Here is an 87,455-nt window from a genome sequence, read left to right on the forward strand (position 1 = left end):
GCTAATCAAAAACAACAAAAACTTATATTTAGGGCTTGCTTGAATAACTAACCAATCCTGATCTTGCTTTTTTATTACTTTTTCAGCAACCCCTAAGTATGTTTAGAATTTAACTTTGCTAATCAATACACATCCGCATCTGCCAACTATATGGATCTGAGTAATATACCGAAACCTATTTGGTACGCCCTGACTGGATTTCTCTTGTTGACTATAGGCTATGGGGCTGCAACTCACGTTCCGGGGCTAAATGTCTCAGATAAAGAAAGCGCTGAGAATAAAGCTTCTACAGTACCAAACTCAAGTAGTGTAAAAGTTAGCGTTTTTGATGAAGCGACTCAATCTCCTGTAGTTGGAGCAAAAGTAATAGTGGAATCTGAAAGTGGATCTGATACAGATACAACTGATAATTTAGGTGCTTTCCGAGTTCAAATACCAACTACAGACTACGTTAAAGTTCGCATATCCAAAAATTATTGTGAGCCTTATAACCAGGACTTAAATTTGAAAAGTAACCCTGATAGACCTAAACCTATTTTCTTGAAATGCACAGTACCTCAAAAGAAATCTACGTCTCAGAGTTAACTTTTTCAGTATCCTTAAATGTTATCATTGCGCCAGCATTTTCAGCGGATTAAAGAAATAGTTGACTGGAGTTGGACACTAGCCATATTGTGTATGGTCGGTTATATAACTCTGGGACAACTCGCTCAATTATACTGGGCTATGGTGGTGTTTGGAGGATTAGCCAGTAGCTTCGGTCTATTTTATGAATTCTCTTGTGAAAAACTAGCAGATTTAAATGCTATTGAGGATACATACAAACTTCAAAACGTAATTGCGACCTCAGCTTTGGCTCAAGATTTACTTGGGAAATTCGCTCACAGAAACCCTGAGATTACAAATCAGTTTCCTGCTTTTGATCAACTAAGATATCAAGTCAGCAACATCAGAGCTACTTCTGCCGCTAAATTCAAACAACGGGTTAATCAACGAACAAAGACACCATCTCAAAGCTCATCTCAACCGCCATATCAAAAACCAGCACAACCAACTCCCCCATACGCGCCACCAAAAAGGGAAGCACAACCTCCTCTGAGAAACTTATCTCAACCGCCATCTCAAAAATCGGTACAACGAATTCCACTATACCCACCTCTGCAAAAAAAACCACCAAAGCCTCTAAGAAGGTCAACAAAGCAAAGAATTACGCCAAAAGAGTATAAGACAATTTCTAATACAAGTGATTATGTATATATCGGGCCTTATGAGAGAAATGGTAAGCTGGTGAATTTAAATGGGCATTACAGGCGAAAACCGAGAAGGTAATTTGCTACTTTTTATTGCTTGCTATATATGTTACTGCTAACTGGTTTGCCTGATTTGTTTAGGTTAAATAATGCAATCGTCCACATAAAATCTCTACAGAAAAGCGATCGCCTTTTTACCTTTCAAGCCATCCCCATTTCTGCTAAAGCCACCGCCCCCCACAATGGCGCATCATCACCTAGTAACGCCGGCACAATTTCAAAATCAACTTCTGGCAAAGCCGTCTCCCGCGCTACCTGACGCACCACCTGCCAAAAATCCTCACCTGCCTTCGTCACACCGCCTCCCAACACAAAGCGCTGTGGATTCATCAAATTCGCCACATTGCCAATACCCACACCCATTGCCCAAGCAGCTTTGTGCAAAACTTCCTTAGCTAAATCATCCCCAGCCGCCGCCGCTTCAGCTACCAACTGCCCTGTCAGCAACGTTAAATCATCCCCAACTAAACCCCTCAAAACTTCTCCTCCTTGGCGACTTGGCGGTTTGTTTTCCAAAATTTCCCTAACATTTTGCGCCATATAAGGCCCCGATGCCAAACGTTCCACACATCCCCGCTTACCACACAAACATACTGGCCCAGCAGGATCTACAACGATATGTCCAATTTCGCCAGCCATCCCACCCGCACCCCGCCAAGGCAGGCCGTTGAGTATCCAACCACCACCTACGCCAGTGCTAACAGTTATGTAAAACAGGCTATCGTATCCCTGACCGGCACCAAAACGATGTTCTCCCAAAGCAGCAACGTTAGCATCATTATCTACACCAACAGGAACACCAAACTCCTTCTCCAACAACCCTTTGAGGGGAATATTTTCCCATCCAGTGACATGATGAGATAATCGCACCGTCCCCGTGGAAGCCTCCACTGGTCCCCCAAAGCTGACACCGATCGCAGCAGGTTTTGCGTCTTGCAGCAGCGAGTAAATGAGCGATCGCATAATTTCCAAGTCAGTGCTAGCATCTGCATTCGCTGGCGAGAGACGACGTTCATAACGCAACCACTTTCTAGAACCAATATTTCCCAATGCAGCCGCCAGCTTAGTTCCGCCAAAATCGAGAGCTAAAATTAATCTCATTTACTCACCTTTTCTTACACCATCACACAACGTAGTTTCTTTCTTCAGAAAGATGTTTACGCTCAAGATACATTGAACACTAGAAAAAACTACACTATTATTTAGCAACTCATGACTACTCAGCAACCCGATCCACTCATCGATTTATCTCACGCCAAAGAACCTCCTCGCTCTCTTGATATCGATAAAGCTCAAGAGGCAGATGCTATTGAACCAGAAGAAGTTAGTGGACAGAGTAAGCAAAACCCCACTCCTGATGATTTGAATCACGAAGATGAAGATCCCAGAATCGGCGGTAGTCAAATAATTAGTGGGAATATTTCAGCTGGGTAAATAGTTACTCACCTTTTTGTGAGTTGAGTATTCCATCAATAAACTGTTGTAATCGTTCATAATGCGACCCTTTCCAATAAATGCGATCGCAGTCTTGGCAACGCTGGAATTGATCAATCTGCGTAGCTTGCCGCCGTAGGCATCGCACATTTTCTGGTACTTGGTCAATAATGGATTGCTTATCTACAGGTTCTAATAATCCATTACAGCGCAAACACCGTTTAAATGGTGCAATTAATTCAAATAAATCGAAGCGTTGCAGTACTTCTATGATTTGTTGTTGAGGGTTAGTGTTTCTAACATAATACCCGTGCTTTACCAAACTACGCATCAATAGACCTTTATCACGCGTCAAGAGAATCCGCGCTTGGCCGGAGGATATTTGGGCTAATTTCTCATCCTCGTAGTCATTGCGGTATAAAGTATCAAAACCTAAAAGTCGTAGAGATGTCGCAAGCTTCCCCAAATGAATATCTAAAACAAAGCGGATAATATTGAGCGGTTTTGGCAGAACAAAAACGCTTGGTATAATAACACTCCTAGCTGAAATGGGATAAACATTGATAGTATCTCCATCCGCAACTATGTAAGAAAAATTTACATATTCACCATTAACATTTATAAAATCAACTTCTGGATGAGGGACACCCAACGACTCAATCATGTCCTTTATTGAGGCTTTCTCCTCAAAAAAATGAGAGATTCTCACCTGTTTGTGATGCCGTGGTAAAAAATGATTCAATTCTGCATGAAAGTAGAAATATGCGATCGCCATAGCTACAGATATTTGGATTAGTAAGTGCGCCCTTACTAGCAACAATTTGTCACAATTGCAAAAGTCTATCTATTATATTGAAAGTATCAATGCTTGTTCTAGTCAGCTATCTCCATTATAAAATGTCTGTTAACCTTCATTTAACCAACCTCCTGGAGGCGATAAATTGTAAAGAAATTATAAAGATTATCAAATACTTGCATTTATTATTCACTTCAGCTACAGTCAAAGTAGATGCCTATCATCAAACCCTGACAAGAGCTTCAGGAAGTTAGATGAGATAAAGGGCTAAATACCAGGTTTGTTGATGTTAGTGACGCTATTAATAATTAGTCACTAGTTTTGCTCATTAACTTATCGCGCATGGATTAAGGGGTAGTAAAGCATTTACCCCTGATTTAATTATTTTTATTTTTCTCAGCTAATTGAGAATATTTCGCAATATGTATAAATCTACAGATACATTAAAAGCAGATACTGTGGAAAAAGTCTTAAAACAGTATTGTCTTGCTAAAGTAGCAACTGTTTATCAAGTAATATATTTGATTTTGCCAAAAAAACCAACTTCAAAAAAACCGAGTTTCCGCAAGTGAAAATTTATGAAATACCAGATAACTATAAAACTAGATACAAAATTAACGCCGCTACTACGGAAAAATATCTCTTGACACTCTTTATCTCTATTGTGGAGAATTTATTAACGGGGAAGAGGTTGATTAGAAATGATGTTATAAAATGGCTACCTAGTTTGAACTGGCAAATACATATTGTTCTTTTTTATCTCCTTAAGTTAAGGATATTGTAGCTAAGAACACAATTGTAGTTTCTAATACCTTTTGTCCAAAAAATACGCTAATGAGTATAGCTAGATGAATACTGTTTTTTGTTCTGATAATTCACGGCAAGCAGGAGAAGATATTATTGGTAATGCCACCAATTACCAAACCTATATTTTAGTTGAGTGTCCTCTACCTTGGACATCAGAAGCCTTTAATTCCAAGTGGGTGCCTCAGAATTTGAGGATTTTGGTAGAAGAAGTGAAGCGTGCTAAACTACCAATTAGATTCCTCTTAATTGCTAATGATATATCACACAAAGTAAACTACACTACACTTTTGATTTATCAAAGAAAAGAGGGGCTGAGTAATGGTTTCTGTAAGCAAGAGTTTAAGCTAGCAAATATTGAGCAAGTAGCAGCAGTTGTCCAAAAATGGTTATGGGGTATCAATTCTAATTCTGAGGTAGAAACTAGTACAACTAGAGATATTTTAGTGTGTACTCACGGTAGCCATGATAAGTGCTGTGCCAGATATGGCGCTCCCTTTTACTTCAAGTTAACAGCGACTATTGCTGATTTGTGCTTGGAGAATGTGCGAATTTGGAAATCATCGCACTTTGGTGGACATCGGTTTGCACCAACAGTTATAGACTTGCCAGAAGGAAGATATTACGGTGTTCTCGATCAAGATTCATTCAGATCGATTTTGACCCGGACTGGCGATATTCAATGCCTAAATAAAGTCTATCGAGGCTGGGGAATTCTGCCTGCTGCACTTCAGATATTGGAAAAAGAGCTAACCCTCGTTAACGGATGGGATTGGTTTAACTACAAAGTTGCAGGCAAAATTTTGGAGCAAAGTTTAGACAATAATACTATTCTCGCTGAATTAAGTTTTGAAAAGCCTTCTGGTTCTCTCTACACTTACCAGGCTAAACTTGTGAAAGATGGAACCAAGACTCAACAACTGAAGAGTTCATGCAATGCTACACAAGAGTTGGTAGTTACTAAATATGCTGTAGATAGTCTCTGGCTTACCTCTAGTAAAGTTATGAGTTATAGTACATAAAACTGTAGTGTTTTTAAATGTAAAGGGACGCAGAGTCTTGCCAAATTCAAATTTAGTTCGCTATGAATTAATCAAACGCTATATTTAGTATAACATTGCAAAAATTCGTAACAAAATCTTTGCGTTCCTCTGCGGTTCCCTTTGCGACGGCAGTCGCTCATGGGGAGCCACTGCGGTGGACGGCTTCCCCGGCATAAAGCAAGTGGCGTGGAAACCCCCATCGCTTTTAGCGTCTCCCCTTGGGAGAAGACTGCGCTGCCTTCCCTTTGCGTTTAAATTCCAAATTCAAAATCCAAAATTAAGATGAAGCCATATTTAAGACTTTCCGTAACAGTACTTGGTCTTCTAATTTGGCTTTTAAACGACCATTTTCGATATCTCGAATCCAGCTTTGACTTTTACCTGTAAGCTTTGCTAACTCCCTTTGGGAGAGATTCAAATTTTTGCGCGCCTGCAAAATCTGTTCACCCAGTAAATCATTTGTAGTTTTGGGCTTCCTTTTGGCTTTAGCAGTTCGTCGTTGCTTTTTTTCCGATTCAGAAATTTGCTGTTCCCATTCTGGTGGGAGTTCAAAAGCCAAAATTCGCGCATTCATTAGCAGATTCCATTTACCACGGGGGCCTGTGTCTGTGAGGCGAGTTTCAGCACCACCGTCATTAGTCCAAAATTCCAATGCTTCATCTGGATCTTCGGGAAGATCAACTAACTTTGCCCATAAAGGTTGAATTTCTGATGGGTAGGTAACTGGATCGAAAAGTGGTTTCATTCCATAGTGATTGAGAATTTCCAAATCGCTTTCAAAAGTTCGCAGCAGACGTTTACGTTCTTCCCGTTGTCTGGATGCAAGGGCGACTTTTTCCTCACCGTAAGCAATACGCAGCAAGGTTGGAATGGTAATGCGTTGTTCTTTGCCCATTTTGGTTTTAAAGAGCAACCACAGCATTAGTCGGACTGCGCCTTCATGTTGTTGCCAAATACTCATGACTGTGGTTAGCACTGTTTTCGGGAGACTGCCGTATTGATAGAATGCGGTTCGCTCTTTACATGCTTGTTTGTTTAAGAAATATTGTGCCCAAATGCCTGCTTTTACTTTAAAAGTTAGCCCAATAAGATATTTGCATCCGAGATTGTCTTCTTGAAAGTGGTGCTGAATATCTACTAAGTGCCACAAACGGCTACCTGTAATAGAGAATCCGTTAATTCGACCTTGTTGAGGCCAGTCAATGGAGATAATCAGGGAGCAAGCTTGCTGAACGATATTTTTCATTAAAGCTAGCTTGGCAGCTTTGCTCAAATCTTTGCGTTTCTCCATCCCCAAATATTTCTCAATTTGTCGCTCATCGATCGCAAATTCTTGCTCCCAAGGTTGATCTAAGGCTGTGGCATAAGCTGCAAAAATCAGATGTATGCAAGCGGCTCTGATATCAAGCCCCTCAATTGCTGCTAAATCTGTGGCCTTGTCGTTAACTTTGAATGGATCTTGGATGTGAAAAGCGATCGCACCTCGGCCTTGGTTGACTTGTCGGCTGTAACACAAGTAACCGTCTTCATCATTTTCCCAATGTAGAGATGTGCGTTGCGCCAGTACATTACAAGCTTCCCAAATGGCGATCGCTGAAGCAAATGGGTTATTCTTGCCGTTAGAAAACAAGTCTAAGCTGGTAGCATCTCTCGGTTCAATTTTGCATCTCCCCTTTTTCGCCTGCCAAGGAATGGGAGAATTACTTGGACAAGCTATTACACATTGCGGCTCTGGATAATAGCCCTCACAATTATTACAAAGACCAGGATCAACCCAGTATTCATTGTTCTCTATTTTGATTGCACCCGTAGGACATTGGGGGCGGCAGTTGTCACATCCAACGCAACTGTTGTTAGGAATTGTATAAGGCATTTGGCTCTTTTCCCACTCTAATCGTTGAGATGTCTGGCTCAGGTCTCCCCTGGATGAGTCCTGTTTATTCATGATTCGCTACCACATTATCTTTCTGGCGAGAATCACCTTTTCTCACCACACTCAATCCCCACATCCATATTTTTACTTCGCATCAAATTGGAGCTATTTAAGGCTTTAAAACTGAGCCTAATAAAACTTCTTATTAACTATACATTTCATGAAAAAAATGATTAATTTGTTCGTACTGAGCTTAGGAAAAAATCTTAACATTTATTTTATTAGGTACTTAATGAAGATTTTAGATTTGACTATAAAAGCTTACTCAAGGTGTTTCTCAGGAAAAATCAAACCTATTGCAATTGGAAATCATCTGATTTATTAATAATTTTAATATTTAATGTAGGGTAATATTCTGCCATCAAGTTTACAGTTTCTTCATAAATTAATTCTGTTTATTGAGGTGAAATCATAATATTCCTTTTGTCACCATTTATCTAAATAATTGAATCAAATAAATTTAAAATTGTTGCTTGATAAAATACATATTGCATATATCAAATTGTAACTAATGAACATCTAGTTTTGTATATATGTATACTTTTAGTCTATATTTATTTGCCTAAACCTAAATATATTTGAAAAAAATATCATCACTGTTATAGATATAGTTGCATTTGCTGGAAATAATAAAACTGCATCTACACGAGGCTTTACCCCAATTTTTCCTTCTCTGGTTCCTATGGAGAGCATGGGAATGCCTGATTAGGGGCTGCTGTCAGAAATTGAGTCAGAGACTCAATAGACTTCTTGCATAAATCAAAAATTAAGAATCCACCCCGCATTTGAGTAAAGCAAACGCTCCCCTCCCGAAGAGCGGGGAAGGGTTGGGGGTGGGGTGTTAGGGACTTTTGCAAGAGGTCTAATGAATGCGCTCCTATGCTCTGCATGGGAACAAGGAAAATATATTATTGGTAATAATTTTCATCTATTATTTGAAATAAAAAATAATTTAGCATTGTGTTCAAAGTCATCGAATTTTGATGAGAGAAAAGTAAGTTTTAAATACAAAAAAATAAAAGATTAGGATAATATGATGATTAATGCACAAACAGATTGACAGGCAAAATTGCCGAGGATTTATTCATGGCACAACTAACAGGTTTGACATTTGGCGGTAAGACTTGGACACCAAAATTTGCTCATGAAATTGACAAGGAAAAATGTATCGGCTGTGGCAGATGCGTTAAAGTATGCGGGTACAATGTGCTAGGTTTGAAAGCGCTGAATGAAGAAGGTGAATTTGTAGAAGATGAAGATGATGAAGAAGTTGAACGGAAAGTAATGGCAGTTACTTCTCCAGATAACTGTATTGGTTGTGAAGCGTGTTCACGGATTTGTCCCAAGAACTGCTACACCCATGTTGCATTAAACAATTAAGGTTTTTAGAGTTAGTCAAAATTGTTGTTCAATCAAGGGGGCACTGTTTGTATAAAGCGCAAATGCGCTAGGCAAGGTAACTTGAGGGGAATACTAAATATTTACCGGAACTCAGAAATAGTTTACAGTAAACAAATCCGTAAATCACAAAATGTTAGCTATTAACAAATTTAAACTTGCTGCTAATATAGCCTAATCAATATTAGAGCCAACAGTGCCCTCTTGAAACAACTAGCTTTTCTGAAAGCAGGGGGCTAACTTTGTCATAGGAGTTGAAATATAATTTGTAATTTTCTGGGGGAAAGATATGGAAAAAATCTGGAAGTTTCCCCCATTTTTTATGGCTGCACGTTAGAAAGTTAATAAGTGAAAAGGGAATGGGGAGTAGGGAATGGGGAATGGATAACAATGCCCAATCGCCAGAAAATCACACGTTTAAAGATGGTTTACAAAGCAGGTAGCATGTATGCAACAAGTTCCTGTTTCATTATGGACTCTGGTTGCTGGAATAGTAGTTACAGCAATCAGCATTTGGATTGGTCAGAATCACACTCTGATGCCGGTGCAAGCTTCGCTTCAAGCGCCTTTGGTAGATGGTTTTTTCAATGTCATGTTTACCATTGCGATCGCACTCTTCTTAGTGGTAGAAGGAACCATTGTAGTTTTTTTGATTCAGTTTCGTCGCCGTCCCGGTGATGATACCGATGGCGTGCGAGTGGAAGGCAACGTTCCCTTAGAAGTCTTTTGGACAGCAATTCCAACAGTGATTGTCCTCCTCTTGGGCATTTACAGTGTAGATGTTTTTAACCGAATGGGAGGCTTTGATCCTACGGGTCATCCTCATTCAGCAGCTCATGTTGCTCACATGCCGGGGAGTGCTCTGGCAGGCACATTAAGCGATACTTCCCAAGCAACAACTGCCCCATCAATTGCCCCAACAATTGGCATCGGTGCATCTCCTGAAACCCTAGACAAACCAGCCGATTTAATTGTTGATGTCAAAGGCATACAGTACGCCTGGATATTTAATTACCCCGATAGTGGGATTACCTCTGGGGAATTGCACATACCCGTCGGTGCTGATGTGCAACTCAACCTTTCAGCACAAGATGTAATTCACTCATTCTGGGTGCCAAACTTCCGCCTGAAACAAGATGCACTTCCCGGTATCCCTACCGAACTACGATTTGTCGCCACCAAACCAGGTACATATCCCGTAGTTTGTGCTGAGTTATGCGGTGGTTATCACGGTTCAATGCGGACACAGGTAATTGTCCACACACCAGAAGAATATAAAAGCTGGCGGACAGAAAACCAGATTGCTCAACAGCAAAATCAAAATCAAGTCGTTGCAATTAATCCAGCCGACTTATCAACATCAGAGTTTCTCGCGCCCCACACCCATGATATGGGAATTAGTGCAGCAACTCTAGAGTCATTGGTCATTGGTCAACAGTAGAGACGCGATTAATCGCGTCTGTGCAAGAGTCGCGCATAGTGGTAAAAAATATGACGCAGGTAGAATTTCCCCGGAATACTCCACCAGAAGAAAATAAACCGAAAATGGTGGCTGGCCACACCTCCCATCCGCAGGCGTGGAAATGGCAAGACTATTTTACATTTAATGTTGACCACAAGGTTATTGGTATCCAATACCTAGTGACAGCGTTTGTATTCTATCTGATCGGTGGACTGATGGCGATCGCTCTGCGGGTCGAATTAGCAACACCAGAATCAGACGTACTCGACCCCAATCTGTATAACGCTTTCATGACCAATCACGGGACGATCATGATCTTCCTGTGGATTGTCCCTAGCGCCATTGGGGGATTTGGTAACTATTTAGTCCCCTTGATGGTCGGTGCTAGGGATATGGCTTTCCCGAAGCTGAATGCAGTCGCCTTTTGGTTAAATCCACCAGCCGGTGCGCTGATATTAGGTAGTTTTATCTTTGGCGGTTCGCAATCTGGTTGGACAGCTTATCCACCTTTGAGCTTGGTGACAGCACCAATCGCCCAAACTATGTGGATACTGGCGATCGTCTTAGTGGGAACTTCTTCAATTTTGGGTTCACTGAACTTTGTGATCACCATTTTGATGATGAAGGTTCCCAGCATGAAATGGGATCAAGTACCCTTGTTTTGCTGGGCAATCTTGGCAACCTCCCTGCTGGCACTTCTCTCCACACCTGTATTAGCAGCAGGTTTAATTCTGCTGTTGTTTGACCTCAACTTTGGCACCTCCTTCTTTAAACCAGATGCAGGCGGTAACGTTGTAATTTATCAACACTTATTCTGGTTTTATTCCCACCCGGCAGTATATTTAATGATTCTGCCCATCTTCGGCATCATGTCGGAGGTAATTCCAGTTCACTCTCGCAAGCCCATCTTTGGTTATAAAGCGATCGCTTATTCTAGTGTAGCCATCTGCGTTGTGGGTTTGTTCGTCTGGGTACACCACATGTTTACCAGTGGTACACCCGGCTGGATGCGGATGTTCTTCACCATCTCCACTCTGATAGTTGCAGTTCCGACTGGCGTGAAGATTTTTGCCTGGGTTGCTACTCTTTGGGGTGGTAAAATCCGCTTCACCAGTGCGATGCTTTTCGCCATTGGCTTATTGTCCATGTTTGTCATGGGCGGCTTAAGCGGTGTGACGATGGGAACAGCCCCCTTTGATGTTCACGTCCACGACACATATTATGTAGTAGGACATTTTCACTATGTTCTGTTTGGCGGTTCCGTGTTTGGCATCTACGCCGGTATTTATCACTGGTTCCCCAAAATGACCGGACGAATGTTAAATGAAACCTGGGGACGTATTCACTTTGCCCTCACTTTCATCGGCACGAATCTGACCTTTTTACCCATGCACGAGTTGGGTTTAAAAGGAATGCCCCGACGCGTGGCAATGTATGACCCCCAATTTATCGACCTCAATCAAATTTGTACCTTTGGTTCAATTGTTTTGGGGATATCGGTAATTCCTTTCGCCATTAACATGATCTACAGTTGGCTCAAAGGACCTTTGGCAGGTGATAATCCTTGGCAAGCTTTGACCTTAGAATGGACAACTAGCTCACCACCTGCAATTGAAAACTGGGAAGTGTTGCCGGTTGTCACTCATGGGCCTTATGACTACGGTCATGATAACAGGCTTGAAATACAGCCATCTGCAACGCCGGAAGCTACTGCTTAGTACGGCTTTGCGTAAAAGCGTAGCGTTTTTAATAGACATCTCCGAAAAAGAATATAAAAGGCTTGTGCAGTCAGGGCCGATACCTCATTTCTGGAGATGTCTAATGCAAGCGGATGCATTCACAATGCAGACCGATGCATTCACAATGCAGACCGATGCATTCACAATGCAAGCCGATGCATTCACAATGCAGACCGAAGCATTAACATTGTCCGGTATTGCCAAATTTAATTCGCTACGAATTAATGAAATGCTGTACTGAGTTAAGAAATAACTCTTGTGGGGTTGGCTTAATTTAAGACAAGTGAAACACCCATCCCACAAGCAAATCAGGACTGTGAACAATTGAATTGCCCGACGCTTCACCTTTGAGGGTAAACAATATGACCATAGCTACGACAAGCGAAGATCACAGTACAGGACACGAAGAACATCCAGATTTAAGAGTTTGGGGATTGTTGACGTTTCTCGCCTCTGAATCGCTGATGTTTGGAGGATTTTTTGCCACTTATTTGTTTTTCCGAGGTACTACAGCAGTTTGGCCTCCAGAAGGGAGTGAAGTAGAACTACTTGTGCCAACAATTAACACCATTATTCTGGTGTCTAGTAGTTTCGTCATTCACTTTGGTGATACGGCGATTAAAAAGAATAACGTTAAGGGAATGCAACTGTGGTATGCAATTACTGCAATCATGGGAGCAATTTTCTTAGGTGGTCAGGTTTATGAGTACTCAACATTAGGATATGGTCTGACTACCAACGTCTTCGCCAATTGCTTTTATATCATGACAGGGTTCCACGGTTTGCACGTTTTTGTGGGACTGTTATTGATATTACGCGTATTGTGGCGATCGCGTCGTCCCGGTGAATATTCTGCAACCAATCATACTTTCATCGAAATGGCAGAAATTTACTGGCACTTCGTAGACATTATTTGGATTGTTCTCTTTACCTTGGTGTACGTTCTCACATTGTTTTAAATTGGGCATGGGGCATTGGGCATGGGGCATTGGTTATTAATTCTTCCTCCTCATCACCCCTACTCCCCATTTAGTTTTGTAGGGTGTGTTATGCCGTAGGCTAACGCACCATCCCAGATTTTCGGTGCGTTAGGACTAATGTCCATAACACACCCTACCAGATTCAAGCTACTCCCCATTCAGGAGTTAATTATGCAACTTGATGCAAACAAATTCTCATGGTTCCAGGTTCCAGAGGACATCAAAAACCTATTAATTTTAGCTGCACAAACCTGGGAAAATACATCAGAATCTGAAAAGTATATTCTACAAGCTTTAGACCGAACTTGTGAAAATACAGATGTATTAGTAGCAGCATATAGATATTTCTATTATAAAAATAATTATTCTCTTGCTTTGCAAACAACATTCAAATTATTAGATAAAATTAAAGAAATAGAAAAGTTGCCTGATGACTGGGAGCAACTTAAGCTTATATTAGTCAATCGCAAAGAAGACCCACAAATTCGATTGTACTTAAATGCTTATGCTGCTTCTGGATTAGTACTAGCAAAGTTAGGAGCGATAGAGCAAGCAAAAGAAATCAGCACCAAAGTCAAAGAGATAGACGAAAAGAATGATTTTGGTTCTGGGATTCTCCTGGATATTTTGACACGTCCAGCTGAAGATGATGATTAATCACTCAATGCGCTTCTCTACAAGAAAGAGTGAAGAGTGGGAGAGACAAGGGAGACAAGGGAGACAAGGGAGACAAGGGAGACAAGGGGACAAGCAGACAACGAGAATAACCCATGCCCCATGCCCCATGCCCAATGCCCAATGCCCAATGCCCTTTTAGTCAATAATCAAGGTGAACAATCATGAACAATTGGTTTTCTACTACGTCATATTCCTCTTACTCTCTGTTGGGAGCTGCCACTAATAGTAACTCTATCTTTCCTGCTGTCACCATACCTACTAAAGTTGATCTGGGCAGTATTCCTAATGTCTCTCCGATCCTTGTCATCCAATCTTATCACCTATCAATTTAAAAGTTATGAAAGATAGGGATTGGCTGCTAACAGGGGATGGTCAGTATCAAGCCTGTAAATCTGTAAGAGCATGGGATTTATTGAGAGAGAATTACCGCTTTTATCGGTTTTTAACAGAGGTGGAAGATGTTCTCAATAGCGTTGACGATGAAGCCAGTCGTCTACCAGAACTTCGGATGCTCGTAAAGCGCTTGATTGTAAATTCCTACTGGGTGCGAAGTCAACATTTAGAGGCTTCGCCCACAACGGGAACCTCTGTTTTACTCCTATATGACGAATTGGGTTTTCCGTTGACAGTGCAAACAGTAACATTTGCACCGGGAACCCGATCAAACATTCATAATCATGGGACATGGGGAATAGTGGCGGTGTTAAAAGGTCAGGAAAAAAATACTTTTTGGCGACGCACCCATAGCCCAGATTTTCAGGACAAAATTGAAGCGACGGGAGAAATAACTCTATTTCCAGGAGACATTATTAGCTTTACTCCCGATGCAATTCACAGTGTAGAAGCTGTGGGTGATGAACCAACTGTGACTTTTAACATTTACGGCGAAACTGATCCAAAAGAGAGATTTGAATTCGACTCAGTTACCCATCAGGCTAGGAATTTTTGATTAGGAATCGTCAGGATTAATTTCATCGGTTCATAGTTGGCGCTTTCGCGCTAAAGCGCCAATTACAAACAATTGAGTAATTAGGAGATAGTTAAATGGCAAGAGTAATTTTCTATAGCAAACCAGGCTGTCAAGGTGGTACTAAGCAAAAAGTTTTGCTAACAGCTGCTGGTCATGAGGTGATAGCATACAACCTGCTAACAGAACCTTGGACAGTTGAGCGGTTGCGTTCATTTTTTGGCGATCGCCCCGTAGCCGAATGGTTTAATCCTTCCTCCCCAAAGGTAAAATCTGGTGAGGTGGTTCCTGAAAAAATTGATGCAGAAACCGCTTTGCAGTTGATGTTGAGAGAGCCACTGTTAATTCGCCGTCCTTTGTTAGAAATAGGCAATCGTCGCGAGGTAGGATTCGATGTACAAAAGATTGATGCTTGGATTGGCTTAAAGCCAGTGGACGAATCCTTGCAGGAAATGAGCGAAAACCTGATGAAGCAAGATTTGCAAAACTGCTCCCACGGTCAAGATCGTAGTTATAATCAGCCTAATCAGCAAGGTGACTGTAATCACGGTCACGGTTCTCAACAACACCAAAAGCAAGGCAAGTGTAACCATTAGTACACGACTTTGGGACTTGCAAATAAAAAAATACTCAACTACTTCTTGTGGGGTGGGCATCTTGCCCGCCCCACAAGATTGGATAATTTATGTATTAAAATACAACCTCATATCTCGTTCAATTATATATAGTTTTGTGTCATATATTACAAAGCTAAACTTGCATGGGCATATTAAGGGAAACGTTAATTGGCGATACGTTGAATCACATAGAACAAAGTCAGCCACTAGCAGAATTACTATTACACAAAACCGGCGGCAATCCCTTCTTCTTAACGCAACTGCTGAAAACCCTGTATCAAGAAGACTTGTTAACATATAACTTCGAGTCTGGGGTGTGGCAATGGAATATCCAACATATTCAAGCGATCGGGATTAGCGACCTGAATGTTGTTGAACTGACAGCGAGAAATATTCGCAAACTCTCATTAGAAACGCAAAAAGTCCTGAAACTGGCTGCTTGTATTGGTAATACTTTTAATTTAGATGTATTGGCGATCGTTAATGAAGCATCTTCTCTCACGACTGCGGCGCAATTGTGGTCAGCGCTGCAAGCTGGGTTGATTTTGCCGTTAAATCAGGATTACAAGATTCCTTTAGTGTTTAATCAGGAGGAATCTGGCGGAATTGCCTTAACTGATATTAAGGTTGATTACAAGTTTTTACATGACCGAGTACAGCAAGCGGCTTATTCTCTGATTCCCGATGACCAGAAGAAAGCAACGCATCTGAAAATTGGTCAATTACTACTGCAAAATACTACATCAGAAGAACGCAAAGAGAATGTATTTGCTTTAGTTAATCAACTCAATTACGGGACTGATTTACTAATATCTGAAACAGAAAAATATCAACTTGCAGAACTCAATCTCATGGCCGGTCAGAGAGCTAAAGCAGCCACAGCGCACGATTCCGCTATCAAATATTTGCAAGTTGGTTTAGGACTGTTAGCATCTGATAGTTGGGACAATCAATATGAACTGACATTAGTACTGCACTCAGAAGCAGCAGAGGCAGCTTTTTTGAGCGGTGATTTTGAAGAAATGCAGAGATTCGTTGAGATAGTCCAAAACTGCGCTAAAACGCTGCTGGGCAAAATTAAAGTGTATGAAGTCCAGATGCAAGCTTACATCGGGCAGAACAGGCTCCTGGAAGCGGTTAATATGGTGCTACAAGCTTTAAAGCTATTGGGAGTTGAGTTTCCCCAAAAGCCGAACCCGTCAGATATTGGGCAAGCACTAGAGGAAACGGCATCAATTTTGAGTGGAAAGGAACCCTCGGACTTACTCAACTTACCTCCAATGACCGATCCGGATAAACTAGTAGCTTTGAGGCTGCTGTCAAGCCTATTTGCTGTTACCTACTTTGTGGCTCCAGAAATGGTTCCCTTAGTTGTGTGTGAACAGGTCAATTTATCCGTCCAATATGGCAATGCTTCTGGATCTCCCTTGGCTTATAACCTTTATGGTTTTCTTCTATGTGGGGTTATGGGAGATATCGAGCGGGGCTATCAATTTAGTCAATTAGCTTTAAGTCTTGTATCAAAATTGAATGTCAAAGAAATCAAGACCCGATTCCTAGCAAATATTCTAGTTCTACATTGGAAAGAACACCTCAGCAATCTCTTAGAATCCTATCGTTGGGTTTACTTGAGCGGACTAGAAATTGGAGATTTAGAATATGCTGCCTACGGTGCATTTCATTACTCTTATCAGTCCTATATGGCTAGCAAGCAACTAACCCATCTTGAAAGAGAAATAGCAACCTATTGGGATGCCATTAATAAAATCAAGCAAGAAACAGCACTACATTATCAAGAAATGGTTTGGCAAGCCGTCTTAAACTTGATGGGCAAGGCTGAAAATCCTTGTGTGCTGAAGGGTGAAGCCTATGACGAACAAAAAATGCTGCCGCTTCACCACTCAAGCAACAACGTATTGGCACTTCAATTCTTATACTTGCACAAACTTCAGCTTTGTTATCGGTTTGATGATTACTCTCAAGCGCTGGAAAATATCACTCAGATAGAAAATTATCTGGCCCCAACCACAGGAAATGTAGATTCTGTACTCTTCCATTTCTACGATTCTCTAGTCCGGTTGGCGGTGTATACCGATACTACACAATCAGAGCAACAGGAAATTCGCGATCGCGTCCAAGCTAATCAAGAAAAAATGCAAAAATGGGCGCATCATGCCCCAATGAATTATTTACACAAATTCTATCTAGTAGAGGCAGAACGACATCGAGTTTTAGGCGAAAAAGCCGATGCAATCGAGATGTATGAGCAGGCGATCGCTCTTGCTCAAGAAAACGAATACATCAACGAAGAAGCACTCGCTCATGAACTCGCTGCTAAATTCTATTTGTCATGGGGTAAAGAAACGATTGCTAAAACCTACATGACAAATGCCTACTACGCCTATAGTCGTTGGGGGGCTGTTGCTAAAGTCAAGCATTTAGAAGCACGCTATCCGCAATTGATTGTGCAATCAAACACAGAAAAACTAGAAACGAATTACCTGCCAACTATTCAAACACAGTCCACAACTACTGGAGACGCTCACATTCTCGACTTCATGACAGTGATGAAAGCTTCACAAGTACTGTCAGAAGAAATGGTGCTAACTCACCTGCTCCAAAAAATGATGAAGATTGTCATCGAAAATGCTGGCGCTCAACAAGGTTACTTTATTGTCAAACACGATAATCAGTGGGTGCTAGAAGCAGCAGGAATTGTTGAAGGTCAGGGCGTTACTGTATCTACTGCTATTGTTAACTCGAAAGATAAAATTGATTCAGCTTTGCTTCCAGTTGCTCTACTCAACTATGTCGAAAGAACCAGAAAAAACCTGGTTTTAGACAATGGTGTTAAAGACTCCCGCTTTGCGGCTGATGCTTATATCACCACTTACCAATCTAAATCGATTTTGTGTCTACCTTTGATTCACTCTGGCAAGTTTACTGGTATTATTTACCTGGAAAATAATCTTATTTCTGGTGCTTTTACTCCAGAACGGGTGAAGGTGCTGAGTCTGTTGATAGCACAAATTTCGATTGCGATCGACAACGCCCGTCTCTACAGCAATCTGCAAACCTACTCGCAACAACTGGAAGCGAAATCACAACAACTCGAAGCTAAAAACGAAGCTTTCCAAGCATCCGAAACGCGAGAGCGCCAAAAAGCTGAACAACTTGCACAATCGTTGCACACACTACAACAAACCCAGGCTCAACTTGTGCAGACCGAGAAAATGTCCAGCTTAGGGCAATTGGTAGCAGGTGTTGCCCACGAAATCAACAATCCGGTCAATTTTATCTTTGGCAACCTGATCCATGCCAACAACTACACTCAAAATGTGTTGGGACTGCTGGGACTTTACCAGAAACATTACCCATCGCCCCATTCAGAGATTCAGGAAGAAGCTCTGGCAATTGATTTGGAATTCTTGCTAGAAGATTTACCCAAGCTACTTTCCTCCATGCGGGTTGGGGCAGATCGGATTCGCCAAATTGTCGCTTCCCTGCGAAACTTCTCACGTATGGACGAAGCGGAGATCAAAGCCGTTAATATTCATGACGGCATCGATAGTACCCTAATGATTCTGCAACATCGCTTCAAAGCAAAGTCAGATCGTCCCGATATTGAGCTTATTAAACACTACGGCAACTTGCCCCAAGTGGAATGCTATGCAGGGCAGCTAAATCAAGTGTTTATGAATGTGTTGAGTAATGCGATCGATGCTTTGGAGGAGTCATTGATGAAAAATCAAGGAGAAATAACAGCTCCAACTATTACTATTTACACTGAACAAATTGATGCTGATAAAATCGAAATTCGGATTGCAGACAATGGTCTAAGTATACCAAAGTCTGTTCGGCAACGCCTGTTCGATCCTTTCTTCACCACAAAACCTGTGGGCAAAGGCACAGGTATGGGCTTGTCGATTAGCTACCAAATTGTCACCGAAAAACATGGTGGTTCACTCTCTTGCACCTCAGAACCCGGCGAGGAAGTGGAGTTTCAAATCCGCATTCCAGTTCGCCAGGAAGTCAGTAATAAGGTTGCTGTTGGTGTTTAGAGGCTGAAATATGGCTGGCGATCGCTGCGACAAAAACTGGAATGCTTGGAGTATGGCTTGACCTTCGCAGATGCCTGCGCTATTAGCAAAGCTAACAAGTGCAGCCACCTGAGGAAGCATCAGCAGGAGATGAAACAGACACATGAGGATCAATTACTCTACTGTCTGGCTTATCCTCCTTGTCTGTTTATCGCACGCCAGCAGTTTCTAAGGACAAATCTTGAAACATCGGTGTGCTGAGGTAACGTTCACCAAAGGAAGGCTGAATCATCACGATTAAACGTCCGGCATTTTCTGGACGTTTACCTACTTGAATTGCGGCACACAAAGCTGCACCAGAGGATATCCCAGATAATAAGCCTTCTTCTTTTGCTAAACGGCGTCCATAGGCGATCGCTTGTTCATCGCTGACTCTAATTACTTCATCAACCAATTCCAGGCGGAGAACATCGGGGATAAATCCGGCACCAATACCTTGAATTTTATGGGGACCGGCTTCACCACCTGAGAGAACTGGGCTGTTGCTGGGTTCAACTGCGATCGCTTTAAAAGTCTTTTTGCGACCTTTGAGTACTTCTGCAATCCCAGTAATCGTCCCACCAGTACCTACCCCAGCAATAACAATATCCACTTCCCCGTCTGTATCTGCCCAAATTTCTTCGGCGGTGGTTTCCTGATGAACTTTGGGATTAGCAGGGTTGCGGAACTGTTGCAGCATAAAAGCATTGGGAGTATTAGCCACAATTTCTTCGGCTTTGCGAATTGCTCCCCGCATTCCCTCAGCACCTGGTGTCAACTCCAAAGCTGCACCATAAGCTCTGAGCATAGCCCGTCGTTCTTGGCTCATTGTCTCTGGCATTGTCAAAATCAAACGGTAGCCACGCGCTGCTGCTACCATCGCTAGAGCAATTCCTGTATTACCGGAAGTAGGCTCAACTAAAATGGTCTTTCCAGGGGAAATTGAGCCAGCTGCTTCTGCTGAGAGTACCATACTTAAGCCAATACGGTCTTTCACTGAAGCCGCCGGGTTCATGCCTTCTAATTTGACAACGATCCTTGCTACTACTCCCTCAGCTTGGGGAATCTTGTTCAGTTGAACTAAAGGAGTTCGTCCGATCAGTTCTGTTACATCTTGAGCAATCCGCATTATTTAACTCCTAAAATCCCAAATCTTAGTACAAAGTATTTACTTATAACAATAAGCTTTTATGTATTTAATTTGTAGTTTAGTCTCAATGAGTGCATATACGATGTATTCTAACTAAACCATAAAATATGAAAGTTTAGGAAGAACTTTTATCAGATGTCCCCATTGATTCTCACTTCAGCAGAGGTCTAGCTTGCCATACTTCTATTTTACCACTTGTAATTGCTAACTATTGCCTCTTGGGCTGAGATTGAATTTAGATAATTCTGTATATATGCATAATTTTTAATATTATTATCAATATCTTCTATTTGTTATGGAAATATAATTTAGTTTCAAAACATTTAATTGCTTTTCCTAATTTATTAGTCTATCTTGATCAAGAGACATTGATATTTTCTTTTGAGTGCAAGTTTTGTCTGCCCAAAATTGCATTAAAAATAGTCCTTAATCATTGCCTACATTGCTTTTAGGTTGAGTGCAGAAATACCAGAACCCCACCTCGGAAATACTAGAACCCTGTCCTAAAAACACTAGCACCCATACCCCAATGAATTTTTGTAAGACTTATCAGGTAGGAATTACAGGCTTTGAGTACTATTCTAATGAATTTAATAATCTTAACGGGGCTGGGGTAAACTGTTTTGTGGAGAGCGGCTGATATAAATCGTATAGGATTTACGCAGAGATTCCCCTCTACCCCCCAACATTCCTGAGCGAAAGCTTAGTGAACTAGGGGGGACTTCTTAATCTATCTTTTGAGAGTAGGATGAAACCAGATTTTTTGAATCTGAGTGCGTTATTTCTGACTGATTAATCCTAAATTTTGTGAAAAGTTTGGTAACTTTTAAGTCGTCAGTAATCAGTGGTAATTAGAAAAAAAACTGACAACTAATGATTGTGCAAATTACCGTTTACACATATTTTAATATCAAAACTGTTTGAGAGGTAGAAATATATAGCTACTTTAGATAAACAGCAAAAGATATTTTCTTACTGGGTGCATACTACCTAGCAAGGGAGAGCCAAGATGAAAACCAAACTTTTAAATGTTCTCACAGTTTGCGTAGTTACCTTAGTAGTGCTTTCTCCAGGACTAGTAATATTTGGCATAGTTTGGGAGCGACATCTGGAGTTAGTAAAATCCCAGAATTTAGCCTGGGAAGTCAACAAGACTACTACAAATGCTCCCGCCTTGGCTCCCCAGAAAGAGGGTACACATTCCTCTCAGACTAGCATCCAATCCTCTGACCGTAATGTGGTTCATCAAATGCTGACTGTTGCTGAACAATATAAATTTGCTACTATCTTGCAATGGTTCTTTTTGTTAACCCCTATTTGTGTTGGATTAGGGATTCTCTTTTATGACAGATATCTTGTTCATCGTGCGGCTGTTTTAAGAGAACAAGTTGAAATGTTGGAAAGACTGTGGCAGCAAAGTATCGAACAGTAATCAACTCACAATTTACTCATTCAAATCAACAAAAGTACCATGACAGAACAACGCGAACAGCTGTATTTTAATCTGATTGATGAGTTACTTAAATGCCCTAATGGTCAAGAACCAGAAATTTTGGAATCTAAGCCAGAATTGATTGATTCTGGTCTAGTACAAACAATGTTACAAGTAGCAACTATGTTTGCCCATGAAGGCAATCAAGATGGTGCTCAATTTTTATTTTTTGTGGCGCGTGAGCTAGCTAAAGAATTAGGTTTATACCCGGAAGTTCCCAATACTGAAGTTGCAAATCCTGAAGCTGCAAATAAGGAGTAAAAATGCTGTTGACTTCAACGGATGCGGGACAAATAGCTTTAGAACTGCTGATGGCAGATTGGAATATTTCAGAAGAGAACAGAGAGTGGTTTACAATTTTTAACTCTCGTCTGATTGGCGAGAGTTGGTACACTGTGGAACTAGGTGTAGATGGATTTCCAGATAGGTGGTTTATTCAAGTATATGACAATGGAGTGTGTGACCCAAATTATACATTTGTTTCACCAATCGGTGGTTATGAAGGATTTACGGACTTTATAAATGTGCCGGATATCGTAGCAGAGGTCTTAGTTTGTGAACGCAATACTCGATAATAACAATTAAAAATTAAAAAGTTAGAATTCAATGTTGAGGTGTGCTAGTTAAATGCATTGTATTTGAATTCATAATTTTCAACATCATAGTATTTGGGAGTATCTCAATGAGTGTAAATATACCTGACGATTAGAAATCACGGCTACACAAACTCTCGTCTGCCTGCGCGGACTCTAGAAATTTGAAACCCAGGTCGGTGGGTTTTGTCTGTATAGCTACGTTCGCGTCAGCGTGCCGGAGGCTCTATTCTATTCGCTAAGGCTAGGAGTATTCAAAACAATACTTTGATATTTCATTCAAAATAAAGATGCTTTAGGCAAATCTGAGGTGATACCAAATAAGGCACACCTCTTTTTTTGTGGAATATTTAATATTTTATTTAAGTCTATTAGGCTATTCTGTCATACTTAACTGACAAATTTATGTTATATTAAATAGCGTGATGGACGCTACAGAAATATCAGTTCCAATGATTGCTGAAGATATCTTAGCCAAAGAATTCACAAGAGTCGTCAACCATTACTACCCGCAAGTTGGGGAATTGCTGGATGGGTGTTATGTGAAAGTCATCACCTGTTTTTGGGGACGACCTGCCAGACGTTTGCAATATATAGGAATTTATTGCTCTGACGAAATGATTTCCTGTGTGCAAGCTCAAAAAGAAATACTCAGAGAAGTAGCAGGCAACATGGGTCTAATCCAGGTAGTCTGTATGAATGCCAAGCGATTGTTGCGCGATCCGATGTCGAAGATCAAACAGAACAACCCACACCTATGGTTGGAGTTGCAGTGGGTTGCCACTTAAAGGCAAGCAGGGAGAGAAAGAGATTTTTCTTGTTGCTATTAACGCAGTAAAATTGCCTTGGCAGACCACTAGAATAGCCAGCACCTACGGTGAGTACAAAGTATCAACGCAAGTAATGAAAACTGGAATTTTCTGCAATTACGATAATTATCACCAAGATGCTCGTCGTGCCATTTTTGAGCAAGTCGCGCTGGTAAAACAGGCGGAAAGCTTAGGTTTTGAGTCAGCCTGGGTGAGTGAGCATCATTTTAGTGAATCCAATCTCAGCCCGTCCATGTTGGTGTTAATGGCACACTTGGCAGGACTGACTTCAACTATCCAATTAGGCACTGCGGCGGTGCTACTGCCATTCCATAACCCGATTAGGGTAGCGGAAGATATTGCCACTTTGGATAACCTGTGCAATGGACGATTATTATTTGGAGTTGCCAAAGGCGGCCCCTTTCCCCAACAAAACAAGCATTTTGCGACATTACCAAGTGAATCTCGTCCCAAGATGCTAGAGGCGATCGCATTGATTCAAAAGCTTTTATATGAAACTGATGTATCATTTAATGGGCGATATTATCAATGCGATCGTCTGACAATTTATCCAAAACCATTGCAGAGTCAAATACCAGTGTATGTTGCCACTGGCGGTGATGACGGTATCGAGTTGGCTGCTAAACATTCCTTCAGTTTGATGGGTGGCCCGCCATTTTCCCTAGAGAGATTGAAGAATACTATTGCCAAATATCGAGCCTTAAATTCTAGTGGTGCGGAAAACTTCGTGCTGGCACGCTTCTTTTATGTTGGCAAAACATTTGATGAGGCAGTGAGTGAGGCATTGCCTTTCATTCGCAAATTTAGCCAGAAAATGAAAGCTAATTCGGCTCAATTATTGCAGAATAGTGCCAATCCCAACCAAAAACCATTTGACCGCACAAACATTTGTTTCGACGAAGACTATTTGATTGAGAACTCAATTATCGGTGATGTGGAAACTTGTCGAGACAAAATCAAGAAATTTCAGGACGAATTAAATTTAGGTACGTTAGCACTCAAACCCTCATCTTCGGATATGCAAAAAAACCTGGAGAGTTTGACGCGCTACAACCAAGAGGTGCGAAATTATGTCTTCTAAACTATACCTGCTTCCTCCCGATGATTTACCTCCAACTGAGGTAACGAAACAGGACGGAATGTTGCAGATGGAACTAGAACAGTCTACTGGCAGATGCTTTTATCAAGCCTGCGATCGCATTACGCGAGTCCTGTTGTCTAATTGTCAGTGGTATCTCACAACAAATGCTAGCATCCTAACATTAATTATTGACTGCCCTGACATATTATCTTACTGGCATATCGTCAGCAATATTCCCCAGTTAGGTAATAGGTTAGAGCGGTTTGCTAATAATGGCAAAATCCGCGTTTATCCGCCATTTGGCAAAGGGATGCCGTTTGAAATCAGCGTAAATGAAATATCAGCTTATCGAGATTGGCTTTGAGGTAAATAGGTACGAACTGGGAATCACACAAAATATAGCTTATTTATCCTTATTACACCCTGTGCTTCTAAAGTGCAGGGTATTGCAATTTTAGAAGAGTTACAATATTGTCTGTATTTTCTTGTTCTTTCAGATAACTCAAAGTGTATGCGCTGGCAACCTATAGATAATTTACCGCAAGATTGGCAAAAATTGTCTAGCTCTGAGCTACCACCATTAGTTACTGTCTGGCCGCAATATTAGTGATATTCAACCATTAACAGAATCACCATTCCAATTTTCTTATGCAGATGAAGAAGATAACTTGGTGAAGCGCTTCAATGAGTGGCTAGAAAAAGCTACTATTACAGGGCTTGAATACTGGAATAGTAGCCTCTAATGCAATATGGTTCAGTTAAGCATTTTTTTCTTCTCTCTGCGTCCTCTGTGCCTCTGGGGTTCGTTAAAAAAATTTAGCTATTCTTCGAGCGCTAAGGGAGTAGTCTTGACAAGCTTGTTAGCTTTGCAATTAGCCACGCATACCAACTCTCTAACCCAGTACTAGTAGTTACGGAAATCTGAAAAATCTTAATTTTAGGATTTACTTTTATAGCATAATCTATGCACTTTTGAACATCAAAATCTACATAAGGCAGCAAATCAATTTTAGTGAGAATCATGATGTCACTAGCACGGAACATATGCGGGTATTTTATCGGCTTATCTTCTCCCTCCGTGACGGAGAGAATCACAACTTTTGCCTGTTCTCCCAAATCAAATAAGGCTGGACAAACCAAATTTCCCACATTTTCAATCATCACAACTGAATTCAGAGGCGGATTGAGTTGTTGTAAACCCCTGTCTATCATTGATGCATCTAAATGACAGCCTGTTCCAGTGTTGATTTGGATGACTTTAGAGCCTGTTTCTTGAATTTTTTTGGCATCGTTAGCAGTTTCTTGGTCGCCTTCAATGACACTAATAGATAATTGATGCTTTAAATCATTGATGGTTCGTGTCAAAAGAGTTGTTTTACCTGCACCGGGAGAACTCATTAAATTTAACGCGAGAATATTTCGACCTTTAAACCATCCCCGATTTTGGGCAGCTAGCAAGTTATTCTTTGCCAAAATATCCTGTTCTAAGGATATCGTTGTGTTGTGTATTTTGGCATGAATTTGAGGTGCTTCTATATGAGTGTCATGACTGTGGGAATGAGTGATAACAGTACCATCTGCTAAAGTGTGAGTATGATTATGTTCAGCTTCATCTGTTTCCAGATTTGTAATTTTGATTTCGCCATCATCAGAACAACCGCAGGTTACACACATAATTCCTCTATTTCTATTTCTTTAATTTTCAGTTCTTCACCAGTAATTAAATCTAATTGCACGCTACCGCAGTTACAGATTCCAAATGGTTTATCTAAAGAAATTTCTGCACCGCATTGGCGACATTTTGCTAAACCTGGAATTTCTAAAATTTCTAATGTCGCTCCTTCTAAAACTGTACCTTGAGTGCAAATATCAAAACAAAATCGGATAGCGTCGGGCATAATGGCTGAAAGTTTGCCAATTTCTAATAAAACTCGCTGCACTTTTGCGCCTTTGGCGTGTTCAGCGACAATTGCCACAATATTTTGAGTAATTCCCAGTTCGTGCATACTATAAAATATATTCAAGATTAACAAATTCGCGGCAATTGGTCGCCTACCAACATATCAACAATCCTTTCAGCACCAAAAACTGTTTTTAACAATACGATACCTGGAGGTGAAGGAATAACTTCACCAATAATACAAGCATCTTTGCCTGCTGGGTGTAATTTCATAGCGGATAAAATATTGTCAGCATTCTCTTTTGGAACCACCACCACTAACTTACCTTCATTAGCTAAATACAATGGGTCTAAACCGAGAATTTCACAAACTCCGTTGACTTCTTCACGCACTGGAATAGATTCTTCATAGAGACGAATTCCCACATTGGAACTGAGAGCAAATTCATTTAATACTGTGGCTAAACCTCCGCGTGTGGCATCTCGCATAGCATGAACTTGGGGACATACATGGAGAAGAGTTTCTACTAAACTATGTAATGGTTGACAGTCGCTTTCAATATTAGTTTCTAAGGCTAATTCCCCACGAGCAATTAAAATTGCTGTCCCATGATTACCTATTTCACCATTAATTATTACTGCATCTCCAGGTTTAATATTGTGGGCGGAAATGTTAACTCCTCGCGGGATGATACCAATACCAGCAGTATTAATAAAGAGTTTATCGGCAGCACCACGATGTACAACTTTTGTGTCACCAGTGATAATTTGAACACCAGCTTTTTTGGCGGCTACTTTCATACTGGCTGCGACACGCCGTAAGGTTTCTACAGGTAATCCTTCTTCTAAAATTACGCTACAAGTCAAATATAAGGGTTTAGCACCGCTTACAGCTAAATCATTAACTGTACCGTTAACGGCTAATTCTCCTATATCACTGCCGGGAAAAAATAACGGGTCTACAACATAGGAATCTGTAGTAAATGCGAGTCTGTCTCCTTGTTGCAAGAGAGGGGCTAAGTTGAAGCTGGCTTGGTCTTCTAATTGTGAGAGAATGGGGTTATCAAAATTGCTGATAAAGATATCATCTATTAAATCACGCATGGCTTTACCACCGCTACCATGTGCGAGAGTTATATGAGTATCTCGTACTTTAGCTTGACGGATTTGTTCTATGTTTTTAAATAGGGGATTTTGTATTGAGTTTGGGGGGGGGGTATTCATATTAAATTTTTTTTAACGCAAAGGAACGCAGAGGGAAGCGCAGAGGTACGCAAGTATTTGTGAGATATATTTAGTCTGAGGAGAAGCCGCAGGAGGGGAGAGGTTCTTGAGTTATAGTTAGCTTTGTTTTTTGGGCGATTGTTCTTTTGGCAATGGTGGAGAGTCGTCCATATTTGTAATAGGCTGCACAAGCACCTTCGGAAGATACCATGCAAGTACCAATGGGTGTTTCTGGTCTGCAAGCTGTACCGAATACTTTGCACTCCCAAGGCTTTAAGACTCCTTTGAGAATTTCTCCACATTTACAAGCTTTATGGTCGGCTACTTTGAGATTAGGAATGGTAAATTTAAGTTCGGCATCGAATTGTGCATATTCATGTTTAATTTGTAATCCTGAATAGGGGATGTCACCCAAGCCGCGCCAATCAAAACTATCTCGCAGGGCGAAAACTTTATTTATAGCTTGTAGCGCTACTGTGTTCCCGCTTTTTTGGACAATTCGATTATATTGGTTTTCAACTTCACAACGATTTTCTACTAGCTGTTGTAACAGCATCCAAATTGATTGGAGAATATCTAAGGGTTCAAATCCTGAGACAACAATTGGTTTATTATATTGTTGGGAAATAAATTTATAAGGGTCAGTGCCAATTACCATGCTGACATGCCCAGGCCCAACAAATCCATCCAGTTGCAAGTCAGGATTATCTAATAATGCTTTGAGGGCGGGAATCACAAGGACGTGATTGCAAAACATACTAAAGTTAGGAATTTTTTCGGCTGCTGCTTGCAGAATGGTGAAGGCGGTGCTGGGGGCTGTGGTTTCAAAGCCCAAGGCGAAGAAGACTACTTGTTTGTGGGGGTTATCTCTGGCAATTTGCACGCTGTCTAGGGGAGAGTACACCATACGAATGTCTGCACCTTGTGCCCGGGCTTGCAGTAAAGTGGTATTGGAACCAGGAACTCGCATCGCGTCGCCAAAGGTGGCAAAAATGACGTTATGATTTTGGGAGATTGCGATCGCATCATCTAATCTCCCTTTTGGCATTACGCATACTGGACAACCAGGCCCATGAATTAGTTCAATGGCTTCGGGTAATATTTCTTCGATACCATATTTAAAAATTGAGTGGGTATGTCCGCCGCATACTTCCATGATTTTGATGGGTTTTTCTAGCTTGTGGCATAATTTGGCGATTTCGCGGCGTATGGCTTCGACTTTTTCTGGTTCGCGGAATTCGTCAACGTATTTCATAGTGAGGAGTAGTGAGTTTTATGTATCAGGTAATTTCGCTTTTGTGGTAAGGAGTTTTTTTTAACGAACCGCAAAGGACGCGTTCGCACAGCGTCTCGTTAGAGAAGAGCGCGAAGAAAGAAAGAAAGAAAGAAAGACATGAGTTTTAGACTCGTTCTCTATGCCTCTGCGTGAGATAATAAAACTCTATTATTCAAGTACTAATCCCTGTTTGTGCTGCTGCTAATTCTTGGAATAGTTGTAATGTTTCCGCCGCTTCTTCTTCATTAATTCGATTCATGGCAAAGCCAACATGCACTAGCACCCAATCCCCAATACAAGCTTCGGGGGGATGTTGTTCATCTACGATACAAGCAATATTTACTTCGCGCTTAACACCACCAATGTCAACTATGGCTAATTTATAGTTAACGTTGGTAATTTCTATAATTTGTCCGGGGATTCCTAAACACATGTTTTTTATTTTTTAAGATAACCTAACCGCAGAGGCGCGGAAAACACAGAGAGAATTATTTGTGAAAAAAAGGTTGCCAAATATCAATCATCATGTATTAATTGTGCAGCTACAATCACTGCTTGTCCTAAAGATAACCCGCCGTCATTGGCTGGAACTAAGCTGTGAATGAGTACTTTTATTCCGAATGTTTGTAATCGTTTGCTAACTTGCTCTAACAATATACAATTTTGAAATACTCCTCCTGTTAAGACAACCTGATTAATCAGATTTTCTTGACAAAGATACTTAACCATTTCTACAATCGCATTAGCTAAACCTTGGTGAAATTTGGCAGCCATAACTGATTGTGGAATCTGCTGCTGTAAGTCATTGAGCAAGGTTTGCCACATTGGACGCGGGTCTATACAATAAATACTATCTGAAAATATAAAATCAAAAGGATATATTAGCGTTTCTTTATCATTATTTAAGCTGCTAACATCTATTATAGCTTCCATTGCGATCGCAGCTTGTCCTTCATAGCTACATTCATCACGGCAAATACCGATAGCCGCCGCCACTGCATCGAACAACCGCCCCACTGAGGAAGCTGGAGGAGAGTTAATCCCTTTCTCCATAAGTTGATTGAGTAGTTTTAGTGGTTTTTTATTCAGAAATTTTACGATTTCTAAATCAGCATATTGTTGTTGGCAATTATCCCAAAGTTTAGCCGCTATTAATTGAGCATAGGTATTACGCCAAGGCTGATAAATTGCTTGTTCACCACCAATCATTGCTACTGGTTTAAATGTTGCTAGGCGCTGAAATTTACGGTAATCTGCTAGAAGGAATTCTCCCCCCCAGAGTCTACCATCATCACCGTAACCTAAACCATCTAAAGCAATGCCTAATACCGGAGGCGAATCTAGAGGAATACCATTTTCTGCCATGCAAGCGGCGATATGCGCGTGATGATGTTGGATTTGATGAATTTTGATTTTATTTGTATCTGCGAGTTCTTTACCAAGTTTGCTTGAGAGATATTCGGGGTGTTTATCAATGGCAATTACTTCTAGTTTATATTCAAATAAATTTAAGTATAAATTCAAAGTGTCTTGGTAAGCATTGAAAGCCGCAGCATTTTCTAAATCTCCCATGTGTTGAGAAAGAATTGCTTCTCCTTCACTCAACAGGCAAAAGGTATTTTTTAACTCACTGCCCATTGCTAAAATTTGCGGCAGATTGTAAAATCCTGGTGGTAAACTAATAGGTGCTGGTGCATATCCTCTGGCACGGCGAATTGTTTGGACTTTATCGCTGACAACCCGCACAACTGAGTCATCTACGCGATTAATAATCTCTCGATTGTGAAAGAGAAAATAATCAGCGATTGCCCCTAATTTTTCTCTTGCTTCGTCATTATCAATACATTGTGGTTCATTGGCAAGATTGCCACTTGTTAAAACAATTGGGCGATTCATCCGCCGCAGAATTAAATGATGTAAGGGTGTATAAGGTAGCATGAAACCGAGGGTATTTTGCCCTGGTGCAACTGACGATGCTACTACTTTTTTACCTAACGTCTGTAGTAAAACAATTGGTGCAGCAGGACTTGTCAATAATTCTTTTTCTTTAGTATTCACAGTGCAATATTGTTCAATTACTTCAATATCTCGCGCCATTAAAGCAAAGGGTTTATGATAGCGCTTTTTGCGCTGACGCAGTTTTTGGACAGCAGTTTCTTGTGTAGCATCGCAAGCTAGATAAATACCACCTAACCCCTTAATTGCCACAATCTCACCCTTTTGCAACAGGGTACAAACGGCATCAACATCATCTAGCATGGAGAACATGGAAGCAGTAACTGATTTACCATCGGCGCGTTCTAACCAAGCTGTGGGGCCGCAAACATGACAAGCTACAGGTTGGGCGTGAAAACGGCGGTTTTCGACATCGTGGTATTCTTTTGCACATTCTGAACACATGGCAAACGCAGACATACTGGTATTGCATCTGTCGTAAGGAATAGCACGAATAATACTCAAGCGGGGACCGCAATGAGTACAGTTGGTAAAGGGGTAACGAAAAAAGCGGCTAAAGGGGTCGAATATTTCTTGTTGACATTGCGGACAAGTGGCTGCATCAGGGGTAATTTCTGTTTTAATGGCATTACTCACACTAGTAGAAATCACAAAATTATTAAAGTGAAATTTACCTTTGTAAGGAGTTCTAGTTAGTTCGTGAATTTTTGCTAATGGTGGACATTCTACTTGTAATCTGGCAACAAATTGAGTTATTGCTTCCTCACTACCTGATACCCTAATTAAAACACCTTGTCCATCATTACAAACATCTCCACTCAAACCGCAGGCTTTAGCCAAACGATATACAGTAGGGCGAAATCCTACTCCTTGAACAGTACCGCGAACTCTAATTTCTTCAGTCGCCATAAAAATCTAACTTTCACAAATTACGAATTACGAATTACTAAACTGCCACAGCAATATTCGGTTATTTCCAGAATCAGCTATTACTGCTGTTTTGCCAAAAATTTTTATCCCGTAACACCAATTTAAGCTATCTCGTTTCGGTAATCCGAAATTACGATTTTCACCTTTACTTTGAAAATTTATTTGTGCTGCCAAACCATCTGCTACTACACCTTGCAGTGATAAAATTGATTCTGGCTTTCTCCATCCTAACAAACGGGAATTAGCAGTATCTGCAACTACTAACCAATCTCCAGCCACTCCCACACCATAAGGCATACTTAAACTACTAGCAGTAGGATAATAAACTCCTTGATTCATTTCCACACAATCAAAGTTTTTTTGTCCTAAAACTACTGTACAAGGGGTATTATTTTCTGTTGGTATTCCCTGCCAAATCATTACTCGGTGATTACCTGCATCACTGACAACCAAATTCTCTCCCCAAAAGGTGATATCGTGACACCAACGCATACTCGCTGCGCTGGGAGAAGCACCGCCGTTTTCATTGCGAGATATCATATCTGGTTGTCCCAACACTAAATCAGCAGGTTGACCATTTTCTGTTGGTAATTGATGCCAAATTAATACCCTTCGATTACCAGTGTCAGCAATAAATAGCCGTCCTTGATGATAGGAAATACCATAGGGCCAGTGCATTGTACTAGCAGATGCTGTTTGATTTCCTCGATTTGGTTCATTATCGATAAAATTAACTTGCCCTAATATCAAATCTGCTGGAACATTGTTATCTTCTGGTAAGTTTTTCCAAATCAAAACCCGATGATTCCAAGCATCTGCTACAGCTAACCCTTCGCCACAAGCACAAATCCCAGTTGGTACACTTAAGGTTGCCCTTCCCGGTGTACTTTTAGCATTTTGTCCCTCATGATAAAAGTCAGGTTGTCCAATTACCCAATCAGCAGGTTGACTATCTCTTGCGGGTAAATTCTGCCATCCCAATAATCGATGATGTCCTGTATCTGATACCCATAAAGGGCCTGTTTCTGATAACAAACAAGCAGCACGAGGCCCGAACATAGTTGTGGGACTGGGTGCTACAGGTATTACTAATTGTTGTGGTTCAATAATGTTACCTAAAATTACCTCTGCACCTTGAGATGATAGAGGTAAATATTGAGAAGTTTTTATTGCTTCTGGCGGTAATTGTGATATGGGATTAATTATGATTGGGATATCCATGAAGCACAGATAGACGCTGATAATTATTTAAAAACATTAATCTCTATAACCATGTAACAACAGTAACAATTTTGCATTATGTTTTTTCCAAATTCAGTTAAAATCTTTAAAAAAGTTCTGCATTCATCAATCTTAAAAAATTTCTGCAAACCTACAGTAGCTTTTGCTACACAGCGATATTTGTGATGAGTGCGCGATGTACTAAAATGAGAAAGTCAAAAGGCATTTTGAGTAAGTCAAATGCCGTTTTGCTTGCGGAAAATACTAAAATGAGTAAGTAAACTGGGGTTTGAATAAGTCAAAAAACCTTTTGCTTGCGGAAAACACCAAAATGAGTAAGTAAGCTGGGGTTTGAGTAAGTCAAAAGACCTTTTGAGAAAGCAATATGTCATTTTGCTTTCTCAAAACACTAAAATGAATAACTGAATTACACAAATGAAAAAGCATTCAGGTATTTTGCTTGTACAAAACACTAAAATGAATGCGCGAACTACTGAAATGAAAAGGCAAAGTAGTTGTAATTTACTTATTGCTAAGTATATTTGCTAAGACGTTAGCTTTGCATGATCATTTTTGCAGTTTCACAAAAACCTTCTCGTCTTTAATTTTTACTGGATACGATTGAAGCGAAACATCAGGTACAGTTAAGCATTCACCTGTCTCTAATTTGTATTCAAATCCGTGGGAAGGACAGGTAATAATACCATTTTCAACTTTACCCTGTTCTAGAGTAGATCCTAGATGAGTGCAAGCATTATGGTAACATGTTACTGTAACACCTTGACGATGTAAAATCAGGGAATTATCAGCAAGTTGTACTGCCAATACACTAAATTCAGGAACTTGATCAATAGTCGCCACTTTGATCCAAGTAGAAGTTATCTGTGAAGAAAATGGACTGATTAAACCGGAATTCGCGTTCTTAATAGTAGGGTTGTTATTGACTGCAACCACTTTGATAATTTCGGGACAATGGTTTTTGATTGCCTGTTCTACTCCCTGAGATAAAGTCAAAGTAGAAGCCGGACAACTGCTGCAAGTTCCGATTAATCTGACTTCTACTGTATCTGGTGGCTTAATTGCCACTAGTTCTACATCCCCATTATGGCTTTTTAAACCTGGGCGAACTTCTTCAAGGGCTGTCTGAATGCGTTGTGCTAATGGTGGTTTGGGTGGTTTAACTAATTCGTGGTACAGTAGCACTGCATACACTACTTCATCCGCAACTGCATGACGCAAAGCTGGCATTGATTCTTGTTTTAGGCTTTTAATCAAACTAGTCAATGCTGCTTTGTGCAAAGCTTCAATTGCTCTTTTTAAACCTACTGCTACACACCGTTGGCTTTCATCCCACTCGGATATAATTGCCTCAAAGCGGTTAATTTCCTGAACTAATTCTTCAAGGTTGGACATGAGGGAGAAGAATTTTAGATTTTAGGTTTTGGATTTTGGATTGAACAATTTAAAATCCAAAATTGAGGGATATGGGGCATTAATTATTCACAAATGACCAATGACTAATGACTAACTACTAATGACAATTCACTTCATTTTGAAATCTTTGAGGAGAAATGGCATAATCATGCCCGTCACTAAGCTAGATAATGTTATTGGTAAGTAGAAGGGAATTGGAGCTTGTGCGAGTAACACTAGCAGTAAGAAACCTACAACAATACCAATAGTAGTTTGCTTGACAAAATACATTGGGTCGCGTAGTAGCTTTCCTTTAAAAAATAACTTGACAGAAAACCACCCTATCTCTAACATTTTTTCTCCTAATAATTTGTCAAGAAATTTAAGGCAGCAAGCCCTAAGAGGATGGCGGGAATTACACCCGCAGGGGCAAATAATGCACCAAGCATTGCTGAAAAACTATAGCCTATATCTTTGCCAGCTAAAAGCATTCCACCAATTGCACCGCCGACCATAGATAAGGCTGTTGCTATGATTACCCACACGAATTCTGTTGCTAAGTTTAAGTCGCCATCTGCTAAACTTTTGAGAAAATTTATCACATTTTGGTAGCTAAAAATATCTCTCATGCTGTTTTATCCTCTTTGTGAAAGTGATAGGAATCAAATTAGATTCATAACTCTTAACCCTTCATTTCTGCTTCGACATCTTGTAGCGCTTGGACTACTACTTCTGCTTGTCCAATTTGTTGGTATTTCGTAAATATTTCTAAAGCGTCTTGATAGTAGATACGCGCTTGCAAAAGATTTTTAGGATTACCAGCTTCTGGTTTTTCCTGGTCGTCTGGTAAGTTGAATAGGGCGTTGGCTTTGTTTGAAATTGTGTTAGCGTACTCTAGAGGTGTATCTTTGACATTACGCACTTTTAGTGATTCATCGTAAGCTGCGATCGCACGCAAGTTATTCTCCACAGGATGGGAACTCACTAAATATTGCAAGGCGTTACCTAAATTGTTTTGCAACATCGCATATTCTCTGGGATGATCAATCAGATTAATATGCTTTAGTGCTACCTCAAATGATTGCACTGCTAACCCTTGACGCAAGTATTCCCGTTCCGATGCTAGAGGCATGGAAAGGTAAGCGATCGCAATATTGTTATACAAAATCGCGTATTCTTGGGGGTAATCTTCCCAAGTAAACACCCGCAATGCCTCATGATAAGCGTGGATACTGTCGGTTATTCGCGCCAAATTGAACGCTACAAGCGACTGCAACACCAGCCCAAAATTCATCTGCATCTCTGCCACTTCTTCTGGCGAAGCTAATTGTTCTAAAATCGGTAACGCCTCTTCATAACCGACTTTCGCTTGCAGCAACAGTTGGTACTCAGCATCCGGTATTGCCTGTAACGTTCCCGCCATCCCCACTTGGGCCCTGGCTTTCAGTAGGGGATACTCCTCTCCACACATCTCGTAAGCCCGGTAATATAAGCCAACTGCATTCCGCAAGTCTTGGGCAGCTTTGGGCTTTTTTTGAAAACCCTGTGCTATCTCAATCAGCATTTGGATTTTTTCTTCTGCTGAGGCTGACTCTGAAGCAACAGCTGCTAACGCAGCCTTCACCACTGAATCTGTAATGCTGGGGGTCATAACTCTGCCGTACTCTAGCCAATTGGGAATTGAGTCTGTCAACACCCATGAATGATCAAGACACGCTTTCGCATCTCATCACGGGCCATACTGATTTACGCAGGCTTCGAGTCCTTTAGGCGGAATTCCCCCTTTGTTGTCTGAGACTAGGGCTAAGGATTAGGGAAGAGTTTTCCCAGTACCCAATCCCCAGTCCCTAAAATATAAAACATCCTATTTCTCAAATTCTAGGGGGTAATTGCCAATATTAATGTCAGCTTTAAACACCTTGTGATTCGATACCAAATTTGAATGAGCGATATCTACGACGGGCTATTCGGCGTCGCAGATGAACACCGAAGTGTAAAATATGTTCATCAACTGTAGAACAAGCTCCCTTGAAAACAGACAGTATCTTTTATCGCATCTTCCAAAGTATCCCCAGCACTTTCTTTGAACTGATTAACCAACCGCCGCAACTAGCTAATGCTTATCAATTTTCTTCAGTCGAAGTCAAACAACTGGCCTTTAGAATCGATGGTGTATTCCTTCCCAATGCACCACAGTTACCCATCTATTTTGCCGAAGTCCAATTTCAACCCGACAAAAAATTTTACTCACGTTTATTCACCGAAATCTTTAACTATCTAGACAAAACCGAATTAACCAACAATTGGCGTGCTGTTGTCATCTTCCCCAACCGCAGTGTTGATACTGGAGATACCGAAAGATATACAGAATTACTCAACTCCCAACGAGTGACTCGCGTCTATCTTGACGAATTAAGCTCAATTGAAGCATCATCAATTGGCATAGAGACAGTTAAACTAATCATCGAACCCGAATCAACTGCGACAACAAGAGCTATTGAAATAGTCAACATTGCCCGACAGCAAATTCTAGATGTCGCTACTATTAAAGAAATTATACAATTGATAGAGACGATATTAATCTACAAGTTGCCGCGATTGACCCAGGAGGAGATAGGGAGAATGTTTGGATCAAATGAGTTAAAGCAAACTAGATTTTACCAAGATGTTTTTGCAGAAGGTAAACAAGAAGGTAGACAAGAAGGTAAGTTAGAAGCGATACCTCAGTTATTAGCATTGGGTTTAAGTATTGGGCAGATAGCTCAAGCGTTAGGTTTGGACGAACAAGTTGTTAGGCAAGCTGTACAACCAAAATCCTAAAACAATAGGGTGCGCCAAGGCTTAACAGTGCGTTTAATAGAGACGATATTAATCTACAACTTGCCGCGATTGAGCCAGGAGGAGATAGGAAAAATGTTTGAATTAAATGACTTGAGGTAAACTAGATTTTTCCAAGATGTTTTTGAAGAAGGTAAAAAAGAAGGTAAACAAGAGGTTTTTGAAGAAGCTAAACAAGAAGGTAAGTTAGAAGCGATACCTCAGTTATTAGCGTTTGGGTTGAGTATTGAGCAGATAGCTCAAGGCTTAGGCTTGGACGAACAAGTTGTTAGGCAAGTTGTACAACCTAAATCCTAAAACAATAGAGTGCGCCAAGGCTCAACAGTGCGCTTTATCTCAAATTTCTGAGAAATTTGGGTGGTACGGTATCACCAAATCAAAATAGAATCAAGGCATCAGTTGTCAAAGTGATTCGATGCCAAATTTGAGTGTGATGTCTACGACGGGCTATTCGGCGTCGCAGATGAACACCGAAGTGTAAAATATATTCATCAACTGTAAAACAAGCTCCCTTGAAAACAGACAGTATCTTTTATCGCATCTTCCAAAGTATCCCCAGCACTTTTTTTGAACTGATTCACCAACTGCCGCAACTAGCTAGCGCTTATCAATTTTCTTCAGTCGAAGTCAAGAGACGATATTAATCTAGAAGTTACCGCGATTGACCCAGGAGGGGATAGGGAGAATGTTTCGATCAAATGAGTTAAAGCTAACTAGATTTTACCAAGATGTTTTTGCAGAAGGCAGACAAGAAGGTAAGTTAGAAACGATACCCCAGTTATTAGCATTGGGTTTAAGTATTGAGCAGATAGCTCAAGCGTTAGGTTTGGACGAACAAGTTGTTAGGCGAGCTGCACAACCTAAATCCTAAAACAATAGAGTCCGTTTTAGCTGTTGCGGCTGGAGTGAGTGTTGGCGAATCAATTAGGAACTCAAGTAGGATCACAAGCTATTCAAAAAACTTTGATGTCCATCCCTGCTAAAACTTTTGCTGAGATAAACAAAGCTTTCATCTAAGTCACTTTTATCGTATCCGCACAAATAATTTGGCGTATATAGGACTAGTATTTGATTTTTGAAAAGATACGTAGGGGAGCCAGTGCGTTGCGGAGGTTCCCTCCGTTGTAGCAACTGGCGTTGTGTTAGCGACAGCGTAACGCACCATCATCAAGGGTTTTGTGCGTTACGAACTGCGTTCTAACACACCCTACAATACCTAATTTTGTTCAAAAATCAAATATGATTCCTATAGAAGATGGATACCACGAATCATAGGAATTTTGTTTCTTTTACTTGGAATAGACATTTTAAAACGCTGTTCCTTGAAATAAGGCGAATCTAGTAAAGGCTTTTCCACTTTGCGTGCAATGTAATTGTTACATCTATCACATACAACTCCGGGTGGAAGTGTATGTTCCTTATTGCCAAATGACTCAGGAATAATGTGTTCTCTTGAGGTGGATGAAGAGGAATTACACTTACAGAAAATACAATGCATAAATATTGTCCAATCAAAACTTAACTTGCGGTACAGCTTAACCTGACGACGTCCTAACAAATAACCTCACAATTACGTCCTCACCAGTAACTTAAGCGACCTAACTAGTTATTAGACGGAAATTTTCTGGATATCTACTTTAGGAAGTGAGGATAAATCAGGGTTGTTGGCGTTTGCTTTCATAATAAATTTAATTAACAAGTCAAGGGAGTTACCAGTAAGCCGTTGAAAGATTCTTGCTGAATGAAAAAACGCGAGCACTAAATAAATTAAAAACTCCATCGGTACATTTTGCTGGGTATGATATTTGATCTGCAAGCATTTACCTAGTAATAACCAGCTATGACCCAAAACTACCGCATTACTCTACTCCCCGGCGATGGCATTGGCCCTGAAATTATGGCAGTGGCGGTAGATGTGCTGAAAGTCGTAGGAAAGCAATTTGATATTCAGTTTGAATTCCAAGAAGCCCTTATCGGTGGTGCAGCAATTGACGCTACAGGTGAACCCCTACCATCTGTCACTCTAGATACCTGCCGTAACAGTGATGCTGTATTACTCGCTGCGATTGGTGGTTATAAGTGGGATTCCCTGCCATCTAATTTACGCCCAGAAGCAGGTTTGTTGGGGCTACGTGCAGGGTTGGGATTATTTGCCAATTTACGTCCAGCGAAAATTTTGCCCCAGCTAATCGACGCCTCGACTTTGAAACGTGAAGTTGTGGAAGGCGTGGATATTATGGTAGTGCGTGAACTTACTGGCGGGATTTACTTCGGTAAACCTAAAGGGATTTTTGCTACCGAAACTGGTGAAAAACGCGGTGTAAATACAATGGTTTACACAGAGTCAGAAATTGAACGTATTGGGCGGGTGGCTTTTGAGGCGGCTAGAAAACGTGGCGGAAAACTTTGTTCGGTGGATAAGGCCAACGTATTAGAAGTATCTCAGTTGTGGCGCGATCGCATTACCCAACTTTCACAAGAATATCCAGACATCGAACTCTCTCATTTATATGTAGATAATGCTGCTATGCAGTTGGTACGCGCTCCCAAGCAGTTCGACACCATAGTTACAGGCAATTTATTTGGCGATATTCTCTCTGATGCTGCTGCTATGCTCACAGGTAGTATTGGGATGTTACCCTCAGCTAGTTTGGGCGCTTCTGGCCCTGGTGTGTTTGAACCAGTTCATGGTTCGGCCCCAGATATTGCCGGACTTGATAAAGCAAATCCTCTAGCACAGGTTTTGAGTGCGGCGATGATGTTACGCTACGGTTTAGACCAGCCAAAAGCGGCAGATCATATTGAACAAGCCGTATTGCAAGTTTTAGAACAAGGCGATCGCACAGGGGATATAATTTCTCCAGGAAAAAATCTTTTAGGTTGCCGCGCTATGGGCGATGCACTGATTAGAGCCATTGAAGGAAAATAATTAAATAATGCAACTTAGGCAATTTGGCAACCTTTGCGATAAGTTTCGGGTAGACTAGAGGGAAATCTAGCAATCAAATAACAGTCGATAGTGTACGCATTACGACAAGGACAAGCAAATTTTACCGCCCCAAAAAACCAGCCGCCTTTGATTGATCCCGCCGTAATCAGAGCTGCTGGGCAGATATACTACACCCACTGTGAAGTACATCCTGAAATAGCTGGGCAACCTTCCGGTGTAGCAATTAATCGCATCAATCATCGAGGTAAGGTTATTTTTACTAACCAACCAGTTCTCTTACCTCAAGAATGTTTTGTGCCCTTGAGTCAAATTGAATCTCATATGTATTAGTCATTAGTCATTGGTCATTAGTCATTAGTCATTAGTCATTGGTCAAGAGTAAATATTGATTAACTCTCGACAAAGGACAAAAGATAAACGACAAATGACTGTATGGACAAATGACAAAGGACAAATGACTGTATGGACATTTTGTTCGTCGTTCCGGCGAGTGTAATGGTCTTTGCTTTGGGTGCATCTATTGGCAGTTTTATCAATGTTATTGTTTATCGGCTACCTGCTGGGTTGTCAATTCTTTGGCCGCCTTCTCGTTGTCCTAAATGCTTAAACCAGCTAAAAGCTTACGACAATGTACCAGTATTCGGCTGGATTTCTTTAAGAGGGCGGTGTCGATATTGTAAAAGCAAAATTTCTGTCCGTTATCCCGTGGTAGAAGGGGTAACGGGCATAGTTTTTTTGCTGGTTTTTTTAGTATTTCAAGTTTCGACTTTAACAATAGGCTATTGGGCTTTTTGTAGTTGGTTATTGGCGCTATCGCTTATCGACCTAGATACAATGACCCTACCCAATCGACTTACTCAGTCGGGTTTGGTGGTAGGGATTTTGTTTCAAATGGTGGTTGGTTTTTTACCAGAAGCTAGCTCTGTAGCATTGGTAAATCACTTGATGATGGCGATAGTTGGTGCAGTATTGGGTTTATGGCTGTTTGATGCGATCGCTTTATTGGGTTCAATTGCCTTTGGTAAAGCTGCAATGGGTGCGGGTGATGCTAAGTTAGCAGCCATGATGGGAGCCTGGTTAGGCTGGAAATATTTGCTCCTGGCTAGTTTTATTGCTTGTGCGCTGGGAGCGTTAATTGGTAGCGGTGTTATTATCCAGCGATCGCGACAAAGGTTAGGACAAAAGATCCCTTTTGGCCCTTTTCTAGCTTTAGGATCTGTGATCACTCTGTTTAGTGGAGAAGCTATTTTATCTAGCTACCTGCGGTTATTTTTTCCAGCGTCTTGAACTGGAGTGGGGAAGGTGGGGCCCCCTCTGGGGGATAAGGGGTAATGGGGGAGCAAGAATTTTAGATTTTAGATTTTGGATTTTAGATTGAAATTTAATCCAAAATTTAAAATCCAAAATCCAAAATTGAATTGCCCCATGCCGAATGCCCTTTCATAAGAAATATTTATAATTCGTGACTGTAACCAACATTACCCCATCAACCCTTCATATTTTGATAATATTCTAGTTGTAACTTGTATTACCCTCGTGAACTACCTCGTCGTATAGACGAACGTTGCTCTCCTAATTCATCGGCAATAGCCTCTAGGACTCCGTAGTTCTATTGGTCTGACATTCCCCTCCAAGGGCAGAAGTCCTGGTTCCCAAGACCCAAATCTTTTTCTTGCAACATATACCTATGAGCTTGGTTTTCGCTTACGGCATTGATGGTCAAGACACTAACTATAATACCCGAAAAATTAGTGATTCCGACGCTCGTGCCGACGCTCATGCCGAGCTAACGCAACGCTATCATACATCTAGTATTTGTTTTTGCTGTGCAAAAGATCAACCCTTCTGTACGAGACGCTGTTCGCATTCGACTACGCTCAGGGTTGACGGTGAGCTTAGTCGAACCGTCAATACTAGATGCAATCGTCATCACCCGCTCCCTATCCCCACGTTTCTAAGAGTTGTTCGCGTAGCGTCTCGTAGAGAGGGTGGAGACTTCCGCGATATGTTAATGACGATTAACTGTTGGCAAGCACAACTAGTGCAACAGATGCTGATCGTTCATAACCTAGCAATACGAATAATTGATTTGAGTGGGAGAGGGAAAGCATCTTATTGGGAGGTTGGTGTCCTCATGGCTTTGTCAGTACGTCCATAGAATTAAGTCTGCTGAAAAAAGAGCAAGAGACTTGTATTGGTATAAGTATTTTCGTTAAGCTGGCAACCAAAGATGAAAATTAAGGTCTGAATTGCTTAAAAGCGTAGTTTAAGGTGTTTTCGACCTCATACCCACTTAAAATAAAATAAAAAATGGCTAACAACGAAGAATCACGCGGTTTAAAGTCTCTATTTGATTGGTTTGCAAATCGACGGAAATCAGGATCTACCAGCCTCGAACGCCAAGAACGTGAAATTGCTGATGGTTTATGGCATAAATGTTCTAAGTGTAGTGTGTTGACATATACAAAAGACCTGAAAGCCAATCAGATGGTTTGTGTCGAATGTGGTCATCACAATCGGGTAGACAGTGATGAGCGCATCCGTCAATTAATAGATCACAATACCTGGAAACCTCTGGACGAGCATTTGCGTCCAACCGATCCCCTAGAATTTCGCGATCGCAAACTCTACAGCGATCGCTTGCGGGAAATGCAGGAAAAAATTGGCTTAATAGACGCGGTTAAAACTGGTTTAGGTCAAATCAATGGTTTGCCCATTGCCCTTGGGGTTATGGATTTCCGTTTCATGGGTGGTAGCATGGGTTCGGTCGTGGGAGAAAAACTCACCCGGATGATTGAGCAAGCCACTCAACGGCGATATCCTGTAGTTATTGTCTGCGCCTCCGGTGGTGCGAGAATGCAAGAAGGAATGCTCTCTCTGATGCAGATGGCGAAAATCTCCGCAGCCCTCCAGCGCCATAGAGATGCCCGACTATTATATATTCCCGTTTTAACCAATCCCACAACGGGCGGTGTTACCGCAAGTTTTGCAATGTTGGGTGATATCATTTTGGCAGAACCCAAGGCAACTATTGGTTTTGCCGGTCGGCGAGTGATTGAGCAAACCCTACGGGAAAAACTACCCGATAATTTTCAGACTGCTGAAGATTTGCTCCAGCACGGTTTTGTTGATGATATCGTACCCCGCACTCAATTAAAGAATACCCTCACCCAGCTGATTGCCCTACACCAGCCTGTATTAACAACACCTCACATGGTGTTGTGGGAAACAATGTCTTTGACTTCTACCGCCGCAGAATAATGAAGAGTGCTGAGTGCTGAGTGCTGAGTTAAAAGACCACCCACAAAGGTTGGGGTATCAACCTTTGTCAAAAGTGATGAGTTATGAGTGAAAAGTTATGAGTGTAAAATTCATAACTCCTCACTCTTGTACAGACGCGATTAATCGCGTCTGTACTCCTCACTTTCCAATCCCTAAGCTCTCCCCGGCTCTTTGACAAAAACGAGTGGAACAAGGGCTACTAGTCGGAATAGACTAGAGAGGGCGAACAACCCCAACAAGCCTCCAAACTGAGCAAATTGGATAATAAAGCTGCCTATAGTTGCGCCTAAAGCACCACTCGCTCCAGCAACGGCAGCTGCGATCGCAAAATAGATAGACTGATTTTTTATTGGTGCAATGCCCAATTGTACATTGTTGCTGCACAAGTCAATCGCCGCCCAAGTACCTCCAGCCAAGATGTGTAACAGAGGTAGCCACAACCAGATGTCAAGGCGATTAGCACCAATCCCCAGCCATAGCATTGGTGTAGCTGCAACCAAAATCCCAATACAAATGAGGATGGGACGATTACCTATTTTGTCTGCTAATTTTCCCCACAGAATAAGCATTAATAAAGTCGCCCCCGCCTGAAGGCTGTTGTAGATAGTCACATAACTCACATCTAAATCCAGCGTGTCCAGCATATAGAGGTTAAAAAAAGGACTACTGAGGTTAACAGCAAGATTCCAGAAGCTAAAATACAGCAGAAATCTCAAAAAGTTAGAGTTTTTCCAAACACTGTTAGCTAATTGGTTTTGTGGTGGATGAATTGATTGAGCGACTTCAGAAGATTCGTCTTTTACAACCTCTGGCTGAATCTCACTTGTTTGAGTTAACTTGTGATCATAAGTGTTTTGTGATTGCGGATTCATATCCACCTGGAAATACTGACATCCCAATCCCGCAATTCCAAACACAATGCTTACCAGCAGAACCACCCCATAGCCTTGTAGAGTTCCACCATACCAATGTGATACAGCGAGACCGGCCATTGGTACGCAAACCAAATTGGTGAGACTACCGGCACTATTGCGTATCCCAAAATACCTGCCTCGCAATCGCCGGGGAACTATCATTGCTACCCAACTTAGCCACGATGCCGTTCCTAGTCCTCCCAAAAGATGGCTGAATAGAACAATCAAGAGTGTCAATATCACTAACTGATCAGTATTAATCACTCCCAAGCTTACGCCTAGAATACCAATTACTAGAAACAGCCATAGCAGCCGACCAATTCCGTGTGTCCGAAGAGAATATTGAAAGCGGCTGGTGCTACGTTCAGACAGGTAAGCACCTAACGGTTGAATAAGATTGACCAACATGGGGATAGAGGACAGCATCCCGAATACCACTGGACTAGCACCCAATTCAACCAAGAAATTGCTGAGTAAAATCCCGCCAGTCCCAAGGGAGTAAACTGATGCTAAAACAGAATCCGCAGTGGAAGCTTTTAAACTTGTGCGAATCGCATCCTTGGGAATTCGAGGGGTTAGAGAAAGTTTTGTGGATGGTGAGGCAATCTGGGTAAATTCCAGAGTCAAGGGCGGAGTTGTTTCAACCTGAACAGAATCCATAATCTATGTTTATGGGTGAAATACCCTCGAATAAATTCGGTTGCAGAGGAACTCAGTATGCTTTAATTAGCATTGCTGATAATTTTTCGTTATTTTAGCTTGCAATTCTCAACAAAAATTTCAAAAAAGTAAAATATCACTCCTTAAGAACAGAGGGTATAAGTAAGAAGAAAGAGACTTTTATCTATCTGTGAGCAGAAAAAGATTATTTAATTTTTTGGGACTGGCGATCGCCATCATGATCGCTATTATTGCTTGTCAAAGCCTACAATTACCAAGCAAACCCTTAGCATCTACCGCAGTCACCATTAAACTCAGTGGTTGGGGAGGATCTCCTGTTGAGCAAAAACTCTTGAGACAGGTATTGCAAGACTTTGAGGGACAACATCCAACTATTAAGGTCAAATATGAAGTAATCTCCGACCAATACATGGATGTAATCAAAACTCGTTTGGTTGGGGAAGCCGCGCCTGATGTCTTTTATCTGGATGCGCTGGAAGCTCCTTTCTTAATGAGTCAAAATGTCCTGGAACCGTTAGATGCTTACATCACCCCCAAATTTGACCTAGTAGACTTCGAGGATACCCTACTTGAGAGCTTTAAATATCAAAACCAGATTTATGGTCTTCCCAAAGACTATTCCACCCTGGCGCTGTTTTATAACAAAAAAGCCTTCGCCACCGCCGGCTTGAGTATTCCGCCAGCTACTTGGGATGAATTACGTCACTACTCGAAGCAATTGACAGGCAAAATTAACAGATACGGCTTTGGAGAGATTCCAGAATTGGCGCGTCAGGCTTACAAAATTAAAGCCTTTGGTGGACAACTTGTTGATCAAAATGGTTCTGCTACCTTTGCCAGCGAGGCAAGTTTGCAGGGTTTAGAGTTAGTGGTAGACCAGTATCAAAGAGACCGCTCCTCTGCCCAAAAATCTGATGTGGGGACAAACTCAGGTAGCGAAATGTTTGGTCAGAGTAAAGTGGCAATGGTGATTGAGGGTAACTGGGCAATTCCCTATTTAACTGAAACCTTTCCTCAACTAGAGTTTGCTACCGCGCAATTGCCTACTATTAATGAAAAAAAAGGCACAATGGTGTTTACCGTTGCCTACGTGATGAATAAGCAAGCACAGCACAAAGCCGAAGCCTGGGAGTTGATTTCCTATCTCACCGGTAAAGAAGGGATGCAGAAGTGGACAGGAACAGGGTTTGCTTTGCCAACACGTAAATCAGTAGCAAAGAATTTGGGCTATGACCAAGACCCACTGCGATCGCCATTAGTTGCGGGGGTGGATTATGCTACATCGTGGCAGGTAGGTAAGTATCCAGGTGCGATCGTCAATAACTTTGATAACCAGTTTGTCAGCGCCTTATTGGGACAACAACCATTAAAGCAGGCGATGGTACAGGCACAGAATGAAGCTAATCAGCAAATTAGGGCGATGGATTAAGCAATCTTTCTTACCTTCACCAAATTACTTCTGAGTAGAAATTTGCTATCTCTTTATCTGCTGTAATTATTGCAGCTTGATTACTTCTGGCTAGTGTGACGACAACTTGATCTACTGGATCTCGATGACCCCATTCTAAATTGACACTTTCCATCCAAATATTTTCATCGTATCCCAATTTATAAACTCAATGAGGTTCAAGTGATCGCGTAATTGAGTATATTTGTTTGAGTAGTAAAACACTAACTCCATGACTGTAACTTCTGCCATTGAAGGCTTTATCTCATTTCGTGGTCATCAGGTATGGTATCGCATCGTTAAACCAGACCAAGAAGATTCTGACAAGCTACCCCTGCTGTGTCTTCATGGAGGTCCAGGAGTACCTCACGACTACTTAGAATCATTGGAAGCGATCGCCGCAACCGGAAGGCGAGTTATTTTTTACGATCAATTAGGGTGTGGTAATAGCGATCGCCCTACAGATCCAAAATTGTATTCCATTGATTTATTCAAAGAAGAACTCGTCGCCGTCCGTAGCGCCTTAAATTTAGACCAAATTCATCTATTTGGGCAATCATGGGGCGGTTGTTTAGCACTCGAACATGCCCTTTCTCAACCCACTGCATTAGTTAGTCTCGTTCTAGCTAGCACGCCTTCTAGCATTCAACAATTTGTAACTGAAGCTTATAGCCTCATGAATCAGCTACCAATCGAAGTACAACAGATCATTCGTAAGCATGAAGCTGATGGTAGCACTCAAGACCCCGAATACAAACAGGCAATGGAAGTATTCAATCATTCTTTTCTTTGCCGAATAGACCCTTGGCCTAGCTGCTTAACTAGAGCCTACAGCAAAGTTGGTACAGAGTTTCGGGGTGCAGGCAAAATTATCGACTGGAATATTGAAGATCATCTAGGTGAAATTATCGTGCCTACACTGCTGCTTTCAGGTCGCTACGATGAAGTTACGCCTACTTGTGTTAAAATAGTTAACCAAGGTATTTCCGGCTCTGAGTGGGTACTATTTGAAAACAGTTCACATATGCCTCATCTGGAAGAGACAGAACGATTCCTGCAAGTCTTGGGCGAATTTTTGAATCGTGTCGAAACAGCCCTGTAAAGATAAGATTGTAAGTTGAGTCTCATATTCCTTAAACTTTTTAATCCCCGACCAAATTTTAAATTTGGTGTTCTTCAATGAGTGGTGGGTCTAAATCCCCCACTCATGGTTACTAAGCTTGCCGAAGTATTGATTCTGCCTTCCGAATTCTAGTTTAATTCAAAAACTTTTTATTAGAATTTTTGACTTTTAATATCCAACCTTGATAGGACTTAAGAATATTTGAGTAGGGAATTGTAGTAGTAGATAATAATTCTCGCAAAGGAGGCATGAAAAACTGAGGAAATAGTTTATTCATCATCTTCGCAAGACTTTCCCTTAAGAGAAATTCAGTAAATAAAGTTTTAGATGCAGGTATAACATTTGTGTCGAGTTCCCACAAGGCGTATGCGTCTGGTCGCCGGCGGATAGTAAACTGCTTTATAGCAGTAGCCCATTCATCAGAATACTCATCTAAAAGGCTATCAAAGATTAGCACGTCTTCAAAAGCATTATTACAACCTTGACCAAGACTCGAAGAAATAGCATGAGCAGCATCTCCAAGAATTAGCACACTGTCACCATAATGATAGCGATCGCAGCGTGTTCTTAATTGTGTTCCTATCGGTCTTTTCAGGAAAGCTTCTGCTTCTTCTTCAGAAATTAGCGGCGCAACCTCTGGCAAATTCTGCTGAAAGAATGTCATTACCTCTTCTTTAGTAGATAAATTAACTACTTTCTTTGTCTTTTGTGGAAAGAATAAAATCCCAATAAACTTATCGTCTAGTTGAGGCACTATTCCAAAAGTAATACCTTCTTCTATTCTCCATATATTAAGATAGTTTTGTTTTAAGTTTTTGCTTGTTTTTTCTTTATTACTTAATAAGAAAACTGTTTTGTAGCAAGCAGAAGCATACTCTTGCTGAAATTCAAAAAACTCGGTATTGAGAAAATGCGTTCTCACTATTGAACGCGCTCCGTCTGCACCAATCAATAGGTCATAATCAACCTGAAACTTTTCTGTCTGATTTTCTGGTACTGTTTCTTTAACTTTATCAAAGGTCAGAGTTTTGTTTTCAAAATCAACACTAGTGCATTTGCAATCATAGTAGATTTCAACTTTGTTGTCGGACTTTTCAGTTAATTGTGATAATAAAGCTATTAATAGACTAGTTCGGTCAGTGTTAAATGAATATTTGCTTTTAGGCCGATTCTCTAATATTTTATTTTTTTGATATATTATGCTGCCATGATTTTCTACACAAGTCGCTTTAACTGCTGCTTCTAACCCCTCTATTTTCCTCAAAGCTCTTAGTCCTCTTTCATTGATGCCATAAGGAATAGTTCTAGAGTTAGCCAAAGAAACTTTTTGTAAGTCACTACGGCGTTCGTAGATTTCTATCTTATATTGAGTGCTGCGACGCGATAAATAATGTGCCAGTAAAACTCCAGCAGGGCCAGCGCCAACAATAATAACTTTCTTCACTGTTGTTAATAAAATATTTTGTAATTTAATATTAGATTTTTAGAGGATTTTTGTAAAGTCTAATTTATTACTCGCCAGACGACAAGAAGTAGAGCGCCAGTTGCTCATTGGGAGCCACTCCGTTGGACGGGTTAAAAAAAGCTTGGCATTGCCAGTTCTGAAAACGAAGTTTTGAGTTCTGAACACGAAGTACGATAAATAATCATGCGCGGAGGTTCAGTAATGTTTGAAATCAGCAGGCGGCGGAGTAATCCCAGGTGGAATATCACAGAAGACTTGGCTGGGTATATGTTCATCATGCCCACCATTCTAGTTTTAGGAACTTTTGTAGTCTTACCCATTCTCTACGCCGTTTTTCTTTCCTTGCAAAAAGTTCAACTCCTTGGCGGTATTGAATACGAGTTCATCGGTTTTCGGAACTTCACGCGATTAGCTGAAGATCAAAGGGTTTGGATTGCTTTGAGAAACACAGCAGAATATGTAGTTATTGTTGTGCCAACTCAAACTATCCTGGCTTTAATTCTGGCGGTAACTCTAAATTCTGGGATTCGCGGTAAAAACTGGTGGCGCATCCTTTACTTTTTGCCCACAGTCACTTCTTCAGCAGTGCTGACGCTGATCTTCATGTGGATTTATAACACCGATGGACTACTAAACGATTTTCTCGCTTTTGTGGGGCTACCTACTTATAACTGGTTGGGTGATCCAGCAGTTGCGCTCAAAGGCATTATGATCATGAACATTTGGTCAACCGCGCCGTTTTTCATGGTGATTTATCTGGCGGCGTTGCAGGATATACCTCAAACACTTTATGAGGCGGCGGAACTCGATGGGGCGAATGGATGGCAGCAATTTATTTACATTACTCTGCCCTTGCTGAAGCCTGTAACCTTCTTTGTGGTAGCAGTGGGGGTGATTGGAACTTTTCAACTTTTTGACCAGTCTTACATCTTCTCTGGCGGTACTGGCGGGCCAAATAACGCTACCTTAACTGTGGTGCTGCTAATTTACCAAGCTGTGTTTCGGAATTTACAAATGGGATATGCAGCTGCCATCGCATTTTTGTTAGCAGCAGTGATCATTGCCATCACTTTGATTCAACGGCGACTTTTTGGAGGCGAACGGATTTGACTAACATCTCTGGCTTATCGTGGCTCAAAGTCTTGTTATACCTCTTGCTGACACTTTATGCGATCGTCACCCTAATTCCCTTTCTCTGGGCACTTTCAGCATCATTTAAGCCGCTATCAGAGATTGTCAGTGGTGAAGCCAACTTTCTCCCCAAGAATTTTACTCTCGATAACTACAGGCAAATCTTTGTCCAAGAACCACTGTTTTGGCGCTGGTTGTTCAACAGTGTGGTAATTGCCGTCAGCGTCACGCTTTTAAACTTGTTGTTAAATTCAATGGCTGGTTATGCTTTGGCGAGACTGCGCTTTGTGGGCAAGCGCTTTTGGTTCTTCCTAATCCTGGCAGTACTGGCAGTACCAGCGCAAATCACCCTAATTCCCACATTTTTGATTTTAAAAGCGATCGGCTGGCTGAATTCTTATCAAGGCATGATTGTGCCTAGCATGGTCAATGCCACTTTTATCTTTATGATGCGGCAGTTTTTCGTTAATTTTCCTAAAGAACTAGAAGAAGCAGCTCAACTCGATGGTTTAAATACCTTTGGGATTTTCCGATATATTGTCTTACCTTTGGCAAAACCAGCACTAGCAGCACAGGCAGTTTTTGTATTCATGGGGAGTTGGAATAATTTTTTACTACCTATAGTTATCCTATTTGACCCAGAAATGTTTACCCTCCCTTTGGGGCTAAACACCTTCAAAGGTCAATACATCAGCTATTGGAACTACATTATGGCGGCTTCTATGGTCTTCACCTTGCCAGCTTTAGGCATTTACGCCTTTTTTAATCGTTACTTTATTCAAAGCGTCACCTTTACCGGAGGAAAAGGTTAATAGTCATTGGACATTGGGCATAGATTATTCCCCTTGTCCCCCCATTCTCCATACCCTATTCCCCATGTCCCATGCCCTATGCCCCATGCCCCATTCCCTAAACAGTATTTTGGGCAACAAATTGCACTCCTAACGTGATATTGGTATTACAGCGACTCAATCTCTATCTATCAGTTAACAAGCATTATGGGTTTTGCAGACCTATCGATCGCAGAGATAGCAGCCGACTACAGCATTCCTGTAGAAAAAGTGTTTTCTCTGTGCAACCAACTGGGAATCGCCTACAAACACCAAAAGACCCGTTTGGCGTTAGAAGATGCAAAGGCAATTATTTCCCAAATATCGTCTGAAACACGCCCAAAAAGTACTAGCGACTTGGAGGGTGATAACGAGATCACCTGAAGGGTGATCTCGGAGCTTTGGCTAATCACTGATAGCTAATGACACAGAAAATGAGTCATTAGCAATTAGCAGCTTGGAGATTGAGAATCGCTTTTTTAGCTGTGTTGAGCGTTAAAATCTTTAAGGGGAAACATGTTTAGAAGACTAATTGGCGTTGTTGTGGTTACTGTTTTACTCTCGTTTCAGTTGATTGTCGGTAGCGCGACAGCAGTGGAACTGGACAAAGCTACCCGAACAGTGCCATTAAATACTCAAGGCGATACCACCGTACTCAGCCTTAAACAAGTCAAAGAAGGCAAACGCTTATTTAATTACGCTTGTGCCCAATGTCATGCTGGGGGAGTTACCAAGACAAACCAAAACGTCGGACTAGCTCCAGACGACCTGGCACTGGCAACACCCAACCGTAACAACGTTGAAGGCTTGGTGGATTACCTGAAAAATCCCACTACTTACGACGGGGAAGAAGAGATTTCCGAAATTCATCCCAGTATCAAAAGCGCGGATATTTTCACAGCAATGCGAAATCTGACGGATGATAACTTGGAGGCGATCGCTGGTCATATTCTTTTACAACCCAAAATCGTTGGACCTAAGTGGGGAGGCGGAAAAATCTATTACTAAATCCTTGAATTAGTACTGAGTCATTGGGAATAGGGCATCGGGAAAAATCCATTCCCCATTCCCCATTCCCCATTCCCCAGTTTTCAGCAAACTTTAGCTGCTTTCGTTCTCACCGCAGCACAAAATGTTCCTAATTGCGGCACAAAAAATTTTTGATCAGTCAAGATATTCCTAAAGAAAAAATCAAAATCTCTTATTTTACTGTTTACCTTTATTCACAGCCTTTTTGTGCTATAGCAGTCTAGTATTTATTCTTGATTGCACAGCTTTTTGCAATAAATTGCTCCCCATTATTAAAAAAAAATTCTATCTATGACAGATTGTCATATTTGGCGTTGATTTTATTTAAAATGAGAAAAGGAAAAAAATTATTTGTTAGGAGAGAGCCATGAAATTTATTTCGGCAAGCTGGCGACGCCTTAGTTTAGCTGTGTTGACAATCCTTTTAGTTGTTAGCAGCTTCGCTGTTTTTACTCCCAGCGCTGCGGCTGAAACATACCAGGTGAAACTTGGTACTGATAAAGGAATGCTGGCATTTGAACCGAAAAAGTTGACAATTAAACCAAGTGACACAATTGAATGGGTAAATAATAAGGTTCCTCCCCATAATGTTGTGTTTGATCCTGCCAAAAACCCTAGTAAGGATGCCGATTTAGCGAAATCTCTGTCTCATAAAAAGCTGTTGATGAGTCCTGGTCAAAAAGAAACAACCACCTTCCCCGCAGACGCACCTGCTGGTGACTACACCTTCTACTGCGAACCTCACCGTGGTGCTGGCATGATTGGTACAATCACTGTCCAAGGCTAGAAACACCAACCTTTGATACAAGATGATTTCTCAGTGAAATTAGCTCAGATCAACACGCCACACTCCTAGAGTGACGCACACAATCGATAAATGGCGGTAACGAGTCCTATCCTCCCCTAAGACCCTAAGTAACTTTTGGCGATGGAGGGGTGAACTCATTACCGCCAATTTTGATCAAATTTGACTTAATCGGGGGTTAATCGCGTTTATACTCTTGCTGGAGGCTTGTTGCGAGGAAATTTCTTGAGAATACTTTTATTAATCCTACTGTTAGCGATCGCTCTATTCAAATTCACATTCATTAGTCCAGCACTAGCTGCCGAAACATCCAACGGGGCTAAAATTTTCGAGGCTAACTGCGCTTCTTGCCATATCGGTGGCGGTAACATCCTGATTAGCCAGAAAACCTTGAAAAAGGAAGCATTGTCAAAGTACCTAGAAAATTATAATCGCGACTCAATCCAGGCGATTATCCACCAAGTGCAAAATGGGAAAAATGCCATGCCTGCCTTTAAAAGCAAGTTAAGTTCTGAGGAGATTCTAGAGGTAGCTGCTTACGTTTTTCAGAATGCAGAACAAGGCTGGTAAGGTAGCTATACCGCAATACGCTTGGGTTAAAGTCAAAAACCAAAACCAGCGTAGATTGGGTTGAGGGACGAAACCCAACATTTTCGCTACTTTGTTGGGTTTCACTACGTTCAACCCAACCTACAATTATCCTTAACCCAAGCGTATTCAGCTATACCGTCTAATTATTGTGGGGTGGGCATCTCTGCCCGCCGGTAATTAAAGGCGGGCAAGATGCCATTGGTGTCAACTTAACGTGAAAGCCAGTCTAAAAACAGCTTTTATAGATTATTTCGTTCCCAGTCGCCTCTGGCTGGAAACGAGGTTTTAAAAGGTTTGCGCTTACGGCTATTTTCAGGTAAATAGACCACACGGTAGGGGCACAGCAATGCTGTGTCCTTACGACAGATGTGGTTCAAATACTTGAATTCTGTTGTAAGTAGACACCAATGGCGAGACGCCCACCCCACAACATTGGAAATCCCCCAGTGCATTTCCTTCTTAGAACCTTCAAAATTAGTTATATATATGACGAACTAGCAATCGCCAGTTCGTCAACTGCTAAAAACGATATTTTAAAGATGAATGATAAATCCCCAATCCTTATCATTCATGGCTTTTAGCTTGTTTCTTAATTCCAAATCACCACAGAGTGATTATTTTTATGGATTAGACTGTTGTCTGTTTTCCTTCAGTTCGCGTAACTGTTCTACTAATTTTTGCTGGGATTCAGCAGAGGGCGTAGACTGACTATTATTCACTCTCGGCAGCAATAACGGTTGGGAAGTAGTAGCTGCTGGTGAGGGCGTAAGCTGATTGTTATTGATTCCTAGTTCAGATAATGGTTTGAGAGTACCTGTCGGTGAGGACAAAGGCTGATTATTTCTGATTCGCAGATCAGGTAATGGTTTAAAAGTAGCTGCTGGTGAGGGCGTAAGCTGATTGTTATTGATTCCCGGTGTAGATAATAATGAGGGCTTTTGCTCTTGAGTAGTTCCAGTGGTGTTACTAATGCTGTTTTGGAAACGTAGGTTAAATGGATAGGAACTGATCTGTCTATCTCCTTTGGGGGATTGCTTGTTGAAGTATTGCCTTGCTTTTAATTCCAATTCCGGGGAAACTAACTTGTTTTGAAACTTGATATCTAAGACCTTACCATCACGATCTACCACTAATACACCCAAAACAGCACCTTCAAGATTCGGCTTATTTGTGGGTAATGTTTGGCGGATGACTGGTTTTTGTTCAGCGTTGGGGTATTGTTGCTGGACTTCTTTTCTCAGGTTTGCGTAGGAGTCTAGCTGTGCAATCGCCAGTTCAGTTCCTTTCCCAGATAAACCGGGTGTATTGAGCGTGGTTCCCCTAGTTAGGGTTAAGCTATCCCCAGCCCTTGGAGCTTGTTTTAGAGAATTTATTAGCGGGTTTTGAGCAATTCTAGACGCATCATTAGCCGGTTGCGTCATCTGTAGAGTCCTATTTTCCTGTGCTGTTGCAATGGGGTTAGTGTCAGATAAGTTTGAAGATTGGGCATTTTGCAGAATATCATCAGGTATTTTCTGCGACTGCAATTCTGGCAACCTATTTAGAGCCAGTGGCTTAGGTGGCTCGTATTTGGTGGTACTATCATTCACACGAGGAACTGATGGAGAGAATTTGGCACTGGTATTGTATTTAGAACTGTCAAATTTAGACGCATCAAATCGCAAATTATCACTAGGAATCATCCGCAAAGACTGCCTTGGAGGCAAGGAAGAAACCCGATAGCTATTCGATGATGGGGGTAGCGGAGGCAATACTAGCTGACTGGATGGAGGCGGTGCCAATGGGGGCAATACAGTTTGGGCGCTAAAATTCGGAGGAGAAAGTGAGGCTACTGGAGGAAATTGTTCTAAACCAACTTGGGGTGTGCTTTGGGGCAAACGGTTTTGGTCGGCTTGGCTCAATTCCAAAAGTCCGACTGTTTTGGATGATGCTGTTTCTTTGGGCTTGCTAGAATCCATAGGCATCAATGGCACAATCATCGCGATCGCACCGTGGATGCCAAGAGAAGCTATAGCTGCTATCCCAATTGGCTGGCTTAAGATTTCTGGTATATTTTTCAGCAGGGAGACGTAAGACATAGCTGTTATCGTTCACTCGGCTCAGTTGCAGTTTACTAGCGATTTTCTCTTTCCGACTACATTGCAATATTTTGCAAGAGATGCATCCATCTAAGGAAATAATAACTTCCTATACTAGCAATCAAAATGCCAAAATTGCCATTTATTAACAGAAGGCAGAGGGCAGTTCTGGCTGGAGGAAAGAAGTCTGATTGAAAACTTTCGTTCAGGGTATAAAACCCAGATTAATGACGCTGTATCATATATTCAAATTTGAGCTTACTAAAAAGATATTTGAAAAATTACTACTTTTGATTTTTTATTGTAATGAAGCACACAATTAAATTTAATATCTGGGATATTTATAAAGTTTAAGTAAACACACAAGTTTGAGTAGATCACAAAACTTACTGAAGCTGCCTTGTTTTTTCTACTGTTTTGCAGTCAACTAGACTGCTGTGGCAGATGGCACACTTGCTTGTCCCAGACTAAGCCCTATGTGAAAATACTACCACATTACCAGCTCTTAAAACTGTTGCAAATTGTACAATTTTATTGACATTCTCGCCCTAAACGCCACCAAAGCTATTTGGGTTTTTATAAAAGGAGTCAGTCGGGCGATCGCAATTCTAGCGTCTGAATCTGACTACTTCTTCGTCAAAAAGTTCAAACCCCCAATCATTACATCCAAAATCTCAAATGCCGTTACCGACAGTTATTTTGCCTGGATATCTAGAAAGCGCGATCGCTTACCGTCAACTAGAACAATCCCTACAACAATTAGATTTTCCCACGGTTACAGTACCACTGCGACGACGTGACTGGCTACCCACTATTGGAGGAAGACCCGTAACACCAATTCTGCAACAACTCGATCTGACGATCAAGCATACATTGCAGCAACATAATGCTACTCAAGTTAATTTGATTGGTCACTCAGCCGGAGGTTGGATATCCCGCATCTACATGGGAGAAAAGCCCTATTTAGTACGCGGTGATGTCAAACCATTGATCTGGGAAGCACATCCCTTGGTTGCTACTCTGATCACCTTGGGTACACCCCACATTAGTCAAGAACGCTGGACACGCTTCAATCTGGATTTTGTCACCAATAACTACCCAGGAGCTTTTTACAAAAACGTTCGTTATGTTTGTGTCGCTGGCAAAACTATCTATGGGGAAAGGCGGCGCGGTAGCTGGTTAGCTTACAGTAGTTATCAATTAACCTGTGGCAAGGGTAACACTTGGGGAGATGGAATCACACCCATCGAAGCTGCTCACCTAGAAGGGGCAGAAAATCTGGTGATTGAAGGTGTGAGGCATTCTCCCAGAAGTCCTGGAATTTGGTATGGTTCAGCAGAACCTTTAAAAGCATGGGTGCAATATTTGATTTAACTGATATTTTGCGCTAGTCTCAACAATCGCTTTGCAATGAATTACTAGGCTAATAGCTAAAGTCGTCCAAAGACGACTATTAAACGGTTTTAGTCCACTTGAGTGGACTTGGGCTATTAGCCTCAGACTTTAAGTCTGAGGCGGGCTAGTTCGCTAATCTTAAAAAACTTAATTTTTAATTTACAAATGCAACATTTATTAATATTTCTTAGCTAAAATTGTAATAACAAGAATAAATACTTAGTTAAGAACAGGAGGGGTGAGCCATGCAAAGCACCCAGTTCGATAAGATTTTGCGGCGAATAGCGACGATATTATCAGTCGTGATTCTGACTTTGTGCTTAATTTATGTATCTACCGGAGTTTTGCTTGCTTTTTACTATGAACCGACAGCAGGCGGTGCTTATAACTCCTTAAAGATGATTAATACACAACTGTCATACGGGTGGTTGTTTTGGAGAGCGCATGATATTGCTGGTAATGCGGTAATTGCGATCGCTCTAATTCAAATTGTGGTGATGTTTTTAGGTCGGCAATTTCGCAAGAGTTGGCTAGCTGCTTGGATTAGCGGGATTTTGTTGACCCTAAGTGCGATCGGGCTGGATTGGAGTGCGATGATTTTAGATTGGACTCAGGAAGGATACTGGCGTTTTAGCATTGAGTTGGGAACCATCGAAGCCATTCCTTTTATTGGTGGCCAACTGCGCGACATCCTGACGGGCGGTGGAGCCATTAACACAGTTACCGTCGGACACCTTTATACAATACACAGTTATCTGATTTCGGTGGTAACGCTAATTCTTGCCATAGTAAATTTATCGGCTTTAGTGTGGCAGGAATCGCAAACTGAGTTAGGAGTTAGGAGTTAGAGAGACGCGATTAATCGCGTCTGTACAGGAGTTAGGAGTAGAGACGCGATTAATCGCGTCTGTCATTCAATTTTAGATTTTGAATTTGGGATTTTAGATTGAAGGATAAATCTAAAATCTAAAATTGGGCGAGGGATAAGTCTTCAACCTCTGGTAACTTTTCTAGAGAGAGGGGAGTGGATTGGGTAGCACCAGATAAGCGTTTTAAAAGGCTAGGTCTGGGGTCATGCAACAGGTAAATAATGCGATCGCCAATTTCCCAATCTTGGTTAGCTGGCATTACCTGTAAGCGTTCTTCTCGTTCTACCAATAGCGGTATCAACACCCCAGTCCGAATCATTTCTTGGATGCGATCGCATTGAGTGGAAAATTCCGACTCATTCAGCGTGGTTGTCCCTAGCTTGACTCGCCCATCATTCAGATATTCATTCCAAGTTTTAATCGCTAAGTCTGGGATAAAAGCTTGATTAACTTTATTACTAACCGAAGTACTCGCTTGCGGATCACGAGGAAAAACAGCTAAGACACGCGGCGGATTAAATTCCTCAGCTGCTCGTTGAGCCAAAACAAAATTCACTTCGCCATTATTTGTCATCGCCAAAAAAGTACCCATAGAGGCAAGTCCTGCCTCTTCCAAAACAGCAGCATCCAGCGCACTGCTGGCAATAACCCGGAGATTTTGCGCCTCAGCTTGAACAAGACATTGGGGGTCAGTATCAATCATGACCACGTTTTCTTCCCGTTCTTGAAAGAACCGGGCAATCAAAAGACTCAAGGGACTACAACCCACAATCACTGCCCCAGTTACATCTTTAGAGGTGATTTGCAGCCATTTAGCAATCCAGCCAGCTGTTAGCCCTTGACAGACAACAGTCATGATAATTGTCAGGAATACTAGAGCTTTGATGGAATCACCGCCGTTAATGCCGCGCTGTGTCAACGAAATCGCAAAAAAAGAAGCTACGGAGGCGGCAACAATTCCTCTAGGTGCAACCCAGCTTAAAAATAGTTTCTGTCGCCAGTTTAGGTCACTGTTCCAGGTACACAAGAGGATATTAATCGGGCGAACGACAAACATTAGTACCAAAACGGTGAATAAACTACCCCAACCCAAAGCAAACACACTAGCAATGGATAGGTCAGCAGCTAATAAGATGAATAGCACCGAGACGCTGAGAATTGTCAGCTGACCCTTAAAACTCCTTAATAAACGTTCTTCTGGGACTGAGGAGTTAGCAAAAACTGCCCCTGCAACTACTGTTGTCATTACTCCCGATTCACTGCGGATGATTTGCGATAAAGTAAATAGGCTCCAAAGTATTGCCAACACCACTAAGTTTTTTAGCTCAAATGACAGAAAACTGGCGCGTTTGAAAATCAAACTCATCAGATAACCGCCAGCACCACCAATTGCTCCACCAACACCCAGGCGCATCAGTAAACCGACGATCGCATTGATCGGGTCAGCATCGCCGTTCAAAATGGTATCCAGGACAACGAAGGCGAGGATAGCCCCTACAGGGTCAATTAAAATCCCTTCTCCTTCCAAAAGTGTTGCCACTTGCCGATCTACATTGATTTGTTTGAGCAAAGGGCCAACGACGGTTGGGCCTGTCACCACGATTATGGAAGCATAGAGAAAAGCTATTTTCCAGGGAAATTCACCCAGCCAGTGGGCTGCCATACTCCCACCAAGCAATGTGATCAGCGTTCCGAGAGTGACAAGCAATTGTAGGCTGACTGAAACTCTGCCTAACTCTCGCAGATCCAAGTTAAGTCCGCCTTCAAACAAAATTATTGCCGTTGCTAGGGCGACAATAACTTCCAGTCCACTGCCTAGCAAATGGGGATGCAACAGTCCTAAGCCATCAGAGCCAAAGACGATGCCCAACAACAATAACAAGACGATGCTGGGTATCCGAAGGTATGCAGCCAGCACCTGAGCGCTAATGCCTGCAAAGACAGCGATCGCCATCTGTAGGGTGATTTCAAAAGATGCTTCCATGTTGTAGATTTTGAGCGATTTATTTCAAAATCTTTTGTACAAAACCGTAGATATTAACTCTACAGGGTACAACATCATACCCTTTCTCCCTTGCTGAATTCAGGGCTTTTTCTATCTGAGCGTCTCTCGAAGTTCCGAGCGCCGGACGTTGACGCACCCTGCGGCTTTCCCCAGAAGCGTCTACGGAATTCTTTTTGTGTCTCCATATTTTTGTATCCTCTTCAAGCTTTTGCCTCCACCCAGTTTAGCTGCCACAAACTTTTTTTGGCAAAAGCTGTTGACAAGAGCAAGGAAATTCGTTACCTTATAAAAGGTCTGAGTCCGATGCCCCCATCGTCTAGAGGCCTAGGACACCTCCCTTTCACGGAGGTAACGGGGATTCGAATTCCCCTGGGGGTACTTAAAAACAATAAAAAGCTTTTGCTTTTTTACTCGAAATCTAGGAAGCAAAACGATCATTCAAGATTCTTCCTGAATGACCGTTTAACTAGACATCAGGTTCTTTGCTGGCTAACTCTTCTACACGTTGGTGAATAGCCAGGAGATTTAATCGTAAATCTTTACTCAGGCTATTTTCAATGATTCCCACTGGCATAGTGCGTTTAGGCCAAACTTGAATTGTATAGCACAGATTTGTTCCTATATACTCACCGAGGGAATAAGGCTCTAAGCACCAGCTACCAGAAAAGCCTTTAAAATCTCCCTCTACCATGCGGAAATTAATTTCTTTAGGGAAGTATTCTTCCAAATCCAGAACCACCCGCGCCAAAAAGTTTAAATTTAGTAAGCGCTGGGAGCCTACTTGCTCAAGTCGAATACCACCATTGGGATGCTCGATTAGACGACTCTTGGCAAGGTTGGGGAGAAAGTCAGTCAAGGCTTCATAATCTGTCAAGACCTTCCAGACTTGTTCCACTGGGTGGGGAATTTGGACTTTAGCACTAATTTGTCGCTGTCGCTCTGCTATTTTCTCAATTTGAATTTCTACCTTAGCCGACAAAGCAAATGCATGAGTAGGTAAATCCTCCTCTTGCTTGGTGTCATCACTAGGAGACTGGAAATCAGGGTTCTCTGTTGTGTTCTGTTTTTTAGTCACTTTCAGAATTATGGTTTGCTTTCGTCAGAAAACTGAGGCAGAGTCAGGGTGAAGCAAATTTCGCTCTGTTCAGAATCCGAGATTTGAAGACTTTCAACAGCGATCGCTCCATTCAGATGCTGCACTAAAGACTTGACTAAAGCAAGTCCCAAGCCAGTTCCGGCAGTCCAGCGTCCTTTTCCGCGACGAAACTTGTCAAAGATATAGGTGGCTTCTTCTTCGGATATGGCACGTCCTGTATTCGTCACCTTTATGATAACTTGATCAATTTGTTGATCAACTCGGTGAGCAGCTTGTAAATGGACAATGCTATCACGCTCTGAGTATTTACAGGCATTTGTTAACAACTCTTGGAGAATGCGGTCAAAACTCTCTAGTTCAGTTTGCAGTTTTAGCGACTCTTGGGGCAAATCTATAGAAATACTTAGTCCCTTGTCTGCGAGTTTTTTCTCAAAAGATGCTGCTATATCCTGAATTCTAGTATTTAAATCTATAGGTTCTAATTGTGGAGCTTCGTGAGGCGACTCTAGTTTTTGAAGTGTCAACAAGTCATTAATCAAGTTGATTTCCTTTGTACATTCCTCCTCTAAAATATCCATATATCTAACTTGACGCTCTGGTGCTATTCCTGGCAAACGTAAGTTCCGAATAGACATCAGCATATTTGTTAGGGGATAACGCAAGCGATCGCTCATGTTGCTCAAAAATTCATCTTTGAGTTCGTTAAGTTTCCGCAGTTGCTCAACATACTGCCGTGTTCTATCATGCAATTTTCCCTGGAGTTCCAGACTACTCTTGAGTTTCGCTGTCCGATCCTCTACCAAAGTTTGCACTTGGCGCAATGTCTGTGACTGAATTATGGCGTTACTCACTTGAGCAGAAACCATTTCTACAAGATTTAATTCTGCTGGTTGCCAACTGCGAATCACAGATTGCTGTAGCACCAAGAATCCTAAGATTTTACCCTGAGTCTCTAATGGCACTAATAGTACCGCAGGCAATTCCTCTACTGCAAATAATTGAGCAGCTGGCGAAGTTTCGTTTTGGTCTGTATAGTCATCAAAGATTACTGCTTTTCCAGAATCGATGAAGGCACGCTGGCATAAACCACAGTCTGAAACCAAGAAGGACTGATTTAAGGTATTTGGTTTACTAGTGCTGAAGCTTTGGATGTCCCTAGCCCATTCACCGATCACGGTAGCTTTCGCTTTCGGAATTTGTTTTTTAGCTTGAGTTCTAAATAGGGGATCTGTATATTTTAGTAGTATAAGTAAACCCCGATCTGCCTGTAGAGATTCGGCAGTTAAGTCGATAACTAACTGGAGCATTTGATTAAGCTCCAAGTTGCTGCGACTCAATATAGTTAATTGCTTGATCAAACTTTGATGCTGCTTGCTCTTTTCCAGGTACTGCTCTTGATGAGCAATTAGTTGAGCTTGTGCCACCCCCGAAAAAGCGATCGCGCAAGCCCACTCCACTTCTTTGAGCAATTGTTTTTCTGATTCACTCCAATCATAAGGTTGAAATTTAATCAGACCAATCACCCCATTATTATTGCCACCAAATCGGGTAGTAATTGCCAAAACTGCTTTTATCGGTAGTGGCAAATATTGACAACCAATTACCAGACTGTTGTGAATCAGGGAAATATCTTCAATAGTCAATGGTTGGGCAGCACATTGCAGCACTGGCGAGTGCATAAGCAACTGTTCCATTGAAAACATCTTCTCTGGGTGTGGCAACCCTAGATACTCATCAGCACACCAATTAGTACTAATTGGTTCGTCGGATGTCTCACCCGTTACTGAAACCAAGCAGCAACAATCTGCTTGAAAGACAATTCCTAGCAAATGGGCAATATCTTGCAGCACCAATGCCGTCGCCGAGCTATTGGCAATGATTTGGTTAATCTTTTGTACCAACTGGTGGGCGGATTCTTCCTGATGCAGCATCAGCTCCCCTTGGTAAGGTTGTAGTCGATCTATCTCATCGACGTAATTTTGCGGCGACGATAAAGGCTTTTTCATTCTTAGTATGCCCTTGGATAATAACACCATTGTTTTTGTAGCCAACCTCTTGGCATATTCTTCACCGTTAGTTATGTTCCTACACCCTACTCATTGACATATCTTGTATAGATACTTTGTCTCACCTGTTATAGCCCTTTTCTATCTCAGATCGTCAAGTTTGACTTGATCAAGTAAATTGCTACATTAGTACATAAGTAACAGAATACTCAAGATATCCTATAACTGCTTCAGTTAGCTTATTTTTGACTACTCTCTGTTGAAATAATGTATTAACTTTATCCGATCTTTAAGTATACATAAACCGTAATAGCTCTGAAATTGCAGCAAAGCTACCCTTAGTTTTACGTAAAATTACTTAAATTAATTTGATTTATTTAATAAATTTTTATTACATTTTTTGTTAACCCGAGTCGGTTCAACAAGCTACTCTTTGATCTCCGTAACTCTCAGTAAGATATTAATAAAACTAAATTTTGAATGCAGCCCAATTATTTTTACTTTACTGAGTGCTGAGTGATGCAAAAGTACCCAGGACTGATGTACTTGAGTTTTAGCCCCGCCCTTTGTGGAGCCACTGCGGTCTTTTTGATTTCCACGCAGGAGCAAGTGGCGTGGCAATCTTTTAACTCAGCACTCTTGATTAATAACCGGGCTGCATTGCCTGAATATAAGACTATCCAGCCAAACTCTCGACACTCAGAGGAACCATATCGCCATTCCTGGTTAGTCCTAACAACATCGGTTGTTGGGGTTGAATTAGTTGACCTGTGAGTACACAGCGTTCTTCTTGCTGAGCTGTGGCAGCTATGCTAGCTCGAATGTCGGATCGCGAAAATCGAGGCTTCCACTCACCTGATTTTTGCTGGACATAATTCCAAAGGATATCTCGGATCAGAGCTTGATATCCCTGATTCCCAGCTATTTCTTTGAGTTTATCTTTGAGTTCCCGCTCTAGGCGGATGCTGGTAACTTCCATATCGGTGGTTGGGGTGCGAGCGATCGTATGCATCACTTTTTCTCCTTAAAGGTATAGACAGGACAGTAATACAAGTGTAGTATGTTTAAAGGAATGTTCAATAGGTGAAATTTTCTGTGAAATCCATTTACCCCATCTCTACTTCTTTGGGCGCTACCAATTGCCGAGCCGGTTGGGAATCAGCTGCTATGGGAGTGGAGTATTTATTTATGGGCGATGGTAGCCGAAATCATCGGCAAATCACAGAGGGTAATTATGATTTTAGATGTCTTAGCATTAGTGCGCTGATTGCAAAACCACAACTAAAAGAAGAAAGCGGGGGGTACAGGCAAAGAAATACTGTACCGATATGAGACCAGAAAATTTTCCGGTCAATCCTAACCCCCGCTTCACCCAAACGAAGCGGGGGTTTTTTTATAAGGAGTTAAGCTGTGACGATATCTTCCAGGCGCGGCGCGATCGCAATGCAAGTGTTAGAGCAATCTGTGGTGGTGTTTTCGCAAAATTACTTACCACTATGTCGGATCAATATCAAGCGGGCGATTGTGCTGTTAGTAACCAACAAAGCCCAACCGCTAGGTTTTACCACAGAAGCCGGATGGCGAGTTCACTCACCCAGTTTGGTAATTGATGTGCCAAAACACATTCGCTTGACAATCACTTCCAATGAGCGGATGTGGAAAGTTCCGCCAGTGAATCGGCGGGAAGTGTTGCGACGAGACCATCACAGTTGCCAATATTGCGGTACCGGCAAACGTCTAACGCTAGATCATGTGATGCCGCGATCGAAAGGTGGTTCTCACACTTGGAATAACGTAGTCGCAGCTTGTGAAAGATGTAACTCCCGTAAAAGCGATCGCACTTTGTTTGAGGCTGGTATGCAACTGCGTACCAAACCAAAAGCACCAATGCACCCCGCGATTTCTTTTGCCGAACAGTTTTGGATAGATATGCAAGCAAACCTGGAATAACAGGAGAGCATAAGGAATGCTGAAATTAACTTACACTGAAAGTAGCTTTGATTTAGAATGTGTCACTGTGTCGCTTGAGGAATGGGTAGCGCAGCGAGTGATTTTAGCCCTGCGAGTTGGGCAAGGTTTATGCATTGAACCCAGTACCGCTTCCTTTTTGCTTCCTGTTGATTTACCAGGAGTAGAAGTACTCAGGGCTGAGGTAAAAAGAGATGACAGAGAAATCATTGCCCTCTGTGCCTGTGATGCCGAATATATGGAAGTCACCCTGCGGGGTTCTTGGCTATCAGATACTTATAAGGATACTGTAGGTGTGTTTGTCACCACTATGAGCGATCGCGCTGAGTTCTTTTTGCACAAACTTTGGCAGGAAGCTCAAGAGAGCAGTGCTTCTGTCATGAGCGAATAAACAAATACTACGGGTGACTCAATTTTGGATTTTGGATTTTAGATTTGTTCTCACGTTGAAATTCAGGGGCGACTCTTGGAGAAACTGCCAGAACAGACCTTTTTGGATTTTGGATTATTCAATCCCTACGGCTTGGTGCAGTTACTCATGGGGGAAACCACGCCAGATGCTTCAAGTCGGCGGAGCCGCCCAACGCACTGGCTCCCCAAGACCGCGCTGCTTCACCAAAATCCAAAATTTAAAATCTAAAATTCGGTGAGTAGAATTTCTCACCCTTTATTGTCCCATTTTTAGCAATTCGGGAATTGTCACAAATCGGTAGCCTTGCTGTTTGAGTCCGCTGATAATTTGTGGCAATGCTTCTACAGTTCTTTGGCGATCGCCACCACCATCATGCATTAAAACAATAGAACCAGGTTTCGCACCTTTCAGGACATTATTTACAAATGCCTGCGGTTTGGCGTGAGGATCAGTATCGGCTGAAGTTACTGACCACATAATTACAGCGTCCTTCTGGCTTTTGGCGTAAGCAGCTAGTCCGTTGTTTAAAAAGCCTCCAGGAGGACGAAACAGAGCAGTTTTGACTCCTGTAGTTTTGTATATCAGGTCAGATGTGCGATCAATTTCACTCTTGGCTGTGGCTTCATCCATTCGCCGATACCAATGATGCCAAGTATGGTTGCCAATGGCGTGTCCCTCGGCTACCTCACGTTTGGCTAGGTCAGGATTTGCTTGCAAGGCTTGTCCTACCCAAAAGAATGTCACCTTAACATCATTTTGCTTCAGGATATCCAGCATTTCTAGGGTTGTCTTTGGCCAGGGTCCATCATCAATGCCTAGAGCAATAACCTTCTCGTTGTTCCTGGGATGCACCTGATAAACTGTTTTTCCCTGAAATTTAGCTGGGACTGTAAAGGTAGGGTTTTCTACTTTGGCTGATGGCACTAGTTGGGCATTAATTTGGCCCTTTGCTGGATGATCTTGAACTTGTGCAGTATGGATTTTGCTTAAAGGCTTCTTCAACCCCAATTGTGGGGAGGTGCCTGGAGCAATACTACAAGCTGTAATCGTAGAGGCGATCGCAACAACACTAATTATCTTTTGTCGCTTGAGGTAGTTGTCTGTCACGTCAGGCTTTTAAATACTCACCCAATCATAACTGTAGTTTGACTTTTCAGAGGGGTTAGCAAGTTCAAATCTAAGTGCAGCATCTTTTCTAGACAATTTAAAAAAAAACTTTCTGAAACCCCTTGACACATCTTGTAGTATTTTGTAGTATATTTGTAGTGAGGCGAAAGACAAAGCTTCTCAAGGGTCAAAATCATGTTCTACATACAACTAAAACAGAGGTGCTGGCATAAACCAGAATCCCCACTCAAGAAAGCTGCCCCTGCTTGCAAACCATCCGAAGTAGAGGCAATAAACGAAAAAAGTTCTAAGTTTGCACTCATCAAAACCACTGAATACATCCGTAATACAGAACAGGCTTGCTACCTAGAATTTCGGTTGTTTTTCTAATAGTTTCTAACAGTAAAAAGTAAATTTTCTGAACCTTGAAAACTGAATAAGAAATGGGCAAGTTCACCAAAAATCTGTACCTAAAAACCTAAAAGTTTAGGCACAGATTCCAAAAAATCGGGGTGTAGCTCAACTGGCTAGAGCGTTCCGTTGTCTGCGGAAATGTTGCGGGTTCAAATCCCGTCACCCTGGTTGCAGTCCTGTAGGCGAATAGTTTAAGCCGTCAGCCTATGGCAGTCGCTACAACGGATAGCGCAGCGTTAGCGAGTCATCGAGCGTCGGGAACCTCCGCAACGCGCTGCCTCTTCAAGCTGAAGATTGCGAGTGCGAATCTCGTGGCTGAGTAGCCAAGTGGTCGAAGGCGTCGGTCTGCAAAACCGATATCGTGAGTTCAAATCTCACCTCAGCCTTTGGTGCGATCGCAGTGTAGCTTAATTAGCAAAGCCCCAGGTTCATACCCTGGTATATGCGGGTGCAAATTCCGCCACTGCCACCAAATGCAGGGATGGTGTAATGGCAACACCTCGTGACTCCAAATCCGATGTTCTAGGTTCAAATCCTAGTCCCTGTGTCAGACAATTTTGGATTTTAAATTTTTTAATCCAAAATCTAAAATTCAGTCAATTATGCCCTCGTGGACAAATGGTTAAGTCAGTGTTCTTTCAAAGCACAGATGCGAGTTCAATTCTCGTCGAGGGAATGATTATGGATCGGTGGCCGAGTCTGGCTGAAGGCGACAGTCTGTAAAACTGTTCTTTTTTGCACGCAGGTTCAAATCCTGCTCGATCCACTATGGAGAGGTGGCTGAGTGGCTGAAAGCGGCAGATTGCTAATCTGTTGTACGGTTTCCGTACCGAGGGTTCAAATCCCTCTTTCTCCGCCTTGAGAGTGTGGTGTAACTGGATAACATCTCAGTCTACGAAACTGAAGATTTGAGGGTTCAAATCCCTCCACTCTCGTTACATCAAAGAGATGCTGGAGTGGCTGATTCGAGTTGAATTAGACCAGTCCACAGAGTAATACTCATCTCTTCTCTTATCCCCCGGTAGCTCAGTTGGTAGTAGCGCCTGTCTGAAGAACAGGAGGTCGTCGGTTCGATTCCGACCTGGGGGGCTTCGTTGCCTCATAGCTCAATGGTAGAGCAAGCGGCCGTTAACCGCGTGGTTATAGGTTCGAGTCCTACTGAGGCAGCCATTCATTGCCGGGTGGACGAATTGGTAAGTCGCATCGCTCTGAACGATGAGGTTGCAGGTTCAAACCCTGCCCTGGCAATAAAGCCCTGTGGTGTAATTGGCAACATAGCGCCCTTTGAAGGCGAAGATTCCAGGTTCGAGTCCTGGTGGGGCTGCCAAACTTTGCTCTTGTAGCCCAATTGGAAGAGGCTGCCGTTTCAAAAACGGTATGTTGTGGGTTCGATTCCCATCAAGAGTACCAAAACTTGCTCCTGTAGCCCAATTGGAAGAGGTGGCAGACTTAAAATCTGTTTGGTTGTGGGTTCGACTCCCACCAGGAGTACCAACGGGATGTAATTCAGTGGGAGAAGCCATGCTTTGGGAGCATGGAGTCGCAGGTTCGAGTCCTGCCATCCCGATATGCCCCTGTGACGGAACATGGCATACGTGCTGGAATCAAAGTCCAGATTTTGCAGGTTCAAATCCTCTTAGGGGTACTAAGCTCTCATGGCGGAATGGAAGACGCACGCTTACCGAGGATCTAGTTTTTTGCAGGATCAAATCCTATCGGGAGTACCAAAATATCTGGGTGTAGCGCAGTTGGAAGCGCGGGAGTTTCGGGAACTCCAGGTCGCAGGTTCAATCCCTGCCACTTAGACTTTGCCCTTGTAGCGCCCTTGTAGCCCAACGGAAGAGGCGCTTCGCTTAGAACGAAGAGGGTTGCTGGTTCAAATCCAGTCAGGGGTATTGTAGTGCTGGTGTAGCTCAATTGGCAGAGCAACTGACTTGTAATCAGTAGGTTGCAGGTTCAATTCCTGTTACCAGCTTGACTGATGCGCGTGTGATGTAACGCCAGCATGAGACGCTTCCAACGTCTTCGTGCGAGTTCAAGTCTCGCCGTTCGCTCTGAAACTTGCGGGTGTGATGTAATCGGTAGCATCTGAGTACGCCATACTCAGTGCCTGGGTTCAAGTCCCTCCACTCGCTTGCGTAGTCCTGTAGCTCAATTGGTAGAGTGTCTTCCTTACAAGAAGAATGTTGCGGGTTCAATTCCTGCCAGGACTACCAAATTTTGGGAGTGTAGCTCAATGGAATAGAGCTTCGAGCTTCTACCTCGAAAGTTGTAGGTTCAAGTCCTACCACTCCCGCCTGAAAATGTCTTTAATTTTGAATTTTAAATTGTTATGGGGTCATAGCTCAAATGGGTAGAGCACCTGCCTTGCAAGCAGGAGGTTATGGGTTCAATTCCCATTGATTCCACTGATGGTGTCTGAAGCCAAAGTGGTCGAGGCGCTGGTTTGTGGAACCAGTTATAGCGGGTTCAAGCCCCGTCAGACGCCCCTCAATGGAAGATGCCGCTGAATGGACGGCAACTGGTCTTGAAAACCAGGGTATGGGCAACTGTAGGGGTTCGATTCCTCCATCTTCCTCTTTTCCACCTGAAGCCGAAAAGTGAGGCGCTGTGCTGATAACACAGAAATAGGAGGGGCAGTACCTCCCTGGTGGATTTATATCTAGTGTTGGTGTAAGGCTTGCGATGTAAAAAATAGATGAGCGCAGCGCTCATTTCTTTATTTAACTAGGGTGGTTGGCATAACGGCTGTGCAGCGAGCTTTTAACCCGCAGAAATAGGTTCGACCCCTATACCACCCATTATGAATAGCAACTAGCGATCGCTAGTTGAGCATGTTGCAATAAGATATCTTTATCCAGAGTATGTACGGGATATTGCGGTGTTACTGCCAGTAATTTATCGATTCTTTCTCTGGCTGCTTCCACTACTGATTCATCTAAGCTACCCTTGGTGAGGGAATCGATGAAATCTTCAGCAATCTGATAAGTTCTTTGAATAGATGATGAATTAATATTACGCGAGACAATAAACAAGTCGCAGCCTGCATGAAATGACCGCGCCACAGTACCAGCTTTCATAAACATATCTGAGATAGCTTTCATATCCAAATCGTCAGATACAACTACTCCCTCAAAGCCAAGTTCCTCCCTAAGTATGGTTTTGAGGATAGCCTCGGAAAGCGTTGCTGGTACATCAGCATCTATCTTGGGAAATAAGATATGGACAGTCATAATCAAAGGAATCTGTAATTCGATTAGCGTTTTGAAAGGTATAAGTTCTCGAAGTCGTAGGTCTTCTAAAGTCAGATTAAGTATTGGTAGCTCAATATGAGAGTCCTTGCTAGTGTCTCCATGTCCAGGAAAGTGCTTGGCGCATCCCAAAATTCCTGATTCTTGAAGTCCAAGATAGTAGTCACGGGCACCTTTGGCAGCAGTATCGGGAGTGTTACCAAAAGACCGAGGCCCAATCACAGGGTTATTGGGATGAGAAAAAATATCTGCTACAGGTGCCCACGATAAATTTATTCCCAGTGATTTTAGTTCTATTGCTGTGGCTTTTGCTACCTCGCGTGCGTGCGAGCGCAGCAACAATGCATGAGGAAAACGGGTAATCGGCAGTGGTGTACGAATTACACGACCTCCTTCATGATCGAGGGTGATAAACATTAAATCACGTTCTGTATATTCTCGTATCTGGCTGTTCAAATCCTTGAAGCTTTCCAGCCAAACCTGATATGGGGTGCCATCCAAAAAGTTCTTAGCAAAAAATATCACCCCAATCGGCTTTAATTCACTGAGTGCGCGTTTATCGTCATCGTTTAATGTAGTGCCGGAAATACCTAGAATTAGGTGATGTCCAAAGCGCCTTAGCTCCTGGGATATACCCATAATCTTTTACCTATAAGTTGTGCGGTAAACAACTGAGTTGTTCAACCTAGAGGACATAAACCTTTATCCTATATCCTTATGTGCAAGGGGGAGCTTTCAAAGATAGATTTTTTATTCTCCTTCCCATCCTGAGCATGGGAATATATAGGGGCTACTGCCTAAGAGAATTAAGCCAAAATATTCAGCATAATGACTGACGCTGCCAGAGATTAATTTTCCCGTAAAAGCATTTTTGCGATCGCATCCAGCTATTTCAATAGGTCAAAATTATTGGCAATAGCTGCTAAATATTTAACAGTTAAAATACTTAAATAAAAATATAGTTAGTCCTGATTTTTACGTTATTGATGTATTCACCGAAGGAAAATATACCGGAAATCAGCTAACAGTCTTTAACCAATACCCCAGATATTTCCAACAGAGCAAATACATGGATTAGCAAATAAATCAACTACTTTTAGATAACATTTGAGATTACTTATTTTTAGTCACAGGAATTACTTTTGTCTCCCTAAATCTCCTGGAGATAAATCTAGATGAAATACTCGCCGCAAATCCATTGCCAACAATGGTATTGGCAATTTGATTGGGCAGGGGCGCCGAGGTGAAATTTCCTTTGGCAAAAGTTTTTTGGGGAAGCGATCGCACAATAGCTGCCAAATGTAACAGATTGCAACGTATAATGAGAACGACAAAACCATTAAGAAATATTGAAGGGCATTAGGGTTAAATGCGAGTAGCGATCGCGGGTGCTGGTCTAGCAGGACTTTCCTGCGCGAAATATCTCACGGACGCAGGTCACACTCCCATTGTCTTGGAAAGCCGGGACGTACTGGGTGGTCTGGTTGCGGCGTGGAAAGACTCTGACGGCGACTGGTACGAAACCGGGTTACACGCCTTCTTTGGGGCATATCCTAATATGCTGCAATTGCTCAAGGAGTTGGGCATTGAAGACAGACTCCAGTGGAAAGAGCATACGCTGATTTTCAATCAACCAGATCAGCCTGGGACATTATCACGTTTTGATGTTCCAGATATTCCATCTCCTTTCAACGTGATTGCGTCGATTCTTCGCAATAAAGACATGTTGACTTGGGAGCAGAAGATTCGATTTGCAATTGGCCTACTTCCCGCAGTGGTTCGCGGTCAAAAGTATGTTGAAGACATGGATAGGTACAGCTTCTTAGAGTGGTTGAAAAGGCAAGGTGTTGACGAGCGGGTAACTAGTGACGTTTTTATCGCCGCATGTAAAGCGCTCACCTTTATCAATCCTGATGAAGTTTCAGCAACGATCCTATTAACTGCACTGAATCGTTTTCTGCAAGAACGATATGGTTCCAAGATTGCATTTTTGGATGGTTCTCCCACAGAACGGCTATGCAGCCCGATTGTAGATTACATCACAGAACGCGGTGGAGAAGTACGGTTGAATGCCCCCTTGAAAGAGATTTTGCTGAACGCCGATGGCACGGTGAAAGCGTACTTGATTCGGGGGTTAAATGGGGCAGAAAATGAAGTTTTCACGGCTGATGTGTATATATCTGCCATGTCAGTTGATCCTTTGAAAATCATGTTGCCTAATTCTTGGAAGCAAATGGAGTTTTTCAAGAAGCTAGAAGGCTTGGAAGGTGTACCAGTGATTAACCTGCATCTGTGGTTTGACCGGAAACTTACAGAAATTGATCATTTGCTATTTTCGCGATCGCCCCTCCTGAGCGTTTATGCTGATATGAGCAATACCTGCCGTGAATATGCCAACCCCAATCGCTCGATGCTGGAATTAGTTCTAGCCCCGGCAAAAGATTGGATTGCCAAATCCGATGAGGAGATTGTGGCTGCAACGATTGCTGAATTGGAAAAACTCTTCCCCGACCACTTTGGGGGAGACAACCCAGCAACGTTGTTGAAATCTCATGTGGTGAAAACGCCGCGTTCAGTTTACAAAGCGACCCCTGGTCGTCAACAGTACCGTCCCGCACAAGTTACGCCCATTGCCAACTTCTATCTCGCCGGAAGTTATACCATGCAACGCTACTTAGGCAGTATGGAAGGTGCCGTACTTTCTGGTAAGCTGACAGCGCAGGCAATTTCTGAGGCTCTCCCGGTAGCAAATTCCTCAAACCTGCAAACGCTCACCCGACCGCCCGCAACGAATGCTGCAACTGCCTGATTCCCCCCCGCGCATGAAAACGCTGGTCTCTGTAGACGAGTCATACAAACTTTGCCGGCATCTCACAGCAAAGTATGCCAAGACTTTTTACCTGGGTACTTTGCTCATGAGTCCGGTAAAACGTCAATCTATCTGGTCAATTTACGCTTGGTGTCGCCGTACAGATGAATTGGTGGATGGGCCCGCATCTGCTATTACCACGCCAGAAACCCTAGACCTATGGGAACAGCAGCTGGAATCGATTTTTGCGGGACGCCCATTAGAAAATTACGATGTCGCTTTAGCTGATACCCTCCACCGCTTTCCGATGGACATTCAGCCCTTTCGGGATATGATTGCCGGTCAGCGCATGGACTTATATCGCAGTCGTTATGAAACCTTTGAGGAGTTATACCTCTACTGTTACCGCGTTGCTGGCACTGTTGGCTTAATGTCAACAGCAGTTATGGGTGTGGATAACACCATATACACAGCACCGTGGCACCAGAACAAACAACCATATCTTCCCACAGAAGAAGCGATCGCTCTGGGAATTGCCAATCAACTCACCAACATCCTGCGGGATGTGGGAGAAGATGCCAAACGAGGGCGAATTTACATTCCTCTTGAGGACTTGGCAAAATTCAACTACACCGAGCAAGACTTTTTCAAAGGTGTGGTAGATGATCGGTGGCGGGCATTAATGCGTTTTCAAATTGAACGCGCCCGCAAATTTTATACTACGTCCGACCAGGGAATTACTTATTTAGCGCCGGACGCCCGTTGGCCTGTGTGGGCAGCATCAATGCTCTACGGTCAGATTTTAGAGGTGATTGAACGCAACGGTTACGATGTATTTAGTCGGCGGGCTTATGTTCCCCAGTGGAAAAAGTTACGCACTTTGCCCGTAGCTTGGATGCGATCGCAAGTTCTTTGAATTAGTCATTTGTCATTAGTCATTTGTCATTAGCAAATAACTAATGACCTATGACTAATGCTCAATGCCCAATTAAAAATGATTATTGACTCTTCCCAATAAATCTGCTAACATCAATATTTGTGAGTCAGGAGAGGTGGCTGAGTGGTCGAAAGCGGCAGATTGCTAATCTGTTGTACGGCAGGCAACTCCGTACCGAGGGTTCGAATCCCTCCCTCTCCGTTTTCCAGCCCTTGATACACGGAATATATTCTGTGTAGAAAGGTAAATATTAATGTAGGGGTAAATACTTCTACTCCCAAAGATGGATGATATGATTTATCCTTTGGAGTCTTGATAAGATCCAGCTAACTTACAAATTTAGTTTGAATCTTACTTTTAGGCTCCTAAATATCTGAGGAGTGGAAGTGACTTATGAGAAAAATTAGCGCCGCCTTAACCTTAAGTATAGCGACCCTTGCAACTGGGTTCCTAGTTGGGGCTTGTGGCGATACCAGTACCCCCAATGGCACAGCTAACAATGGAAGTACCGCTACCCCAGCAGCAAACTCAACTACCACAAGCAGTACTCAAGGGCTAAAAATTGGTTCCCTACTACCGGCAACAGGCGACTTGGCTTCTGTGGGACAGCAGATGCTAGGTTCTGTCCCCTTACTCGTCGATACGGTAAACGCTTGCGGTGGGGTGAATGGCCAACCTGTTACTTTGGTGCAAGTAGACGACCAAACCGACCCCAGAGCTGGTGCTGCCGGTATGACCAAACTAGCAACTTTAGATAAAGTGGCAGGTGTAGTTGGTTCCTTTGCCAGTAGCGTTTCTAGTGCAGCAGTCTCCATTGCCACGCCGAATAAAGTCATGCTGGTTTCTCCTGGTAGTACCAGCCCCGTATTTACAGAAAAGGCGCAAAAAGGCGACTTTAAAGGCTTTTGGGCGCGTACTGCTCCCCCCGACACCTACCAAGCACTAGCTCTAGCTCAACTTGCCAGGAAAAAAGGTTTCAAGCGAGTTTCTACAGTCGTGATTAATAACGACTATGGCGTGGGCTTTGAAAAAGCATTTGTGCAAACTTTTGAAAAATTGGGTGGAACCATAGTTAATAAAGATAAGCCTGTCCGCTACGACCCAAAAGCCCAGACATTTGATACAGAAGCGGCTGCTGCTTTTGCTGGTAAGCCAGATGCAGTCTTGGCTGTACTGTACGCTGAAACTGGCAGTTTGTTCCTGAAAGCTGCGTATCAGCAAGGTGTGGCAAAGGGAGTACAAATTCTGCTTACAGATGGGGTGAAATCACCTACTTTCCCAGAACAAGTTGGCAAAGGCAGTGATGGTAAATATATTTTAACGGGAGCGATCGGTACAGTACCGGGTTCCAATGGCAAAGCACTCTTAGCTTTCAACAAGCTGTGGAAGGATAAAAAGGGTAGTGAGCCAGGGGAATACGCTCCTCAAGCTTGGGATGCGGCTGCCTTATTGACGTTGGCAGCACAAGCTGCTAAGGAAAATACAGGCGTTGGTATAGCCAGCAAAATCCGTGAAGTTGCTGATGGGCCTGGCACGGAAGTTACCGATGTCTGCGAGGGACTGAAGTTACTTAAAGATGGTAAGAAGATTAACTACCAAGGAGCCAGTGGTAACGTAGATGTTGATGCTAACGGCGATGTCGTCGGTGTTTACGATGTTTGGACAGTAGGAGACGATGGGAAAATCAAGGTAATTGACAAAGTTACCCCTAAGTAAAAAGTTAGGAGTTAGGAGTTAAAAGTTATGAGTGAAATATTACTAAGAGACGCGATTAATCGCCTCTCTTCCTAACTCCTGTACAGACGCGATTAATCGCGTCTGTTAACTTCTAACCCTTAAAGCCCGCTGAAGTTGTAACCAACTCCTAACAACAAGCCCACATCAGTTTGATCAAAAAATCCGGCATTTATAGCAGCCGTTGCCGTGAATTGAGGAGTTAGAGGCACATCAATGCCACCAGATACCAAAAAGGCAAATTGCGAATCATCACCAGTTTTGTAAGCTCCACCCACTCCAATATAAGGTGCGATCGCTAATGGTTCGCTAAAAGCATCTGCTGACTTGAAAGAAAAATCGTAGGTGATCGGAAGTAGAATTGTAGTGTTGTGCCCAAATACGGCTGAGGGTCGCACCGATATAGAATTTGTCAGTCCGATTTTGCTGACTACCGCGAAGTTACCATCGCCCAAAGAGGTGCCACCATCACCACTTAAACCAATGTTAGCAGCGACGCCAACATAGCTGCTGCCACCACGAGTAGTTCTACCTAAATCAATATCCGATTGCGCCACTCTGCTAGGAGATGGTTGAGAAGTAGTTTGAGAAGTCGGTTGTATAAACTCAGAAGTGAGCATCGCAGATGAGGTTGCCACTGTGCCTGGAACAGGTGTAGGCGTTACACTGGCCTTTTCCTGTATTGCAGCGTTCTGGAACTGCTGTACTTTAGTTAAACTTGTTACCGTAAATGTTTCAGTTGTTTCTGTAAAAAGATTTTGGCTTGCAGTGTCTAGTTCTGTACTAAACTCTTTGGGAGACGCTACGGTTGCGGAAGGGCCGGTTGATAGGTGACTGCTCACCTTGTCTACTGTCTGGGCACTTGCAGATAAGCTGCTACTCAAAACTGCAAGAGTAGCCATGCTTGGCAACCAAAAAACACCTTTACGAAGAAATATAGTATTCACATTCACTCCTAAAACAATATTGCCAGGAAAAATAAAGGGTTTGTTGAGTTAATTCAACAAATTCGGGCAATACTCAAAATTTAACACCAAAAATCGGTTTTTAGATCCTGATTTTGCTGGATTTATCTAGTTAACGCCGTGTGCAACTTTTACTCAAAGCTAAACCCCCAGCCCCCTTTCCTACAAGGGAAGCTACCGTACACACACAAGTCGGAAAACCTCATCTATCATTGGCTTGAATCTGGTAGTCCTAACATAGCGAAAATCTGGGATGGTCTGGTACCTTCAGCAATAACACACCCTTGTTTCTAGAAGTAGTAGTAGAGCGTAGTACCCCTCCTCTGAAGGGTTGCTACAGGCAGCGACGACTACAGAAAGGGGGTTTTTCGTAGGGTATGGTTCGTCTATTTACGCCATGTTGTACTAAGAATTGCGCTTTGTAACAATAAAAGTTGATTGTGAAGTCATATTACGAAGCTTGCAAAAATATTTAGAAATTGTCTACAAGGCAAACATGGTTCTAACGTAGAACCTATTAGGAGAGACTTGAGGCAAATGTGATGAGCGGAAATAATATTCAAAAGTATCGGTTTGTCTGTACCCTGACTTTCGGTGATATCTACGGTCAAATAATTGTTTGGTTGATTACAATTACCCTAAGTTTGGCATCAGCCTTGGCGCTGATGGGTGCCAAGCGACCTGTGTATGCTCTAGCAACAGCAGGTCTGGTCGTTTTGCTTTCGCTACCTTTCTTGTTGTTTGCGTTTGTCACTACCTTATTAAATCATATTGAAGTCATGCCTGTAGGGCCTGGAACCAAAATGGAACCCATACCAGGTAATGTGTCTCAGCAACAACCTGTACAAGCAACTAGCTAAAGAGTTAGGAGTAGAGACGCGATTAATCGCGTCTTTACAGGAGTTATATCATGTCCGCTTGATTGCTTATTAAACCCGAAGAAACACACCCCGCCAAAGCTATGCTTTGTCTCCCCACCTGAAGAGCGGGGAGGGGATTAAGGGGAGCCAGCGCTCAGAGGGGTCTCCCCAAGTGGAGCATCTGGCGTGTGGGGTGCAATGACTATGGGAATCACAACTAATTACCCGGACATGATATTAGGAGTGAGTTAGAAGTTATAAGTTAAGTGTTATGAGTCACTCTATCTATCCGATAACTCTTGATTTTTAACTTTTAACTCCTAATTTCAAAATTTGTAATAAGATCCCTGTCTATAGGCAGGGAATTTTTTTATAGAGATGCCACGGCAACGATCGCAACCCAGTGCCTGATTAATCACAATCACGTCTCTACAATAGAACAACAGTGGTTTGCAGTCGGGAGCTAATTATGCTGGAACACGATGTGATTATTGTCGGGGGTGGATTGGCAGGATGTCGCGCTGCTGTGGAAATTGCCCGGATTGACCCCAGTTTAAATATTGCTGTGGTAGCCAAAACCCACCCAATTCGTTCCCACTCGGTGGCGGCTCAAGGTGGTATGGCTGCATCGCTGAAAAATGTTGATTCCGAAGATAGTTGGGAAGCACATGCTTTTGATACTGTCAAGGGTTCTGATTACTTGGCAGACCAAGACGCTGTGGCAATTCTCGCCCAGGAAGCGCCAGATGTGGTAATTGACTTGGAACACATGGGCGTTTTGTTCTCTCGCTTACCCGATGGGCGCATTGCTCAACGAGCTTTTGGTGGACATTCCCACAATCGCACTTGCTACGCGGCTGATAAGACCGGTCACGCTATTTTACACGAATTGGTGAACAATTTGCGGCGTTATGGGGTGCAAGTTTATGAAGAATGGTACGTGATGCGTCTCATTTTAGAAGAGAATGAGGCCAAGGGTGTGGTAATGTTCCATCTTTTGGATGGACATATAAAGGTGGTGCGGGCTAAGGCGGTAATGTTTGCCACAGGGGGCTATGGTCGCGTTTATAATACGACCTCTAATGATTACGCTTCTTCGGGTGATGGTTTGGCAATGACTGCGATCGCAGGTTTGCCCCTCGAAGATATGGAATTTGTCCAATTTCATCCCACTGGCTTATATCCGGTAGGGGTGTTGATTTCGGAAGCGGTACGGGGAGAAGGGGCATATCTAATTAATAGTGAAGGCGATCGCTTTATGGTGAACTATGCACCCAGTCGCATGGAACTAGCTCCTCGTGATATTACCTCACGAGCGATCGCTTACGAAATTCGCGCCAGTCGTGGTATTCATCTCGATGGAAGTGCTGGTGGACCATTTGTCTATCTGGATTTACGCCACATGGGCAAAGAAAAAATTATGAGTCGCGTTCCCTTCTGTTGGGAAGAAGCACACCGTTTGGTAGGTGTTGACGCGGTAACTCAACCTATGCCAGTCCGTCCGACAATTCACTATTGTATGGGTGGTATCCCAGTTAACACTGATGGGCAAGTCCGCAGCAGTGGTGATGGTTTAGTTGATGCTTTCTTTGCGGCGGGTGAAACATCTTGTGTTTCCGTACATGGGGCGAATCGCTTGGGGAGTAATTCACTACTAGAGTGTGTAGTTTATGGTAAACGGACTGGGGCTGCGATCGCGCAATTTGTCCAAAAACGGAAGTTGCCCTCTGTAGATGAGCAACGCTATCTAACAGAAGCCCAGCAACAAATTCAAGCTTTGCTAGAACAACCAGGGCAGTATCGCATTAACCGAGTCCGTCAAGCCTTCCAGGATTGTATGACGGAGTACTGTGGCGTTTTCCGCACTGAGGCATTAATGACTGAAGGTTTGCAGAAACTAGAACAAATACAACAGCAATATCCTCAAATTTATTTAGATGACAAAGGTAGTTGCTGGAATACGGAACTTGTAGAAGCCTTAGAATTGAGAAGTTTGATGGTAGTGGGACAAACTATTTTGGCATCAGCCCTGAATCGCCAGGAAAGTCGTGGCGCTCATTTCCGCGAAGATTATTCCCAGCGAGATGATCGCAACTTCCTCAAACATACAATGGCTTACTATTCACCAGTCGGAATTGACATTCAATATCGGCCGGTGGCGATTAGCATGTTTGAGCCAAAAGAGCGGAAGTATTAGCCAAAGGTAAATTTATGTGAGAAATCGAGGGGACTACAAAAATTTTGTCCACCTCGATTAAGAATATGAATTGAAGAAGAATGCAGAATGCAGAATTCAGAATCAATACTTCGGCAGAGCTACGTAACCATCAGTCGGGGATTGGAACCCGCGACTGAATTGTTGCACCACAAAACAAGAAAATTTGGTGAGGGTGCAAAAACGCCGATTATTCATCCGCTTTTTCGTTCAGAATACCCAACTGAATTCTGACTCCTGACTCCTGAATTCTGTTCGATTATTCAGTTATCAATCAGAACCTAATTCTTTCTGAATCACAGCTATTATCTTTTCTTCCCAAGCCGGATCATTTAATTTTATTGCAGCATCACGATGACGAGATTTTCGTCTATCCATGTAAGCATAAAAGGCTTCCTTATCATCCTTGTGGGTGAGAAGGTAACTCTTTAGCCCTTGGTCGCTCATTGCTGCATAGTTTACCTTATTCATAGTTCTATACTACATTCATGGTTCTATACTACCATCTGGTGTAATTTCTAGCTCTATTTCTTCATTTTGTCCAGATAATATAAATATATTGAGCGATCGTTCATCTAATCGCACGATGTGAATCGGCTGGAACATCACATTTGTAAGTTGATGGCAAAGTCTATATAAGCATTGTACTTGTTCTGCTGTTGGTTGTAGCTCGTCATTTCTGAGTTTTTTTATCATATATTTATATATAACAAGCTATATAATCTCATATAAAGTCATCCAGTTATGTTCTCCTAATTGAGACTCTCACATCCTATTAAGGATTCCAAATGAGCTTACCCTTCTCACCGGGATATGCTGCTCCCTCTTTGTCGCGCCACTCGAAGTATATTTCAATTGGCATTTTCAAATTCTTCATTAAATACAAAGTGTTACGCCAAGCAAGATTTGAATCTACACCTTGTATCGAAATGTTTACCTCTGGTAAGTAGTGAAAACCAGTGTTAATTTTTTCACCCTTAACAACGTGAGCAAGCGTTAGTTTGATGAGATTCTCTACAGAAAGTCCTTGCCGAATGGCACTTTCGTGGGCTGCATCAACGATTTTGTTCCAGTTCGGTTGATGAATTTCCTGATCACCAATGACGGCACGAACCACTCTGGTATGATGCAAATTGCTTAGAGTATCAGGTTCAAGAACTCTATAATTCTCGGTTTCAGAAACTTGCCCAGGCTGGTAACGTGCCTCATATTCATTCAATAACTTCTCAATAACAGTGATAGGTGTATCCTCGAAAGGGACAGCCAGGGCTTGAAGTCTCTTGTAAATGGAATCAGGTATTCTGATAACTGGCATCATATATGCTTGTGTATTTGCTCTCTATATTTAGACGTAACATAAATATATTTAAAATACCAGTTACTTTCTAATCTTTATCAGTTCATCCAGGTTTTTCGCTACGGCCAAAAATTGAAACCGCTTTATAATTCAAGCTGGTTTGAACGATGAGATTGCAGTCATAATTGATCAATATGGGAATTGCAAACAGGCGAAAACCCTGCTTTAGATAAAATATGGGAAAATTTTTGGGAAATCCCTCAAGACTCAGAACTCGCTATTTAATCTGCTCACTCAGGACTCAGGACTCTTTATGTTAGCAGGCACAATTTTGCAGGATGGAAAATATACCCTAATCCAAGAAATAGGGCGTGGTGGCTTTGGTATTACGTTTAAAGCTACCCATCACTACTTAGATCAGAAGGTGGTGATGAAAACCATCAATGAACGGCTGCGACAACATCCTGATTTTACCAAATTCGAGCGTCAATTCCAAGATGAAGCCAGACGATTAGCTACGTGCATCCACCCAAATATAGTCAGAGTCAGTGACTTTTTTGTTGAAGCTGGACTGCCTTACATGGTGATGGAATATATTCCTGGCGAAACCTTGGGAGATGCATTTGTATTACCAGGAATACCAATGCCAGAAGCCACAGCAATTCATTATATCCGGCAAATTGGGGCAGCCTTGCAGGTAGTACACAACAACGGTTTGTTACACCGGGATGTGAAACCAGATAATATTATCCAACGCCTGGGAACGCAGGAAGTAGTACTGATTGATTTTGGCATTGCCAGGGAATTTAATGGCGGTGTCAGGCAGACTCATACGGGTTTGGTTTCTGAGGGCTATGCTCCAATTGAGCAGTATCTGACGCAAGCGCCGCGCGCACCGGCCACGGATGTTTATGGTTTAGCAGCAACTTTGTATGCAGTATTGACAGGCCAAGTTCCGATGCCAGCATTATTGCGCGATCGCCAGCAAATGCCTTCCCCCCGCGAACTGCAACCACACTTGAGTGCTGCTGTCAACCAAGCGGTAATGCGCGGTATGGCGGTGGAGTCTCGTTTTCGGCCAGCCACAGTTGCTGAGTGGTTACAACTGCTACCTGAAAATGGGGCGAATGTGACACCGCAAGCCACTTACGCAGTGCCAACCGTCAATTTATCTGCCCAGCAAGCAGCAACTTTAATTGGAAAAACTGCCCAAAATCGTATTTATAGACCATCTGCGTTGGCACAGCCCCCCGCAGGCATCGCTAAGGAAACTGTACTGGCTAAAAAACTGGAGTTATCTAAGGTATTTATTGGTATGGGTGTAGCCTTATTTGCTGCTACAGCAGGTTTTGGGATTACGAGCATATTACCCAAATCTCAGCCGCAGCCAACCGCAAAGCCGCTTTTTGAACAGCCAACTCAACAATCACCCGTGAAAGTACCTAACTTCGATCGGACATCTTCACCTCCGGGTGAAGAGACTAACACTACCTCCAGAACCGAATCAGCACCTGTCTTTAATTCTAAGCAGCGTCGGCGCAATCGTCGTTCTTCCCAAGAAGAATCTTCCAGCAGCAACCCTACGCCAGAATCACAACGCGGCAATTCTCAACAATCCACACCTTCACCTAGCGTTTCACCCACACCCTCGCTAGTGGAGAAACTACGGGCAATCCGGTCATCTCGTAAAGCCTCCCCCGCACCATTGCCACAAAATAACTTACCCGCTTCTAGTCAAGATTCTACTTCCCCCAAAGCTGTGAATCCGTCAAATCCTGTGGTTATCCCAGCAGCGCCACCAAGGGAATCCAAACAGTCAGATCCTTCTGCTGTAGTAGTACCAACACTGGAAAAACAAAATTCATCTACCAATAGTCAACCCCAAAATGATCCGCAATCCGATGACAATAATTAGTCAATTTTAGATTTTGAATTTGGGATAAAGTACATTTTTTTGCGATCACAGACAATAGACCTCTTGCAAAAGTCCCTAACACCGCACCCCCAACCCCTCCCCGCTCTTCGGGAGGGGAGCGTTTGCTTTACTCAAATGCGGGGTGGGGTTCTTAATTTTTGATTTATGCAAGAAGTCTAATCTTCATTAACGGCCACCACTTGGTAGGATAAAGTACAGAGTGTCACAACTTACTATTCAAGTAAATAGAAAAGGAATGCGTATATGGGCAAAGGGAGGTTAGAAGCATTCAGCGATGGGGTTATTGCCATCATCATCACGATTATGGTGCTGGAAATCAAAGTGCCGCATGGATTCGATTTAGCGGCGCTGCGTCCACTGGTTCCGGTATTTCTGAGTTATGTGCTGAGTTTTATTTATATCGGCATCTACTGGAATAATCACCATCACCTACTACAAGCAGTCAGACAGGTTAATGGGCGTATACTTTGGGCTAATCTGCATTTGCTGTTTTGGTTATCGCTAATCCCCTTTGTCACCGGCTGGATGGGAGAGAATCATTTTGCCGCTATGCCAGTTGCCCTTTATGGTACGGTGTTGTTGTTTGCTGCGATCGCTTACTTTGTCCTTACCCGCGCCCTGATTTCTCACCAGGGTAGGGATTCGACATTAGCGATCGCAGTTGGTGAAGACTTCAAAGGAAAAGTATCGGTGGTGTTCTATGCTGTGGCAATTCCACTTGCCTTTGTGAACTCATGGTTTGCCTGTGCATTTTACATTTTAGTTGCGATTATATGGCTTATCCCTGACCGTCGTATTGAGAAGACTCTTAGTGAATTTTAGATTTGAAATTTGGGATTTGGGATTGAAAGATTCAAAATTTAATCGGCAATCTTTTTGAACGGAGAGGGGGGGATTCGAACCCCCGTTGAGTTTCCCCAAAACGCATTTCGAGTGCGTCACCATCAACCACTCGGACACCTCTCCAGCTATATCATTCAGACATTTGATTATCTATTCTACATTCAAATGGCATCAAGTAAAGGGAATTTTAGCATATTTCCGATACTACTATAACATTATCGCTTTATCTGCGTAACGGAATGCTTCGAGAAGAACTACTTTGCAAACCAAGCGTTGGAAATAATTTTAACCAAGTATAATACCCTAAAACTTACTTGATTCATCAATATTCATCAATGCTTAAATCAAAATCAATTAACATTCCCAAACCAACTCGCTACCAAAATGCGGCGATAGATTATTACATGGGACTCACAAATTCCCCCTACCTCCATTACGGATATTGGGAGCCATTACCTACTGCGGGTGAGGAATTGACGATAACTCGCTTTCGTGCGGCTCAAGAAGCTTATGCAACCAAGCTTTTCAGTTTCATTCCAGAGAGTACAAAAACTGTGCTTGATGTCGGCTGTGGTATTGGTGGTAACGCCGCATATTTGTGCGATCGCGGTTTTGGTGTTGAGGGATTAGCACCCGATACAATCCAACAAGAGAAGTTTATCAAGAATACCAACGGTCAAATACCTTTCTACTTAACGAGATTTGAAGATTTTCACACCTCACACTCCTATGACCTAGTTCTGTTCAGTGAAAGCAGCCAATATATTGCTGCTGACGATTTAGCTCAGGGTGCAGCTCGTTTATTAAGTAGTAGTGGCTACTTATTGCTTGCGGATATGATGCGTTCTGATGCTGGATATCGAGAAGGGATTTTTTCTAATTGTCATGTCGCTAGCGAGCTTCAGACAGCGCTAATACAGGCTGGATTTAAGTTAATTAAGACTGAGGACATCTCCACCCAGATTGCGCCAACGATTGACTTGTGTCTTGATAACTTTCGTACTTTTGGACTGACTACGATCAAATATATTGGTGATGTTGTAGCGATCGCACTCCCACCATTACACGCACTTGGTCGTTTAGCGTTCAAACGCTGGCTGGAAAAGCCGATTATCGAGGGGTTAGCAGCACGCACCATTTTTGACCGCCATCTCTGTTATCAAATCCAACTCTGGCAGTTATCAATTCATCAGGTTAACCAAGATGACCTGTGAAACATCCTCTAAGACTGACGATCTTCAAAGGTGCGTCACTGATAGCGTTAGCGAGTCATTGAGCGTCACGAGCGTCACAGTTCGTCGTAGACATCGCTTCTCTAACTGCCAAAGTATTATGTAGTCGAACACCGTGCAGCATACAGCTTGAGGTTTTGCATGAAAGTAGCAGTCTTCAGTACAAAAGCCTATGATCGGAAGTTTTTGTCAGCTGCAAATTCTCCCACCCAACACGAGTTAGTGTTTTTTGAACCTCGTTTAAATCGGGATACAGCTATCCTCGCCGCCGGATTTCCGGCGGTTTGCGTATTTGTGCATGACCAAGTTGACGCGCCAACTTTAGAGCTTCTCGCCTCACGGGGAACTCGGCTGGTTGTCCTTCGCTGTGCAGGGTTTAACAATGTAGACTTACAAGCCGCAGCAGATTTAGGAATTACTGTTGTGCGTGTTCCCGCCTATTCACCCTACGGGGTAGCAGAACATGCCGTGGGATTGATTTTAAGCCTGAATCGGAAAATTCATCGGGCCTATAACCGTGTCCGAGAAGGTAATTTTTCCATAGATGGACTGTTAGGATTTAATTTGCATGAGCGCACAGTCGGGATTATCGGCACCGGCAAAATCGGCCTGATTTTAGGACAGATAATGAAGGGGTTTGGCTGTGAATTACTCGCCTATGACGTTTATCGCAATCCAGAATTGCAGGCGCTAGGTGGAAAATATGTAGAACTACCTGAGCTATTTGCCAACTCAGATATTATCTCCCTACATTGCCCGCTGACTCTCGAAACGCATCACTTGATTAACGCTGAGGCTATAGAACAAATTAAGTCTGGGGTGATGCTAATTAATACTAGCCGAGGAGCGCTGATTGATACCCAAGCAGTGATTGAGGGATTGAAGTCTGGTAAGATTGGCTATCTCGGTGTGGATGTCTACGAACAAGAATCGGAATTGTTCTTTGAGGATTTGTCTGGTGAAATTATTCAAGATGATATTTTCCAGCGTCTGACGACGTTCCCCAATGTATTGATTACCGGACATCAAGCCTTTTTTACAGCAGAAGCTCTCCACAATATTGCAGAAACAACTTTTGCTAATATTGCTGATGTTGAAAAGGGTCATCCTTGTACCAATGAAATTCGCGCTCAATTTTCAGCTTAGGTAATAGTTGGCGATCGCCAAGATTTTGGACTAAAATCACCAGTCAATCCTGATCATCGGGCAAATTCTCCATTTCCTCAGTAATTAACGTCTGAAAATCCTCGTCACAATGATTATGCAGATGAACCGCAGCAGCTAGGAGTTCTGCGAGAATTTCAGCTTGTTGGTTAGCAGTTAAACTAGTTAACTGTAATTGGTTAACTAAGGCTTGTACTTTCAGGCATTCTGTACCTAATTCAGCAATCAAGGTACTGAGGGTTGAATTCGTGACTGCAAGAGGGCGATCGCTAATCTGCATATTCATTGTCCTAATCTTTTATGCGCTTGTTGGATTGCCTTGTCAAAAGCACGAATCTCTTTTTCCCAATGCTTAATTAAACCTTCGTCAGGAAAACTCTTCTCTGATTCCAGTCTAATCTTTTCTTGATGTTCAGTAATTCTTTGAGCTAAAGATTCAATCGCCTTTTGATGATGCCTCTTACTCATTACTTTGAACGATAGGCAACGCGGAGACTTTGAACTAAAATCACCAGAGATGCGATCGCCATCAACCCACCCCAAAACCAGTAAGGTAAAAGCAAATACCGTTGCATTTGCGCTGTATCAGAAAGCCCAAGTGAGCCAGCAGAGCTACTAAATAGATAATCAAGTTGATGGTACGTACTTACACAAGCTTGTACACCCAGAAATTGAATGATAAACCCTTGTGCCCAGCGAGGGGCTTTCAGGGCGATACCCAAGATTATTAAACCCAACAAGGGAATTGCCAGCAATCCAAACCAGGAACGTACCCAAATTAATGTCGAAAATAGCAAAAAACTCCCTAATATTTTTAAACAGAGGTTTGCTAGTCTAAAACTCCGGGAAGCTAGAATCAAAGCTGCACCGGCAATAGGCGGCCCCATTGGCCCTGCTGCTACGACTATTGCCGGGACAATTGGCCCCAATGACGACCGGATGCCATAAGTTGCTACACCAGAACCATTGCTAAAAATCTCTAATTTCTGAAACTGTCCCCCTAATAGGAGTGCCATTAAGCCGTGACCCATTTCATGAAACCAGGTTGCCAAAATCGTAAATGGGTATAAGATATAATCTCCTCCTGGTAATTGCCACAGTAAAGCAGTTGCGATCGCTGCTCCAATTAGCCAGGTTAGCCCCATGCGTTCAACAACTGGCGGGGCTTCTTTGGTAAGCAAGGTTTCAAAATTTTTGCTTGGTTCTTTCATAGGTCACTCTATTTTGGATTTTAGATTTTAGATTTTCCCTTCAATCCAAAATCTAAAATTGGCAGTGTATTTTCATCCATCCTAGTGTAATTATTAAGGTAATGGATCTGCTGAACAATGCAACAATTCGCACCTGGAAGCGACGGCTGTAAACAATGCCCAATACCCTAGTACAGTACGGCGTAAATAAACAGACCATATTAGTGGGAGAATAAATAATCAGGTTAAAACCAGTTTCGCAGAGCATATCAAGGAATCA

Annotated in this window: 83 protein-coding genes and 29 tRNA genes; 78 read left to right on the forward strand and 34 right to left on the reverse strand. The window is 42.4% G+C overall.

What is annotated here, in order from left to right; genetic code table 11:
* Window positions 1-207 precede the first annotated feature (207 nt).
* Both V7K36_RS18730 and V7K36_RS18735 read left to right on the forward strand, forming a co-directional pair.
* A complete protein-coding gene (locus V7K36_RS18730; protein ID WP_335118173.1) occupies window positions 208-585 on the forward strand; it encodes a hypothetical protein in 378 nt (125 codons plus the stop codon).
* 18 nt (window positions 586-603) lie between these two features.
* Window positions 604-1,329 (forward strand): hypothetical protein, encoded by a 726-nt coding sequence (locus V7K36_RS18735; RefSeq protein WP_335118175.1) that lies wholly within the window; start codon window positions 604-606, stop codon window positions 1,327-1,329.
* A 122-nt stretch (window positions 1,330-1,451) separates the two neighbouring features.
* On the opposite strand, the gene V7K36_RS18740 is transcribed toward V7K36_RS18735, so the two are convergent.
* Window positions 1,452-2,411: an ROK family protein gene (locus tag V7K36_RS18740; protein WP_335118177.1), complete on the reverse strand. Its 960-nt coding sequence runs from the start codon at window positions 2,409-2,411 to the stop codon at window positions 1,452-1,454.
* Between the two features lie 111 nt (window positions 2,412-2,522).
* Between V7K36_RS18740 and V7K36_RS18745 the strand changes: the two genes are divergently transcribed.
* On the forward strand, window positions 2,523-2,744 hold the full coding sequence (locus V7K36_RS18745; protein WP_335118179.1) for a hypothetical protein: 222 nt from the start codon (window positions 2,523-2,525) through the stop codon (window positions 2,742-2,744).
* Window positions 2,745-2,748: 4 nt separating this feature from the next.
* On the opposite strand, the gene V7K36_RS18750 is transcribed toward V7K36_RS18745, so the two are convergent.
* Complete coding sequence (locus tag V7K36_RS18750) at window positions 2,749-3,519, reverse strand: Mut7-C RNAse domain-containing protein (protein ID WP_335118181.1); 771 nt, start codon at window positions 3,517-3,519, stop codon at window positions 2,749-2,751.
* An 869-nt stretch (window positions 3,520-4,388) separates the two neighbouring features.
* Here V7K36_RS18750 and V7K36_RS18755 point away from each other — a divergent pair.
* Window positions 4,389-5,366 carry a sucrase ferredoxin gene (locus V7K36_RS18755; RefSeq protein ID WP_335118182.1) on the forward strand — a complete coding sequence of 326 codons (978 nt, stop codon included), beginning with the start codon at window positions 4,389-4,391 and terminating at the stop codon, window positions 5,364-5,366.
* Window positions 5,367-5,664: 298 nt separating this feature from the next.
* Here the strand turns inward: V7K36_RS18755 and V7K36_RS18760 are convergent, their stop codons facing one another.
* A complete protein-coding gene (locus V7K36_RS18760; protein ID WP_334828812.1) occupies window positions 5,665-7,260 on the reverse strand; it encodes a helix-turn-helix domain-containing protein in 1,596 nt (531 codons plus the stop codon).
* A gap of 1,146 nt (window positions 7,261-8,406) precedes the next feature.
* Between V7K36_RS18760 and fdxB the strand changes: the two genes are divergently transcribed.
* The 8 genes from fdxB to V7K36_RS18800 all read left to right on the forward strand — a co-directional run bounded on the left by fdxB (window position 8,407) and on the right by V7K36_RS18800 (window position 19,222).
* Entirely contained in the window at window positions 8,407-8,700 is a 294-nt protein-coding gene (gene fdxB / locus V7K36_RS18765; protein WP_335118184.1) for a ferredoxin III, nif-specific, read from the forward strand.
* Between the two features lie 466 nt (window positions 8,701-9,166).
* A complete protein-coding gene (locus V7K36_RS18770; RefSeq protein WP_335118186.1) occupies window positions 9,167-10,159 on the forward strand; it encodes a cytochrome c oxidase subunit II in 993 nt (330 codons plus the stop codon).
* Between the two features lie 50 nt (window positions 10,160-10,209).
* Window positions 10,210-11,898 carry a cytochrome c oxidase subunit I gene (ctaD, locus tag V7K36_RS18775; RefSeq protein ID WP_335118187.1) on the forward strand — a complete coding sequence of 563 codons (1,689 nt, stop codon included), beginning with the start codon at window positions 10,210-10,212 and terminating at the stop codon, window positions 11,896-11,898.
* 383 nt (window positions 11,899-12,281) lie between these two features.
* The gene (locus V7K36_RS18780) at window positions 12,282-12,878 is read left to right on the forward strand and encodes a cytochrome c oxidase subunit 3 (protein WP_334828734.1); all 597 of its coding nucleotides are present in this window, start codon (window positions 12,282-12,284) and stop codon (window positions 12,876-12,878) included.
* A gap of 192 nt (window positions 12,879-13,070) precedes the next feature.
* Window positions 13,071-13,556 (forward strand): hypothetical protein, encoded by a 486-nt coding sequence (locus tag V7K36_RS18785; RefSeq protein ID WP_335118189.1) that lies wholly within the window; start codon window positions 13,071-13,073, stop codon window positions 13,554-13,556.
* A gap of 358 nt (window positions 13,557-13,914) precedes the next feature.
* Complete coding sequence (locus V7K36_RS18790) at window positions 13,915-14,526, forward strand: cupin (RefSeq protein WP_335118191.1); 612 nt, start codon at window positions 13,915-13,917, stop codon at window positions 14,524-14,526.
* Window positions 14,527-14,621: 95 nt separating this feature from the next.
* Window positions 14,622-15,140: an ArsC/Spx/MgsR family protein gene (locus V7K36_RS18795; protein WP_335118193.1), complete on the forward strand. Its 519-nt coding sequence runs from the start codon at window positions 14,622-14,624 to the stop codon at window positions 15,138-15,140.
* A 164-nt stretch (window positions 15,141-15,304) separates the two neighbouring features.
* Entirely contained in the window at window positions 15,305-19,222 is a 3,918-nt protein-coding gene (locus tag V7K36_RS18800; protein ID WP_335118194.1) for a trifunctional serine/threonine-protein kinase/ATP-binding protein/sensor histidine kinase, read from the forward strand.
* Between the two features lie 187 nt (window positions 19,223-19,409).
* On the opposite strand, the gene cysK is transcribed toward V7K36_RS18800, so the two are convergent.
* A complete protein-coding gene (gene cysK, locus V7K36_RS18805; RefSeq protein WP_335118196.1) occupies window positions 19,410-20,369 on the reverse strand; it encodes a cysteine synthase A in 960 nt (319 codons plus the stop codon).
* 1,030 nt (window positions 20,370-21,399) lie between these two features.
* Here cysK and V7K36_RS18810 point away from each other — a divergent pair.
* From V7K36_RS18810 to V7K36_RS18835, 6 genes are all read left to right on the forward strand, one after another.
* Complete coding sequence (locus V7K36_RS18810; RefSeq protein WP_335118198.1) at window positions 21,400-21,822, forward strand: hypothetical protein; 423 nt, start codon at window positions 21,400-21,402, stop codon at window positions 21,820-21,822.
* 39 nt (window positions 21,823-21,861) lie between these two features.
* Window positions 21,862-22,143 carry a hypothetical protein gene (locus tag V7K36_RS18815; protein ID WP_292759915.1) on the forward strand — a complete coding sequence of 94 codons (282 nt, stop codon included), beginning with the start codon at window positions 21,862-21,864 and terminating at the stop codon, window positions 22,141-22,143.
* Between the two features lie 2 nt (window positions 22,144-22,145).
* On the forward strand, window positions 22,146-22,457 hold the full coding sequence (locus V7K36_RS18820; protein ID WP_335118200.1) for a hypothetical protein: 312 nt from the start codon (window positions 22,146-22,148) through the stop codon (window positions 22,455-22,457).
* A 443-nt stretch (window positions 22,458-22,900) separates the two neighbouring features.
* A complete protein-coding gene (locus tag V7K36_RS18825) occupies window positions 22,901-23,263 on the forward strand; it encodes a hypothetical protein (RefSeq protein ID WP_335118203.1) in 363 nt (120 codons plus the stop codon).
* 115 nt (window positions 23,264-23,378) lie between these two features.
* Window positions 23,379-24,386, forward strand: a complete 1,008-nt coding sequence (locus V7K36_RS18830; RefSeq protein ID WP_335118309.1) for an LLM class flavin-dependent oxidoreductase — start codon at window positions 23,379-23,381, stop codon at window positions 24,384-24,386.
* Window positions 24,376-24,750, forward strand: a complete 375-nt coding sequence (locus V7K36_RS18835; RefSeq protein WP_335118204.1) for a hypothetical protein — start codon at window positions 24,376-24,378, stop codon at window positions 24,748-24,750. Before V7K36_RS18830 ends, V7K36_RS18835 begins: the two co-directional genes overlap by 11 nt.
* Window positions 24,751-25,220: 470 nt before the next feature.
* On the opposite strand, the gene hypB is transcribed toward V7K36_RS18835, so the two are convergent.
* From hypB to V7K36_RS18890, 11 genes are all read right to left on the reverse strand, one after another.
* The gene (gene hypB / locus V7K36_RS18840) at window positions 25,221-26,060 is read right to left on the reverse strand and encodes a hydrogenase nickel incorporation protein HypB (RefSeq protein WP_335118206.1); all 840 of its coding nucleotides are present in this window, start codon (window positions 26,058-26,060) and stop codon (window positions 25,221-25,223) included.
* The gene (hypA, locus tag V7K36_RS18845; RefSeq protein WP_335118311.1) at window positions 26,051-26,392 is read right to left on the reverse strand and encodes a hydrogenase maturation nickel metallochaperone HypA; all 342 of its coding nucleotides are present in this window, start codon (window positions 26,390-26,392) and stop codon (window positions 26,051-26,053) included. The genes hypB and hypA overlap by 10 nt, the downstream gene beginning before the upstream one ends.
* Before the next feature lie 20 nt (window positions 26,393-26,412).
* A complete protein-coding gene (gene hypE / locus V7K36_RS18850; protein ID WP_335118208.1) occupies window positions 26,413-27,510 on the reverse strand; it encodes a hydrogenase expression/formation protein HypE in 1,098 nt (365 codons plus the stop codon).
* 70 nt (window positions 27,511-27,580) lie between these two features.
* Window positions 27,581-28,765, reverse strand: coding sequence for a hydrogenase formation protein HypD (gene hypD / locus V7K36_RS18855; RefSeq protein WP_335118210.1), 1,185 nt, complete (start codon window positions 28,763-28,765; stop codon window positions 27,581-27,583).
* 193 nt (window positions 28,766-28,958) lie between these two features.
* Window positions 28,959-29,219 (reverse strand): HypC/HybG/HupF family hydrogenase formation chaperone, encoded by a 261-nt coding sequence (locus tag V7K36_RS18860; protein ID WP_335118212.1) that lies wholly within the window; start codon window positions 29,217-29,219, stop codon window positions 28,959-28,961.
* 83 nt (window positions 29,220-29,302) lie between these two features.
* Window positions 29,303-31,651 carry a carbamoyltransferase HypF gene (hypF, locus tag V7K36_RS18865; RefSeq protein WP_335118214.1) on the reverse strand — a complete coding sequence of 783 codons (2,349 nt, stop codon included), beginning with the start codon at window positions 31,649-31,651 and terminating at the stop codon, window positions 29,303-29,305.
* Between the two features lie 27 nt (window positions 31,652-31,678).
* Window positions 31,679-32,893, reverse strand: a complete 1,215-nt coding sequence (locus V7K36_RS18870; protein WP_335118216.1) for a hypothetical protein — start codon at window positions 32,891-32,893, stop codon at window positions 31,679-31,681.
* A gap of 567 nt (window positions 32,894-33,460) precedes the next feature.
* A complete protein-coding gene (locus V7K36_RS18875) occupies window positions 33,461-34,306 on the reverse strand; it encodes a NifU family protein (protein WP_335118219.1) in 846 nt (281 codons plus the stop codon).
* A 129-nt stretch (window positions 34,307-34,435) separates the two neighbouring features.
* Window positions 34,436-34,660: a hypothetical protein gene (locus V7K36_RS18880; protein WP_335118221.1), complete on the reverse strand. Its 225-nt coding sequence runs from the start codon at window positions 34,658-34,660 to the stop codon at window positions 34,436-34,438.
* Between the two features lie 8 nt (window positions 34,661-34,668).
* Entirely contained in the window at window positions 34,669-34,935 is a 267-nt protein-coding gene (locus V7K36_RS18885; protein WP_335118223.1) for a hypothetical protein, read from the reverse strand.
* A gap of 53 nt (window positions 34,936-34,988) precedes the next feature.
* Entirely contained in the window at window positions 34,989-35,957 is a 969-nt protein-coding gene (locus V7K36_RS18890; protein ID WP_335118313.1) for a hypothetical protein, read from the reverse strand.
* Between the two features lie 377 nt (window positions 35,958-36,334).
* Here V7K36_RS18890 and V7K36_RS18895 point away from each other — a divergent pair, with 377 nt between their 5' ends.
* From V7K36_RS18895 to V7K36_RS18905, 3 genes are all read left to right on the forward strand, one after another.
* Window positions 36,335-37,126 carry an Rpn family recombination-promoting nuclease/putative transposase gene (locus V7K36_RS18895; RefSeq protein WP_335118225.1) on the forward strand — a complete coding sequence of 264 codons (792 nt, stop codon included), beginning with the start codon at window positions 36,335-36,337 and terminating at the stop codon, window positions 37,124-37,126.
* 530 nt (window positions 37,127-37,656) lie between these two features.
* Complete coding sequence (locus tag V7K36_RS18900) at window positions 37,657-37,788, forward strand: DUF2887 domain-containing protein (protein WP_335118227.1); 132 nt, start codon at window positions 37,657-37,659, stop codon at window positions 37,786-37,788.
* 41 nt (window positions 37,789-37,829) lie between these two features.
* Complete coding sequence (locus V7K36_RS18905; protein ID WP_335118229.1) at window positions 37,830-38,015, forward strand: hypothetical protein; 186 nt, start codon at window positions 37,830-37,832, stop codon at window positions 38,013-38,015.
* A 375-nt stretch (window positions 38,016-38,390) separates the two neighbouring features.
* On the opposite strand, the gene V7K36_RS34185 is transcribed toward V7K36_RS18905, so the two are convergent.
* On the reverse strand, window positions 38,391-38,642 hold the full coding sequence (locus tag V7K36_RS34185; protein ID WP_442948483.1) for an HNH endonuclease: 252 nt from the start codon (window positions 38,640-38,642) through the stop codon (window positions 38,391-38,393).
* A 342-nt stretch (window positions 38,643-38,984) separates the two neighbouring features.
* Here V7K36_RS34185 and leuB point away from each other — a divergent pair, with 342 nt between their 5' ends.
* The 5 genes from leuB to accD all read left to right on the forward strand — a co-directional run bounded on the left by leuB (window position 38,985) and on the right by accD (window position 43,355).
* Complete coding sequence (leuB, locus tag V7K36_RS18910) at window positions 38,985-40,073, forward strand: 3-isopropylmalate dehydrogenase (RefSeq protein ID WP_335118231.1); 1,089 nt, start codon at window positions 38,985-38,987, stop codon at window positions 40,071-40,073.
* 90 nt (window positions 40,074-40,163) lie between these two features.
* Complete coding sequence (locus tag V7K36_RS18915; protein WP_300415205.1) at window positions 40,164-40,424, forward strand: hypothetical protein; 261 nt, start codon at window positions 40,164-40,166, stop codon at window positions 40,422-40,424.
* Window positions 40,425-40,556: 132 nt separating this feature from the next.
* Window positions 40,557-41,381: a prepilin peptidase gene (locus V7K36_RS18920; RefSeq protein ID WP_335118233.1), complete on the forward strand. Its 825-nt coding sequence runs from the start codon at window positions 40,557-40,559 to the stop codon at window positions 41,379-41,381.
* A gap of 400 nt (window positions 41,382-41,781) precedes the next feature.
* Window positions 41,782-42,252, forward strand: coding sequence for a hypothetical protein (locus V7K36_RS18925; RefSeq protein ID WP_335118235.1), 471 nt, complete (start codon window positions 41,782-41,784; stop codon window positions 42,250-42,252).
* 152 nt (window positions 42,253-42,404) lie between these two features.
* Window positions 42,405-43,355: an acetyl-CoA carboxylase, carboxyltransferase subunit beta gene (gene accD / locus V7K36_RS18930; protein WP_335118237.1), complete on the forward strand. Its 951-nt coding sequence runs from the start codon at window positions 42,405-42,407 to the stop codon at window positions 43,353-43,355.
* Window positions 43,356-43,528: 173 nt separating this feature from the next.
* Here the strand turns inward: accD and V7K36_RS18935 are convergent, their stop codons facing one another.
* Window positions 43,529-44,950, reverse strand: coding sequence for an MFS transporter (locus tag V7K36_RS18935; protein WP_335118239.1), 1,422 nt, complete (start codon window positions 44,948-44,950; stop codon window positions 43,529-43,531).
* A gap of 238 nt (window positions 44,951-45,188) precedes the next feature.
* Here V7K36_RS18935 and V7K36_RS18940 point away from each other — a divergent pair, with 238 nt between their 5' ends.
* Window positions 45,189-46,400, forward strand: a complete 1,212-nt coding sequence (locus tag V7K36_RS18940) for an ABC transporter substrate-binding protein (protein ID WP_335118315.1) — start codon at window positions 45,189-45,191, stop codon at window positions 46,398-46,400.
* A 16-nt stretch (window positions 46,401-46,416) separates the two neighbouring features.
* Here the strand turns inward: V7K36_RS18940 and V7K36_RS18945 are convergent, their stop codons facing one another.
* Window positions 46,417-46,554, reverse strand: coding sequence for a hypothetical protein (locus V7K36_RS18945; protein WP_335118241.1), 138 nt, complete (start codon window positions 46,552-46,554; stop codon window positions 46,417-46,419).
* A 96-nt stretch (window positions 46,555-46,650) separates the two neighbouring features.
* On the opposite strand from V7K36_RS18945, the gene V7K36_RS18950 reads away from it, so the two are divergent.
* Window positions 46,651-47,520: a proline iminopeptidase-family hydrolase gene (locus V7K36_RS18950; protein WP_335118243.1), complete on the forward strand. Its 870-nt coding sequence runs from the start codon at window positions 46,651-46,653 to the stop codon at window positions 47,518-47,520.
* Between the two features lie 154 nt (window positions 47,521-47,674).
* Here V7K36_RS18950 and V7K36_RS18955 read toward each other — a convergent pair whose 3' ends face one another.
* Window positions 47,675-48,985, reverse strand: coding sequence for an FAD-dependent oxidoreductase (locus V7K36_RS18955; RefSeq protein WP_335118245.1), 1,311 nt, complete (start codon window positions 48,983-48,985; stop codon window positions 47,675-47,677).
* A gap of 222 nt (window positions 48,986-49,207) precedes the next feature.
* Here V7K36_RS18955 and V7K36_RS18960 point away from each other — a divergent pair, with 222 nt between their 5' ends.
* The 6 genes from V7K36_RS18960 (at window position 49,208) to petJ (ending at window position 53,371) form a co-directional block, all read left to right on the forward strand.
* Window positions 49,208-50,116, forward strand: a complete 909-nt coding sequence (locus V7K36_RS18960; RefSeq protein WP_335118247.1) for a carbohydrate ABC transporter permease — start codon at window positions 49,208-49,210, stop codon at window positions 50,114-50,116.
* A complete protein-coding gene (locus tag V7K36_RS18965) occupies window positions 50,113-50,949 on the forward strand; it encodes a carbohydrate ABC transporter permease (protein ID WP_335118249.1) in 837 nt (278 codons plus the stop codon). Before V7K36_RS18960 ends, V7K36_RS18965 begins: the two co-directional genes overlap by 4 nt.
* A 186-nt stretch (window positions 50,950-51,135) precedes the next feature.
* A complete protein-coding gene (locus V7K36_RS18970) occupies window positions 51,136-51,351 on the forward strand; it encodes a hypothetical protein (RefSeq protein ID WP_335118251.1) in 216 nt (71 codons plus the stop codon).
* A 132-nt stretch (window positions 51,352-51,483) separates the two neighbouring features.
* Window positions 51,484-51,975, forward strand: a complete 492-nt coding sequence (psbV, locus tag V7K36_RS18975) for a photosystem II cytochrome c-550 (protein WP_334827184.1) — start codon at window positions 51,484-51,486, stop codon at window positions 51,973-51,975.
* Between the two features lie 388 nt (window positions 51,976-52,363).
* On the forward strand, window positions 52,364-52,783 hold the full coding sequence (gene petE, locus V7K36_RS18980) for a plastocyanin (protein WP_335118253.1): 420 nt from the start codon (window positions 52,364-52,366) through the stop codon (window positions 52,781-52,783).
* A gap of 243 nt (window positions 52,784-53,026) precedes the next feature.
* Window positions 53,027-53,371, forward strand: a complete 345-nt coding sequence (petJ, locus tag V7K36_RS18985) for a cytochrome c6 PetJ (RefSeq protein ID WP_335118255.1) — start codon at window positions 53,027-53,029, stop codon at window positions 53,369-53,371.
* 641 nt (window positions 53,372-54,012) lie between these two features.
* On the opposite strand, the gene V7K36_RS18990 is transcribed toward petJ, so the two are convergent.
* The gene (locus V7K36_RS18990) at window positions 54,013-55,470 is read right to left on the reverse strand and encodes a hypothetical protein (protein WP_335118257.1); all 1,458 of its coding nucleotides are present in this window, start codon (window positions 55,468-55,470) and stop codon (window positions 54,013-54,015) included.
* 678 nt (window positions 55,471-56,148) lie between these two features.
* Here V7K36_RS18990 and V7K36_RS18995 point away from each other — a divergent pair.
* Window positions 56,149-56,844 (forward strand): esterase/lipase family protein, encoded by a 696-nt coding sequence (locus V7K36_RS18995; protein WP_335118259.1) that lies wholly within the window; start codon window positions 56,149-56,151, stop codon window positions 56,842-56,844.
* Between the two features lie 266 nt (window positions 56,845-57,110).
* Window positions 57,111-57,713 (forward strand): cytochrome b N-terminal domain-containing protein, encoded by a 603-nt coding sequence (locus V7K36_RS19000; protein ID WP_335118261.1) that lies wholly within the window; start codon window positions 57,111-57,113, stop codon window positions 57,711-57,713.
* Between the two features lie 118 nt (window positions 57,714-57,831).
* Here the strand turns inward: V7K36_RS19000 and V7K36_RS19005 are convergent, their stop codons facing one another.
* Window positions 57,832-59,718 carry a cation:proton antiporter gene (locus tag V7K36_RS19005; RefSeq protein WP_335118263.1) on the reverse strand — a complete coding sequence of 629 codons (1,887 nt, stop codon included), beginning with the start codon at window positions 59,716-59,718 and terminating at the stop codon, window positions 57,832-57,834.
* A 326-nt stretch (window positions 59,719-60,044) separates the two neighbouring features.
* Here V7K36_RS19005 and V7K36_RS19010 point away from each other — a divergent pair.
* Window positions 60,045-60,117 (forward strand) — tRNA-Glu (locus V7K36_RS19010).
* Between the two features lie 88 nt (window positions 60,118-60,205).
* On the opposite strand, the gene V7K36_RS19015 is transcribed toward V7K36_RS19010, so the two are convergent.
* The 3 genes from V7K36_RS19015 to V7K36_RS19025 all read right to left on the reverse strand — a co-directional run bounded on the left by V7K36_RS19015 (window position 60,206) and on the right by V7K36_RS19025 (window position 63,853).
* Window positions 60,206-60,814, reverse strand: a complete 609-nt coding sequence (locus V7K36_RS19015) for an SRPBCC family protein (RefSeq protein WP_335118265.1) — start codon at window positions 60,812-60,814, stop codon at window positions 60,206-60,208.
* A gap of 8 nt (window positions 60,815-60,822) precedes the next feature.
* The gene (locus V7K36_RS19020) at window positions 60,823-62,841 is read right to left on the reverse strand and encodes a GAF domain-containing sensor histidine kinase (protein WP_442948482.1); all 2,019 of its coding nucleotides are present in this window, start codon (window positions 62,839-62,841) and stop codon (window positions 60,823-60,825) included.
* Between the two features lie 676 nt (window positions 62,842-63,517).
* A complete protein-coding gene (locus tag V7K36_RS19025) occupies window positions 63,518-63,853 on the reverse strand; it encodes a hypothetical protein (RefSeq protein WP_096535028.1) in 336 nt (111 codons plus the stop codon).
* A gap of 71 nt (window positions 63,854-63,924) precedes the next feature.
* On the opposite strand from V7K36_RS19025, the gene V7K36_RS19030 reads away from it, so the two are divergent.
* From V7K36_RS19030 to V7K36_RS19040, 3 genes are all read left to right on the forward strand, one after another.
* On the forward strand, window positions 63,925-64,173 hold the full coding sequence (locus tag V7K36_RS19030) for a hypothetical protein (protein WP_335118267.1): 249 nt from the start codon (window positions 63,925-63,927) through the stop codon (window positions 64,171-64,173).
* A gap of 111 nt (window positions 64,174-64,284) precedes the next feature.
* Window positions 64,285-64,791, forward strand: coding sequence for an HNH endonuclease (locus V7K36_RS19035; protein WP_335118317.1), 507 nt, complete (start codon window positions 64,285-64,287; stop codon window positions 64,789-64,791).
* A gap of 16 nt (window positions 64,792-64,807) precedes the next feature.
* Window positions 64,808-65,200 carry an alr0857 family protein gene (locus V7K36_RS19040; RefSeq protein ID WP_335118269.1) on the forward strand — a complete coding sequence of 131 codons (393 nt, stop codon included), beginning with the start codon at window positions 64,808-64,810 and terminating at the stop codon, window positions 65,198-65,200.
* 276 nt (window positions 65,201-65,476) lie between these two features.
* Here V7K36_RS19040 and V7K36_RS19045 read toward each other — a convergent pair whose 3' ends face one another.
* Window positions 65,477-66,328: a polysaccharide deacetylase family protein gene (locus V7K36_RS19045; protein WP_335118271.1), complete on the reverse strand. Its 852-nt coding sequence runs from the start codon at window positions 66,326-66,328 to the stop codon at window positions 65,477-65,479.
* Between the two features lie 195 nt (window positions 66,329-66,523).
* Here V7K36_RS19045 and V7K36_RS19050 point away from each other — a divergent pair, with 195 nt between their 5' ends.
* The 27 genes from V7K36_RS19050 to V7K36_RS19180 all read left to right on the forward strand — a co-directional run bounded on the left by V7K36_RS19050 (window position 66,524) and on the right by V7K36_RS19180 (window position 69,543).
* Window positions 66,524-66,718 carry a hypothetical protein gene (locus V7K36_RS19050; protein ID WP_335118273.1) on the forward strand — a complete coding sequence of 65 codons (195 nt, stop codon included), beginning with the start codon at window positions 66,524-66,526 and terminating at the stop codon, window positions 66,716-66,718.
* A 118-nt stretch (window positions 66,719-66,836) separates the two neighbouring features.
* Window positions 66,837-66,910 (forward strand) — tRNA-Asp (locus V7K36_RS19055).
* A 145-nt stretch (window positions 66,911-67,055) separates the two neighbouring features.
* Window positions 67,056-67,128 (forward strand) — tRNA-Cys (locus tag V7K36_RS19060).
* Between the two features lie 10 nt (window positions 67,129-67,138).
* Window positions 67,139-67,214, forward strand: a tRNA-Met gene (locus V7K36_RS19065).
* A gap of 3 nt (window positions 67,215-67,217) precedes the next feature.
* Window positions 67,218-67,289: transfer RNA gene (locus V7K36_RS19070), tRNA-Trp, on the forward strand.
* A 58-nt stretch (window positions 67,290-67,347) separates the two neighbouring features.
* A tRNA-Glu gene (locus V7K36_RS19075) sits at window positions 67,348-67,418 on the forward strand.
* A gap of 7 nt (window positions 67,419-67,425) precedes the next feature.
* Window positions 67,426-67,508, forward strand: a tRNA-Tyr gene (locus V7K36_RS19080).
* A gap of 4 nt (window positions 67,509-67,512) precedes the next feature.
* Window positions 67,513-67,598 (forward strand) — tRNA-Ser (locus V7K36_RS19085).
* Window positions 67,599-67,602: 4 nt separating this feature from the next.
* Window positions 67,603-67,677, forward strand: a tRNA-Arg gene (locus tag V7K36_RS19090).
* Between the two features lie 80 nt (window positions 67,678-67,757).
* Window positions 67,758-67,831, forward strand: a tRNA-Phe gene (locus V7K36_RS19095).
* Between the two features lie 6 nt (window positions 67,832-67,837).
* Window positions 67,838-67,912: transfer RNA gene (locus tag V7K36_RS19100), tRNA-Asn, on the forward strand.
* Window positions 67,913-67,917: 5 nt separating this feature from the next.
* Window positions 67,918-67,990: transfer RNA gene (locus V7K36_RS19105), tRNA-Gln, on the forward strand.
* Between the two features lie 3 nt (window positions 67,991-67,993).
* Window positions 67,994-68,069 (forward strand) — tRNA-Gln (locus tag V7K36_RS19110).
* A gap of 6 nt (window positions 68,070-68,075) precedes the next feature.
* A tRNA-Leu gene (locus tag V7K36_RS19115) sits at window positions 68,076-68,152 on the forward strand.
* 6 nt (window positions 68,153-68,158) lie between these two features.
* Window positions 68,159-68,236: transfer RNA gene (locus tag V7K36_RS19120), tRNA-Leu, on the forward strand.
* A 1-nt stretch (window position 68,237) separates the two neighbouring features.
* Window positions 68,238-68,309: transfer RNA gene (locus tag V7K36_RS19125), tRNA-Pro, on the forward strand.
* Window positions 68,310-68,312: 3 nt separating this feature from the next.
* Window positions 68,313-68,387: transfer RNA gene (locus tag V7K36_RS19130), tRNA-Leu, on the forward strand.
* A gap of 88 nt (window positions 68,388-68,475) precedes the next feature.
* Window positions 68,476-68,548, forward strand: a tRNA-Pro gene (locus V7K36_RS19135).
* A 15-nt stretch (window positions 68,549-68,563) separates the two neighbouring features.
* Window positions 68,564-68,637: transfer RNA gene (locus tag V7K36_RS19140), tRNA-Leu, on the forward strand.
* Window positions 68,638-68,644: 7 nt separating this feature from the next.
* Window positions 68,645-68,717, forward strand: a tRNA-Thr gene (locus tag V7K36_RS19145).
* An 88-nt stretch (window positions 68,718-68,805) separates the two neighbouring features.
* A tRNA-Gly gene (locus V7K36_RS19150) sits at window positions 68,806-68,877 on the forward strand.
* A 5-nt stretch (window positions 68,878-68,882) separates the two neighbouring features.
* Window positions 68,883-68,958: transfer RNA gene (locus V7K36_RS19155), tRNA-Val, on the forward strand.
* Between the two features lie 6 nt (window positions 68,959-68,964).
* Window positions 68,965-69,038 (forward strand) — tRNA-Arg (locus V7K36_RS19160).
* A gap of 38 nt (window positions 69,039-69,076) precedes the next feature.
* A tRNA-Ala gene (locus V7K36_RS19165) sits at window positions 69,077-69,150 on the forward strand.
* Window positions 69,151-69,156: 6 nt separating this feature from the next.
* Window positions 69,157-69,230, forward strand: a tRNA-His gene (locus V7K36_RS19170).
* A 7-nt stretch (window positions 69,231-69,237) separates the two neighbouring features.
* Window positions 69,238-69,320, forward strand: a tRNA-OTHER gene (locus tag V7K36_RS19175).
* Between the two features lie 152 nt (window positions 69,321-69,472).
* Window positions 69,473-69,543, forward strand: a tRNA-Lys gene (locus tag V7K36_RS19180).
* Here V7K36_RS19180 and nagZ read toward each other — a convergent pair.
* Window positions 69,544-70,632: a beta-N-acetylhexosaminidase gene (nagZ, locus tag V7K36_RS19185; protein WP_335118275.1), complete on the reverse strand. Its 1,089-nt coding sequence runs from the start codon at window positions 70,630-70,632 to the stop codon at window positions 69,544-69,546.
* A gap of 730 nt (window positions 70,633-71,362) precedes the next feature.
* On the opposite strand from nagZ, the gene pds reads away from it, so the two are divergent.
* From pds to V7K36_RS19205, 4 genes are all read left to right on the forward strand, one after another.
* A complete protein-coding gene (pds, locus tag V7K36_RS19190; protein WP_335118277.1) occupies window positions 71,363-72,802 on the forward strand; it encodes a 15-cis-phytoene desaturase in 1,440 nt (479 codons plus the stop codon).
* On the forward strand, window positions 72,786-73,718 hold the full coding sequence (gene crtB, locus V7K36_RS19195; RefSeq protein WP_335118279.1) for a 15-cis-phytoene synthase CrtB: 933 nt from the start codon (window positions 72,786-72,788) through the stop codon (window positions 73,716-73,718). Before pds ends, crtB begins: the two co-directional genes overlap by 17 nt.
* Window positions 73,719-73,848: 130 nt before the next feature.
* Window positions 73,849-73,940 (forward strand) — tRNA-Ser (locus V7K36_RS19200).
* 192 nt (window positions 73,941-74,132) lie between these two features.
* Window positions 74,133-75,455: an ABC transporter substrate-binding protein gene (locus V7K36_RS19205; RefSeq protein WP_335118281.1), complete on the forward strand. Its 1,323-nt coding sequence runs from the start codon at window positions 74,133-74,135 to the stop codon at window positions 75,453-75,455.
* A 119-nt stretch (window positions 75,456-75,574) separates the two neighbouring features.
* Here the strand turns inward: V7K36_RS19205 and V7K36_RS19210 are convergent, their stop codons facing one another.
* On the reverse strand, window positions 75,575-76,375 hold the full coding sequence (locus tag V7K36_RS19210; RefSeq protein WP_335118283.1) for a hypothetical protein: 801 nt from the start codon (window positions 76,373-76,375) through the stop codon (window positions 75,575-75,577).
* A 605-nt stretch (window positions 76,376-76,980) separates the two neighbouring features.
* Here V7K36_RS19210 and V7K36_RS19215 point away from each other — a divergent pair.
* The 3 genes from V7K36_RS19215 to V7K36_RS19225 all read left to right on the forward strand — a co-directional run bounded on the left by V7K36_RS19215 (window position 76,981) and on the right by V7K36_RS19225 (window position 79,747).
* Window positions 76,981-77,298: a hypothetical protein gene (locus V7K36_RS19215; protein ID WP_334827145.1), complete on the forward strand. Its 318-nt coding sequence runs from the start codon at window positions 76,981-76,983 to the stop codon at window positions 77,296-77,298.
* Window positions 77,299-77,767: 469 nt separating this feature from the next.
* Entirely contained in the window at window positions 77,768-79,495 is a 1,728-nt protein-coding gene (locus tag V7K36_RS19220) for a succinate dehydrogenase/fumarate reductase flavoprotein subunit (RefSeq protein WP_335118286.1), read from the forward strand.
* A gap of 87 nt (window positions 79,496-79,582) precedes the next feature.
* Window positions 79,583-79,747, forward strand: a complete 165-nt coding sequence (locus V7K36_RS19225) for a hypothetical protein (protein WP_335118288.1) — start codon at window positions 79,583-79,585, stop codon at window positions 79,745-79,747.
* A gap of 36 nt (window positions 79,748-79,783) precedes the next feature.
* On the opposite strand, the gene V7K36_RS19230 is transcribed toward V7K36_RS19225, so the two are convergent.
* The 3 genes from V7K36_RS19230 to V7K36_RS19240 form a co-directional block, all read right to left on the reverse strand.
* Entirely contained in the window at window positions 79,784-79,984 is a 201-nt protein-coding gene (locus V7K36_RS19230) for a DUF6887 family protein (protein ID WP_335118290.1), read from the reverse strand.
* 15 nt (window positions 79,985-79,999) lie between these two features.
* A complete protein-coding gene (locus V7K36_RS19235) occupies window positions 80,000-80,209 on the reverse strand; it encodes a DUF6888 family protein (protein WP_335118291.1) in 210 nt (69 codons plus the stop codon).
* A gap of 79 nt (window positions 80,210-80,288) precedes the next feature.
* Entirely contained in the window at window positions 80,289-80,831 is a 543-nt protein-coding gene (locus tag V7K36_RS19240; protein WP_335118293.1) for a T4SS efffector SepA family protein, read from the reverse strand.
* Between the two features lie 292 nt (window positions 80,832-81,123).
* Between V7K36_RS19240 and V7K36_RS19245 the strand changes: the two genes are divergently transcribed.
* Both V7K36_RS19245 and V7K36_RS19250 read left to right on the forward strand, forming a co-directional pair.
* Window positions 81,124-82,725 carry a serine/threonine-protein kinase gene (locus V7K36_RS19245; protein WP_335118295.1) on the forward strand — a complete coding sequence of 534 codons (1,602 nt, stop codon included), beginning with the start codon at window positions 81,124-81,126 and terminating at the stop codon, window positions 82,723-82,725.
* Window positions 82,726-82,989: 264 nt separating this feature from the next.
* Entirely contained in the window at window positions 82,990-83,568 is a 579-nt protein-coding gene (locus tag V7K36_RS19250) for a TMEM175 family protein (RefSeq protein WP_335118297.1), read from the forward strand.
* A 59-nt stretch (window positions 83,569-83,627) separates the two neighbouring features.
* On the opposite strand, the gene V7K36_RS19255 is transcribed toward V7K36_RS19250, so the two are convergent.
* A tRNA-Ser gene (locus V7K36_RS19255) sits at window positions 83,628-83,712 on the reverse strand.
* Between the two features lie 212 nt (window positions 83,713-83,924).
* Between V7K36_RS19255 and V7K36_RS19260 the strand changes: the two genes are divergently transcribed.
* Together V7K36_RS19260 and V7K36_RS19265 are read left to right on the forward strand one after the other, a co-directional pair.
* The gene (locus V7K36_RS19260; protein WP_335118299.1) at window positions 83,925-84,803 is read left to right on the forward strand and encodes a class I SAM-dependent methyltransferase; all 879 of its coding nucleotides are present in this window, start codon (window positions 83,925-83,927) and stop codon (window positions 84,801-84,803) included.
* 159 nt (window positions 84,804-84,962) lie between these two features.
* Window positions 84,963-85,967, forward strand: a complete 1,005-nt coding sequence (locus tag V7K36_RS19265; protein WP_335118301.1) for a 2-hydroxyacid dehydrogenase — start codon at window positions 84,963-84,965, stop codon at window positions 85,965-85,967.
* 43 nt (window positions 85,968-86,010) lie between these two features.
* On the opposite strand, the gene V7K36_RS19270 is transcribed toward V7K36_RS19265, so the two are convergent.
* The 3 genes from V7K36_RS19270 to V7K36_RS19280 are packed head-to-tail and all read right to left on the reverse strand — an operon-like array spanning window position 86,011 to window position 87,196.
* Window positions 86,011-86,271, reverse strand: coding sequence for a hypothetical protein (locus tag V7K36_RS19270; RefSeq protein ID WP_335118304.1), 261 nt, complete (start codon window positions 86,269-86,271; stop codon window positions 86,011-86,013).
* On the reverse strand, window positions 86,268-86,453 hold the full coding sequence (locus tag V7K36_RS19275) for a hypothetical protein (protein WP_335118306.1): 186 nt from the start codon (window positions 86,451-86,453) through the stop codon (window positions 86,268-86,270). Before V7K36_RS19275 ends, V7K36_RS19270 begins: the two co-directional genes overlap by 4 nt.
* Window positions 86,453-87,196, reverse strand: a complete 744-nt coding sequence (locus V7K36_RS19280; protein ID WP_335118308.1) for a M50 family metallopeptidase — start codon at window positions 87,194-87,196, stop codon at window positions 86,453-86,455. Before V7K36_RS19280 ends, V7K36_RS19275 begins: the two co-directional genes overlap by 1 nt.
* Between the last annotated feature and the right edge of the window lie 259 nt (window positions 87,197-87,455).

This window comes from Nostoc sp. (assembly GCF_036919555.1).
Classification (GTDB): domain Bacteria; phylum Cyanobacteriota; class Cyanobacteriia; order Cyanobacteriales; family Nostocaceae; genus Nostoc.

Coding starts and splice junctions, on each gene's coding strand:
- V7K36_RS18735 (WP_335118175.1), top strand. CDS start 604: ATGTTATCATTGCGCCAGCATTTTCAGCGGATTAAAGAAATAGTTGAC.
- V7K36_RS18740 (WP_335118177.1), bottom strand. CDS start 2,411: ATGAGATTAATTTTAGCTCTCGATTTTGGCGGAACTAAGCTGGCGGCT.
- V7K36_RS18745 (WP_335118179.1), top strand. CDS start 2,523: ATGACTACTCAGCAACCCGATCCACTCATCGATTTATCTCACGCCAAA.
- V7K36_RS18750 (WP_335118181.1), bottom strand. CDS start 3,519: ATGGCGATCGCATATTTCTACTTTCATGCAGAATTGAATCATTTTTTA.
- V7K36_RS18755 (WP_335118182.1), top strand. CDS start 4,389: ATGAATACTGTTTTTTGTTCTGATAATTCACGGCAAGCAGGAGAAGAT.
- V7K36_RS18760 (WP_334828812.1), bottom strand. CDS start 7,260: ATGCCTTATACAATTCCTAACAACAGTTGCGTTGGATGTGACAACTGC.
- fdxB (WP_335118184.1), top strand. CDS start 8,407: ATGGCACAACTAACAGGTTTGACATTTGGCGGTAAGACTTGGACACCA.
- V7K36_RS18770 (WP_335118186.1), top strand. CDS start 9,167: ATGCAACAAGTTCCTGTTTCATTATGGACTCTGGTTGCTGGAATAGTA.
- ctaD (WP_335118187.1), top strand. CDS start 10,210: ATGACGCAGGTAGAATTTCCCCGGAATACTCCACCAGAAGAAAATAAA.
- V7K36_RS18780 (WP_334828734.1), top strand. CDS start 12,282: ATGACCATAGCTACGACAAGCGAAGATCACAGTACAGGACACGAAGAA.
- V7K36_RS18785 (WP_335118189.1), top strand. CDS start 13,071: ATGCAACTTGATGCAAACAAATTCTCATGGTTCCAGGTTCCAGAGGAC.
- V7K36_RS18790 (WP_335118191.1), top strand. CDS start 13,915: ATGAAAGATAGGGATTGGCTGCTAACAGGGGATGGTCAGTATCAAGCC.
- V7K36_RS18795 (WP_335118193.1), top strand. CDS start 14,622: ATGGCAAGAGTAATTTTCTATAGCAAACCAGGCTGTCAAGGTGGTACT.
- V7K36_RS18800 (WP_335118194.1), top strand. CDS start 15,305: ATGGGCATATTAAGGGAAACGTTAATTGGCGATACGTTGAATCACATA.
- cysK (WP_335118196.1), bottom strand. CDS start 20,369: ATGCGGATTGCTCAAGATGTAACAGAACTGATCGGACGAACTCCTTTA.
- V7K36_RS18810 (WP_335118198.1), top strand. CDS start 21,400: ATGAAAACCAAACTTTTAAATGTTCTCACAGTTTGCGTAGTTACCTTA.
- V7K36_RS18815 (WP_292759915.1), top strand. CDS start 21,862: ATGACAGAACAACGCGAACAGCTGTATTTTAATCTGATTGATGAGTTA.
- V7K36_RS18820 (WP_335118200.1), top strand. CDS start 22,146: ATGCTGTTGACTTCAACGGATGCGGGACAAATAGCTTTAGAACTGCTG.
- V7K36_RS18825 (WP_335118203.1), top strand. CDS start 22,901: ATGGACGCTACAGAAATATCAGTTCCAATGATTGCTGAAGATATCTTA.
- V7K36_RS18830 (WP_335118309.1), top strand. CDS start 23,379: ATGAAAACTGGAATTTTCTGCAATTACGATAATTATCACCAAGATGCT.
- V7K36_RS18835 (WP_335118204.1), top strand. CDS start 24,376: ATGTCTTCTAAACTATACCTGCTTCCTCCCGATGATTTACCTCCAACT.
- hypB (WP_335118206.1), bottom strand. CDS start 26,060: ATGTGTGTAACCTGCGGTTGTTCTGATGATGGCGAAATCAAAATTACA.
- hypA (WP_335118311.1), bottom strand. CDS start 26,392: ATGCACGAACTGGGAATTACTCAAAATATTGTGGCAATTGTCGCTGAA.
- hypE (WP_335118208.1), bottom strand. CDS start 27,510: ATGAATACCCCCCCCCCAAACTCAATACAAAATCCCCTATTTAAAAAC.
- hypD (WP_335118210.1), bottom strand. CDS start 28,765: ATGAAATACGTTGACGAATTCCGCGAACCAGAAAAAGTCGAAGCCATA.
- V7K36_RS18860 (WP_335118212.1), bottom strand. CDS start 29,219: ATGTGTTTAGGAATCCCCGGACAAATTATAGAAATTACCAACGTTAAC.
- hypF (WP_335118214.1), bottom strand. CDS start 31,651: ATGGCGACTGAAGAAATTAGAGTTCGCGGTACTGTTCAAGGAGTAGGA.
- V7K36_RS18870 (WP_335118216.1), bottom strand. CDS start 32,893: ATGGATATCCCAATCATAATTAATCCCATATCACAATTACCGCCAGAA.
- V7K36_RS18875 (WP_335118219.1), bottom strand. CDS start 34,306: ATGTCCAACCTTGAAGAATTAGTTCAGGAAATTAACCGCTTTGAGGCA.
- V7K36_RS18880 (WP_335118221.1), bottom strand. CDS start 34,660: ATGTTAGAGATAGGGTGGTTTTCTGTCAAGTTATTTTTTAAAGGAAAG.
- V7K36_RS18885 (WP_335118223.1), bottom strand. CDS start 34,935: ATGAGAGATATTTTTAGCTACCAAAATGTGATAAATTTTCTCAAAAGT.
- V7K36_RS18890 (WP_335118313.1), bottom strand. CDS start 35,957: ATGACCCCCAGCATTACAGATTCAGTGGTGAAGGCTGCGTTAGCAGCT.
- V7K36_RS18905 (WP_335118229.1), top strand. CDS start 37,830: ATGTTTCGATCAAATGAGTTAAAGCTAACTAGATTTTACCAAGATGTT.
- V7K36_RS34185 (WP_442948483.1), bottom strand. CDS start 38,642: ATGCATTGTATTTTCTGTAAGTGTAATTCCTCTTCATCCACCTCAAGA.
- leuB (WP_335118231.1), top strand. CDS start 38,985: ATGACCCAAAACTACCGCATTACTCTACTCCCCGGCGATGGCATTGGC.
- V7K36_RS18920 (WP_335118233.1), top strand. CDS start 40,557: ATGGACATTTTGTTCGTCGTTCCGGCGAGTGTAATGGTCTTTGCTTTG.
- V7K36_RS18925 (WP_335118235.1), top strand. CDS start 41,782: ATGAGCTTGGTTTTCGCTTACGGCATTGATGGTCAAGACACTAACTAT.
- accD (WP_335118237.1), top strand. CDS start 42,405: ATGGCTAACAACGAAGAATCACGCGGTTTAAAGTCTCTATTTGATTGG.
- V7K36_RS18935 (WP_335118239.1), bottom strand. CDS start 44,950: ATGGATTCTGTTCAGGTTGAAACAACTCCGCCCTTGACTCTGGAATTT.
- V7K36_RS18940 (WP_335118315.1), top strand. CDS start 45,189: ATGATCGCTATTATTGCTTGTCAAAGCCTACAATTACCAAGCAAACCC.
- V7K36_RS18945 (WP_335118241.1), bottom strand. CDS start 46,554: ATGGAAAGTGTCAATTTAGAATGGGGTCATCGAGATCCAGTAGATCAA.
- V7K36_RS18950 (WP_335118243.1), top strand. CDS start 46,651: ATGACTGTAACTTCTGCCATTGAAGGCTTTATCTCATTTCGTGGTCAT.
- V7K36_RS18960 (WP_335118247.1), top strand. CDS start 49,208: ATGTTTGAAATCAGCAGGCGGCGGAGTAATCCCAGGTGGAATATCACA.
- V7K36_RS18970 (WP_335118251.1), top strand. CDS start 51,136: ATGGGTTTTGCAGACCTATCGATCGCAGAGATAGCAGCCGACTACAGC.
- psbV (WP_334827184.1), top strand. CDS start 51,484: ATGTTTAGAAGACTAATTGGCGTTGTTGTGGTTACTGTTTTACTCTCG.
- petE (WP_335118253.1), top strand. CDS start 52,364: ATGAAATTTATTTCGGCAAGCTGGCGACGCCTTAGTTTAGCTGTGTTG.
- V7K36_RS18990 (WP_335118257.1), bottom strand. CDS start 55,470: ATGTCTTACGTCTCCCTGCTGAAAAATATACCAGAAATCTTAAGCCAG.
- V7K36_RS18995 (WP_335118259.1), top strand. CDS start 56,149: ATGCCGTTACCGACAGTTATTTTGCCTGGATATCTAGAAAGCGCGATC.
- V7K36_RS19000 (WP_335118261.1), top strand. CDS start 57,111: ATGCAAAGCACCCAGTTCGATAAGATTTTGCGGCGAATAGCGACGATA.
- V7K36_RS19005 (WP_335118263.1), bottom strand. CDS start 59,718: ATGGAAGCATCTTTTGAAATCACCCTACAGATGGCGATCGCTGTCTTT.
- V7K36_RS19020 (WP_442948482.1), bottom strand. CDS start 62,841: ATGAAAAAGCCTTTATCGTCGCCGCAAAATTACGTCGATGAGATAGAT.
- V7K36_RS19025 (WP_096535028.1), bottom strand. CDS start 63,853: ATGCATACGATCGCTCGCACCCCAACCACCGATATGGAAGTTACCAGC.
- V7K36_RS19035 (WP_335118317.1), top strand. CDS start 64,285: ATGCAAGTGTTAGAGCAATCTGTGGTGGTGTTTTCGCAAAATTACTTA.
- V7K36_RS19040 (WP_335118269.1), top strand. CDS start 64,808: ATGCTGAAATTAACTTACACTGAAAGTAGCTTTGATTTAGAATGTGTC.
- V7K36_RS19050 (WP_335118273.1), top strand. CDS start 66,524: ATGTTCTACATACAACTAAAACAGAGGTGCTGGCATAAACCAGAATCC.
- nagZ (WP_335118275.1), bottom strand. CDS start 70,632: ATGGGTATATCCCAGGAGCTAAGGCGCTTTGGACATCACCTAATTCTA.
- pds (WP_335118277.1), top strand. CDS start 71,363: ATGCGAGTAGCGATCGCGGGTGCTGGTCTAGCAGGACTTTCCTGCGCG.
- crtB (WP_335118279.1), top strand. CDS start 72,786: ATGCTGCAACTGCCTGATTCCCCCCCGCGCATGAAAACGCTGGTCTCT.
- V7K36_RS19205 (WP_335118281.1), top strand. CDS start 74,133: ATGAGAAAAATTAGCGCCGCCTTAACCTTAAGTATAGCGACCCTTGCA.
- V7K36_RS19210 (WP_335118283.1), bottom strand. CDS start 76,375: ATGGCTACTCTTGCAGTTTTGAGTAGCAGCTTATCTGCAAGTGCCCAG.
- V7K36_RS19215 (WP_334827145.1), top strand. CDS start 76,981: ATGAGCGGAAATAATATTCAAAAGTATCGGTTTGTCTGTACCCTGACT.
- V7K36_RS19220 (WP_335118286.1), top strand. CDS start 77,768: ATGCTGGAACACGATGTGATTATTGTCGGGGGTGGATTGGCAGGATGT.
- V7K36_RS19225 (WP_335118288.1), top strand. CDS start 79,583: ATGCAGAATTCAGAATCAATACTTCGGCAGAGCTACGTAACCATCAGT.
- V7K36_RS19230 (WP_335118290.1), bottom strand. CDS start 79,984: ATGAATAAGGTAAACTATGCAGCAATGAGCGACCAAGGGCTAAAGAGT.
- V7K36_RS19235 (WP_335118291.1), bottom strand. CDS start 80,209: ATGATAAAAAAACTCAGAAATGACGAGCTACAACCAACAGCAGAACAA.
- V7K36_RS19240 (WP_335118293.1), bottom strand. CDS start 80,831: ATGATGCCAGTTATCAGAATACCTGATTCCATTTACAAGAGACTTCAA.
- V7K36_RS19245 (WP_335118295.1), top strand. CDS start 81,124: ATGTTAGCAGGCACAATTTTGCAGGATGGAAAATATACCCTAATCCAA.
- V7K36_RS19250 (WP_335118297.1), top strand. CDS start 82,990: ATGGGCAAAGGGAGGTTAGAAGCATTCAGCGATGGGGTTATTGCCATC.
- V7K36_RS19260 (WP_335118299.1), top strand. CDS start 83,925: ATGCTTAAATCAAAATCAATTAACATTCCCAAACCAACTCGCTACCAA.
- V7K36_RS19265 (WP_335118301.1), top strand. CDS start 84,963: ATGAAAGTAGCAGTCTTCAGTACAAAAGCCTATGATCGGAAGTTTTTG.
- V7K36_RS19270 (WP_335118304.1), bottom strand. CDS start 86,271: ATGAATATGCAGATTAGCGATCGCCCTCTTGCAGTCACGAATTCAACC.
- V7K36_RS19275 (WP_335118306.1), bottom strand. CDS start 86,453: ATGAGTAAGAGGCATCATCAAAAGGCGATTGAATCTTTAGCTCAAAGA.
- V7K36_RS19280 (WP_335118308.1), bottom strand. CDS start 87,196: ATGAAAGAACCAAGCAAAAATTTTGAAACCTTGCTTACCAAAGAAGCC.